At 63.3% G+C, this 114116-nt stretch carries 107 protein-coding genes and 3 tRNA genes (2 of these 110 only partly in view); 62 read left to right on the forward strand and 48 right to left on the reverse strand.

Features of this window, described 5'->3' with window-relative positions; all coding sequences use genetic code 11:
• The 6 genes in view from JNO50_RS10280 to JNO50_RS10305 are tightly spaced (at most 24 nt apart) and all read right to left on the reverse strand, a layout consistent with a single transcriptional unit that may run on beyond the window.
• Positions 1-326, reverse strand: partial view of a protein-glutamate methylesterase/protein-glutamine glutaminase gene (locus JNO50_RS10280; RefSeq protein WP_189532991.1) — the 5' portion only. 754 nt of this gene lie to the left of the window's left edge; only the first 326 of its 1080 coding nucleotides appear in the window; the start codon lies at positions 324-326; the stop codon falls past the left edge of the window.
• A 24-nt stretch (positions 327-350) separates the two neighbouring features.
• Positions 351-1865 carry a methyl-accepting chemotaxis protein gene (locus JNO50_RS10285; RefSeq protein WP_189532993.1) on the reverse strand — a complete coding sequence of 505 codons (1515 nt, stop codon included), beginning with the start codon at positions 1863-1865 and terminating at the stop codon, positions 351-353.
• The gene (locus JNO50_RS10290) at positions 1862-2371 is read right to left on the reverse strand and encodes a chemotaxis protein CheW (RefSeq protein WP_189532995.1); all 510 of its coding nucleotides are present in this window, start codon (positions 2369-2371) and stop codon (positions 1862-1864) included. The genes JNO50_RS10285 and JNO50_RS10290 overlap by 4 nt, the downstream gene beginning before the upstream one ends.
• Positions 2371-3912, reverse strand: coding sequence for a methyl-accepting chemotaxis protein (locus JNO50_RS10295; protein ID WP_229804585.1), 1542 nt, complete (start codon positions 3910-3912; stop codon positions 2371-2373). The genes JNO50_RS10290 and JNO50_RS10295 overlap by 1 nt, the downstream gene beginning before the upstream one ends.
• Before the next feature lie 24 nt (positions 3913-3936).
• Entirely contained in the window at positions 3937-5919 is a 1983-nt protein-coding gene (locus JNO50_RS10300) for a chemotaxis protein CheA (RefSeq protein ID WP_189532997.1), read from the reverse strand.
• Complete coding sequence (locus JNO50_RS10305) at positions 5909-6190, reverse strand: STAS domain-containing protein (RefSeq protein WP_189532999.1); 282 nt, start codon at positions 6188-6190, stop codon at positions 5909-5911. Before JNO50_RS10305 ends, JNO50_RS10300 begins: the two co-directional genes overlap by 11 nt.
• Positions 6191-6354: 164 nt before the next feature.
• Here JNO50_RS10305 and JNO50_RS10310 point away from each other — a divergent pair, with 164 nt between their 5' ends.
• Positions 6355-6912, forward strand: coding sequence for a thymidine kinase (locus JNO50_RS10310; RefSeq protein WP_189533000.1), 558 nt, complete (start codon positions 6355-6357; stop codon positions 6910-6912).
• 28 nt (positions 6913-6940) lie between these two features.
• Here the strand turns inward: JNO50_RS10310 and JNO50_RS10315 are convergent, their stop codons facing one another.
• A complete protein-coding gene (locus JNO50_RS10315; RefSeq protein ID WP_189533002.1) occupies positions 6941-7159 on the reverse strand; it encodes a hypothetical protein in 219 nt (72 codons plus the stop codon).
• A 277-nt stretch (positions 7160-7436) separates the two neighbouring features.
• On the opposite strand from JNO50_RS10315, the gene JNO50_RS10320 reads away from it, so the two are divergent.
• From JNO50_RS10320 to JNO50_RS10335, 4 genes are all read left to right on the forward strand, one after another.
• Positions 7437-8015 carry a LexA family protein gene (locus tag JNO50_RS10320; protein WP_189533004.1) on the forward strand — a complete coding sequence of 193 codons (579 nt, stop codon included), beginning with the start codon at positions 7437-7439 and terminating at the stop codon, positions 8013-8015.
• A gap of 11 nt (positions 8016-8026) precedes the next feature.
• Positions 8027-8170: a hypothetical protein gene (locus tag JNO50_RS10325; protein WP_189533006.1), complete on the forward strand. Its 144-nt coding sequence runs from the start codon at positions 8027-8029 to the stop codon at positions 8168-8170.
• Between the two features lie 145 nt (positions 8171-8315).
• The gene (locus JNO50_RS10330) at positions 8316-8840 is read left to right on the forward strand and encodes a PEP-CTERM sorting domain-containing protein (RefSeq protein ID WP_215796335.1); all 525 of its coding nucleotides are present in this window, start codon (positions 8316-8318) and stop codon (positions 8838-8840) included.
• Between the two features lie 200 nt (positions 8841-9040).
• On the forward strand, positions 9041-9553 hold the full coding sequence (locus tag JNO50_RS10335) for a PEP-CTERM sorting domain-containing protein (protein WP_189533010.1): 513 nt from the start codon (positions 9041-9043) through the stop codon (positions 9551-9553).
• Positions 9554-9575: 22 nt separating this feature from the next.
• Here JNO50_RS10335 and JNO50_RS10340 read toward each other — a convergent pair whose 3' ends face one another.
• Both JNO50_RS10340 and JNO50_RS10345 read right to left on the reverse strand, forming a co-directional pair.
• Complete coding sequence (locus JNO50_RS10340; RefSeq protein ID WP_189533012.1) at positions 9576-10361, reverse strand: S1 family peptidase; 786 nt, start codon at positions 10359-10361, stop codon at positions 9576-9578.
• A 219-nt stretch (positions 10362-10580) separates the two neighbouring features.
• Positions 10581-11528, reverse strand: a complete 948-nt coding sequence (locus tag JNO50_RS10345; protein ID WP_189533014.1) for a tRNA dihydrouridine synthase — start codon at positions 11526-11528, stop codon at positions 10581-10583.
• Between the two features lie 80 nt (positions 11529-11608).
• On the opposite strand from JNO50_RS10345, the gene JNO50_RS10350 reads away from it, so the two are divergent.
• The 8 genes from JNO50_RS10350 (at position 11609) to JNO50_RS10385 (ending at position 19130) form a co-directional block, all read left to right on the forward strand.
• Entirely contained in the window at positions 11609-11827 is a 219-nt protein-coding gene (locus JNO50_RS10350) for a DUF1653 domain-containing protein (protein WP_189533016.1), read from the forward strand.
• A gap of 47 nt (positions 11828-11874) precedes the next feature.
• Positions 11875-12405 (forward strand): peptide-methionine (S)-S-oxide reductase MsrA, encoded by a 531-nt coding sequence (msrA, locus tag JNO50_RS10355; RefSeq protein WP_189533018.1) that lies wholly within the window; start codon positions 11875-11877, stop codon positions 12403-12405.
• 73 nt (positions 12406-12478) lie between these two features.
• Positions 12479-13444, forward strand: a complete 966-nt coding sequence (locus JNO50_RS10360; RefSeq protein WP_189533020.1) for a potassium channel family protein — start codon at positions 12479-12481, stop codon at positions 13442-13444.
• A gap of 13 nt (positions 13445-13457) precedes the next feature.
• Complete coding sequence (locus JNO50_RS10365; protein WP_189533021.1) at positions 13458-15749, forward strand: ATP-binding protein; 2292 nt, start codon at positions 13458-13460, stop codon at positions 15747-15749.
• Entirely contained in the window at positions 15746-16405 is a 660-nt protein-coding gene (locus tag JNO50_RS10370; protein WP_189533023.1) for a response regulator transcription factor, read from the forward strand. Before JNO50_RS10365 ends, JNO50_RS10370 begins: the two co-directional genes overlap by 4 nt.
• Positions 16406-16415: 10 nt before the next feature.
• Positions 16416-17291: an NAD kinase gene (locus JNO50_RS10375; protein WP_189533246.1), complete on the forward strand. Its 876-nt coding sequence runs from the start codon at positions 16416-16418 to the stop codon at positions 17289-17291.
• A 21-nt stretch (positions 17292-17312) separates the two neighbouring features.
• Positions 17313-18974: a DNA repair protein RecN gene (gene recN, locus JNO50_RS10380; protein WP_189533025.1), complete on the forward strand. Its 1662-nt coding sequence runs from the start codon at positions 17313-17315 to the stop codon at positions 18972-18974.
• A gap of 68 nt (positions 18975-19042) precedes the next feature.
• Positions 19043-19130: transfer RNA gene (locus JNO50_RS10385), tRNA-Ser, on the forward strand.
• Positions 19131-19340: 210 nt separating this feature from the next.
• Here JNO50_RS10385 and JNO50_RS10390 read toward each other — a convergent pair.
• Positions 19341-19727 carry a hypothetical protein gene (locus tag JNO50_RS10390; protein WP_189533027.1) on the reverse strand — a complete coding sequence of 129 codons (387 nt, stop codon included), beginning with the start codon at positions 19725-19727 and terminating at the stop codon, positions 19341-19343.
• Between the two features lie 69 nt (positions 19728-19796).
• Positions 19797-20345 carry a GNAT family N-acetyltransferase gene (locus JNO50_RS10395; protein ID WP_189533029.1) on the reverse strand — a complete coding sequence of 183 codons (549 nt, stop codon included), beginning with the start codon at positions 20343-20345 and terminating at the stop codon, positions 19797-19799.
• Positions 20346-20592: 247 nt separating this feature from the next.
• Here JNO50_RS10395 and JNO50_RS10400 point away from each other — a divergent pair, with 247 nt between their 5' ends.
• Positions 20593-21546 (forward strand): Hpt domain-containing protein, encoded by a 954-nt coding sequence (locus JNO50_RS10400; RefSeq protein ID WP_189533031.1) that lies wholly within the window; start codon positions 20593-20595, stop codon positions 21544-21546.
• Here the strand turns inward: JNO50_RS10400 and JNO50_RS10405 are convergent.
• On the reverse strand, positions 21507-22772 hold the full coding sequence (locus JNO50_RS10405) for a Y-family DNA polymerase (protein WP_189533033.1): 1266 nt from the start codon (positions 22770-22772) through the stop codon (positions 21507-21509). The two genes, JNO50_RS10400 and JNO50_RS10405, sit on opposite strands and share 40 nt — an antisense overlap.
• A 225-nt stretch (positions 22773-22997) precedes the next feature.
• On the opposite strand from JNO50_RS10405, the gene JNO50_RS10410 reads away from it, so the two are divergent.
• Positions 22998-23153, forward strand: a complete 156-nt coding sequence (locus JNO50_RS10410; protein ID WP_189533035.1) for a hypothetical protein — start codon at positions 22998-23000, stop codon at positions 23151-23153.
• 93 nt (positions 23154-23246) lie between these two features.
• Entirely contained in the window at positions 23247-24071 is an 825-nt protein-coding gene (locus JNO50_RS10415) for a 5'-nucleotidase, lipoprotein e(P4) family (RefSeq protein ID WP_189533036.1), read from the forward strand.
• A gap of 8 nt (positions 24072-24079) precedes the next feature.
• Here the strand turns inward: JNO50_RS10415 and JNO50_RS10420 are convergent, their stop codons facing one another.
• Both JNO50_RS10420 and JNO50_RS10425 read right to left on the reverse strand, forming a co-directional pair.
• Positions 24080-24820: a LytR/AlgR family response regulator transcription factor gene (locus tag JNO50_RS10420; protein WP_229804587.1), complete on the reverse strand. Its 741-nt coding sequence runs from the start codon at positions 24818-24820 to the stop codon at positions 24080-24082.
• Positions 24817-25740: a sensor histidine kinase gene (locus tag JNO50_RS10425; protein ID WP_215796336.1), complete on the reverse strand. Its 924-nt coding sequence runs from the start codon at positions 25738-25740 to the stop codon at positions 24817-24819. The genes JNO50_RS10420 and JNO50_RS10425 overlap by 4 nt, the downstream gene beginning before the upstream one ends.
• Before the next feature lie 309 nt (positions 25741-26049).
• Between JNO50_RS10425 and JNO50_RS10430 the strand changes: the two genes are divergently transcribed.
• Together JNO50_RS10430 and JNO50_RS19145 are read left to right on the forward strand one after the other, a co-directional pair.
• Positions 26050-26607 (forward strand): PAS domain-containing protein, encoded by a 558-nt coding sequence (locus JNO50_RS10430; RefSeq protein ID WP_189533039.1) that lies wholly within the window; start codon positions 26050-26052, stop codon positions 26605-26607.
• Positions 26604-28037, forward strand: a complete 1434-nt coding sequence (locus JNO50_RS19145) for a methyl-accepting chemotaxis protein (RefSeq protein WP_215796337.1) — start codon at positions 26604-26606, stop codon at positions 28035-28037. Before JNO50_RS10430 ends, JNO50_RS19145 begins: the two co-directional genes overlap by 4 nt.
• Here the strand turns inward: JNO50_RS19145 and JNO50_RS10440 are convergent.
• The 3 genes from JNO50_RS10440 to JNO50_RS10450 form a co-directional block, all read right to left on the reverse strand.
• Positions 28034-29488: a hypothetical protein gene (locus JNO50_RS10440; RefSeq protein WP_215796338.1), complete on the reverse strand. Its 1455-nt coding sequence runs from the start codon at positions 29486-29488 to the stop codon at positions 28034-28036. The genes JNO50_RS19145 and JNO50_RS10440 overlap by 4 nt on opposite strands.
• A gap of 145 nt (positions 29489-29633) precedes the next feature.
• A complete protein-coding gene (locus tag JNO50_RS10445) occupies positions 29634-30098 on the reverse strand; it encodes a PEP-CTERM sorting domain-containing protein (protein ID WP_189533041.1) in 465 nt (154 codons plus the stop codon).
• Between the two features lie 90 nt (positions 30099-30188).
• On the reverse strand, positions 30189-30719 hold the full coding sequence (locus JNO50_RS10450; RefSeq protein WP_189533043.1) for a PEP-CTERM sorting domain-containing protein: 531 nt from the start codon (positions 30717-30719) through the stop codon (positions 30189-30191).
• 251 nt (positions 30720-30970) lie between these two features.
• Between JNO50_RS10450 and JNO50_RS10455 the strand changes: the two genes are divergently transcribed.
• From JNO50_RS10455 to JNO50_RS10480, 6 genes are all read left to right on the forward strand, one after another.
• Positions 30971-31630, forward strand: a complete 660-nt coding sequence (locus JNO50_RS10455) for a paraquat-inducible protein A (protein ID WP_215796339.1) — start codon at positions 30971-30973, stop codon at positions 31628-31630.
• Positions 31612-32241 (forward strand): paraquat-inducible protein A, encoded by a 630-nt coding sequence (locus tag JNO50_RS10460; RefSeq protein ID WP_189533047.1) that lies wholly within the window; start codon positions 31612-31614, stop codon positions 32239-32241. The genes JNO50_RS10455 and JNO50_RS10460 overlap by 19 nt, the downstream gene beginning before the upstream one ends.
• Complete coding sequence (locus tag JNO50_RS10465) at positions 32234-33862, forward strand: PqiB family protein (RefSeq protein ID WP_189533049.1); 1629 nt, start codon at positions 32234-32236, stop codon at positions 33860-33862. The genes JNO50_RS10460 and JNO50_RS10465 overlap by 8 nt, the downstream gene beginning before the upstream one ends.
• Positions 33859-34437: a PqiC family protein gene (locus JNO50_RS10470; RefSeq protein ID WP_189533051.1), complete on the forward strand. Its 579-nt coding sequence runs from the start codon at positions 33859-33861 to the stop codon at positions 34435-34437. The genes JNO50_RS10465 and JNO50_RS10470 overlap by 4 nt, the downstream gene beginning before the upstream one ends.
• Positions 34438-34653: 216 nt before the next feature.
• Entirely contained in the window at positions 34654-35220 is a 567-nt protein-coding gene (locus JNO50_RS10475; protein ID WP_189533053.1) for a lysophospholipid acyltransferase family protein, read from the forward strand.
• A gap of 85 nt (positions 35221-35305) precedes the next feature.
• The gene (locus tag JNO50_RS10480) at positions 35306-36229 is read left to right on the forward strand and encodes a hypothetical protein (RefSeq protein WP_189533055.1); all 924 of its coding nucleotides are present in this window, start codon (positions 35306-35308) and stop codon (positions 36227-36229) included.
• A 59-nt stretch (positions 36230-36288) separates the two neighbouring features.
• Here JNO50_RS10480 and nagE read toward each other — a convergent pair whose 3' ends face one another.
• Genes nagE through JNO50_RS10510 form a run of 5 tightly spaced genes read right to left on the reverse strand, consistent with a single transcriptional unit; the run spans position 36289 to position 43448 of the window.
• The gene (gene nagE, locus JNO50_RS10485; protein WP_189533057.1) at positions 36289-38055 is read right to left on the reverse strand and encodes an N-acetylglucosamine-specific PTS transporter subunit IIBC; all 1767 of its coding nucleotides are present in this window, start codon (positions 38053-38055) and stop codon (positions 36289-36291) included.
• Positions 38056-38083: 28 nt separating this feature from the next.
• Positions 38084-40573, reverse strand: coding sequence for a phosphoenolpyruvate--protein phosphotransferase (gene ptsP / locus JNO50_RS10495; RefSeq protein WP_189533059.1), 2490 nt, complete (start codon positions 40571-40573; stop codon positions 38084-38086).
• Between the two features lie 28 nt (positions 40574-40601).
• Positions 40602-41624 (reverse strand): SIS domain-containing protein, encoded by a 1023-nt coding sequence (locus JNO50_RS10500; RefSeq protein ID WP_229804588.1) that lies wholly within the window; start codon positions 41622-41624, stop codon positions 40602-40604.
• Positions 41605-42717: an N-acetylglucosamine-6-phosphate deacetylase gene (gene nagA, locus JNO50_RS10505; RefSeq protein ID WP_215796340.1), complete on the reverse strand. Its 1113-nt coding sequence runs from the start codon at positions 42715-42717 to the stop codon at positions 41605-41607. Before nagA ends, JNO50_RS10500 begins: the two co-directional genes overlap by 20 nt.
• On the reverse strand, positions 42708-43448 hold the full coding sequence (locus tag JNO50_RS10510) for a GntR family transcriptional regulator (protein WP_189533061.1): 741 nt from the start codon (positions 43446-43448) through the stop codon (positions 42708-42710). The genes nagA and JNO50_RS10510 overlap by 10 nt, the downstream gene beginning before the upstream one ends.
• Positions 43449-43703: 255 nt before the next feature.
• On the opposite strand from JNO50_RS10510, the gene JNO50_RS10515 reads away from it, so the two are divergent.
• Positions 43704-44888, forward strand: a complete 1185-nt coding sequence (locus tag JNO50_RS10515) for an NnrS family protein (protein WP_189533063.1) — start codon at positions 43704-43706, stop codon at positions 44886-44888.
• Here JNO50_RS10515 and JNO50_RS10520 read toward each other — a convergent pair.
• Both JNO50_RS10520 and JNO50_RS10525 read right to left on the reverse strand, forming a co-directional pair.
• Complete coding sequence (locus JNO50_RS10520) at positions 44885-46060, reverse strand: benzoate/H(+) symporter BenE family transporter (RefSeq protein WP_189533065.1); 1176 nt, start codon at positions 46058-46060, stop codon at positions 44885-44887. The genes JNO50_RS10515 and JNO50_RS10520 overlap by 4 nt on opposite strands.
• A 56-nt stretch (positions 46061-46116) precedes the next feature.
• Positions 46117-46911: a substrate-binding periplasmic protein gene (locus JNO50_RS10525; RefSeq protein WP_229804593.1), complete on the reverse strand. Its 795-nt coding sequence runs from the start codon at positions 46909-46911 to the stop codon at positions 46117-46119.
• Between the two features lie 113 nt (positions 46912-47024).
• Here JNO50_RS10525 and JNO50_RS10530 point away from each other — a divergent pair, with 113 nt between their 5' ends.
• A complete protein-coding gene (locus JNO50_RS10530) occupies positions 47025-47678 on the forward strand; it encodes a HugZ family pyridoxamine 5'-phosphate oxidase (RefSeq protein ID WP_189533067.1) in 654 nt (217 codons plus the stop codon).
• Here JNO50_RS10530 and JNO50_RS10535 read toward each other — a convergent pair.
• The 5 genes from JNO50_RS10535 to argF form a co-directional block, all read right to left on the reverse strand.
• Complete coding sequence (locus JNO50_RS10535; RefSeq protein ID WP_189533069.1) at positions 47675-47944, reverse strand: hypothetical protein; 270 nt, start codon at positions 47942-47944, stop codon at positions 47675-47677. The two genes, JNO50_RS10530 and JNO50_RS10535, sit on opposite strands and share 4 nt — an antisense overlap.
• A gap of 4 nt (positions 47945-47948) precedes the next feature.
• Positions 47949-48152 carry a DUF2788 domain-containing protein gene (locus JNO50_RS10540; protein ID WP_189533071.1) on the reverse strand — a complete coding sequence of 68 codons (204 nt, stop codon included), beginning with the start codon at positions 48150-48152 and terminating at the stop codon, positions 47949-47951.
• A 112-nt stretch (positions 48153-48264) separates the two neighbouring features.
• The gene (locus JNO50_RS10545) at positions 48265-48960 is read right to left on the reverse strand and encodes a hypothetical protein (protein WP_189533073.1); all 696 of its coding nucleotides are present in this window, start codon (positions 48958-48960) and stop codon (positions 48265-48267) included.
• Positions 48961-49345: 385 nt separating this feature from the next.
• Complete coding sequence (locus tag JNO50_RS10550) at positions 49346-50569, reverse strand: argininosuccinate synthase (protein ID WP_189533074.1); 1224 nt, start codon at positions 50567-50569, stop codon at positions 49346-49348.
• Positions 50570-50615: 46 nt separating this feature from the next.
• Entirely contained in the window at positions 50616-51539 is a 924-nt protein-coding gene (gene argF / locus JNO50_RS10555) for an ornithine carbamoyltransferase (RefSeq protein ID WP_189533076.1), read from the reverse strand.
• A 202-nt stretch (positions 51540-51741) separates the two neighbouring features.
• Between argF and dinG the strand changes: the two genes are divergently transcribed.
• The 4 genes from dinG to map all read left to right on the forward strand — a co-directional run bounded on the left by dinG (position 51742) and on the right by map (position 56721).
• The gene (gene dinG, locus JNO50_RS10560) at positions 51742-53868 is read left to right on the forward strand and encodes an ATP-dependent DNA helicase DinG (protein ID WP_189533078.1); all 2127 of its coding nucleotides are present in this window, start codon (positions 51742-51744) and stop codon (positions 53866-53868) included.
• 139 nt (positions 53869-54007) lie between these two features.
• Complete coding sequence (locus JNO50_RS10565) at positions 54008-54322, forward strand: DUF3579 domain-containing protein (protein WP_189533080.1); 315 nt, start codon at positions 54008-54010, stop codon at positions 54320-54322.
• 317 nt (positions 54323-54639) lie between these two features.
• Positions 54640-55800: a porin gene (locus tag JNO50_RS10570; protein ID WP_229804594.1), complete on the forward strand. Its 1161-nt coding sequence runs from the start codon at positions 54640-54642 to the stop codon at positions 55798-55800.
• A 123-nt stretch (positions 55801-55923) separates the two neighbouring features.
• Positions 55924-56721 (forward strand): type I methionyl aminopeptidase, encoded by a 798-nt coding sequence (gene map, locus JNO50_RS10575; RefSeq protein ID WP_189533084.1) that lies wholly within the window; start codon positions 55924-55926, stop codon positions 56719-56721.
• A gap of 48 nt (positions 56722-56769) precedes the next feature.
• Here map and JNO50_RS10580 read toward each other — a convergent pair whose 3' ends face one another.
• Positions 56770-58122, reverse strand: a complete 1353-nt coding sequence (locus tag JNO50_RS10580) for a protein kinase domain-containing protein (protein WP_189533085.1) — start codon at positions 58120-58122, stop codon at positions 56770-56772.
• 279 nt (positions 58123-58401) lie between these two features.
• Between JNO50_RS10580 and ddlA the strand changes: the two genes are divergently transcribed.
• Positions 58402-59499 carry a D-alanine--D-alanine ligase gene (ddlA, locus tag JNO50_RS10585; protein ID WP_189533087.1) on the forward strand — a complete coding sequence of 366 codons (1098 nt, stop codon included), beginning with the start codon at positions 58402-58404 and terminating at the stop codon, positions 59497-59499.
• A 124-nt stretch (positions 59500-59623) separates the two neighbouring features.
• Positions 59624-60481 (forward strand): flagellin N-terminal helical domain-containing protein, encoded by an 858-nt coding sequence (locus tag JNO50_RS10590; RefSeq protein WP_189533089.1) that lies wholly within the window; start codon positions 59624-59626, stop codon positions 60479-60481.
• Here JNO50_RS10590 and JNO50_RS10595 read toward each other — a convergent pair.
• From JNO50_RS10595 to JNO50_RS10610, 4 genes are all read right to left on the reverse strand, one after another.
• Complete coding sequence (locus tag JNO50_RS10595) at positions 60471-61094, reverse strand: alpha/beta hydrolase (protein ID WP_189533091.1); 624 nt, start codon at positions 61092-61094, stop codon at positions 60471-60473. The genes JNO50_RS10590 and JNO50_RS10595 overlap by 11 nt on opposite strands.
• Positions 61094-61402 carry a (2Fe-2S) ferredoxin domain-containing protein gene (locus tag JNO50_RS10600; RefSeq protein WP_189533093.1) on the reverse strand — a complete coding sequence of 103 codons (309 nt, stop codon included), beginning with the start codon at positions 61400-61402 and terminating at the stop codon, positions 61094-61096. The genes JNO50_RS10595 and JNO50_RS10600 overlap by 1 nt, the downstream gene beginning before the upstream one ends.
• Positions 61403-61420: 18 nt before the next feature.
• Complete coding sequence (dnaB, locus tag JNO50_RS10605; protein WP_189533095.1) at positions 61421-62830, reverse strand: replicative DNA helicase; 1410 nt, start codon at positions 62828-62830, stop codon at positions 61421-61423.
• A 71-nt stretch (positions 62831-62901) separates the two neighbouring features.
• On the reverse strand, positions 62902-64053 hold the full coding sequence (locus JNO50_RS10610) for a BaiN/RdsA family NAD(P)/FAD-dependent oxidoreductase (RefSeq protein WP_229804596.1): 1152 nt from the start codon (positions 64051-64053) through the stop codon (positions 62902-62904).
• 130 nt (positions 64054-64183) lie between these two features.
• On the opposite strand from JNO50_RS10610, the gene JNO50_RS10615 reads away from it, so the two are divergent.
• Positions 64184-64765, forward strand: a complete 582-nt coding sequence (locus JNO50_RS10615) for a superoxide dismutase (RefSeq protein ID WP_189533099.1) — start codon at positions 64184-64186, stop codon at positions 64763-64765.
• Between the two features lie 107 nt (positions 64766-64872).
• On the opposite strand, the gene JNO50_RS10620 is transcribed toward JNO50_RS10615, so the two are convergent.
• The 8 genes from JNO50_RS10620 to tig form a co-directional block, all read right to left on the reverse strand.
• Positions 64873-66711 (reverse strand): SurA N-terminal domain-containing protein, encoded by a 1839-nt coding sequence (locus JNO50_RS10620; RefSeq protein ID WP_189533101.1) that lies wholly within the window; start codon positions 66709-66711, stop codon positions 64873-64875.
• Positions 66712-66781: 70 nt separating this feature from the next.
• Positions 66782-66858 (reverse strand) — tRNA-Asp (locus tag JNO50_RS10625).
• A 6-nt stretch (positions 66859-66864) separates the two neighbouring features.
• Positions 66865-66940 (reverse strand) — tRNA-Val (locus JNO50_RS10630).
• A gap of 33 nt (positions 66941-66973) precedes the next feature.
• Entirely contained in the window at positions 66974-67243 is a 270-nt protein-coding gene (locus JNO50_RS10635; RefSeq protein ID WP_229804598.1) for an HU family DNA-binding protein, read from the reverse strand.
• Positions 67244-67417: 174 nt separating this feature from the next.
• Complete coding sequence (gene lon / locus JNO50_RS10640) at positions 67418-69832, reverse strand: endopeptidase La (RefSeq protein ID WP_189533105.1); 2415 nt, start codon at positions 69830-69832, stop codon at positions 67418-67420.
• Positions 69833-69976: 144 nt separating this feature from the next.
• Complete coding sequence (gene clpX, locus JNO50_RS10645) at positions 69977-71254, reverse strand: ATP-dependent Clp protease ATP-binding subunit ClpX (RefSeq protein WP_189533107.1); 1278 nt, start codon at positions 71252-71254, stop codon at positions 69977-69979.
• A 29-nt stretch (positions 71255-71283) separates the two neighbouring features.
• On the reverse strand, positions 71284-71904 hold the full coding sequence (gene clpP / locus JNO50_RS10650; protein WP_189533109.1) for an ATP-dependent Clp endopeptidase proteolytic subunit ClpP: 621 nt from the start codon (positions 71902-71904) through the stop codon (positions 71284-71286).
• Positions 71905-71933: 29 nt separating this feature from the next.
• Positions 71934-73241, reverse strand: a complete 1308-nt coding sequence (gene tig, locus JNO50_RS10655) for a trigger factor (RefSeq protein ID WP_189533111.1) — start codon at positions 73239-73241, stop codon at positions 71934-71936.
• 256 nt (positions 73242-73497) lie between these two features.
• Between tig and JNO50_RS10660 the strand changes: the two genes are divergently transcribed.
• The 4 genes from JNO50_RS10660 to JNO50_RS10675 all read left to right on the forward strand — a co-directional run bounded on the left by JNO50_RS10660 (position 73498) and on the right by JNO50_RS10675 (position 76070).
• Positions 73498-74082, forward strand: coding sequence for a LexA family protein (locus JNO50_RS10660; protein ID WP_189533113.1), 585 nt, complete (start codon positions 73498-73500; stop codon positions 74080-74082).
• A 20-nt stretch (positions 74083-74102) separates the two neighbouring features.
• Entirely contained in the window at positions 74103-75269 is a 1167-nt protein-coding gene (locus JNO50_RS10665; protein WP_189533116.1) for a DNA polymerase Y family protein, read from the forward strand.
• Positions 75270-75332: 63 nt separating this feature from the next.
• Positions 75333-75503: a hypothetical protein gene (locus JNO50_RS10670; RefSeq protein WP_189533118.1), complete on the forward strand. Its 171-nt coding sequence runs from the start codon at positions 75333-75335 to the stop codon at positions 75501-75503.
• Positions 75504-75584: 81 nt separating this feature from the next.
• Positions 75585-76070 (forward strand): winged helix-turn-helix domain-containing protein, encoded by a 486-nt coding sequence (locus tag JNO50_RS10675; RefSeq protein WP_189533120.1) that lies wholly within the window; start codon positions 75585-75587, stop codon positions 76068-76070.
• Here JNO50_RS10675 and JNO50_RS10680 read toward each other — a convergent pair.
• Positions 75986-78679: a bifunctional diguanylate cyclase/phosphodiesterase gene (locus JNO50_RS10680; RefSeq protein ID WP_189533122.1), complete on the reverse strand. Its 2694-nt coding sequence runs from the start codon at positions 78677-78679 to the stop codon at positions 75986-75988. The two genes, JNO50_RS10675 and JNO50_RS10680, sit on opposite strands and share 85 nt — an antisense overlap.
• 142 nt (positions 78680-78821) lie before the next feature.
• Positions 78822-79304, reverse strand: coding sequence for an Lrp/AsnC family transcriptional regulator (locus tag JNO50_RS10685; RefSeq protein WP_189533124.1), 483 nt, complete (start codon positions 79302-79304; stop codon positions 78822-78824).
• A gap of 155 nt (positions 79305-79459) precedes the next feature.
• Between JNO50_RS10685 and glmS the strand changes: the two genes are divergently transcribed.
• The 3 genes from glmS to JNO50_RS10700 all read left to right on the forward strand — a co-directional run bounded on the left by glmS (position 79460) and on the right by JNO50_RS10700 (position 84126).
• Positions 79460-81289 carry a glutamine--fructose-6-phosphate transaminase (isomerizing) gene (gene glmS, locus JNO50_RS10690; protein WP_189533126.1) on the forward strand — a complete coding sequence of 610 codons (1830 nt, stop codon included), beginning with the start codon at positions 79460-79462 and terminating at the stop codon, positions 81287-81289.
• Positions 81290-82563: 1274 nt separating this feature from the next.
• Complete coding sequence (locus JNO50_RS10695) at positions 82564-82995, forward strand: hypothetical protein (RefSeq protein WP_189533128.1); 432 nt, start codon at positions 82564-82566, stop codon at positions 82993-82995.
• Positions 82996-83394: 399 nt separating this feature from the next.
• On the forward strand, positions 83395-84126 hold the full coding sequence (locus tag JNO50_RS10700) for a glutathione S-transferase family protein (RefSeq protein ID WP_189533130.1): 732 nt from the start codon (positions 83395-83397) through the stop codon (positions 84124-84126).
• 551 nt (positions 84127-84677) lie between these two features.
• Here JNO50_RS10700 and JNO50_RS10705 read toward each other — a convergent pair.
• Positions 84678-85289: a DUF2238 domain-containing protein gene (locus tag JNO50_RS10705; protein ID WP_189533132.1), complete on the reverse strand. Its 612-nt coding sequence runs from the start codon at positions 85287-85289 to the stop codon at positions 84678-84680.
• 79 nt (positions 85290-85368) lie between these two features.
• On the opposite strand from JNO50_RS10705, the gene JNO50_RS10710 reads away from it, so the two are divergent.
• From JNO50_RS10710 to JNO50_RS10720, 3 genes are all read left to right on the forward strand, one after another.
• Entirely contained in the window at positions 85369-85950 is a 582-nt protein-coding gene (locus JNO50_RS10710; RefSeq protein WP_229804600.1) for an FKBP-type peptidyl-prolyl cis-trans isomerase, read from the forward strand.
• A 561-nt stretch (positions 85951-86511) separates the two neighbouring features.
• Positions 86512-87192 (forward strand): M23 family metallopeptidase, encoded by a 681-nt coding sequence (locus tag JNO50_RS10715; RefSeq protein ID WP_189533134.1) that lies wholly within the window; start codon positions 86512-86514, stop codon positions 87190-87192.
• A 156-nt stretch (positions 87193-87348) separates the two neighbouring features.
• Complete coding sequence (locus JNO50_RS10720) at positions 87349-87816, forward strand: acyl-CoA thioesterase (RefSeq protein ID WP_189533136.1); 468 nt, start codon at positions 87349-87351, stop codon at positions 87814-87816.
• 3 nt (positions 87817-87819) lie between these two features.
• Here JNO50_RS10720 and JNO50_RS10725 read toward each other — a convergent pair whose 3' ends face one another.
• Positions 87820-88458: a TetR/AcrR family transcriptional regulator gene (locus tag JNO50_RS10725; RefSeq protein ID WP_189533138.1), complete on the reverse strand. Its 639-nt coding sequence runs from the start codon at positions 88456-88458 to the stop codon at positions 87820-87822.
• A 153-nt stretch (positions 88459-88611) separates the two neighbouring features.
• Between JNO50_RS10725 and JNO50_RS10730 the strand changes: the two genes are divergently transcribed.
• Positions 88612-89808: a TCR/Tet family MFS transporter gene (locus JNO50_RS10730; protein WP_189533140.1), complete on the forward strand. Its 1197-nt coding sequence runs from the start codon at positions 88612-88614 to the stop codon at positions 89806-89808.
• A gap of 62 nt (positions 89809-89870) precedes the next feature.
• On the opposite strand, the gene JNO50_RS10735 is transcribed toward JNO50_RS10730, so the two are convergent.
• Positions 89871-90566 (reverse strand): hypothetical protein, encoded by a 696-nt coding sequence (locus JNO50_RS10735; RefSeq protein WP_189533142.1) that lies wholly within the window; start codon positions 90564-90566, stop codon positions 89871-89873.
• A gap of 182 nt (positions 90567-90748) precedes the next feature.
• On the opposite strand from JNO50_RS10735, the gene JNO50_RS10740 reads away from it, so the two are divergent.
• Positions 90749-91390 carry an HAD family hydrolase gene (locus tag JNO50_RS10740; RefSeq protein WP_189533144.1) on the forward strand — a complete coding sequence of 214 codons (642 nt, stop codon included), beginning with the start codon at positions 90749-90751 and terminating at the stop codon, positions 91388-91390.
• Between the two features lie 101 nt (positions 91391-91491).
• Entirely contained in the window at positions 91492-93315 is a 1824-nt protein-coding gene (locus tag JNO50_RS10745; protein WP_189533146.1) for an eCIS core domain-containing protein, read from the forward strand.
• A 29-nt stretch (positions 93316-93344) separates the two neighbouring features.
• Here the strand turns inward: JNO50_RS10745 and JNO50_RS10750 are convergent, their stop codons facing one another.
• Positions 93345-93950 (reverse strand): GNAT family N-acetyltransferase, encoded by a 606-nt coding sequence (locus JNO50_RS10750; protein ID WP_189533149.1) that lies wholly within the window; start codon positions 93948-93950, stop codon positions 93345-93347.
• Positions 93951-94160: 210 nt separating this feature from the next.
• Between JNO50_RS10750 and JNO50_RS10755 the strand changes: the two genes are divergently transcribed.
• The 16 genes from JNO50_RS10755 to JNO50_RS10830 all read left to right on the forward strand — a co-directional run.
• Complete coding sequence (locus JNO50_RS10755) at positions 94161-94580, forward strand: GNAT family N-acetyltransferase (RefSeq protein ID WP_189533151.1); 420 nt, start codon at positions 94161-94163, stop codon at positions 94578-94580.
• Positions 94581-94759: 179 nt separating this feature from the next.
• On the forward strand, positions 94760-95335 hold the full coding sequence (locus tag JNO50_RS10760; RefSeq protein WP_189533153.1) for a Pvc16 family protein: 576 nt from the start codon (positions 94760-94762) through the stop codon (positions 95333-95335).
• Entirely contained in the window at positions 95332-96129 is a 798-nt protein-coding gene (locus JNO50_RS10765; RefSeq protein WP_189533155.1) for a hypothetical protein, read from the forward strand. The genes JNO50_RS10760 and JNO50_RS10765 overlap by 4 nt, the downstream gene beginning before the upstream one ends.
• Before the next feature lie 30 nt (positions 96130-96159).
• A complete protein-coding gene (locus tag JNO50_RS10770) occupies positions 96160-97680 on the forward strand; it encodes a phage tail sheath family protein (RefSeq protein WP_215796341.1) in 1521 nt (506 codons plus the stop codon).
• A 34-nt stretch (positions 97681-97714) separates the two neighbouring features.
• Complete coding sequence (locus JNO50_RS10775) at positions 97715-98173, forward strand: phage tail protein (RefSeq protein ID WP_189533159.1); 459 nt, start codon at positions 97715-97717, stop codon at positions 98171-98173.
• A gap of 20 nt (positions 98174-98193) precedes the next feature.
• A complete protein-coding gene (locus JNO50_RS10780) occupies positions 98194-98700 on the forward strand; it encodes a phage tail protein (RefSeq protein WP_215796342.1) in 507 nt (168 codons plus the stop codon).
• A 3-nt stretch (positions 98701-98703) separates the two neighbouring features.
• Positions 98704-98889 carry a hypothetical protein gene (locus JNO50_RS10785; protein ID WP_189533161.1) on the forward strand — a complete coding sequence of 62 codons (186 nt, stop codon included), beginning with the start codon at positions 98704-98706 and terminating at the stop codon, positions 98887-98889.
• Positions 98889-99578, forward strand: a complete 690-nt coding sequence (locus JNO50_RS10790) for a CIS tube protein (RefSeq protein WP_189533162.1) — start codon at positions 98889-98891, stop codon at positions 99576-99578. The genes JNO50_RS10785 and JNO50_RS10790 overlap by 1 nt, the downstream gene beginning before the upstream one ends.
• Positions 99579-99581: 3 nt before the next feature.
• Positions 99582-101369, forward strand: a complete 1788-nt coding sequence (gene vgrG, locus JNO50_RS10795; protein ID WP_189533164.1) for a type VI secretion system tip protein VgrG — start codon at positions 99582-99584, stop codon at positions 101367-101369.
• 10 nt (positions 101370-101379) lie between these two features.
• On the forward strand, positions 101380-101679 hold the full coding sequence (locus tag JNO50_RS10800) for a PAAR domain-containing protein (protein WP_189533166.1): 300 nt from the start codon (positions 101380-101382) through the stop codon (positions 101677-101679).
• A 2-nt stretch (positions 101680-101681) separates the two neighbouring features.
• Entirely contained in the window at positions 101682-102095 is a 414-nt protein-coding gene (locus JNO50_RS10805) for a GPW/gp25 family protein (protein ID WP_215796343.1), read from the forward strand.
• Between the two features lie 3 nt (positions 102096-102098).
• A complete protein-coding gene (locus tag JNO50_RS10810) occupies positions 102099-106133 on the forward strand; it encodes a baseplate J/gp47 family protein (RefSeq protein WP_189533170.1) in 4035 nt (1344 codons plus the stop codon).
• A complete protein-coding gene (locus JNO50_RS10815) occupies positions 106130-106948 on the forward strand; it encodes a hypothetical protein (RefSeq protein ID WP_189533172.1) in 819 nt (272 codons plus the stop codon). Before JNO50_RS10810 ends, JNO50_RS10815 begins: the two co-directional genes overlap by 4 nt.
• Positions 106945-109434: a hypothetical protein gene (locus JNO50_RS10820; protein WP_189533174.1), complete on the forward strand. Its 2490-nt coding sequence runs from the start codon at positions 106945-106947 to the stop codon at positions 109432-109434. Before JNO50_RS10815 ends, JNO50_RS10820 begins: the two co-directional genes overlap by 4 nt.
• Positions 109431-113978, forward strand: coding sequence for a contractile injection system tape measure protein (locus tag JNO50_RS10825; protein ID WP_189533176.1), 4548 nt, complete (start codon positions 109431-109433; stop codon positions 113976-113978). Before JNO50_RS10820 ends, JNO50_RS10825 begins: the two co-directional genes overlap by 4 nt.
• Positions 113962-114116: the 5' portion of an ATP-binding protein gene (locus JNO50_RS10830; RefSeq protein WP_189533178.1), read on the forward strand. 1192 nt of this gene lie beyond the right edge of the window; only the first 155 of its 1347 coding nucleotides appear in the window; it begins with the start codon at positions 113962-113964; its stop codon lies beyond the right edge, outside the window. The genes JNO50_RS10825 and JNO50_RS10830 overlap by 17 nt, the downstream gene beginning before the upstream one ends.

Consider the following 114116-nt stretch of genomic DNA (forward strand, 5'->3'; position numbering starts at 1 on the left):
CTGGTCGGCTTGGCGACCACTTCGATCGCGCCGGCCGCCATGGCCTGCATGGTGGTTTCCGTACCCTTCTGAGTCAGCGACGAACAGATCACGACCGGCGTGGGCCGGGTCTGCATCAATTGCTTGAGAAAAGTGATGCCGTCCATGCGCGGCATTTCCACATCGAGCACGATCACATCGGGCCATTGCGCTTTCATTTTTTCCATGGCCATGATCGGGTCGGTCGCCGTGCCGATCACCTTGATGCCCGGCGACTGCTCGAGGACTTCGCTGAGCACTTGCCGCACCACGGCCGAATCGTCCACCACCATTACATTGATTGTCATGGTCCCCATCCTTGTCGAGTCCTGTCATGCATCCCTGAAAAACGCCAGCTCCCCTTCCAGCCGTCCGACCTGACGCTCCAGCTCGGTGGCCATGTCGTGAATTTGCGCCGCGTGGTCGCAGTTGCCCGATGACGCCCCGACCATGCCGCGCAAGGTCTCGTCAAGACCGGTTACCCGCGCCGCCTGACCGTTCGCCGCCCGATCCATCGCCGCCAACCGGTCGGCCAATTCACCGGCATCGACGGCCCCGCGCGTCAGGAACCCTCCCGTCGCGCGCATGCCGCCAAGCGCCGCCGACAGCAGCTCCTCGACTTCGATCACAGCGGCCGCCGTGGATTCGGCGATATCGCGAACATTGCCCGCCACCACATGCAGGCCATCGCCGGCGGAGCGCGCCGCCGCGGCTTCGACGGCGGCGTTGAGTGCCAGCAACCGGGTTTGCCTCGCCAGAGCGCCGATGGCGCGCACACGCTCGGACATGGCGGCCAGCGAATCGAGTGCGCGCGACACCGCCTCTTCCCCTTCGGCGGCGCCCTGAGCCGCTTCATCGGAAAACAACGCACTTCGGCGCAACGTCTCGCGGGACAAATCAAAAGAGCGGCCCAAATGATCGAGCGCCGTGGACAGCGCGGCAAACCCGGCGCTCGCCTCGATGGCGGCCAGATTGGCCTCCGAGGCGGCCCGCTCGGAGCGGTCGGCCAGCGCACGCACCACCGATAGCATCCGCCGGGCTTCGCCGACGATCCGCCGCCAGCGTTGCGCAACCTCGCTCACTCCGGCCATGACAGAGCCGGGCCGGACGCACCCGTCATCTTCCGGCAACCGCCCGTCGGCGAGCATGAGCATCCGCGCCAATAGTGTTTCAAGCGGACCGCCCAGCGTCCGCAACAAAAACCGCCGGCACGCCCACCACGCGGCAAGCCCGCTGAGCACACCGGCCGCCAGCAGCGCAATGAGCCACCCCGTCAGCGTCGCGCGCGTCGCGATCACCGCCTCCTCCGCCTGACTGCGGGCCTCATACGCGGTCCCCACCAGACGGCGCAGCGGCGCGGACAGGGTTTCGCTCTGCCCCTGCACATGCAGCACATAAACCCGCATGGCGTCATCACGCTCCCCCCGGGCGGCCATGCCGACCATTTCATCGATAACCGGCAGCAGGCCGGCCGCGGCGGCCTTCGCGTCCAGTTCATCCCGGCTCCACGCGGCCAGCGCCGCCCGCCCGGCGATCACCGCATGCAGCCTGTCCTGGGCATCGAGCAGGCGTTGCCGGCAGAGGCGGTAATGGGACACCACCTGTGCCAGACGGGAGGGGTCCCGCTCCGTCAGCGCATCCCGGTAACTGCCGCGCAAGGCGAACAATGCGTCTTGCACGGCCTGAACCCGGGGAAAAGGCTCCGAGGCGACCCAGGCCGCCTGCTCGCGCTTCGTCTCGACGCGATCGAGGGCGCCCCAGGCCATCACGGCGCACAGCGCGGTCAAGACGGCCAGCCAACCGAACACCAGACCAAGCCACAGGCCGATCGGCAATTTTCGCGTCATCCCTCGCCCTCTGCGCAGGCTTCGGCCAGCAGCACCATTTCTTCGAACGACAAGGCCTTGTCCGCCGCGAGAAGAATCACGAACCGTCCGTCGAGCCTGGCCATCCCGGCGATGAAATCGAGCCGGATATCGGCACCGAACGACGGTGCCGGCTCGATGTCCGCGGCATCGACGTCCCTTACTTCATAAACACTGTCGACAATGATGCCCAAGTGGCGCAACCGACCGCCCTCGCGCGGCTCCATGACGATCGTGCAGCTGCGGCGCTTCACCTGGGTGGATTCCAGCCCGAAACGGCGCGCAAGGTCGATCACCGGCACCACCTCTCCGCGAAGATTCATCACCCCGAGAATGAAATCGGGGGTCATCGGAATCGGAGTGGGCGCAACGAACTGTATGATTTCCCTCACCTCGCGGATATCCACGCCGAACACGTCCCGCCCCAACTGGAAAGTCAGGTACTGTCCGGTCTCCCGACCACCCGCCATAACGTTCGTCGTTTCCATCAGGACCCCGTCTCTGCCTGCCCCAGATGGAAGAAACTCATCATCGCCTGCAAGTGTTCAGCCTGGTTGTTCATCTCCGCCGCGGTGGCCGCCAGCTCCTCGCTGGCCGATGCGTTATGCTGGGTGGACGCGTTCAACTGCTGGATCGCGCCGGTGATATGCGATACACCCGTCGCCTGCTCACCCGACGCCGCAGTGATTTCCTGCACCAGGTCGGCGGTTTTCATGCTGGAGCGGACAATTTCGTTCAACAGCTCGCCAGCGCGCTCGGCCAGCCGGACACTGCCGTCCGCCACATCAATGATGTCGCGCGCCGCCACCTGGCTGCGCTCGGCGAGCTTGCGCACTTCCGCGGCTACCACGGCGAAGCCCCGCCCGTGCTCGCCGGCCCGCGCCGCCTCGATGGCGGCATTAAGCGCCAGCAGATTGGTCTGGTAGGCGATATCGTCGATGATGCCGATTTTTTCCGCGATTTGCCGCATGGCCGAAACGGTCTGGCCCACGGCCTGACCGCCTTCCCCCGCCTCGTGGGCCGCTTTGCTCGCCATCGCGTCGGTGACGCGCGCATTATCGTTAGTATGGCTGATCGCGGCGGTCATCTCCTCAAGCGACGAGGTGGTCTGCTCCAGCCCCGACGACGATTCGCTGGCCGACTGCGAGAGCGCCTGGGACGTGGCGCTGACTTGCCACGACGCCGCCGCCAGACTGTCGGCCGACGACTTGACCTGAGTAATCACCTCGCGCAATTTGGCAAGCATCCGCGCCATCGTGGCGACCAGGCTCTGGGTATCGCCGGGTCGCACACGCACATCCACATCCAGCCGCCCCTCGGCCATCGAACGCATGATCGAGGCCACATAGGCGGGCTCCCCGCCCAGCCTGCGCTGCAAGTAACGCAAGAGTCCCAGCGAGATCAGCACGGCCAGCCCGATGGAGACCAGCACCAGCGCGATCAGCACCCAGCGGGCGGAATCCAGAATACCCCCCACGCGCTCTTCGGCCCGGGTATTCAGGCCGTTTTCGAATTCGGCGATATCCTTGAGCGCCACCGTCAGGCGCTGCGTCGCGGGAACGACTTCTTCGGTCTGGGTTTTCAGGGCGGCTTCGTACTCATTGCGCAACGCCTGTCCCATCATCTTTTCGGTGGCGGCGAAGGCCGGCGCGGCGGAGGAACGGATCCGCGCCATCAGGTCCCGCTCACGATCCGTGGTGGCCGGGTCATCGCGGAACACCCCGTCCAATTGATCGAGCTGCACCGCGAAGCGCTGCCGGTATTCGCCATAGCGCACCTGCTCCCGCTGCTTGTGATCGTTGTCGAGAAACAGCAGCGTGGTACGGGCCGACAGCTTCATTTCCTGACAGGCGTCCAGCAACGCCCCCGCCAGCCGCCCCTCCTCATTGTTCACATGCATGCCGGACACGGCATCCCGTATCGTGGTCAAGGCCAACAACGCGGACGACACACTCAGGACCATCAGCAGGATCATTCCCGCAAATCCCCATCCCAGCCGGGCCGCGACTGTCATTGGTGTTTTCGCCATGCCCATGCACTCCTTTTTGAGTAATTACTGCATTTTTGCCGGTTGCGAACCCGGCGATTCGGCAACGCTGTACTGGCGCGCCGAGGCGGCGACGGCCATGGCGATCAGCGCCGACACGTCGAGAATCAGGGCGACATCGCCATTGCCCAGGATGGTCGACCCGCTCAGCGCCTTCAGATGGCGGAACAGCTCTCCCAAAGGCTTGACCACGATCTGGCACTCCCCTTCCAGCTCATCGACGACCAATCCCGCGCGTTGCTCACCAAACCGCACCACCACCAGATTGCGGCGTCTGGCGCGCGGCCCGGACACGCCGAAAAACGCCGACAGCACAATAATGGGGAGAATCTCTCCGCGCAGGTCGTGACAACCGAACGATCCGGCAGGAAATCCCTCCCCGGTCAACTCGGCGCACTCCACCACCCGCTCGAGCGGGATCACGAATGCGCTGCCGGCCACCTTCACCAGGAATCCATCGATAATGGCCAACGTCAGCGGCAGCCTGAGGCGGAACGTTGTTCCTTCGCCCTCCCGGGAAGCGATATCGATGGTACCGCGCAACTCATCGATCACCTGGCGCACGGCATCCATGCCGACACCTCGCCCCGAGCGTGTCGTGACCTGCTCGGCCGTTGAAAATCCCGGCAGGAAAATCAGCGAAAACACTTCCGTATCGCCCGGAGAATCCGCGACGCCCACCAGCCCGCGTTCACGGGCCCGCGCGAGGATCCGCTCACGATCCAGCCCCGCCCCGTCGTCGCTCACCTCGATGACAATACTGCCCGCCTCATGGCGGGCGGCGAGACGCACATGCCCGATCGCGGGCTTGCCGCTGCGCTCGCGCGCGTCGGCAGGCTCGATGCCATGATCGATGGCGTTGCGCACCAAGTGCGTCAGCGGCTCTCCCAGCCGGTCGACCATGGATTTGTCAAGTTCGGTCTCGCTCCCCTGCAATTCAAGGTGCACGGGCTTGCCGGTTTCCGACGACAAGTCCCTCGCCAAGCGCGGAAAACGCCCGAAAATCTCGCCGATTTCAATCATGCGCATACCGAGCACCCGGGTGCGGATGGCATCGACCAGCGAAACCAGGCATTCGGTTGTTTCCCTGAGCGCCGGATCTTCGTGACGAAACGCCATCAAAGACGCGGCGGAGCTCGCGATCACCAGCTCGCCGACCAAATCGATCACCTGATCGATGCGCGAAGCCTCCACTTTGACCCAGCGCGACGCCGGCACCGGACGGCTCGCGGCGACCGGTTCGTCGTCCGCGGGCCGCGCGGCAACCTCCGGCAAAGCCTCCGTCGCCACGGCGGAAGCGTCCGGCTCGATACGAATATCGCTAGCGTCCGACAGAAAGCCGAACGCGCCGCGCAACACATCGACGGAAGCGTCCGAGTGAAGCACGATCGTGAAAACGAGGTAACAGGAGGTCGGATCGAACGCATCGCCGCCAGGCATTTGCGACATGTCAGCATCGACTGAAACAATATCGCCCAAGGTCGCGAGATACCCGAAAATATCCGTCGGCTCCATGCCTTCGCGGAACACGCTCCGGTCGAACGCGGCATGGATGCGCCACAAGGTTGCGGCGGCGCCTTTCACCTCGCCCCCGGCTAACGGCGTCGCACCTTCCTGCAGCGCCGCCAGCCGGGCGCGCAAAACCTCTCCCTGCGCTTCGTCGATCGGCTCATGCGCCGCCCATTGACCGATCACGGCCTTGACGTGGTCATGGCAATCCAGCAAAACGCCGGTCACGGCCTCGCCGAGCGCGAGATCGCCATCGCGGATCCGGTCGAGCACGGTTTCGGCTTCATGGGCGAAGGCCGCCAGATACCCGAAGCCGAAAATCCCCGCCGATCCCTTGATGGTGTGCATGGCGCGAAACAACGCGTTCAGTTCGTCCGATCCGAGCGGCCGGTCGGCCGCGCCCACCAGCAGGGACTCCATCTCGGCGAGCAATTCGGTCGATTCTTCAAGAAACGCCGCCAGAGCCCGTTCAAGATCCATCGCTCACTCCCTTGCCCAGGCCCAGCATCGCCATTGTTTCGATCACACGGGCCGGAGGAGAGTCCAGGGTGACGGCACGGCCGGTCAGCCGGCCTTCGCGCTGCAGCCAGGCCAGCAATTGCGCGCCCGCGGTATCGATTTCCCCGACATCGCCAAGCTCCACGATCAGCGCCTGCCCCTTCCCCCATCGATCCCGGCATTGGTCAAGAAAATCCCCGACCGTGGCCAGTGTCAGCGAGGCCGGCGCCCGGCTGCGAGCAATGTCGTCCAAAAGCGCCCCCGTTGGAAAAGACAGCACAGCAAAAACCATCCACTTACATAAGGTTTAGGATATGTGAATGCCACTGGCAAGACAGGTAATCAATGCGGCATCACGGAGCACCGGGTTTTTGTTACCATACCGCCATCGCGATACCGTCTATCAGAAAACGTCAAATGGCCAAACTGTTTTACCGATACGCTGCCATGAACAGCGGCAAAAGCACGCAGCTGCTGCAAATCGCCAATAACTACGAGAGCATGGGTAAACAGGTCGCGCTGTACACGGCGCAAATCGACAACCGGTACGGCGAGGGTGTGATCACCTCGCGGCTGAACATTCAGCGCGCGGCGCTGACATTCAGCGCCGACACCCGCTTCGAAGCGGACAGGCATGCCGGAATCGCCTGCATTCTGATCGACGAGGCGCAATTTCTGACGCCCGAGCAGGTACGGCAGCTGCATCGCATCGCCCACTTGGACAATATTCCGGTGATCTGCTTCGGACTGAGGTCGGATTTTCGGGGGGAGCCGTTCCCGGGAGCGGCATGGCTGCTGTCGCTGGCCGAGGACGTCGAGGAAATCAAGACGATCTGCCCGTGTGGGCGCAAAGCGACCATGCATATCCGCACGGACGACAGCGGCAGGCGTGTGAACGAGGGGCCGCAAGTGGAAATCGGCGGAGAGGCCCGCTACAGGGCGGTCTGCGCCAAATGCTTTTACCGTGGGGAATGATGGAGGCGGCAGACGCCGCCACGTCATATTACTGGAACAGTTGCGGAACCTTGTGGGCGACCTGCTCGCGGATCATGCCGAGCGCGCCTTCCAGCGCGCGCCGCACCTGCGAGCGCATCACACCGTAGCTGACCTGGTAGCCGCAGTGGCGGCACACCAGAATATCGGATTCCCCCGGCGCGGCGGGAGCATCGATATCCGTCGAGCAGCAGTGGGGGCAGATAAGAAAAGGGGCTTTGCTTGCCATGTTCGGGCCTTGATTCATGCCGGCGCATGTGGTGGGCTGCGCCGGTTCCTTTGCCAAAGACATGATTTGTATTGTATAGGGCATGGCCCCAGCGTCAACCCAAATCCTACCGTTTTCCCCGCCGGTTTGCGTCATCTCAAGAGCAACACGCCGGGATTGCCGGTAGCGAACCCGAAAGCGGCATGTTGCAGCGATGACTCACTTTCCCTTCCTTTTTCTTGCCATTACATTTGATTAAGTACAAAATCAAAAAATCAAATCGGAAACCAGCGGAATCATGACCCAAGGCGGAAAACGCGCCGGCGCCGGACGCAAATCGGCGTATGGCGGCGACAAGACAGTGGCGATACGCATCCCCGAACCCTTGAAACCGGTGCTCGAGGCCTGGCTTGGCGAGTACCGCATCCTGCGCTCGGCTCGCGGCGGCGATATCGGCGATGTGCGCACCCTGGGCAGGGATCTTGACGCGATGTCGCTGCCATTGTTCGCCAGCCGGGTGCCCGCCGGCGCTCCGGTCGCCGGCGACGACATGAAAGAAGCGGATATCGACCTGAACGAGCACCTGGTCGCCCGCCCCGACAGCACGTTCATGGTCACCGTGCGCGGCCAGTCCATGCGCGACGCGGGCATCCAGGATGGCGACCTGCTGCTGGTCGACCGTTCCATCGAACCCAAATCCGGCAAGGTCGTCGTGGCTGTGCTGGATGGCGACGTCACCGTCAAGCGCCTGGATGTCACGGGCGACCGTGTCAGGCTTCTGCCCGAAAACCCCGAATATTCTCCGATCGATGTGCCGCCCGACTCCAGCTTCCTGATATGGGGCGTCGTGACGCGCGTCATTCATACCGTTGACTGAGGAGCCGCCAGATGAACACCGACACCCTGATCAAAATGAAATTCTCCGATTGGCGCCGGCTGCCGCGGGCGTTCCGCGTCGTCATCGAAGGCCAGCCGAAGGTCCTGGTTTCGCGGCCGGGGCGCGATTACTTCGTTCCCGTACAGTTTGTTTAAACCGGACTCGAGATCATTCATCACAACCTTTAGTGAATCTACGTAATGCGCAAACGGGTGTTTTGTGAGAAAATTCCTTCGCAATCAAGATAGTCCAGAGCAGATGTTTGTCCCCTGAATGCAGGACAAACAGAAAGGGAGTTCCATGAAATTTGTCCGTATCGTCGCCGCACTGATCCTCGCTTCCGTGTCGTGCCTGTCGTTCGCCAAGGCGACCGTCGTCCCGATCCTGAATGCCGAGATCAAGTCCAATGGCGCATGGAGCAGCAATCAGCTCACGCCTTACTGGAAAAAGACCCAGTTCTCCGTCACCACGGCCGGCAAGTACGACATTTCGTTCGATCTGACGCCGAAGAAAGGCTCCGAGAACTCGCTGATCGCGTCCTTGCAGAACACCCTCAGCTCGCTGACCGGCGGCGTCATCGGCAACCTGGCCAACGCCAATGTGGGCAGCAGCCTTTACCACCAAACGTTCACCGTGGACCTGACGCCCGGCAAGTACAGCTTCTACCTGGCCTTCACCAACGCCACACCGTGGAAGGGCGCGCTGAACGTCTCGCTCACGCCGACCGCCGCGGTGCCGGAACCGGAAACCTACGCCCTGATGGGACTGGGGATGGCCGCCGTGCTGCTGCGTCGCCGTCAGACCCGCAAGAACGCCATGCGCTGATTTTCCCGCAGACCGCAATCCTCATCGCCCCGGCCACGCCCGGGGCGATATCGTTTTTATCCCATCCACGCCAAAGCCGGCACCCGTCCCCTCCCTCCGCCTTTTCACCACACTCAGTGTTTCTACGCATTACAAATGCGTATTCAAAATGGAAAATAATCTCCTTCTTTACCGCAAGACCTCGCCATAAAGGACAAACCATGAAACTTGCCCGCGCTCTTGCTGTCATCGCCTTTCTGATCGCCCCCGCCCTGGCCTCGGCAAAACTCACCGTTCAGCCGATTGTCAACGAGTCCATCAAATCCTGGGGGGCATGGAGTTCCGCGGAATTGTTTCCGTTCTGGAGCAAGACCCTCTTTGAGGTAACGCATACGGGCAAGTACGACATCACCTTCGATCTGACACCAAAGAAGGGGTATGAGTCGTCCGCCATCGATTTATTGCACAACAGCATCACCTCGCTCTACACCGGAGGTTTTGCCTCCTATACGAATTTCGACCTGGGCAGCAGCCGCTACCACCGGACATTCACCCTCGATTTGCAACCGGGCATCTACAGCTATTACCTGGCCTTCACCAATCAGGATCTCTGGAAAGGCACGATCAACGTCAGCGCAGGCCTGCATACCCCCGCCGTCCCCGAGCCCGAAACCTACGTGCTGATGGGTATCGGACTGTCGGTCATTCTGCTGCGCCACCGAAAACCGCGCTAAGCCAGCCCAGTGCGTTTTAGCCCTAAGGCCGGATCAACGCCTTGAACGTCTGCAGCGACTCGGATTTGAGCACCAGGCCAAGGTTGTTCGGAATGGCACGCGCCGGGCATGACTCATCCAGCGGATGAAGCATCCCGGCGTACAACACCCCGAGCAGGGTGACGCCTTCCGGCCCCGCGCCCGCCGGCTCCCCCACCATCACCACCGGACTACCGCTCGCCCCGGGGAAACACGCGCAATCGATCAGGAAATCGGGGCGGCCCGCATAGTTCCGGTTCGGGCTGGTCGCGGCGAAACCGCGCCGCAACACGGGAAGGTTGTTCATTTCGTCCCAGATTCCGTCCGGATACCCCGGCATCAGCACGCTCTCGAGTCCTGTCAGGGCCGCCAGAATGGGAGGCGTCGGCAGGTTATTCTCTTCGAAAGCCGGGGTATAAAACCGCAGTCCGTGTCCGGCCGCATATTGCAGGATCGGCGCAAACGGCATGATAGAGATATCGAAACAAGCGTGAGGCCGCCAGAAAGAAGCGAACCGATCGAATACGACCCGTTCGCACCATCCCGTCAGCGGATCACCCTGCTCGTCGGCCCGAGTCAGCACAAACGCGCCCTGACAGGCGTCGCGAATGACGTGGGAGCAGGTCACGACCATCGGCGCGACCTGCCCGTCTTCCCACCGGTAGGTAAAGAAGAACGCGGTGCCCGTCACACACTCGCCCGACGTCTTCCGGCACTCCAGCCGCACGGTGGTGTGCCGCAAACGATCCACCAGTCCCAGCATCGCCCCCTTCTCCGCCGTTGTTTTCACCACTGTGGCGGCCTCTCGTCTTTCGGACAAGGCGGAGCGGCGCGCCGCTCCCGAAACGGGATCGGCGAATAAAAAAAACCCTCCGCAGGGAGGGCTCAAATCAAATCGGGGAAGTGAACGATCGGCGACGCGCCGATCGCACCATGCCTTGTTGACAAACAACTAGGACATTAGGCTATTTTATATGATTATCTTAAAAGCATAAATACGTAAATATACTTATCGTTCGGACAGCAAGGCCTCGATGCGCAGCGGATCCTCTTCCCGGCGAACCCGTTCGAACCATTCGCCCGCCTCGGGCCAAGTGCGCTTGAGTTGCCCGAGCCATTGTTTCAGGCGCGACGCGGGATAGCGCGACACCCCTCCTCGAGCCATGCACTGCCCGTAAAAATCCCGCACCCACGGCATCATTTCATGCCAGTCCATGGGCTCCTCGTCAAGCCCCGTCCGAGCGCGCTTGATCCGCATGGCCAGATCCGGGCAGGCGACCAGCCCGCGGCCGATCATGACTGTTTCGCATCCGCTCTCTCTCCGTATCGCCCGGTAGTCATCAAGGGTCCACACCTCTCCGTTGGCGACAACGGGAATCGTCACCGCTTCGCGGATTCGCGCGATCCAGTCCCAGTGCGCCGGAGGCCGGTAACCCTCGACCTTGGTTCGCCCATGGACGGTCAACTCATTCGCCCCCGCTTCGGCGATCGCACGCGCACAGTCCAGCGCCTGTGTCTTGTCTTCATACCCCAACCGCATTTTCGCGGTAACGGGAACATCGGCGGGCACCGCGCGCCGCACCGCGCTGACGATTTCATGCAACAATGGCGGTTCGGTCAGCAAAATGGCGCCGCCGCGATGACGGTTCACCGTGGGCGCCGGGCACCCGAAATTCAGATCGACACCCCGCGCGCCGAGCCTTGCGGCCAGTTCGGCATTCTCGGCAAGGCACATGGGGTCCGAGCCGAGAAGCTGGACGCGAAGCGGCGTGCCGGCCCGGGTTCGGGCGCCGTGGCGCAATTCCGGCGCCAGGCGGTGAAAGGTGCGGGGGGAATGCAGGTGGCTCGTGACACGCACGAACTCGGTCACACACAGATCGATTCCCCCGACCCGGGTGAGAATGTCGCGCATGATGTCGTCGACCAACCCCTCCATGGGCGCCAGTACCAGCTTCATGATCGGAGAACTCGCAAAAAATTGGCGATTATACTGCCTTGCCGTGTCCTTTTTATCATTACTTTGAAAGCGACTTTCTCATGCACACCCCCGTTCCCGGCATCTACCGCCACTACAAGGGCAATCTGTACGAAGTTTGTGGCGTAGCACGACATTCGGAAACCGGCGATCCGCTGGTCGTGTACCGGGCCCTCTACGGCGATTACGGCCTGTGGGTCCGCCCAGCTGAAATGTTTCAGGAATCCGTCATTCACGAAGGGGAAGCCCAGCCCCGCTTTGCACTGGTCAAAGCCTTCTGAGCATCACTATACTTGAATAGTCGCAACGCAAGACGGATGATCGAAACATGGAAAAGGCCATTCTTGGCGGGGGATGTTTCTGGTGCCTCGACACGATATTCAGGCGCCTGAAGGGAGTGGAAAGCGTCGTGTCCGGCTACACGGGGGGCCATGCCACCGATCCGGATTACCGTTCCGTTTGCGAGGGATTGACCGGGCACGCCGAAGTGGTCGAGATAATGTATGATCCTTCACAGATACGGTATGCCGACTTGCTGGAGATTTTTTTTGCCATTCATGACCCCACCACGCTGAACCGTCAAGGCTATGATACCGGTACCCAATACCGCTCCTCCATTTTCACCACCGATGCCGCCCAGGAAGCCGAAGCCAGGCACTACGTCGCGCAGCTCGAGGCGAAAAAGATTTTCGATGCGCCGATCGTGACCCAGATTTCCCCGGCCGGATCGTTCTACCCGGCGGAGGAAGAGCACCAGGATTATTTCGAACGCCATGGTTCCGCGCCCTATTGCCGTATCGTGATTGCGCCAAAAGTGCGCAAATTCCTGGAAATATTCCAGAACAAACTCAAAAGTTAAAGTTCATACTATTCTGCGCCAAGCCTGTTTATAATACCGGGATCGCAATAACCCCCCCACAGACCCGGGCTCGATGCGCAAGTCCTTCGCCAGAAAACTGCTGTTCCTGTCCAGCCTGATCGGTCTTGTCGTCACGGCGGGAACCATGGGGTACATGATCATCGAAGGATGGTCATTGCTCGACAGCCTTTACATGACGGTCATCACGCTGGCGACCATCGGTTACGGCGAAACCCACAACCTCTCAAACTTCGGCCGGGTATTCACCATCGCGCTGATCGTATTCGGCACCGGTGTGGTCGGCTATGGCATTTCCTCCCTGACCCTGATGCTCTTTCAGGGCGATCTTCCCAACTATCTGAAGCGCAGAAAAATGGAAAAAATCATCGCCCGCATGTCGGACCACATCATCGTCTGCGGGCTGAGCCGCACCGGACAGTACGCGCTGGAAGAGCTCGCGCAGTCCGGACAGGCTGTCGTCGTCATCGAAAGAGAGGAAACCAATGCGCTGATGCTCGAAGGCCGCGACATTCCCTATATTGTCGGGGACGCCACCGATGATGAAAACCTGCTGGCGGCGGGGGTCGGCAAGGCCCGCGCGGTGGTGACCTGCCTGACCTCGGACGCCGACAACGCCTTCGTGGTCGTGACGGCGCGCAATCTGAATCGCGAGCTGCTCATTGTTTCCAAGGCGGAGACGGAAAGCTCCCGCAACAAGCTCCTTGCGGTTGGGGCCGACAAGGTCGTGATTCCGTCCCGGCTTGGCGGCACCAACCTTGCCAATATGGTGGTACGGCCGGAAACGCTGCACTTCTTCGAGCATTTGCACTCGCGCTACCCGAACACGTTCCGCGCGGAGCTCCTGAATGCCGGCCCGGCCTGGGAGGGGCGGCGCCTGGCGGATTTTGTCCATCACAAGGACCGGCGCATGCTCGTCATCGCCCTTGAGCATCCGGGCGGGGAGATCGAATTCAACCCCTCGCCGGATGCCATGCTCAGGGACGGCACAGCCATCATGGTCATCAACAATTTCAAATGAACGGGCACGGTTCATGTCGCTCCTGAAAAATGCGCCGGCGGTGCGCCCCGGGCTGCGCGCAATGCTCGACACGCTGCGGGAGGCCACGGCGTTCGAGTGGGTGGCCGCGGGACTCACCTGGCTTGCCATCGGCGGCCTGAGCATGCTGTTAAGCCTGAGCATCGCCATCGAGCACGAGGAAAACCGGTTCAACGACGACGCGCTTCGCCTCAGGCAAAGCCTCGAACAGCACCTGAAAACAACCGAACAGGTTTTGCTGGGTCTGGCCGATATCGTCAATGGCAACCGGCACTCCCCGGAATCCCGCTTTACCGGTTATGCCAGCGAAACGGCGAAGCGTTACGAGTTCGTCTACATCATGGGCTACCAGCCTCTGGTTCGCGACGAGGAGCGGCCCGCTTTCGAAGCCGCGCAATCGGCCCGGATCAAGGGGTTTTCCATACGGGATTATCAGCACAGCAACGGCAAGGACTGGCACAGCCGGCTGCAATGGAGCCATGCGCCGCGCCGCGCCCGTTACCTGCCCTGGATTTCCGCAGAGCCCTCCTTGCCCGTCAGCGCGACGCATGTGCTCGGAATCGACCTGCTGAACGACTCGCTGGTCGGAAGCAGCATACAGCGCGCCATTGCCAGCACCGCGACCGAAATCACCCCGTCTTTCGAACTGGCGGACGGCACTCCGGGAATGGCGTTCGTGCGCGCCATATACCGCACGACGCCCCCCGGCAACAGCTCGCTCATCCGCAGCGAAGAGGCGATCGGCGCCCTGACGCTGGTCGTGCGCACGAGCAAACTCCTTGGCGCGGAAGCGCTGCCCGACGATCTGGACGTCACACTCGAAAGGAACGAAGGCGCGGCGGGACATTTCCAGCCGATACTGCTCCATTTGCCCCCCCGCGCGGCGCCGTCGCCTGTCGAGAGACTGCTGTTCCCGCAGTTGAGCGTGACCCTGCCGGTCGCTTCAGCGATTTTTCCATACCAGCTCAAACTCGGCACGCAGTTGGGATTCCGCATACTGCCGACGCCGACATTGCTGCTTTGCCTTCTGCTGGGGGCCCTGCCCAGCATGATGGTCTTGCTGATGCTCGGCATGCGACGCCGTGCGCGCCTGCACCATGAGCATGCCAGCGAACGGTTGCACCGGGAGCGGGAGAACGCCATGGTGACACTGCAGGCGATTTCCGACGCGGTCATTACGTTCGATACGCAGCGGATCGTTCAATATCTGAATCCGACCGCGGCAAGGCTGCTGAGCATCAAGCCGGAAACCGCGCGGGGGCGCCCCTTGCAGGAACTGCTTCAGCTGCGCTACGAGTTCGCCCGTCAGGCCATGGCCGATCCTTTTCTGGAGTGTCTGCAGCGCCGTACAGTCGTCGAACTTGCCGAAAACAGTTACCTGATCCGGCCGTCCGGCGACAAACTGCTTATCGAGGGAACCGTATCGCCCCTATTCGATCGCTCCGGCTCGCTACAGGGCGCCGTGCTGACCTTCCGCGACACGGCGCCGGTTCGGCGCCGCATGCTCGAGGCGCTCGAGGCGAGCGAGGATCGGTTGCGCCTTCACGAAAAAGAGCTCGCGCGCGTTGCACGGATCAACTCGATGGGAGAAATGACGTCCGGGATTGCCCATGAAATCAACCAGCCCTTGTCGGCCATCATGAGTTATTGCCAGGCTTCGCTCTCCTTACTCGAAGACGACGACCCGGATCTGGAAATGATACGCCAGGCCATCCAGTCCGCGGTCAGCCAGGCCGAACGCGCCGGCAAGATCGTTCTGCGCCTGCGGGACTTCGTGTCCAAGCGCAATCAGGACTGCGCCCCGGTCGATGTGAATCACGCCGTGCTCAATGCACTGACCTTGACCGAACACGAGGTACTGGACAGCGAGATTCACTTAGAATACAGACCTGAGCCCAACTTGCCGCTGGCCTACGCCGACTCTATCCATCTTGAGCAAGTGGTACTCAACCTGATCCGCAATGCGATCGATGCCATGCAAAGTGTCCGCCCATGGGGCCGTCTGATTGTCGAAACAAGCTATTTCGCCGATCGCATCCGCATCTCGGTGAGCGACAATGGCCCGGGGATTCCCGACGCCACGCTGGAAAGAATCTTCGAGCCGTTTTTCAGCACGAAACAGAAAGGGATGGGTCTTGGCCTGACCATTTGCCAGACCATCATTGAAAGCATCGGCGGTCAACTGACCGCCAGAAACAAGACGGGAGGAGGCGCGGAATTCATTGTCGAACTGCCGCCGCTGGATGCCCGTACGTTTGTGCAACAAGCCGGAGTTGAATCGTCATGATCACCATGACCCCGACCGTATTCATCGTCGACGACGATCCCGCCGTCCGGGATTCGCTGGCCCTGCTCATCCGCGCCCAGGGAATGCGGGTGCTGAGCTTCGCCTCCGCCCAGGAGTTCCTCGACAACTATCAGGAAGGCGAAATCGGCTGTGTCGTGCTGGACATCCGCATGCCGCAAATCACCGGACTGGCCCTGCAGGACACCCTGCGCCAGCGCGGCATCACCATTCCGCTGATTTTTGTGACCGGACACGGCGATGTCGAGCAATGCAGCCGCGCCTTCAAAAACGGCGCCATCGATTTTCTGACCAAGCCGGTCAATCGCGACAGCCTGGTGGAAAGCCTCCGAAAAGCCATCCGCATCAGCATCCAGCAGCATTGCCACGAAGTCGAAACCCAGGAAGTCACCACACGTCTTGCCCGCATCAGCGGCCGCGAACGCGAAGTGCTGGAGCTCGTGGCGGATGGCTTGTCGAGCAAGGAGATCGCCCGCGAACTGGATCTTTCACCGCGCACGGTCGAAGTGCACCGAGCCAACCTGTTCAGCAAACTGGGGGTCGACTCGCTGGCCGACCTGATCCGCTTCTATCTGAAGGCGCTGGAAGCCACCGGCATGAAGCGGGATCGCGCAGACAACCCGGACAATGAACAGTAAAATGCCGGCCATGGAAACTCCGTTCAAACAGGTCGGGCTGGTCGCCCGCCATAGCAAACCCGCCATTGTGGCGTCGCTGCGCCTTCTGGCGGACCATCTTGCCGGGCGCGGCTTTGCCGTGCTGGTCGACAAGGAAAGCGCCACGCCGGAAGAAGCCGGCCCCCACCCCCTGATCGAGCGATACGATATCGGCAAACAGGCCGATGTGGTCATCGTCCTGGGCGGCGACGGCACGATGTTGTCGATCGCCCGCTTGCTCGCACCGTTCCGGGTGCCGCTGATCGGCATCAACCAGGGGCGCCTCGGCTTCATGACGGACATTCCGCTGCACGAAATGCTCGACAGCGTCGATGCCATCCTGTCCGGCGAGTACGTGCCCGAGGAACGCATCCTGCTGCAGGCTGCCGTGCTGCGGGAAGACGCCGAGGTGGCGAACGCGCTGGCCCTCAACGACGTGGTTTTCAGCCGCGGTTCGGTCGGCTCGATGATCGAATTCGAAGTATTCATCGACAACCAGTTCGTCTACAGCCAGCGCTCGGACGGTCTGATCGTCACTACGCCCACCGGTTCCACGGCCTATTCGCTGGCCTCCGGCGGCCCCATCCTTCACCCGACGCTGCAGGCCATCGGCCTGGTGCCGATTTGCCCGCAGTCGATGAGCAACCGGCCCATCGCCGTCAACGATTCCTGCGAAGTCGAAGTCATGCTCACCCGCGGACTGGATGCGCGGGTTCATTTCGATGGGCAGTCGCATTGCGATCTGATGGAGATGGATCGTGTGCATATCCGCCGGTACCGTAACCCGTTGCGCATCCTTCACCCGGTGGGGTACAACTACTACGACATGCTCCGCCACAAGTTGCACTGGGGCGAGCGCCTTCTCTAACCCTTCCCGAAACGGACCATCATGCTGCTTTCGCTTTCCGTTCGCGATTTTGTCATCGTCGATGATCTTACGCTCGAGTTCGCCGAAGGTTTCACCGTGCTCACCGGCGAAACCGGCGCGGGCAAATCGATCATGCTGGACGCGCTGGCCCTGCTGCTTGGCGACCGGGCCGACGGCGCCCTGGTCAGGGAGGGACAGGACAAGGCGGAAATGAGCGCGCTGTTCGACTTCACGGGCCGCCCTGAAGTCGGCGCCTGGCTGGAGCAAAATGCGCTGCCCTCGGACGACAGCGCCGTGCTGATCCGCCGCGTGCTGGATCGCAACGGGCGCTCCCGCAGCTTTATCAACGGAACGCCCGCCACCCTCACCCAACTGAAGCAGCTCGGGGAGTTCCTCGTCGACATCCACGGCCAGCACGCCCATCAGTCGCTGGTGCGCGCGGACGCCCAGCGCAACCTGCTCGATGCCTACGCGGGTTCCGACGCGCTGGCGCGCGACGTGGCGCACAGTCACCAGGAATGGCAGCAGGCGCGCCGCACCCGCGAGGACGCGGAAAAACGCTCGCGCGAATCGGAACTGGAGCGCGAGCGGCTGGCTTGGCAAATCAACGAGCTGACCGAGCTTGCGCTGGTTCCGGACGAATGGAATGCCCTGAATCAATCGCACTCGCGGCTGGCGAACGCCACCGAGCTTGCGCAAACCGCACAGCTTGCCGTTGATGCGCTATCGGAGATGGACGGCAACTGCCTGTCCGTTCTCGCGACTGTGCAGTCGAAACTGAGCAAGCTGGCCAGCCTCGACCCCCGCCTCTCGGACACATTGTCGCTGCTCGATTCGGTGGACGCGGAATTGCGCGAGGTAGTGTACGGCCTGCGCGATTACGCCAGCGCGATCGACGAGGACCCGCAAGAGCTGGCCCGCACCGAACAGCGCATCGATGCGCTGATGAGCGCGGCGCGCAAGTACCGCGTTCAACCCCAGGATCTGCCGGAGAAACTCGCCGACTGGCAAGGCCAGCTCGAGGCGCTGGAAGCGGCCGCGGATCCCGAGACCCTCTCCGTCGCGGAAGCCGCGAGCCTGTCGCGCTACCGGTCGCTGGCCGAGGCGCTGTCCGCCAAACGCCGCCAGGCGGCGAGCGAACTGTCGGCAAGAATCAGCGATGAAATGCAGCACATGGCCATGGATGGCGCCCGCTTCGCCATCGAGCTCGCTCCGCTGTCCGAACCGTCGGCGCACGGCATGGAATCGGTCGAATACCTCGTTGCCGCCAATGCCGGCACCAGCTTCCGGCCACTGGCCAAAGTGGCGTCCGGAGGAGAACTTTCGCGCATCAGCCTGGCCATGCAGGTGGTGATCAGTCAGGTGGCCAGCGTGCCGACGCTGATTTTCGATGAGGTCGATGTCGGCATCGGCGGCCGGGTGGCCGAAGTGGTCGGCAAGCTGCTGCGGCAACTGGGCGAGCGCTACCAAGTGGTGTGCATCACCCACCTTCCCCAGGTCGCCTCGTGCGGCACAACCCACTGGCAGGTCAGCAAAACCACCGAACGGAACCGGGTGGTCAGCCGCATCCGTCCGCTGGACAACGAAGAGCGCGTCGAGGAGATCGCCCGCATGCTGGGCGGCGCTGACATCACCGAGACCACGCGGCGGCACGCGTCGGAGATGCTGGAACTGAACGCCTGACACTAGGCAAACCGGGCGCTTCACAGTACAATGCCGTTCTTCCCGCAAGCAATCGCTCCGGGAAAACCGGAAGAGTGGCAGAGCGGTTGAATGCACCGGTCTTGAAAACCGGCAATGGGCGACCATTCGTGGGTTCGAATCCCACCTCTTCCGCCAAACACCAGTAAAAAGCCGTCATCCTCAGCAACCAGGTTTCCGCAAAACCTTGCTGGGCGTGGCGGCTTTTTCATTTACGCTCATCAGCGATCATGAGACGTGAGACCTATATGGTACGGCATATGGTATGACTTGAGTTTATATAGTACGACCAGCCACTCCCTTCGGTGGCGTATTCAATTCACGCCAGCAAACCGTAAGAACTCACTCTTATTTACGATCCGGAACATCGCTCATCCTGCGAAGCCTGTCTTCCACCGCGCCCATCCCCTCAATCGCCCACTCTGGAAATTGACTCTTCAAAGAAGCGATCAACTCATGAGCTTTTTTCTGATCATTGCGCTCGATCGCCGCGTTGATCAGGTGAAAATGGCTTTGAGAGACAACTCGAAAAAGGGTCGCTTGGGCATCGGGAGCCAATTTTTCAAAGAAATCGCGACCGACTTGCAATGGTTCATCATCGGCAATGGGCGTCGGTTCAGTTGAGGAATAAGGAGCATCTTCACCACAATTAATTATTGTGATGCGATATTTCAAAGGACTTGCCATCGATATCACAATCGGAACCGCCAGGAGAATAAGAAGACACCATTCCATTCGTTAAGCATGGCACTGTAGGTTATTTACACGAAACAGCCTCAACACACAGAGCGGTTGCCTGGCGACTCACCCTGGATACACCATCAGCACGGTATCGTCGACCCGCCCATCCGGCAGAACCCGGTGATGCTTCAGCAGCGCCTCCTGAACAAAGCCGGCGCGCCTGGCGACGTGGAAGGAGCGTTCATTGCGTTTGGCCATGGTGATTTCAATCCGGAGCGGCGCATAATTGCGCTTCAGGAAAGACACCAGCAGCTTGACCGACTCGGTCATATAGCCGCGGCCGGTTTTTGCTGTATTGGCCCAGTAACCGATTTCGAAATAAGGAATGGACAAATTCGTGATCACGGCGCCGATGCAACCGACCACGCTGCGGTCATCTTTGTCGATGACATAAAAGCGCAGCTCCCCGTTCTCCGAGAGCGTGTTCTCCCTCGCGCAGACAAGACTCTTCACGACCTCGTCAAGACTCCACTCGGACTTCACCCAGAACAAAAATGCCCGATGCTCGGCATAACTGCCTTGCAACGCCTCCCGAACCGCCGGGGCGAGGCTTGCATCGGGCAATACCAGCGCCACCCGCTCCCCTGTGCATACCCATTCGTCGTCGATCACCTGCCACCTCTTTGCCACCCCCGTCAGGAAGATCAAGATTAAATCAAATGACATAAACCCACAACAACAGGGTGGTTTATCCGCCACAAAAAAGCAAATCAGCTAAAATTGTGGTTGTATATATAACATTTCAATTAAAATATCAGACATCAAGAGTCGTGTAATACGATCACGCCACCGCTTTTCGCCGGCGCCGCGCACCTGTCAAGCTGCAGCGGCGATCCGGACAAACGCCCAAGGATACCGCATGCCCCCTACCTCCGAGACGAGCCATGCCCCCGACCCCACTTCGGTTCTCGTCATAGGAGCCGCCGACGCCGCGCTCGCGATCCATCAGCGATTCGAAGGGTTGGCCACCGTGCGATTCGCGCGCACACCGGAAGAAGGACTGGCACTCGCACGCAAAGAACGCCCCTCGCTCGTGATTGTCCACACACCGGACCAAACGGTACTCGCCGGCTTTCTCGAACTGGGCGCAACTTGCCTTGCCCCCACGACGGGCGATATCGCCACGGCTCTGACGGATCTCGTGCCGCACTTGGCTTCCTCCTGTTCCCATGACACCCAAAGTGTCATCGACATCGACTCGCTGCTCGCATGGCTGCCGGATCAGAACGACTATCGGGCGGCGATCGCCGTCATGCTGGCCCGCCTTGCCGAAGACGGGCCGGCCATGATCGCCGAAATGCGGCGCGCCTGGCGCCCGGGTGAAACCGGACTGCTCCGGCATCTGCTGCACAAAGCGCGCGGCGGCGTCGGCTCGCTCGGCGCACGCCGCTTCGCCGAGATGACCATCGAGGTCGAGGTAGCGCTGCGCGAGGGCAAGCACGAAAACGTGGAAGCCGGCCTGTTCCGATTGGAAGAGGAAATGGCCGCCATCGTTCCCGCGATCGGACACTGGCTGGCCAGGGAGAGCAGGATACAGGAGCGAGTCCGGGGCACCGACATGCCTTGCGAGCGTCTGCAGGCAATGGCGGCCCGGCACGATCTTGCCGCCTGCGATCTGTACCGGTCGCTCAGGCGCGAACTCGAGGCGACCCTGCGCCCATCCGAACTCGCGCGCCTGGACCGGGCGATACACACCCTGGATTTTCCCGGCTTCACTTCATTATGGGCCTCGGCCCGTGCCGGACTGGCCAGAGAAGACCGGGCCTCGTCCGCTCACCCCGCTGTCGGCAATTCGTCGATCCGCGTGGTGTAGCGCGGTGAACAGGCCGCCCGGCGCATGAGCCAGCGCTGGCTGATGTTTTGCGACGCGAGCTTAACCGTTCCCCGGCCAAAGCGGTCATTGATACCGTCAAGCGCCGACATCAGGCTGTCGCGCCGCGGGTCAGGCGCCGCGGTGAACAGATCGGGCTGAACGCGCGACGCGGGCTCGATGTCCAATAGCGCCACCCCGGTTTTCTTGTAGGCCAGACCCTCCCGGTAGAGCCGGGACAGCCCATCCAGCGCCGCGCGGGTCAACGCCAGGGTATCGGATACCGGCAAAGACAGGGAGACGACATGCCATCCATGCTGCTGCTCGAGGTCCGCGCGGAACCGGTCGGTGTGCAGAAGAACTCCGACCATGCCGGCGACGCTGACCTGATCGCGCAATTTGCGCGCGGCGTTCGCCGTGTGATACGTCACCGCGGCCGCCAGCGTCGGCAAATCCGGCACCCTGTGTTCGAATGACCGGGAGGCGAGGATCTGCCGCTTGTCGGCGGCGACATCCTCGAATTCCAGACAGGACTCGCCGTTCAGTTCCGCCACGGTCCGCTCCAGCGTAACCCCGAATTGCCGGCGCAACCGGCGGGCATCCGCCTCGGCGAGCCCCAGCGCCGTGGCGATGCCAAGACGGCGCAGGTTTTCCCGCAAGCGCCGCCCCACTCCCCACACGCACCCCACATCGAGCGAAGCCATCAGTTGCCGGCGGCGGGTCGTGTCGGTATCGTCCCAGACGAACACGCCGCCCAGTTCCGGCCGGTCCTTGGCCAGCCGGTTGGCGAGCTTGGCGAGCGTTTTACTCCGTCCGACGCCGACGCAGGCCGGCAAACCGAGGCGTCGCGCCACATCGGCACGGATGCGCGAGGCGTGGCCCGCCGGATCGGGAATACCATCCAGCCGGAGAAAACACTCGTCAATCGAATATACCTCCTGCGCCACGCCCCATTCGGCGAGCACTCTCATCATCCGCCCCGACATGTCTCCATACAGCTCGTAATTACTGGAAAACACCGCCACACCATGATGCCGGCACAACGACCGTACTTCGAAGTAAGGCACGAACCCCTTGATGCCCAGGGCCTTGGCTTCCGGCGAACGGGCCACCACGCAACCATCGTTGTTACTGAGCACGACAATAGGCTTACCGGCGAGATCGGGACGAAACAACCTTTCGCAGCTGGCGTAAAACGTGTTGCCGTCGACAAGGGCGAACGTTGGCATGGCAGACTCCGGAAAATCGCGAGACGAAAAACAAAGGCCGCAACGGGCTACATATTTTGATTATGTACGAATTCAAAATCCATTGCCAGACAGACAGCCCCACTCTCCTCACAATCCAAGGCTGCGGCGGACCGCAAATCGTGTCATGCGGTTGCGCCAGAAGGGAGAGAGACGAAGGAGTTCGCCCTGGCACGCCGCTTCCCCGGTCAGGCAACGGTACCCGTCATGGATAACCAGAGCGGCATCGGAATGGCGATACCCGACTCGCCCAACCGCATGAAAAATGCCAACGCCGGCCGGCAATTGCAGGACAGCACCGACAACCTGGATAGGGTTTCCGATACGCTGAACCACAGCATCGGCTATTTCCGGTTGCCCTGAGCAGCGGCACCCGCGCGGCTGGCTGCCGGAGCAGTAGCCACCATGGCGTTTTCATCGCACAATTCTCCGGTTTTCCTCATTCCGGAGTCGGTCATGCTGCGCTTTACCCCTGTCAGTTTGCTCATCGTCCCCATTCTCGCCGCCGCCCAGGCGCCCATCGCCCAGCGGGAAAACCTGGCCGCGACGGTCTGGATGCAGCGTTCGGCGGAAATGAGCGCGGTCACCCGCACCGTCTACCGGGCCGCGACGGCCGCGCTGCCGGCGGCGCGCAAGGCCGGAACCGGCGCCGCGCTGGAACAGGAAAACCGTCCCGACCTGCCCGGAAAACCGGCCATCGTGCTCGATATCGATGAAACCGTGCTGAACAACATGCCCTACAACGCCGCCCAGGCCGCCAACGGCGAGGCCTGGACAGCCTCGAGCTGGGAGAACTGGGTGCTGGCGCGCAAGGCCGGTGGAATCGACGGCGCCGCCGAGTTCATTCGCGCCGCGCGCGACATGAAGTTCACGGTGATTTTCATCTCCAATCGCGAATGCCGCGCCGACGGGCGCTACGACAGCGAAGGCCGCGCTCTGGACTGCCCGCAGAAGGCCGCGACCCTCGACAATCTGGAAACCGTGCTGGGCTACCGGCCGGGCGACGACGACGTGCTGCTGCGCAACGAACGGCGCGGACGCGACGACAGCAACAAATCGGCACGCCGCCGCGAAGTCGCGGGGCGCCACCGGATCGCCATGCTGCTTGGCGACGATCTGGAGGATTTCGTGACGCGGGCGCGGTTCGACCCGGCACGGCACGCCGAAAGATTCGGAACGGTCTGGTTCGCGCTGCCCAACCCGGTGTACGGATCATGGCGCGGCCCGTACCGCGACACAGAGGCGCTTTACCGGGCGCTGGAGCCGTGGCGGCGCCAGTAAACGAGGGTTCACATCTTGCGGAAGCGGTGCGCGTAGCTGCGGCTGACCTCCAGACGCCGGCCATCCTTGAGCACCACGAACAGGCGACCGTCTCGCGCCTTGTCCACGCGGTCAATCGCCCCGACACGCACCAGCGTGGAGCGGTGGATCTGCCAGAACTGTCCGGGATCGAGTTGTTCGGCCAGTTGCCGCAAAGGCATGCGCAACAGCGCCTCGCCCTGGGATGACTGCACGACCGTGTATTTGTCGTCGGCTTCGATGGACAGGACCTCGTCCACCGCGATCATGCGCAAGCTCGTGCCGACGCTGGCCTGCAACCAGCGCAAGGTTTCCCGTTTGGGCGCCATGCCGGCCAGTTCGGCGGCAAGCCGAAGCAGGGCCTCATCGCGACGCGGCATGGCGAGCGCTTCGAGGCGCCGCCGCGTCACCTCCAGCCGTTCGAACCCGACTGGCTTGAGCAGGTAATCGACCGCATTGCGCTCGAAAGCCTGAATGGCGAACTGGTCATAGGCGGTCACGAACACCACATGGCAGCGGCCGTGCAAAGCCGCCGCCACCTCGATGCCGCCGGGACCGGGCATGCGGATGTCAAGAAACGCGACATCCGGCAGCGCCTCTTCGAAACGCGCCAGCGCCTGCGTTCCGCTGGCGGCCTCGGCGGCGATCTCGAGGGATGGCCACACCCGGCCGAGCGCGTCTTTCAGTTGGGCCCGCATCAGCGGCTCGTCATCGGCGATCAGGGCTCTCACGCCGCCACACTCCCCACCGGCGGCTCGACCACGGCGGATTTCCGGTACGGAAGGCTGATCGTAACGCGTGTGCCGCCGGTGTCTTCCTGCATCTCGATCGTCAGCCTGGCCCGGGTCCCGTAAAGCAGCTCCAGGCGGTCGCGGATATTGGCCAGCCCCACGCCACGCCCCGCGGAAGGGCTGAACCCCACTCCGTCGTCGCGCACCGACACATCGAGCCGGTCGCGGAACAGCGCCGCGCCCAGAACGATGCAACCGCCCTCTTCCTTGGGTTCCAGGCCATGGCGGATGGCGTTTTCCACCAGGGTTTGCAGCATCATCGGCGGGAAGGCGGCATCGGCCAGCGCATCGTCCATCTCACAGCGCACGGAGAGCCGTTCCCCCATTCGCTCCTTCATGATGTCCAGATAGGCCCTGGACAGGGTCATTTGCGAACCGAGCGTCGACTCGCGCGATTCGCGCATATGCGGCAAGGCCGAACGCAGGTAATCGATCAGATTGCGCTGCATCGACGCGGCTCGCGACGGATCCGATTCGATCAGTTGGCTGATCGAGGACAAGGTATTGAACAGGAAATGCGGCTCGATCTGCGCTTGCAGCGCCTCGATGCGCGCTTCGGCCAGACGCCGCTCCAGCGTCGCCACGTCAGCGCGGCGCCGCGAGGCGGAAGCGTCAAGCTCCGCTTCGCGTTTGCCCCCGGCGAGTATCTTGACCACCATCAGCAAGAGCGAGGCGAGCAGCACCAGTTCGGGAATATTCATGATCCCGCCGATGATCATCAACCCCAGCGTCGCCAGCAGCAGCCTGGGCCAGGATACCCGCGCCAACCAGTCGGCCAGCTCCCAGCCCAGTTCGCGCAATGCCGCGCCGACATCCCGAAAGGCGTTCCATCCGCGTCCACCCGTATTGCCGTGAAGCATGGTGAGTCTCCCTGTATGAAGTGCTTCCAGTGTAAAGGTCTGCGCCATACTCTGCGCCGTCTTTGCGACGAAACGCGGGTTTTGGGCGGCGAACGGCGGGATAGCACCGCCAGCGGTCATGACTGCGCCGACCGGCCATTTAAACTGCATTAGACACCACAAAATTTCAACGTATTTTCATTTGCCGCGTGTGCCGGGAAAAATATTTCACCCATATTGGATCAGGATCAAATATTACTTGTAGGTAGATCTTTTTCTTTAGGGAAAGTCTTCTACTATTGCGCTTTTCCAATGAAAACGGGAACCGACATGAAAGCGGAGGCCTCTGGTCGGCGGGGGAAAGAGATCCAGCTCAACCCCGACGAACTGATCGTCAGCAAAACCGATCCGACCGGTCACATCACCTATGCCAACCGCGTGTTCATGCGCATCGCGGGCTATGCGGAACACGAGCTGCTGGGTCGGCCACACAATCTGATCCGGCATGCCGACATGCCGCGCGGGGTTTTCCGGCTGATGTGGAAAACCCTGCAGGGCGGCGGCGAGTTCTTCGGCGTTGTCAAGAACACCACCAAGCATGGCGACTACTACTGGGTCATGGCCAATGTCACCCCGGACTTCGACAGCGCCGGACAACTGCAAGGCTATTATTCGGTGCGCCGCCGTCCGTCGCGCCAGGCGATCGACACCCTGTCCTCGCTATATGCCCGCATGCTCGAGGTGGAAGCGTCCGCGGGCAAAGCCCGGGCGCCCGATGCCTCGGCCGACTGGCTCGCCGCGCACCTCGCCGGGCAGGGGCTCGACTACGAAACCTTCATTCTCCGCCTGCTTTCCGACACCTCCACCGCCGCGAAGACCTTACCATGACCATTTCACGCCGCCGTGCGCCTTTCTTGCGCGATCGTCTGGGCCATATGTTGGTCGCTTTCAACGTCCTGGTTCTGCTGTCCGCCTTTAGCGTCTTCCTTCTTCCCGCTTCCTGGCGCATCGGCGCCGGGATCGCCTGTTTCGCGTCGGGCCTGGCCCTGTCGGTCGCGATCTGGCTGCGCAGCCGCACCGCGTTCAACGTACTCGCGACGCTGCACGAGCAACTGGGGCACGCATGCCGGGGCGAGCTGCACCACCGGGCCACCCGTACCCGCAACCTGGGGGAAATCGGTCTTGTCGCGTGGCAACTGAATGACTTTCTGGATCTGATCGAAACGTACTTCAAGGAAGTGAACACCTGCTTTGAACGGGTGTCCTCCGGCGACTTCCGCCGCCGCCCGCTCGATGGCGGCCTTCCTGGCGTTTTCGCCGATTCCATGGGGAATCTGGACATCGCCATTCAGGCCATGGCCGACAACGACGGATTCGTGCGGCGCAACCGTCTCGCCTCTCAATTGGCGGCGCTGAACAACCCCAACCTGCGCCAGAACCTCGCGGGCAATCAGGCCGACCTGGGAACGATCCGCGATGCGATGGAGGACGTGGCCGGGATCACCCGGGACAACGCCAGCGGGGCGCGGCAAAGCCTGCAAAGCGCCGAGCAGCTGTCCGGCCATCTGGACACCATCGCCGGCACGGTGGTCAGCATGCATGCCGCCGGCTCCGCACTGGCGTCGGAGTGGCAAGGCATCGAGACATCACTGACCGCGATCTCCGATATCGCCGACCAGACCAACCTGCTGGCGCTCAATGCCGCCATCGAAGCGGCGCGCGCCGGCGAACAGGGCCGCGGCTTCGCCGTTGTCGCCGACGAGGTCCGCAAGCTGGCGGAGCGCAGCAAGGGAATGGCGCAACGGGTGCGGGAAGTCCTGAACCGCCTGTCAGAGCGTATCACGGATATCGAGCGGCGTTCCGAGGAAGCCCGGGCCGTGGCCGGCGAGGTGCGCCAGTCGGTCGAGGCTTTCCGTGAACGTTTCGAAACGCTCGCCGGACAATCGGATCAAGTGCTCAGCCGGGTCGAGTCGGTGCGGGACCGTTCGCGCGCTTCGCTGCTCAAAGTGGATCACGTCATGCACAAGCAGCAGGTCTATCACGCCGTCGAAGAAGGCGATCCGGACCAGAACGTGCGACGTCTGGTGCAAGACTGGCGGGGTGCGGCCGAGCGCACGGCGCTGGACGGGCACGGCGGCAAAGAGCTGGACAAGGCCATGGCCACGGTGTCGGCGCGCATGACCGCCGCGCTGGAAGCGGCCAATGCGGCGTCGCCGGACGAAACGCGCATCATCGCCTGCATGCGGGAGCTGGAAAGCGACAGCGAACGCCTGCTCGGCTGCTTTGACAGTCTTGTCGCGGTGCAAGGCCAGTACTAACGTTCGGCAAGGCTTTTGCCCACCTCCATCACCAACCGCTCCGCCTGGCGGACGATGGCGTCCCGGTAGGTCTCGAAAACCTCGTCGCTGATCCGTCCGTCGCCGCCCGGCGCGAAACGGTTCATGACCGGGGTGTGAATATGACCGGCCGGGATGGACAATTTCATCGCATCGCGCAACAAGGTATTGCGATACGCGCTTTCGTTCGACAGGTAGTTCCCGCCACCGCCTTCCCGGGCGCACGAGCCTTTGGGCGGCGCAACCGGCTTACCCGACGGCAATCGGTTCATGGTCTCCAAACCCCGATTGAGAACAACAAAACCGGGCCGCTCACAATCCGGGAATACCGAGTAGCTCACATTCCATGTCACGTCGAACGCCCCCTCGCCGGTCGCCAGATCGCCGGGAGGCCGCCGGATACCCGCGCCGGTATTGGCGGCGAGCATCCGCGCGACAGGCAATGTCGAGGCGGTGAACTGCGGCGGGGAGTCCGCCTTCCAGGGCGCGGCGGGCAACCCGCTCCAGCGCTCGGGCGGCGTGATATCGCACCCTTGCGGCCCTGGCGGCCGCCCGGCGCCATCGGGCGCGCATGCCGTCTTGCCGTCGTTTCCGGGGAAGGTTCCGCCATGGTAGCGACCATTCCACGCTTCAAGATTGAATTGATAGCCGATTCCCTGGCTGACCGTCAGGGAGGCGTCCACACGCGAAGGTCCCTTGAGGAACCAGGGGCCGAGCGTGTCTTCCTGCACGCCGTCGGCGAACGGGGCGAAACTCACCGGCAACAGATAGGTTTCGATGCGCAGCACGGAACCGTCCGGCAACGGCACCTCCCTGCCATCGAGCGTCAGCGCCAACGCGCCCGACGGATTGCCGGTGCGGATCGCCGTGCCGGAGGCGCCCGGCTCGCCAAGCGCGAACGGGTCGAACCCGCTGACGATCATGCGGCGAATCTTGCGGCCAGGCGGCAGCGTCACGTCGTACTGCCCTCGGGACGCGCGCTCGAACTCGCGGATCAGCGCGGTTTTTTCCGTTTCGTTAAGCCAGGGTGTCCGCCATTGCCGCAGCAGCCGCGTCATCGCCAGGCGCGTCCAGTAAAGCGGCCGGTCATCGCTGGCCGGCAGCATGCCGGCGATCACGCGTCCCTGAGCGCGATCGACAGCCGCGCGCCACAAGTCCCGGCCCGTGGCCGCCACATGCCGGTGGGCGCTGTCGAACGAATCGATGGCGGTTGAGCCATCACGACACAGCGAGTCGGCGAAGGCGGTAATGCGCCCCTCGAAACCCGCCGCCTGCACGATGCGTCTGGCGAAGGGGGTATCATTGCCCGGCAAGCGGTTGACCAGCCGCTGCTCTTCGTACACCGGAGCAATGGATGGATCGAGCGTGCAAGCGGCATGGACCGGCATGGCGATCAGGGCAAGAACAACCGAAAATGGCATAGTGCGTGACATCGGCGCATCACCAGAAAAGGGAAACCCTCAATTTACACCAATGTCATTGCGCCGATGCAAGAAAACGCGTCCCGACAGCGCGCCCGACGCAAGTGATCCGCACAAATGAAAAAAGGGGGACTCGCCCCCTTTCGCTTTCGCCGTATCAGCGCCTCTTGCGCCACCTTAGCGCCAGGGCCGCCAGCCCCATCCCCATCAGCGCCACGCTCTCGGGCTCCGGCACGGCGGGAGCCGCGTCGATGCTGAAGCGGTAGGTTCCGGACCAGGTGCCGGTGGAGTACATGTCCAGTCCGAAATCATAATCGCCCTTGCCCAGCTGGACGGAGAACGTCTTTTCATAGGCATTGCCGCTCGGTGCATCCTCGACCGTCAGCGTTTCCCAGCGTCGATCGTTCACATTCCAGAGTCCATGGGTCAAAAAGGTGAACGATGCCTGTCTGGCGGTGTCGGGTGTCAGCGCGAACCGCACGGCATAGCGACCATCCCGGTCCAGCGAAACATGCTGGTTCGGCAGCCGATAGCTCTGCCATTGGCCATTGGCGTATACCGGTGTGTCGATCACCGCGGCGGCCGCCCTGCACGCGGAAAACGCCGCCAGGATGGCGATCATTCCATATCGTAAAAAGTTCATTGCGTCACTGTGTCTTTCATTGCAACCGGGCATTATCGCACAAAAGCCGGCACGCCTCTTTACGTGAAATTACGTGATCCTGCGGCGGCGCATCGTCAGCGCGGCGAGCCCCACTCCCATCAGCGCGACGGCCCCCGGCTCGGGCACGGGCGCCGAGAACGGGGACGGCGCAATGGAGAAGCGGTACTCGCCCGCCCAGGGGGACGCCGAATAGAAGTCCAGCAGATAAGTGTAATGTCCCTTGGTCAACCGGAGCGTCCGGGTCATCGAATACGCATTACCCGCAGCGAGGGCGGCATCGCCCGGGCTGGCTCTTGTCCGTCCGGCAGGAAGGTTTTCCGCGGTATTCCAGATAAAATGCGTGACAAAATGCAGCGGGGACTGAGAGGCGTCCACCGGAGTCAGCGCAAAGCCGATGTCGTAGGAGCCGTCTTCCGGCACCAGAAACTCGCGCTGGCCAAGCGGCACGGAGTCTCCGAACCAGGCTTGCCGCCCCATGTACTCCCCGGTCTCGATGCGGGCAGTGCGCACGGCCGCCGCCGCGGACATCGAAACCATTGCCGCCATGATGGCGACGCCCCATTGTTTTGCATTTGCCATGTTTCAACCTTGATTTGACCAACTTCAGATACGATGAATGATCCGGCGCGTCAACACGCGCCGGATAGGCGGAAGTGTCACCCGGAGAAGGTCTTTCGTCCCCTGACCTTTTGTCCCGTCCCGACTAATGACCGCATATTTTAAATCATTAGTTTAAAATAAATCAACGTATCGTGTTTCCTCGGCGGATATGGACCAGAACACGCCATACCGGGCAATCACCTTTACAAAGACCGGCGGCGGGCCCCATCATGTCGGCATCGCAACAGCGGCAGGGAACGATGGAACCGCACTTCACATGGGCTCGGCAAAACGTGCTGGCCTGCCATGACTGCGACCTGTTGCTGAACCGTCCGGCCCGACCGGGCCGTTTCGCCTGTCCTCGATGCGGCGCGGTGCTTGGCGACAGCGACGGCCACGCCCCGGAAACCTCGCTGGCGCTGGTGCTGGCCGGCGTGATCGCCTTCATCATCGCCAACGCCCATCCAGTGGTCGGACTGGACGCCAACGGACTGCGTTCGTCGACCACCCTGATCGGTTGCGCCCTGACGTTGTTCGACCAGCAAATGCCGGCCATCGGCGCGCTGGTGCTGTTCACGGCCGTGCTGGTGCCGGCCCTGGAGCTTGGCGCGCAGCTGTATCTGCTGGCGCCGCTCTGCCTGGGACTGAGACCTCCGGGCTTTGCCAGGATGATGCGGCTTGCGCGCGTGGCGCACCCATGGGGGATGGTGGAGGTGTTTCTGCTCGGCACCCTGGTCGCCCTGGTCAAGCTGGCTCACCTTGCCCGCGTCGAGCCGGGCATCGGACTGTGGTGCTTTTTCGCGCTGATCACCCTGCTCGCCGCCAATGCCAGCCGCTTCAATCCGGCCCTGCTCTGGGAACGTTACGCCTCATGCCGGCCGCTCACCTGAAAAACGCCGCGGCGCGCGGGCTCTGGCTGTGCCACGGATGCGGTTTGCTGTCGCGGGTCCGCGCCGAGCCGTGCGTTTGTCCGCGTTGCGGCGCGGCGCTGCATGCCCGCAAACCCGCCGGCCTCGCCCGCGCCTGGGCCTTTCTGATCGCGGCGATGATCCTCTATCTGCCCGCCAACCTGATGCCGATCATGCTCACCGACACCCTCACCGGCTCGCAGCGCGATACCATCATGAGCGGCGTCGCCTACCTGTGGGCCACGGGGTCCTGGCCCCTCGCGCTGGTGGTGTTCGTCGCGAGCGTGCTGGTGCCTCTGCTGAAAATGCTGGCCATGCTGTTCCTGCTCGTCAGCACAGGCCGACGCTCCCGTTGGGCACCGCTGCAGCGCACCCGGCTTTACCGGATGCTCGAATCCATCGGGCCGTGGTCGATGCTGGATATTTACGTCGTGGCGCTGCTTGTCGCCCTTGTGCAACTCAAATCGCTGGCGACGATCCATGCCGGCCCCGGCGCCATCGCATTCGGCGCCGTTGTGGTATTGACCATGCTGTCGGCGATGAACCTTGACCCCAGACTGTTCTGGGACGAAGACGGACACTCCGATGACTGAATCCGGTGACGACAACACCCTGCCCGAAGCCGTTCCCGCGCCGCGCCGTCGCTGGTCGCCGCAATGGGTCTGGCTGATTCCCGTACTGGCCGCCGCGATCGGCGCCTGGCTCGCCGTGCATGCCATTTTGTCCCGCGGCCCGACCATCACGATCGCGTTCAAAAGCGCCGAAGGACTCGAAGCCGGCAAGACGCGCATCAAATACAAGGATGTCGACATCGGCGAGGTCACGCGCATCCGGGTCAGCCAGGACCGCAAATCGGTGCTGGTGACGGCCGACCTGGTCAAGGAAGCGGAAGACTTCCTGGTCAAGGACAGCCGCTTCTGGATCGTCAAGCCGCGCATCGCCGGCGGCAGCGTGTCGGGGCTTGGCACCTTGCTGAGCGGAGCCTATATCGGCATGGATGTCGGCAAGAGCGGCGAGACCGTCAAAACCTTCACCGGCCTTGACGTGCCGCCCATCGTGACGGCCGATCTGCCCGGACGCCAGTTCCTGCTGAAGGCGGAGGACCTGGGCTCGCTGTCGGTGGGCACCCCCGTCTATTTCCGGCGCGTACCGGTGGGGCAGGTGGAGGCCTATGCGCTCGACCCATCGGGCAAAGGCATCAACCTCACCCTGTTCATCAATGCCCCCTACGACCGGTTCGTCACGCCGGACACCCGTTTCTGGCACGCCAGCGGTCTTGATGTTTCGATCGGAGCCAACGGACTCAAGATCAATACCGAGTCCCTGTCGGCCATCGCACTGGGCGGTGTCGCATTCGAAACTCCGTCGACGGGACTTGCGACACCGCCGGCCGCCCCATCCGGCACCGCTTTTCTGCTGGCGGCCAACCGGGAGCAGGCGCTGCAGAATCCTGACCGGGAAGTTCAGCCGCTACGGCTGACCTTCCGGCAGTCTTTGCGCGGCCTCTCGGTGGGCGCGCCGGTGGAATTCCGCGGCATCGTGGTCGGCGAAGTCACGTCAATCGGCGTGGAGTACGACAAGACGCGCCGCGACTTCAGCATGCCGGTGGAAATCCGCACATTTCCAAGCCGCATACGCGAACTGTTCGCGCCGGCCGAGCGCACGCAGGCCCTCGACCGCAAACTGAGTCCGGGCATGCTCGTCAAGCATGGCCTGCGCGCGCAACTGCGCATGGGCAGCCTGTTCACCGGCCAGCAGTACATCGCGCTGGATTTCTTCCCCGAAGCGCCTCCGGCGCGGGTTACCGCACGCAACGGCGTCATGGAGCTGCCCACGGTGGACGGCGATATCGAAGAGTTGCAGCGCACCGTGCAGCGCGTGGCGCGCAGGCTGGACAAGATTCCGCTTGACCGCATCGGACTTTCGCTGGAAAAAACCCTGGGCACGCTCGACAGAACCCTGTCGGTGTCAGGCGATGCCATGGGCCAACTGAACGGCAAGGTGTTGCCCGAAACGCTCAAGGCGCTGGAAGACCTGCAAAAGACGCTGCATAGCGCCGAAGCGAGCTTGCGTCCCGACTCCCCGATGCAGGAGGATGTGCGCGGCGCCATGCAGGAAGTCCGCGAAACGGCTCGCAGCGTGCGCGCCCTGTCGGACTATCTGGAACGACACCCGGAAGCCCTGATCCGCGGCAAGGAGAAAGACACACCATGAGAAGCCTGATCCTGGCCGGCTGCCTCGCCTTGGCCGGCTGCGCCTCCCCGCAGCCCCGCTACCATACGCTAAGAACCATGGCGCCGGACATTGTCCGGCCTCTGCCCTCATCCGGGGAGCTGCTGGTCGGTCCGTCCACCCTGCCCGCCGCGCTTGACCGGCCGCAACTGGTCATCGAGGCGGACGGAGGGTGGCGCATCCTGGAGCAGCAGCGCTGGCTCGGCGGCCTCGCGCGCTCCATTGATGAAACCGTCGCCGGCAATCTCTCCGCGCGCCTGAAAAGCGACAGAGTCCATGCCTGGCCGCAGCCAGGTCCCGATACGCGCCCGGTGCGACTCCTTATCGACGTAAAAAGTTTTGTCCTGCGGACGGGTTCCGAAGCCCGTTTGACGGTCGACTGGCGGCTGGTGGCGTCGAACAATGGCGCAATGCTCGCCACCGGGCATTTCACCGGCGCGTCGCGCGGCGGCGATACGTCCTCCCTGGTCGACGCCCAGTCGCGACTGCTGGGAGCGCTGAGCGACCAGATCGCAGAACGACTTGCCGCGCATCCCGAATGGATGGTGTCACGCTGAAAAGAAAAACGGCCGCGAAAAAGGAAGTCGATGGCGGCCGCAACCAAGAAAAGAGAAGAGAGAGTGAGCGAATTGCTAGGCTCGGATTCAGCTTAGTCCAGAGATCCGTTAACGGACTTGACCGGAGTCAAGCGCATGGCATAAAACATAGTGCAAACGTCTCTGCATGCGGCAGCGAATTCTGATAGAGTGCGCCGTCACTGTCAGGGAATCACCATGCACTTTACCGTATTCGACACCCCCCTTGTCCGTCCCGCCTTGCGTTTCATTTCGGTGATCGGCTTGAAACTCGCCGGCTGGAAACTGGACGGTGAATTCCCCTCCGCGAGCAAATACGTGATGATCGGCGCGCCACATACCAGCAATTGGGATTTCCCGCTGACGCTGGCCATCTGCTTCGCCGCCCGCGCGAAAATCTACTGGATGGGCAAGGCCTCGCTGTTCCGCGGTCCCGCCGGCCCCGTGATGCGCTGGCTTGGCGGCATTCCGGTGGACCGCAGCAAGCGCAACTCGCTGGTGGACCAGATGGTGGCCGCCTACGACCGCGCCGACCGGCTGGTGGTCGCCATTCCGCCGGAAGGCACCCGCAAGGCGGTGAAGGAATGGAAAACCGGTTTTTACTACATCGCGCTGGGCGCGCGTGTTCCGATCGCCCTCGCCTACCTCGACTACCCGAGCCGGCGCGGCGGTTTCGGCCCGATGATGATCCCCAGCGGGGACATTGATCAGGACATGACGGCCATCCGCGCCTTCTACAGCGACAAGCGGGGACGCCACGGTTAAGCAGACGCTGCCGCGATCATTTTTTGAAAGAGGCCAAGACGGCTCGTGACGACAATGGGGGCATTCCATTTTCGTTGCGACCGCCATGCCAGTTATCTTCCCTTTTAGCCGCTTCGGCACCCGGATTCCGGACCTCGTCCCGGAATGGGCCCAAACCACCTGGTCGACACTGACCGGCGCCCGCGGCGACACGGCCACCCCGCTTGACCAGACCGCCGCGCTCCAGAGCGAAGCGCGCACCGTGCTCGCCAAATCCGACCTGCGCCCCGGCGACATCCTGCTGTTCCTGCGCGACGGCAGCCCTCACCCGGTTCTTTCGCTCATCGAAGCCGGGCAAAAGCTCTCCGGCTTGAGTCCCCGGAGAAACAATACCGGCAGCGCGGACCGCGTGCATGCCGCGATCTGGGTCAAACACCCCGGCAATCCCGGCCGCACCGACCCCTTTGGCGAAGGCGAACCGGAAGTTGCCGAATTCCGGGCACCCTATGCGCTCAATACGGCCCTCTCCCGGGGGCGTTATCTCGTATTCCGTCCCCAACTCGCGGACGAAGCGTCCGACTGGGCCGCCCAGATCGCCATGAGCTGGGCTGAAGCGCGCGACCTGCCTTACAGCATGCTGTCGGCGGTACGCTCCATTGGCGGCAACTCGGATTTCACCGCCAAGGCGGAAGACAGCGCGCAAGCCTTCACGCGCCAGGCCTTCGATCCTGCGCGCGAATCGCTGAAACAGAATGGCGGGTTCTGCTCGATGTTCGTGCTCGCCGCCTTCCAGGCAAGCCTGGGTCTGAAGAACATCCCGCTGCCGCCTGGTTTGCGTGTTAATGCCCAGGAAACGTCGGTGCGCACCCTGGAGCATTTTTTGCGTTCCGACCCGGAGCATTTCTCCGTTCTGGGCGAGATTGTCATCCGCGAGCAGGACGTGCTCTACCACGACGACCCCTCCTGGAGCCGCCCGGGCGACGTCCCGCCAGGCGACGCCCCGCCGGGCGACAAGGCCGGCTCGCGGTGAAAAACGCGACCGGCGCCGGGGACGTGCCACGGCGCCGGTCGGGACGGGAGTCAACCGTTTCAGTGCTTGTTCAGGGCCGACACCACCGGCGAGGCATCGCCGCCGAGCACAACGTGAATCAGTCCGCTCGAGAAGGGCTGAACCGCCAGCGCGCCGAGCTTGCGCAATGCCGCTTCGTCGATGCCGCTGGCGTCATTGACCTCGACGCGCAGGCGCGAATGGGCCACGGCCTCCAGCGAACGCACGTTCGACTGGCCGCCCAGCGCGGCGAACCAGCCGGTGCGGTCGATATCGGCCGCTTCCGCGACGGTGGCGGCCTGAACGGGTTGGGCGCCACTCGTCGCGCCGCCGAGGGAGGTGCGAATTTCATCGGCCACCGAGTCCGCCTCCGGTCCGATCACGATCTGCACGACGTTCTTGGCGGGCTTGATGATACCGCGCGAACCGAGCGCCTTGAGCGCCGGCTCGTTGATCGCGCCATCATTGCCGACCACCAGACGCAGTCGCGTGGTGCAGGCATCCACCGACACCAGGTTGGCCGCACCGCCGAGCGCCAGGACGTACTCGCGCGCGCGGTCGGTGCCGCTGATCTCCGCCACCGGCGCCACGACGTTTTCTTCACGCCCGATGGTCATGAGGTTGAAGCGGCGGATAAAAACGTCGAACACCACGTAGTACACCACGAAGTAGGCGGCGCCGACCGGCAGGAGCAATTCGGCGTTCTGTCCCTTGCCGAAGGAGAGAATGTAATCGAACAGGCCCGCGGAAAAGGTGAAGCCCAGCCGCACGTGCAGTATGTGCATGATCGCGAGCGACAGGCCGGTCAGCACGGCGTGCACGCCATACAGCACCGGAGCGAGGAACATGAAGGCGAACTCGACCGGCTCGGTCACCCCCGTCAGGAAGGCCGTCAGCGCCATGGACAGCAGAAGGCCGCCCACCGCCTTGCGGTTTTCCGGGCGGGCGTTGCGGTACATCGCCAGGCAGGCCGCCGGCAAGCCGAACATCATGACCGGGAAGAAGCCCGCCATGAACCGTCCGGCGGTCGGGTCCCCGGCGAAGAAGCGCCACAGGTCGCCGGCCACGACCTTGCCTGCCGGATCGGTGAACGAACCGAACACGAACCACACCAGGGAATTCAGGATATGGTGCAGCCCGGTGACGATCAGCAGGCGGTTGAGCACGCCGTAAACGAACAACCCCAGCGAGCCGGCATCCAGCAGCCAGTGACCGATCTGGTCGATGACCTGCTGGATCGGCGGCCAGACGAAGCCCAGCACAATCCCGGCCAGAAGCAGCGTGAAACCGGTCACGATCGGCACGAAACGCTTGCCGCCGAAGAAGGCGAGGTAGGACGGCAACTTCACGTCCTTGTAGCGGTTGTACAGTAAACCCGCCACCACACCGGACAAAATACCGGCGAGCACCGACATGTCAGGCGCGATGGGTTTGCCCTTGCCGTCAAGGTGCACGAACCAGCGCAGGAACTCCGCCGGACCCTCCGCCTGCATGCCCTGCAGTTTGGTCGACATCAGCAGCAGCCAGTCGGGCGAGGCCTTGAGCACGGCGGTGAGCACCAGATAACCAATCGCGCCGGCCAGACCGGCCGTGCCGTTGTTGTCCTTCGCGAAACCAACCGCGACGCCGATCGCGAAAATCAGCGCGAGGTTGCTGAAAATCGCGTTGCCGGCCTGAGCCATCACCGCGATGTTGAGCAGGTCCTCCTGCCCCAAACGCAACAACAGGCCCGCAATGGGCAGCACCGCGATCGGCAGCATCAGGGCACGCCCGAGCTGCTGAATCCCGGCAAATTTGCTTAGGTTCATTTCCTGTCTCCTCCGTAAGATGATTGCTTCAGTGGTGCTGCCACAGCGCCGCGGCCCGCTCCCTGACGCTTCGGGCATCGTCAAGAAGCAACAGGCCTTCCGCGGCCTTGCGGCATTGCTCGATAGCGAGGCTCCGGACGCGAGCCTTGATTTCCGGGACCAGCACCGGCGCCACGGACAGTTCGGTGACGCCCAGTCCCAGCAGGACCGGCACGGCCAGCGAATCGGACGCCATCGCCCCGCACACGCCGACCCACTTTCCGTGCTTCCGCGCGCCGGCCACGGTCATGGCGATCAGGCGCAGCAAGGCCGGATGGAACGGGTCGAGCCGGTCGGCAAGTCCGGCGTGACAGCGGTCCATCGCCAGGGTGTACTGCGTCAGGTCATTGGTGCCGATCGACAAAAAATCCGCCTCGCGGGCAAGCTGGTCGGCGAGCACCGCCGCGGACGGCACTTCGATCATCACGCCAAGTTCCGGGCGCTCTCCGATGCCTGCCTCGGCGCACAGCGCGTCGATGCGTTCCCGCACGCGCCTGACCTCCGCGACTTCGGCGATCATCGGAATCAGGATGCGCAGCCGGGACAGCGGCTTGAGCGCCAGCAACGCGCGCAACTGGACGTCGAGCACCTCGGGGCGGGCGAAACCGGTCCGGATGCCGCGCAGGCCGAGCGCCGGGTTGTCTTCAGCAGGCAGCGGGAGATACGGCATGTCCTTGTCGCCGCCGACATCCAGGGTACGGACGATCACCGGCCGGTCGCCCAGCGCGTCGAAGACCGCCTGGCAGGCTTCGCGCTGTTCGTTTTCATCGGGCATGCTGTCGCGCTCGATGAACAGCAGTTCGGTGCGCAGCAGTCCCACGCCATCGGCGCCATGCTCCGCCGCTTCGGCCGCGTCCCCGGCATTGGCGACGTTGGCCGCCACATCGATGCGGCATCCGTCCTGAGTCAGGGCCGGGCCGCCGGCGTTTTCCAGAAGCTGCCGCCGGGTGTTTTCCCGTTCGGCGATCCGGGCCCGGGCCGCGTCCAGCTCCACCTCGCCCGGTTCCGGATCGAGCCGGCCCGCCGCGCTGTCCAGTATCACTCGCTGTCCTTCGGACAATTCGCGCACGCGCTCGCCCACCGCGACCAGCGTCGGCAGGCCCATGGCGCGGGCGATGATGGCCAGATGACTGGTCGCCCCCCCGCGGGCCAGCACCAGGCCGGCCAGCCGCTCGCGCGGCAGCCGGTTCAGATCGGACGGCAACAGGTCGTCGGCCACCACGATACTCTCCGGCGGCAATTCCGAAGGCAGTCCGTCGGGCATGCCCATCGCCACCAGCAGGCGGCGCCCCAGATCGCGCAGATCCGCGACGCGCTCGGCCAATAGAGGATTGCCCAACGCCAGCAGAACGCGTCCTTGCTCCTCCACGGCATCCCGCACGGACACCGACGCGCTCTTGCCCGCGATGACGCCCCGCTCGGCCAGCGCGATCAGTTCGGGATCGTCGGCGAGGGCCAAGTGGGCGGTAAAGATCGACTCCTCCGCCGCCGCGCGGCGCCGCGCGGCATCGGCGATGGCGGCCTGGATGGCTTCGCGCACGCTCACCAGCGCCTGCGACAGCCGGGCGAACTCCTCGTCCCGGGTTCCGGCGGTTTCCTCGACCACCAGCGCCACAGCGTCCAGGCGGTGGATGCGTCCGATCGCCATTCCGGCGGAAGCGCAGACCCCGGCGATACCACCGTCCGGGCCCGCCTGTGCCGCGGACGGCGCCGCGGCATGGTCACCGCGGGTCCGCGTCTGCAGCGCGCGAATCACCGCATCGGCCGCCGCGGCGGCATCCTCGCCGCGGGCCAGCACCGTGACATCGTCGTCCTCCCCCACACCCAACCCCATCAGCGCCACGACACTGCGCGCGCTGGCGCTGTGGCCGCGGTATTCGACCTGGATATCCGCCGAGAAAGCGCGCGCGGCGGCCTGAACCATGGCGGCCGGCCGGGCATGCAGCCCTCCCGCGTGCCGCACGATCGCGCTGGCGCGGGCTTCGGGTCCGTCGCCGCCGGCGGCCATCGCGCCGTCGCCCGGCCGCAGCAACCCGAGGCTGTCGACCCCCGCCCTTAGCTGGCCAGCGCGGGGTCGGCCGGACAGTTGCCCGCCCTCGGGCAGCAACACCAGTGTCACCAGCGAAACGGCCCGTCGCGCCACACGATCCAGATCGACCTCGACCAGGCACTGTCCGGCGCTGACCGTATCGCCCGCGGCGACATGGGCGGTAAACCCCTCTCCTCCGAGGTTCACGGTGTCGATGCCGATGTGGATCAGCACATCCACCCCGTCGCGGGTGGTCAGCGTCAGTGCATGGAAGGTGCGGGCCACCTGCCGCACCACGCCGTCGGCCGGGGCGAGAATCCGCGGTGACAGTGGCTCGATGGCCACGCCGTCGCCCATCATTCCCGCCGAAAACACCGGATCGGGCACGTTCTGCAGCGGGACGACAATACCGTCGACCGGGGCCAGCAGCGAAATCATGGAATCGCTCATTGTTATGTCTCCTCCGCCTGGAGCGGAATTATCGTGTGCAGGTCACCTTGGCCAGATGGCGCGGCTCGTCCGGATTCAGCCCGCGCGCTTCCGACAGGGCCGCGGCCATCAGGTAGAAACTCTGGATCGCCAGCAGCGGATCCAGCGCTTCGTCGGTGGCTGTGGACAACGTCAGATTCCGTTCCGGCACGGTTTCCGGCGCCGCGAGCAGCACCCGTGCGCCGCGCTTGCGCATATCGGCGGCCAGTTCGAGCAGTCCCGCCTGCTCCGGCCCGCGCGGCGCGAAAATCAGCAGCGGATAGCCTTCGTCGATCAGCGCCATCGGGCCATGACGGATTTCCGCGCTGCTGAAGGCCTCGGCCTGGATCGCGCAGGTTTCCTTGAATTTGAGCGCGGCCTCCAGGGCCACCGCGAATCCCAATCCGCGTCCGACCACCATGATCTGCTCGGCGCCGGTCAGCGCGTCCACGCCCGCGCTCCAGTCCTGGCGTGTCGCGGCGGCAAGGTCCTCGGGCAGCCGGTCGAGCGCATCGAGCAGCGGCGTATCCAGACGCCAGTGGGCGACCAGGCGCGCCACGGCCGACAGGGAGGTGATATAGCTTTTGGTGGCCGCCACGCTCTTTTCCGGGCCGGCGCCCAGCGGCACCACCCATTCGCAACAGTTGGCCAGCGGCGAGTCGGGACGATTGACGAGCGCGACGGTCATCGCGCCGGCCGCGCCCAGCGCGCTCATGGTGTCGACCAGATCGGGACTCTGCCCGGATTGGGACAACGCCACCGCAAGCTGTCCGTCCACCGCCAGCGGCGCCTTGTGCAAAGTGACCAGCGACATCGGCAGGGACACCACCGGCACGCCGCTGCGCTGCATGGCCAGGTAAGCGAAATAACTGGCGGCGTGATCCGAACTGCCGCGGGCCACGGTCAACGCGAACTGCGGATGGCGCGCCGCCAGCGCGTGAGCCAGCACGCCCAGCCGCTCGTCGGCGTACATTTGCTGCGCCGCGACCGCTTCGGGCGCGGACAGGGCTTCTTCAAGCATCAGTGAGGCCAAGACATTCCCCTTCCACATAGACTTCGATCAGATTCAGTCCCGCATCCAGCACCACAAGGTCGGCCCAGGCGCCGACCGACAGACGCCCGCGCTCGGAGAGCCCCAGGTAATCGGCCGGATACAGGGACAAGCGATGCGAGGCCTCTTCCAGCGACAGACCGATCGACACCAGGTTTTTCAGGGCCTGGTCCATGGTGAGCGTGCTGCCCGCGATGGTGCCGTCCGCCAGGCGCACCCCGCCCAGACATTTGGTGACGGTATGGGAACCGAGCTTGTATTCGCCGTCGGGCATGCCGGCGGCGGCGGTCGAATCGGTGACGCAGAACAGGCGCGGGATGGCGCGCAGCGCGGCGCGCATCGCCCCCGGATGCACATGCAAGAGATCCGGAATCAGCTCGGCGTACTCCGCATGGGCAAGCGCCGCGCCGACCACCCCGGGCTTGCGGTGATGCAGGCCGGTCATGGCATTGAACAGATGGGTGAAGCCGCTGGCGCCGTGATTGAGCGCGCAGACCGCATCCTCATAGGAGCCCAGGGTGTGGCCAAGCTGCACCCGGATGCCGCAGGCGGACAACTGGCGGATGATCTCCATATGGCCGGTGACTTCCGGCGCCAGCGTGATCAGGCGGATCGGCGCCAGCGAGCGGTAATAATCGATTTCGGCCCAGACCGCCTGACAGGCGTTGGACGGCTGGGCGCCGAGCTTGCCGGGGTTGATGTAGGGTCCTTCGAGATGCACGCCGAGCAGACGCGCCGCGCCGCTCTTGCGCGTGGCACAGCTGACGCCGAGCGCCGCGAGGACCGTCTCGATATCCTGCCTTGGCGCGGTCATGGTCGTGGCCAGCATCGATGTGGTGCCGTGCCGCGCGTGCAGCCGGGCCACCGTATCGGCGGCATCGCCGCCTTCCATGATGTCGGCCCCGGCTCCGCCATGCACATGCAGGTCGATGAAGCCCGGCAGCAGATAGCACTCGGCCCGCCCGCCTTCCGGCGCATTGCCATCGAGCCGGGCAATGCGTCCGTCGGCGATGTCCAGCCCGCCATCCAGCCAACCCGAGGAGGTCAGCATGCGTCCTGTCAGTTTCATACCCATCGTTTGAGCTCCGCGACAAAGTCGTAGTAGTCGTTACGACACCAGGTATCGGTCAATTCAATCAGCACGTTATCGGCGGTGTAGCCAAGACGGGTGATCAACAGCAGCGCTTCGCCTGCGCGAATCCCGCTCAGGGCGGCGATCTCTTCACTGGCGTTGACAGCGCGGATATGCTGCAGGGCGCGAACCACGGAATGGCCGAGCTGATCGAGATGCGCGTACAGCGATGAGCCGATGGCATTCGGATCGGGAAGGTAACTGGCGGGCAAGGTACTTTGCTCGATGGCCATCACCACGCCGTCGGCCAGACGCTGGCGCTTGAGTCTGACCACCTGGGCCGAGGGCGACAGGCCCAGCTTGATGACTTCTTCATGGGTCGGAACCGCGATAGTGCGCTCCAGCCATACGGATGACGGTTCGAAACCGCGCTGGCGCAGCAATTCGGTGAACCCTGTCAGGCGAGACATGGGTTGCTCGGTGCGAGGCGTGATGAAGGTTCCCGAACCGTGACGTCGGCGCACCAGGCCCTGCTCGATCAAAACGTCGAAAGCCTTGCGCGCGGTGACTCGGGAAATGCCCAGCTCTTCCGAAACGGTACGCTCGGAAGGCAGCGCCTCGTCGGCGCGCCACCACCCGGCATTGATGGCCGTCGCGAGCTTCTGGGCCAATTGCAGATAAAGCGGCGTCGACTGGCCCTCGTCGGGCTTCAGCGCATGCCAGCGATCATCCATGGTATTGCCTTGAGTATGAATTGTTATGACTCAAAACAGTAATACCACTTAAATACCAGGTCAACTATCGCCATCGAAAATCCAGCACATATATGACAAACACCACCCCATTTTCCCCATTTGACAACGCTTTCACCGGATAAAACCAATTCAATACCAGTTGCTGCGCCGCAACATCCTTCTTTTCGGCAAATCTTGCCTCTGTAGCGCTTAATGATGTATTTTGTATGCATCTTTAAATGCGAGACACCAACCATGACGTTTCTGCGCCTGGAGGAACCCTCCCAGCCTCCCGTCACAGGCTTGCCCCTGTTAAGGCTCGGCTTTCGCCCGTTTTATCTGCTGGCGGCCCTGTTCGCCGCCGTAGCCGTTCCGCTCTGGCTCGCCGCGCTGACCGGACATGCCCGGCTCCCCTGGGCCGGAGCCGCATGGCATGCCCATGAAATGCTGTTCGGCTTCGCCGCCGCGGTGATCGCGGGATTCTTGCTGACCGCCGTGCGCAACTGGACCGGCGCCGATACGATCGCCGGCGCGCCACTCGGCGCGCTCGCCACATTATGGGTCGCCGGCCGGCTAGCGCCGTGGTTCCTTCCCGGCTGGGCGGCCGCCGTGACCGATATCCTGTTTTTGCCGCTCGCCGCCTGGGCCGTCGCACATCCTCTGATCAAGGCGCGCAACCGGCGCAATACCTTCGTACCTTGCCTGCTGCTGGCGATGGCGCTGCTCAATATTGCCTGGCATGGCCTGGTGAACCGGGATCCGTTCTGGGCGATGACACTGCTCAAACTGCAACTGGGTCTGATCGCCACGCTGATGAGCGTGATCGCGGGGCGGGTCGTGCCGATGTTCACCCGCAACGCCATCGCGGGCGTCCGGCAAACAAGCCATCCCTGGATCGAACGCGCCAGCGCGCCGCTGACGCTCATCGGCTGGAGCGCCTGGGTACTGTCGCCGCATTCCGCGTGGCTTGCCGCGCCATTGGCGGGTATTGCGCTGATGCACGGCGTCCGTCTCATTGGCTGGGGCGCGCTCGCGACCGCCAGAAAACCCATCCTCTGGATCCTGCACGTATCGTGCGCTTTCGCCGCGCTCGCCTTTGCGGCCGCCGCCGCCGATTGCCTGTCGCTCGCGCCCGCCTCGCTCGCCATTCACGTGCTGGCGGTCGGTGGCATGGGAGGCCTGATCATCGGCATGGTGACACGCACGGCGCGCGGCCACACAGGCCGGCCGCTCACGGCGGGAAGAACGGAGTGCCTCGCCTACGCGTGCCTGGTGGCGGCCACCTTGCTGCGGACCGTGCCCCTGATTCTGCCGGCGCCGGGAGGCTACCTCGCCTGGCTCGATGCCGCCGCCGTCGCGTGGAGCGCCGCGTTCGCCGTCTACTTCATCCGCTATCTGCCGTGGCTTAGCGCGCCGCGCGTGGATGGAAAACCCGGCTAGGCCGCGCGAAGGGCCGGCAGCCGGGACGCCAGCAGGGTCGTCACGCCGGCGATCAGCCCCCAGAACGCCGACCCGACCCCGAAGAGCGTCATGCCCGAGGCGGTGACGAGGAACGTCACCAGCGCCGCCTCGCGGCCATCGGGGTCATGCAGCGCGGTCGCCAGGCCATTGCCGATGGTGCCCAGCAGAGCCAGTCCCGCCACGGCGCTGATCAGCGCGGCGGGGAATGCGGCGAACAGGGACGCGACCGCGGCCCCGAAGACACCGATCAGACAATAGAACACCCCGGCCATCACGGCCGCCACATAGCGCCGCGCGCGCTCCGGGTGTGCCTCTTCCCCCATGCAGATGGCGGCCGTGATCGCCGCGAGGTTGAGCGCGAACGCGCCGAACGGCGCGAGAGCCAGTGAAACAAGACCGGTAACGCCAATCACCGGCGAGACCGGAACCGCGAAACCGGAGGCGCGGATCACGGCGACACCGGGCACGTTCTGCGACGCCATGGTGACCATGAACAGCGGCAGCGCCACCCCGATCAGGGCGGACACGGACCAGGAAGGCATGACGAGTACCGGACTGGCGAGTTCCATGCGCAAGGCATCGGCATGCAAGCTGCCCTGCCAGGCGGCGATTATGGTGCCAAGAAGCAGCACGACAGGGATCGCGTAGCGTGGACGGTAGCGACGCATCACGAGATAAGCGGCGAACATGGGCAGCACCAGCGCCAGACTGCCCTGCATGGCGGTGAACACATTCATGCCGAAACGCACCAGCACGCCGGCCAGCATGCCCGAGGCGAGGCCGGGAGGGATGCGTTTCATGGCTTTTTCAAACACCCCGGAAAAACCGCACAGTGCGATCAGCAACCCGGACACCATGAACGCGCCCGTCGCCTCGGCGAGGGACACCCCCGCCATCGCGGTCAGCAGCACGGCGGCTCCGGGCGTCGACCAGGCCGTGACGACCGGCATCCGGTAGCGCAGGGACGGAAGGATGCAGGTCAGTCCCATCCCCCATCCCAACGCCCACATCCATGAGGCCTTCACCGCCGCATCGGCGCCGGCGGCTTCCGCGGCCTGAAAAACAATGACGGCGGAACTCGTGAAACCGACAAGCACGGTAACAAAGCCGGCGACGACGGCCGATAGCGATATATCCCGAAAAAAACCCATACAGCGCCTCCGACGAAATCGAATCGTCAAAGGTAACACATATGAATAGTATGTGTTCAGGGCTCGAGGCCGACGCGAACGACGTCGGGAGGCGGCGTTTCCTGCGGAAGCCAGCGCCGGTAAATGGACTGAAAACTGCCATCCTTTTTCATGGCGCGCAGGGCGTTTTCCCAGGCGAGCACGGTATCGCGCGGCGTGCCCATGGAAAACGCGAGGTAAAGCTGCAACGATTCAAGCGTGGTCACCCGATCGACGGAGTCGGCCGAGAACCCCGCTTGCGCAAGGGCCGTCCCCGCGGCGAACCCGCCTTCGACCCACAGACCGACGCGACCGGCCATCAACAGACGGGCCGACTGACCGGAATCCACGGTCTCGATAATGTTGACGAATCCCTTCGCCTCCGCCGCCACCTTGAAAATACTGCCCCGATAGGCGGTGACCGGCATGCGCTTGATCACATCGCCCATGCGCAGGTAGCGCGCCGCCTCGCCCTTTCGGCAAAAAAGCTCGGTATGGGAAACGGCCACCGGACCGATCAGGGTCATGAATTTTTCCCGTTCGGGGGAGCGGGCCACGGTGAAGAGCATGACATTCGGCCTGGCAATCAGATAGCTGTAGCCCCGCGCCCAGGGCACGATCTCGATACGGGCATTGTCGCCCACCCTTTTTTGCAGGGCGGAGACAATCTCGACCGCCATGCCGTCCGCCTTGCCATTGCGCAGGAATGACACAGGAGGCCACTCTTCGGTGTACAAGGCGAGCGGTTCTTTCCCGCCGGCCGGCCCGATCGCCGCCACTCCCATACCGATGCATGCCAGGATCAAGCGGAACGCTTTGCCCCATGTGAACACCCGCCACATCCTTTCCGTTGTCCGACTGTTTTGTCTGAGTCTAGTCAAGCGATGGCGAGGCGGCCAGCCAGGCGATATAGTGACAGGGTGTTTGTTCTTTCCGCTCGCCGACCATGCGCATCCTCTCCGCCGAAATCGTCCATTTGCTGCACGCCTTGCCGCACGGCGCGCTGGCTACCCACTCGCTGACCTGTCCGGGTTTTCCCTACGCCACCGCCCTGCCCTTCGTGCCGGACGCCTTTCAGCGGCCGGTGTTCCTGATCAGCGGGCTTGCCGAGCACACCCGCAACCTCGACGCCGATCCGCGCTCGAGCCTGCTTGTCGGCCCCCCCTCCGGCGACGATGCGCAAACCGGGGAACGCATGACACTGGTCGGTGAAACCCGAGCCATCGATGCCGGCGACGCGGCCACCCGTCGCTACCTGCGTTATCTTCCCCAGGCAGAGCCTTATCTGGATTTGGGCGATTTCCGGTTTTTCAGGATGGAGCCGACGGATATCCGCCTGATCGCCGGATTCGGGCGCATGGGCTGGCGCCGGGATGCACCGTTCGACAACGCGCCGGCGCTGGATGAAAACCGCGAAGAGACCCTCATCGCGTCACTGGCCCCCGGACTGCGCGCGGACACCCGCCTCTTGGGCATCGACCCGTGGGGCATCGATCTTGAACGGGAGGGCTGCAGACTGCGGATACGGTTCGACTCGCAGGCGGAACCCGAAGAGGTGGACATCGTGGCTCGGCGCGCCCTGGACCGTCTGCCCCGCTAGGGCGACGGTACCGCGCCAAGCACGCGCCCGAGCAGCGCGAGGATGGCCAGAGCCAGAGAGAGCACCGAAACGAGCCCCACCGCTTTTGTTTCGCGCGTCGCGCGCCGTCCGGCCTCGCGCGGGTCGGCCCCCTGAGCGAGCCAGCGTCTTTCGCGGGCGCCCCGGAAATACATCAGCGCGCACAAAAGCAGCAGCACGGACAACGGCAGACCGACGGCGAACCAGACAAGGCCGGGCGGAGCGAGGTCGAGAAAGCGGTCGGACACGACTCTACTTCTGGATCAGGAAATTGACCAGGACTTCCTTGAAAATGAAGCCGAACACGCCGAACCCGAGCACCAGGAACAGTACGGCGGTGCCGAACCGGCCGGCGCCGGACTTCTTGCCCAGATCCCAGACGATGAATCCCATGAAAACGATCAGGGCGGTCAGGCAAACCGCCATGGAAATATTGGTGAATTGCTCTTCGCTCATACGGCAACGTTCCTGACGGGTATACGGGTGACCGGCTATTAAATCAAAAAAACATCCCGTTGTCAGGAGGACAGAAGCATGCCGCCGTCACTGTCGCTGGCATGCCATTCCTTCAGACCGCGAGGCGCGGCAGCAAGGCCCGGATAGCGAAGCGGTCCTGAACGGGCAGTGGCGCCCCCCGGGCTTCGCGCAAGGCAATAAAACCGTTCAAGGTGCTCCGTACCTTGGTAGCGAGCCCGGCGCGAACCGCCTGCAAGGATCTGTCGATGGCCCGTCTCGCTTCATCGGACAGACCGGCTTCGTCAAGTTCGGTCAATTGCCGTTGCCCCAGCGTCAGGCCATCGAGCTGCGCGCGCACCAGAGCCACTAGCGCCTTGGCCAGGGCAACACTGTCGCCCCCCGCAAGAAGCCGCGCCTCAGTCGCCCGGCAATCGGCTTCCGTACTTCCGATCTGCGCGGATAAGATCGCGTGCCATGCCGCGCCCAGATCCGCCGCGGAAGAAGCATTGCGAGCGCGGTCCAAAGAAGACGCCGCCAAAAGAAAGAACAGGCGTTCGCCCAGCACAATATCCTCACGCACCCCCCTCTGCGCAAAAGCGGACGCCTTCTTGTCCAGACAGCCCGCCACCCGTCCGAACGCGCCTTCATAGTCATTCACCAGCGTGGCAACCAGTCCTTGCCGGGCAGGGAGTTCGACGTTGCGGTCGGAGGCGCGCACCAGCAGGTTCATTACGCCCTCCCAGCGAAGCTTCGCCACCAACGCGGTCCATTCGCGCCAAGCGCAACTGCCCTCGCGCGGCAAACGCATCGGTCGAATCCCGGCATTCGCCGTATTTTTCGGGTGATGCCCCCGTTCGAAAGGATCGATGGGCAGCGCGCGAACCCGGCGGACAGCGTCGAATCGGACCTGGCGAGGCGGGCGGCACGCAACGGGCCCCGTCGGCCATGCACGGCTTTGCCGGGCGTCAAATACAGACATTTTCAAGTCGGGGCCGTCGAGCGGCGTGCGAAGATAGGGGGTACAAATATGATTGATTAGCGGCATTGGATGGATTTCCTTACTGACCTTTATCGAAAGACTCCATCAGAACAGCAAAGCGCCCCCAACCTCTTTCATTTTCTATTCATCGCATGACAAAACAGCCCGCGGGACTGGCCAGCGGGCTGTTTTTTTACCAAGGCAGACAGACTGGTCAGCCGCGCTTCTGTTTCTGCCGGGCGGCGATGCGCATGCGCAGCGCATTGAGTCGGATGAAGCCGGCCGCGTCGGCGTGGTTGTAGGCACCGCCATCCTCATCGAAGGTGGCGATGGTCGGATCGAACAGCGAGTCGTCCGAATCGCGTCCCACCACATACACACCACCCTTGTAGAGCTTCAGGCGCACCCAGCCGTTCACCGTCGCCTGGGACGCGTCGATCATGGTCTGCATCATCGCGCGTTCGGGCGCCCACCAGTAGCCGGTGTAAATCAGGCTGGCATAGCGCGGCATCAGTTCGTCCTTGAGGTGCGCCACCTCGCGGTCAAGGGTGATCGACTCGATGGCGCGGTGCGCCTTGAGCATGATGGTTCCGCCCGGTGTTTCATAGCAGCCGCGCGATTTCATGCCGACATAGCGGTTTTCCACGATGTCCAGGCGGCCGATGCCGTGCTTGCCGCCCAGCCGGTTGAGCTCCGCCAGCACCGTGGCGGGACTCATGGCGACGCCGTTGATGGCCACGATATCGCCCTGGCGGTAGGTCAGTTCGACATACTCCGGGCTGTCCGGAGCGTTTTCCGGGCTCGTGGTCCACAGCCACATGTCTTCCTCGGGTTCGTTGGCCGGATTTTCCAGCACGGTGCCCTCATAGGAAATGTGCAGCAGGTTGGCGTCCATCGAATACGGACTGCCGCCGTTCTTTTTCTTGGAGATGTCGATGCCGTTCGCCTCGGCATAGGCCAGCAGCTTTTCACGGGACAACAGATCCCACTCGCGCCACGGCGCGATCACCTTGACGTCGGGCTTGAGCGCGTAATACCCCAGCTCGAAGCGCACCTGATCGTTGCCCTTGCCGGTCGCGCCGTGCGAGACGGCATCGGCGCCCATCTGGCGGGCGATCTCGATCTGGCGCTTGGCGATCAGCGGCCGGGCGATGGAGGTGCCGAGCAGGTACTCGCCTTCGTACACCGCGTTGGCGCGGAACATCGGGAACACGAAATCGCGGACGAACTCTTCCTTCAGGTCGTCAATGAAAATGTTCTCGGGCTTGATGCCAAGCGCCAGCGCTTTCTTGCGCGCCGGTTCCACTTCCTCTCCCTGGCCGATGTCGGCGGTAAAGGTGACGACTTCGCACCGATACGTGTCTTGCAGCCACTTGAGGATGACCGATGTGTCGAGACCGCCCGAGTAGGCGAGCACTACTTTCTTGATATCTGACATGTGTTTCTCTACTCCAGTAAATCGTTTTTTTCGGTGCGGCGCGATATCAGTGAGCGACGCGCCCCAAGAGCAGATACTCGACCAGCGCCTTTTGGGCATGCAGCCGGTTTTCCGCCTCGTCCCAGACCACGCTCTGGGGACCGTCGATCACGCCCGCGGACACCTCTTCTCCCCGGTGAGCCGGCAGACAGTGCATGAACAGGGCATCGGGCCTCGCTTGCGCCATCAGCGCTTCGTCGACCTCGAATCCGGCAAACGCGGCAAGGCGCACCTGGGTTTCGTCTTCGTAACCCATGCTCGTGAACACGTCGGTCGTCACCAGGTCCGCGCCTTTCACCGCCTCGGCCGGGTTGTGGCTCACTTCGAAGCAATCGCTACCATACTGGCAGCCGTCGAGTATGGTCAATTCATAGCCCGGCGGCGTGGCGATTTTCAGCTTGAAGCCAAGGATGCGGGCCGCCTGCAGCCAGGTGCGGCTCATGTTGTTGCCGTCCCCGATCCACGCTACGGTCTTGCCTTCGATCGAACCGCGGTGTTCGATGAACGTCAGGATATCGGCCAGGATCTGGCACGGATGGTATTCGTTGGTCAGCCCATTGATCACAGGCACCCGCGAGCAGGCGGCGAACGTCTCGACCCGCGACTGCTCATAGCTGCGGATCATGATGATATCGCTCATGCGCGAGATGACGCGCGAACTGTCCTCCACGGGTTCTCCGCGCCCCAACTGGGACGATTTACCGTCCAGAAACATGGCATGACCGCCCAGGTGGGTCATCAGCGCCTCGAACGACACGCGGGTTCGGGTCGAGTGCTTCTCGAAAATCATGGCCATGACCTTGCCCGGCAGAGGCCGGTAGATTTCGCCGGAAACATGTCGTCGCTTCAGGATCTGGGCACGCTCGAAGATGTACTGGTACTCCTCGCGGGAGAGGTCGCTGAATTGCAAGTAATGTTTCACGTCCTTCATGATGGTCTACCTAACTTTCTTGGTCATGCCTGGGTTGAACCCGTCTCTGACGGGGGAAGTGGCCGAAATCCGGCCTGAATTTATAAAAATGCGACATAAATTTACTTTTACCCCAATTCGCAGCGCCTGACAAGGGGCGTTTCAAACGGCGGGCCTCCCTGCATACCGGACGCGGCAGGCGGCATGAGGTAAAATGCGCGGCATGTTGACCGAAGCTGAAAAAGACGCGATCCGCGATCACTACCGGAGCATTGCCGACAACCTCCCCGGATTCCGCCCCCGCAACCCTCAGCGCCGCATGCTGGCGGAAGTGGCCAATGCCTTCTCCCGCAGCCAGGAGGCCACGGAAGGCGAAATCCCGGAACGCAATGGCGAGAGCATTGTCGTGATCGAAGGCCCGACCGGCGTTGGCAAGAGCCTTGCCTACCTGCTCGCCGGCGGCGTCATGGCCCGCTCGCGCGAGCGCAAGCTGGTGGTGACCAGCGCCACCGTCGCGCTGCAGGAGCAGCTGGTGAACCGCGACCTGCCGTTTGTCGTGGAGAAAAGCGGCTTGCCGCTGACGTTCGCGCTGGCCAAGGGCCGCGGCCGCTACCTGTGCCCCTACCGGCTGTACCAGCTGACGGCGGACAGCGCGCAGGGCGAGCTGATCGCCATGGATCCGGCGCTCGCCGCCTGGGACAGGAAACCCGAAGCGGCAGAACTGGAGGCGTTGCGCAAAATGGCCGACGCGTTCCATTACCGCTCCTGGAACGGCGACCGCGACGCCTGGGAAGAGACGATCGAGGACGGTCTGTGGCAACGGGTGACCAACGATCGCCACGGCTGCCTGAAAGCCGGCTGCCCGAACCGTCCGGAGTGCCCGTTCTTCCTGGCGAGGGAAACCCTGGAAACCGTGGACGTGGTCGTCGCCAACCACGACCTGCTGCTCGCCGACGTGGCGATGGGCGGCGGCGTGATCCTGCCGGATCCCGCCAAGAGCTTTTACTGCATCGACGAGGCGCACCATCTGGCCAAGAAAGCCGTCAACCAGTTTTCCGCCGAACACTCGGCGAGCCAGGCGATGTTCTGGCTCGACAAGGTGGCCGGCACGGCAACGCGCGCCGAAGCGCTGCACGGCAAGACCCAGCTGACCACGGACGCGATCGACGCCGCGGGCGCGGCGATGGAGACCCTGTCCGAGTGGCTATGGCTTCTGGAAGGCGAAGAAGCGCTCGCCGCCTCCAGCGACAACCTGGAACCGGTCTGGCTGATCGAGGACGGCGTACTGCCGGAGCGTCTCGCCGCGCCGGCGGCCAACATGGCCATCGCGGCGCGCATGCTGTTCAAGCATCTCTCGTCGGTCGGCGATGCCCTGATGGAAATCCGCAAGGACAAGGGCGGCGAAGCGCTGATGATCGACAAGCTCGCGACGGATGTGGGGTTTCTCGCGGGACGGGCCGAGCAGATGATGGCCGTGTGGGACCTGTTCGAGAAAAACGTCGAAGAGAATGCGCCGCCGATCGCCAAATGGATCGCCCGGCGCAGCGAGGGCAAGGGCGACTACCAGTTCTGCGCCTCGCCGGTCAGCGCGGCGGCGAGCCTTGCCGCCACACTCTGGCGCAGGGTATCCGGCGCCCTGCTCACCTCGGCGACCTTGCGTTCGCTCGGCACCTTCGACCTGCTGCTCGGTCAGACCGGACTCAAATGGCTGCCGGACACCACCTGTCTTGCGCTGGATTCGCCATTCAATTTCTCCGAGCAGGGCGAACTTTATCTGCCTCCCCTGTTGGCGAGCCCCAAGGATCCGCCGTCCCATACACGCGAAATCGCCGAATGGCTGCCCCGTCTGATTCATGAGAACGAGGCGGTCGGCACCCTCGTTCTGTTCTCGTCGCGCAAACAGATGCAGGACGTCGCTGCCCTGTTGCCCGAGAGCCTGCGCGGAAAGCTGCTCATCCAGGGAGACATCCCCAAAAGCCTGCTGCTGGAGCGTCACCACGCGCAACTGGCCGGCGGCGCGGCAAGCGTCATTTTCGGGCTGGACTCGTTCGCCGAAGGGATGGACCTGCCCGGCGAGAGCTGTGTTCACGTGATCATCGCCAAACTGCCGTTCGCCATGCCGGACGACCCGGTGGACAAGACGCTGTCGCGCTGGATAGAGAAGCGCGGCGGCAATCCGTTCGTCGAGTTGACCGTGCCGGAAGCCTCGATCAAGCTGATCCAGGCCGTCGGCCGCCTGATCCGGACGGAAACCGATTACGGCCGTGTCACCATTCTCGACAACCGCATTTCAAAGCAAAGTTACGGTAAAAAACTGCTCGCGGCGCTGCCTCCGTTCAAGCGGCTGTGAAAATGATGCTAAAATGGGAATCTGGGACCCGTCTGGAGCGACGCTTGCTCCTTGCTGTGAAGCCGCATGGCGTTTCGACGCCCCGGGTCATAAAAAAATCGAGACTGCATCAAAAAGAGAATACGCCCGGTTAACCACCATGATCTGCAATCCCTATGAAATCGTAATCCAGGGTCTGACCAGCGAGGGCCGCACATTCCGGCCAAGCGACTGGGCGGAACGCCTGTCCGGCATCCTCTCATCGTTCGGCTGCGACCAGAAACTCGCCTACCATGAGTTCGTGCGCCCCATGCTGCTCGACGGCGTGCGCTGTGTCGCCGTCGACAAGAAGCTCGAGAAGATCAACCCCGCCGTATATCAGTTCCTGCTCGACTTCGCCCATGACAACGATCTTCGCGTCGTCGACTGCCGCACCCTGCTTGACGAAGTGTATCCCAACAAATTCCTCGCCTGACCCCGCACCACGCCTCGCCTGGCCGGCCGCCCCGCGGTCCGGACCACGGCATACGGCATTTCGGCAACACCCTGTGCCACACCTGTTGTATTTAGCACCATTTCAATACTAACAATTTAGCCCTCACGGACCGGATTCGGCATTGTCGCAACACTTTTTGTCGGACAGACCAAAAAAGCAACGCAAAAGATGACACCATCGTTTATTTTTGTCATATCAGTAATATTTCAGTAACGTTGTTCCGCGATACTTCGCCCAAGCCCTGAGCGGGATATCCCGAGCAGGCTCCGCATCCTGACACAGAAGACCCTGGAGCTATGATGAAGAAAAAACTGATCGCCGTTGCCCTAACCGCCGGTTTCACCGCCCCCGCCGCCATGGCTGACGTTACCCTGTACGGTTTCCTGCAAGGTGGTGTCGAATCCGTGAAGGCGACGGGCGCCGCCGCCAACGGCGGTAACGAATACGCCTCCCGCACCCGCGTATCCGACCAGAACTCCCGCCTGGGCTTCAAGGGCACCGAAGACCTGGGCAATGGCACCAAGGCCATCTGGCAGATCGAATCCAGCCTGCGCAACTTCGAGCAGGGCGGCGTCAACGATGTCAACCAATCCGCCACGTTCGGCACCCGCAACACCTTCGTGGGCCTGGACAACGCCGAGCTTGGCACCCTGCGCCTCGGCCAGTACGACTCCGCCTACAAGGTCTTCACCAGCAAGGCCGCCGACAACCTGATGGGCGACACCACCGCCGATACCCACGGTTCGAGCTCCATCGCCGGCCGCGGCGAAGCACGCCTGAAGAACAGCGTGCACTACACCACCCCGAACTGGAACGGCTTCCAAGCCGGCGTCTCCTACGGTGTCGATGAAGACCGCGCCGCCGACGCCAACGACGCTAGCCGCAAGACCAAGCGCGACCGCTGGTCCCTGGGCGCGGCCTACACTCTGGGCACCCTGGTGATCGCCGCCGGCTATGACCGCCAGGCCGACTCGGCCGGGTATGGCGGCTCGACCAAAACCAACGGCAAGAAAACCGCCTACTGGCAACTCGCCTCCTCCTACAAGTTCGATTTCGGCACCACCATCGCCGCGTCTTACGAAAAAGGCTCCTACGGCAACACGGCCGGCTCCGACCTCAAGCAATCCGGCTACACCGTCGCTGTCAGCCAGGATATCGGCGCGGCTGTCGTCGGCCTGTCCTACAACAAGCTGGGTAATCTGAGCAACGCCGCCAACCCGAACGACTACGCGGCGAAACAGTGGGTACTGGGCGCGCGCTACAACCTGTCCAAGTCGACCTCGCTGTACGGCTACTACACCCAGATCAAGAACAACGCGGCCGCCAAGGTCAACTTCGCCAACAACCCGTTGGTCGTAAAGGCCGCCGCACCGAACTCGGATGGCTCCTTCAACAACAACCTGAGCGCCGGCAACAAGCTGACCGCCATCGGCGCCGGCCTGAAGATCGCGTTCTGATCCTGTTTCGAACAAACGTCAGTTAGCCTGCGGGCGGTCCTTCGGGGCCGCCCGTTTTTTATTTCCCGCCAGATTTGATAAACTGAACCATTGCACACACTGGCAGAAACAATAATCACTCGTATGGCCATCCACATCAAAACACCGGAAGACATCGAAAAGATGCGCATCGCCGGGCGCCTCGCCTCCGAGGTGCTCGATTACATCACGCCGTTCATCAAACCCGGCGTCACCACCGAAGAGCTCGACAGGCTGTGCCACGACTACATGGTCAACGTGCAGGGCACCATCCCCGCGCCGCTGAACTATGCGCCGGATGGCCACAACCCGTACCCGAAATCGGTTTGCACCTCGATCAACAACGTGATCTGCCACGGCATTCCCAACGAGAAACCGCTCAAGAACGGCGACATGCTCAATATCGATGTGACGGTCATCAAGGATGGCTATCACGGCGACACGAGCCGCATGTTCTTTTCCGGGGATGTCAGCCCGCACGCCCGGCGCCTCGCCAAGATCACCTACGAATGCATGTGGCTCGGCATCGAGAAGGTCAAGCCCGGCGCCTGCCTCGGTGACATCGGCTACGTGATCCAGCAGCATGCGGAAAACTCGGGGTACAGCGTCGTTCAGGAATTCTGCGGCCACGGCATCGGCAAGAAGTTTCATGAAGAGCCTCAAGTGCTGCACTACGGCCGCCCCGGCACCGGCCCCAAACTGGAGCCCGGCATGATTTTCACGATCGAGCCGATGATCAACCAGGGCAAGCGCCACCTGAAAATCATGAGCGATGGCTGGACCGTCGTGACCAAGGACCGCAGCCTGTCCGCCCAGTGGGAGCACACCGTGCTCGTCACGGAAACCGGCTACGAAATCCTCACGCAGTCGGCCGGCACCCCGGCCAAGCCGCAAATCAGGTAAGAAAATCAATCAAGCGGGGGCGCCTGCCGCGTCACCGCTTTCACACCTTCAAGCGTCCAGCCCCTCCCATGCGGGAAAGCGCGCGCGGTACTTGCCGAGCTCGCTGACAATCTCGTCGCAACCGGCCTTGCCACCGGCCAGCCGCAGCACATCACGTATCACTTCCGCATCAGCGCCACCATACAGCAACTTCGCGAGCCTTGAGACGCGATCGGGATCCTTGGGGTTTCTCATGATATGTTCGACATCGCCAATGAATTTCGCAGACGGGCGCGCTTCATTGAACATTCGCTGCAACTCCAGGATGATTAGATACTCCGGTTCGTGGTTATTAATCATCGAAATGAGATTCTCCAGAATCAGATTCTGGTTCGAACGATAATGAAGGGATACGATTCTTCGCATCAGTTGTTTCATCTGACTTGCATTGTCTTGATCGGCCGTTTCGCACTCGGCGTGGGCCAGACCAAAATCAATAATTGTCACCTTGCCGGAAGGCCCGATCAGGATATTCGCATCGTGCAAGTCATTATGAGCGATATTTTTCGCGCTCAGATACTGCAAACCTTTGGCCACTTGCCACAAGATGGCGAGATCTTCCCAGAGGCTGAACCCCGATCGTCGAGTCTCATTTTCCATCAGGGTTCGCACAAACTCCGCGAGCGCCTCGCCACCACAAGACTCACCGGAAATCCCCGATTGGCTCTCGCCGGCCCCGGGCAAAGACTCCGCCAATGATCGACCCTCGCATTTGAACAGCGGCAGAAGTCGTGGCACCTCATCGAAGTTGCAGCCTTTCTGCATCAGAAAATCCAGAAAATCGCGCAAACCGACGGGGTCGCCGACATCGGGCAGCGCCATGCCGGCGTCTTTAAGTTCCCTCCACTCGTCCAGGACACGTTCATCCTCCCAATCCAGCATAAAGCGATTCAGGTCGAGGTTGCGCTCTGTTAAACCCCGGATCAGCAGCTCGTAAGGCCGACGCAGAGTGAATGTGTAATACGGGATGCCGGAATATTGCAGGGGCAGAGAAGTCGCGTCGTCCGACACCGGCAGCGGGAACAGGCGGTTGACATGAGCATTATCCAGCCCCGAAAGAATCGAGCGCTCGCCATCAAGAGTTCCATCGTCGAGCAACCGTTTCACCACGATCATGGGCCCTGCGCCGATCAGGGATACGGAAGGATTGCTCCGATCAAAAAACGCTTCCGGCCGTACCGAAGTCAGAAACGGAGACAAATGGTAACGGGCCGTCACCCGCCCGAACGACCCCTGTCCGATCGCCACCTCGCAATTGCGCGCGCCATCGACTTCCGTTGTAAAATTAGTCGGCCCGGACTGCGCTTCATTTATCGGCGCCGGGCGTTGCGCCGCGCCGCATGTTCTGCCAATTTCATTCATGGCCTGCCTCCCCTTTTCCACAACATCATCAGCCACCGACCAAGCGGCATGCATCGCGTCGCGAAACAAATCAGTCAATAATGAAGGCAGGCTATATGACCGGATCAAAACCGGCTTTCAGTTTTCATTCACGCAACCGACGGGCAACGTTTCGGCGCGAATGCAAGGCAATGGCGTCACGCGCGGCGTATACCATACTATGTACGGCATTCGAGCCTCCCGATGCTTACCTCGGGTATAACCACTTCATCCGCCGGATGCACTCATAAGGACCGTTGCATGCGCAAACTTCGCGTAGGCTTGATTTTTGGCGGGCGTTCCGCCGAACATGAAGTTTCTCTCCAATCCGCAAGAAATATCATCCAGGCCATCGACCCTGAGCGCTTCGACCTTTCTCTGATCGGAATCGACAAACAGGGAAACTGGCATATTGCCGACGCACGCCATTTCCTGTTGAATCCCCACGACCCCTCGTCCATCGCGTTGCTGACCACCGAGCAGGGTGTGGCACTCATTCCCGGCGAGACATCGCGCCAGGTCATCCATTCCGATTCGGCCAGGCCCTTGAGCCAACTGGATGTCGTCTTCCCAATTGTGCATGGCACGTGTGGCGAAGACGGCTCGCTGCAGGGACTGCTACGCATGACAAATCTGCCTTTTGTCGGAAGCGGCGTACTAAGTTCGGCCGTCTGCATGGACAAGGATGTCGCCAAACGCTTGCTGCGTGACGCGGGCCTCGCCGTCGCTCCGTTCGTGACGCTGACGCGAGCCAATCGGAACCGACCCGATTATGCCAGCCTGCAGGAAACCCTCGGACTGCCCATGTTCGTCAAGCCGGCCAATCAAGGCTCGTCGGTGGGGGTCAGCAAAGTCCATGACCGGGAGGAATTTGAACAGGCCATCGAAACGGCGTTTCGGTTTGACCACAAAATCATTATTGAAAAGGCCATCCCCGGTCGGGAAATCGAATGCGCGGTATTGGGGAGTCATACGCCTGAAGCCAGCGTATGCGGAGAAGTCGTGCTCCTCGATGATTTTTACTCTTACCAGACCAAATACATCAGCGAAACGGGCGCGCGCATTCAAGTGCCAGCGGAGCTTCCGGAGACGGTTCACCAACACATCAGAGACATCGCCATCCGTGCGTTCACCGCTCTTGAATGCCACGGCATGGCTCGGGTCGATGTCTTTCTGACACCGGAAGGAGAGGTCATCATCAACGAACTCAACACACTTCCAGGATTCACAAATATCAGCATGTATCCCAAACTCTGGGAAGCGAGCGGCCTCAGTTACCGGGACCTGATCAGCAGACTGCTTGAACTCGCCATCGAAAGGCATCGGCAGGAGCAATTGCTGGAACGCTCGATCAGTTGAACCGCCCCCCGCGTCACGGGCAACACTCGGTAACACTCTGCCCGTCGCTTTGCACGGGCTGCTTGCGCCGCTTATCATCTCTTTCTAGACTGAAGATAACCCGTTTTACGCAAAGGTCACGGCCATGGCCCTCACCATCGACAGCACCAGCTCGCTACAGGCGCAGCACCAGGTCGGCCAGACCGACCAGGCACGCAAAAAGACCCTCGCCAGGCTCTCGTCGGGGCTCGCCAACAACAGCGCGGCGGACAATGCCGCCGCCGTGGCCATCGCGCAAGGCATGTCCAGCCAGATCACCGGCAACAATCAGGCGATGAGAAACGCCAACGACGGGATATCGATGCTGCAAACGGCGGACGGAGCACTGGGCCAGCTGCAACAGAACAACTCGCGGATCGAGGAACTGGCCTTGCAGGCCAGCAACGGGATACTGACGGACAGCAACCGTCAGGCACTGCAAAAAGAAGTCGACCAGTTGACGCAAGCCAATTCGCAGATCGTCCAGACCACCCAGTTCAACGGCACGCCATTGCTGTCGGGCAGCAACCCGACCACCTTTCAGGTCGGAGCCGACGGCACCTCGGACAATCAGGTCGCCGTCAGTGGCGCCAACCTCGCCGCCGCACCGGCAAGCGGCGGGCTCAACGGTTACAATGCCAACCTGTCGGCCACCGGCACTATCGATATCTCCACCCAGGCCAGCGCTTTGAACGCATTGGGCCAGACCCGCCAGGACCGCAGCACGCTGACCCAGGCCCAGAGCCAGTTCGGCGCCGCGCAAAACCGCTTCACGGCGGTATACGACACACTATCGAACACCACGATCAATGAGCAGGCGTCGCTTAGCCGGATGAACGACACCGACTACGCGTCGGCCACCTCCGAATTGACGCGCCAGAGCATTCTCGCGCAATCCGGCGTCGCGGCGCTCGGGCAGGCGAACATCAGTCAGAGCAGCGCGCTGTCGCTGCTCAAGGGATAGGACGCTCCCAGCAGCGCTTGATCCAGGAGGCCAACAGCACAAGCTTGCCGTGAAAGAAATGCCCGCTGCCCGGCAGCACAAGCACCGGCAGCCCCTGAGGGCGCGCCCAGTCGAGCACGACCGACAGCGGGATGACCTCGTCCTCTTCGCCATGGATCACCAGCGTTCCTGCCGGCACCTCCGGCGTCGGAATGGCATATTTCCCGACCGCCACGCCCATCAGCAGCAAATGCTCGGCCTCGATACGCTGGCGCGCCCGCGCGGCGACGAACCCCCCGAAAGAAAATCCCGCCAGCGCGAGAGGCAGATCGCCTTCCCGGGCCTTGAGTGATTCGACCACCGCGAGAACATCGTCGACCTCGCCCTCGCCGTAATCGTGCCGCCCTTCACTTTCGCCCACGCCACGCAGGTTCGGGCAATAGCAGGTATATCCCATCTGGGACAGCGCCCGAGCCGCGGTCTGCACCACCTTATTGGTGTTGGTGCCGCCCTGCAGAGGATTGGGGTGGCAAATCACCGCGATGGCGCGGCATTCGCCTTGCGCGGGCACGCGAATGGTTTCCAGGGCGCCGACGGGACCCGCGATCGTCAGCCGTTCGGGAGTCTTGAGCATCAGATTTTCAGCCTTTGCACGACACGCCCGCCGACCATGTGCTCATCGATGATCTCATCGATGTCCTCGCGGTCCACGAAGGTGTACCAGGTTTCCTCGGGATAGACGACAATCACCGGACCGTCGTCGCAGCGCCCAAGACAGCCGGACTTGTTGACGCGGATACGCCCTTCTCCGGCGAGTCCGAGCGCCTTCACGCGATCCTTCATGTAGGCGAGCAGCTCGCTCGCCCCGAAATTGTTGCAGCAGCCCTCGCCTTCGGCGCGCTGGTTGCAACAAATGAAAACATGCTTCTCGAAATAGCTCATCACGCCCTTTCGTTCCGGTCAGGAATCGCTGTCCGCCCAACCCGCATGGCCATGCAGGGCGGCGTTCTCGAATTTGGCGTACATGCCGACGAACGCCAGACGCACCGTGCCGGTCGGACCGTTACGGTGTTTGCCGATGATCACCTCGGCCAGGCCCTTGTCCGGCGAATCCTGATTGTAATACTCGTCGCGGTACATGAAGATGATCAAGTCCGCATCCTGTTCGATCGCCCCCGATTCGCGCAAGTCCGACATCATCGGGCGCTTGTTGGGGCGTTGCTCGACACTACGCGACAGCTGCGAGAGCGCGATCACCGGCACTTGCAGCTCCTTGGCCAACCCCTTCAGACCCCGCGAGATTTCGCCCAGTTCCGCCGCGCGGTTGTCGCTGCTGCGCCCGGATCCGCTCATCAGCTGCAGGTAGTCGATCACGATTAGGCCGAGCTTGCCGCCATGCTGACGCGCCAAGCGCCGGGCCCGCGCCCGCAATTCCAGCGCGGTCAGCGCGGGGGTTTCGTCGATGTACATCGGCGCCTCGGACAGCTTGCCGATGGCGAAGGTCAGCTTCTCCCAGTCGTCGTCGCCCAGACGGCCGGTACGCAGCACGTGCTGATCGAGCCGCCCGACGGAACCGAGCATACGCATCACCAGCTGGGTGCCGCCCATTTCCATGGAAAACACCGCGACCGGCAGGTGCGCCTCGACGGCCACGTGTTCGGCGATGTTCATCGAGAACGCGGTCTTGCCCATGGAAGGGCGTCCCGCCACGATGATCAGGTCGCCGGCCTGCATGCCCGATGTCTTGGCATCCAGATCGGTGAAGCCGGTCGGCACCCCGGTCACCTCGTCCGGGTTTTCGCGGCTGTAGAGCATGTCGATGCGATCCACGACCTCCTTGAGCAAGCCGGGCATTTCAAGAAAACCCTGCTTAGACTTCGCGGTGCTTTCAGCGATCTGGAATACCTTGCCTTCGGCTTCGTCGAGCAACTGCGCCGCGTCCCGCCCTTGCGGCGCATAGGCCGATTCGGCGATGTCGGCACCGACCTGTGCCAGCTGGCGCATGATGGAACGCTCACGGACGATCTCCGCATAGCGCCGGATATTGGCCGCCGAAGGCGTGTTTTGCGCCAGGGTGGCAAGATAGGCAAGACCGCCGATATCGGCGAGCTCCGACGTCTTGTCCATGCTCTCGGCCACGGTCACCACGTCGGCGGGCCGCGAGTGCTCGATCAGCCGCGCGATATGCTTGTAAATCAGTTTATGGTCGTGCCGGTAAAAGTCCGCCTCGCCCACCACGTCGGCGATCTTGTCCCAGGCCGAGTTATCGAGCAGCAGACCGCCCAGCACCGATTGCTCGGCTTCGACGGATTGCGGCGGGGTCCGGATCGCCAGAGTGGCGCTATCCAGGGAATCAATGGAATCGTTCATCGTTAACCGCAAGTGACGGCGAGGCGCGGATCCCGCAAGCTCGCCGTGAAATCAAAACGCAAAACAGGATTCTAGCAGTTTTTGCCGGCGACGAAGCCGGAAGACCACGCCCACTGGAAATTGTAGCCCCCCAGCCAGCCGGTCACATCGACCACCTCTCCGACGAAGAAGAGCCCCGGCACATCGCGAGCCATCATGGTCTTGGAACTCAACGCGCGCGTACTCACCCCGCCCCGTGTGACTTCCGCCTTGCGATAGCCCTGGGTGCCGTTCGGGCGGATTTCCCAGGCATGCAGTCGCGCGGCGAGCGCCTCGCGCGCGGGCGCGCTCAGATCGCACAGGCGCACGTCCACGCCTTCCTGTTCGGCCCATGCCTGGGCGAATCGCCGCGGCAAGCCCGCCTCGGCCAGCGCATTGACCACACGCTGTTCGCTGGCCGAACGTTCATCAAGAAACGCCCTGGCGGACTTGCCGGGCATCAGGTCGAGCGACACCGGCTCGCCCGGCATCCAGTAAGAGGAAACCTGCAAGATGGCCGGTCCGGAAACTCCCTTATGGGTGAACAGCACGTTTTCCCGAAAAACCGGCCCCGATGCCTCCGCCTCGGCGCAGAACGAAACCCCGGCCAGCGGCGCGAAGCGGGCCGCCTCGTCCGCGTGAAAGGTCAGCGGCACCAGCGCCGGCGCGCACTCCGTGACATCCAGACCGAACGCTCCGGCGATCCGGTAACCAAGACCGGTCGCGCCGATCTGCGGAATGGACAACCCCCCTGTTGCCACCACCAGCGATTCGCTCCGGAATACGCCCTCGCTGGTGCGCACCTCGAAGCCATCCGAACGGGAGACATCCTCGATCGACACTCCCATGCGGCGCTCGACGCCCCCTGCCCGGCACTCCGCGTCGAGCATGTCGATGATCGCCTGACTGCCGTCATCGCAAAAAAGCTGCCCGAGGGTTTTTTCATGCCAGTGGATACCATACCGTTCCAGCAGCGCCAAAAAATCGTGCGCGGTATACTGGGAAAGCGCCGAGCGGCAAAAATGGGGATTCTCGGACAGGAAGCACTCCGGCCGGACATCCAGATTGGTGAAATTGCAACGTCCGCCCCCCGATATGCGGATTTTTTCGGCGAGCTTCACCGCGTGATCCAGCAGCAGCACGGAACGGCCTCGCTGGCCGGCCGTCGCCGCGCACATCAATCCGGCGGCGCCTGCCCCGATCACGATTACATCATATTGTGACATTAGACATTTACTCTACTGAAATACTCAACTATTGGCAGATGCCGACCAATTCCAGTACACTTGGGATTAAAGTTACCAAGTGGTTTATTTTCTCACCAAGGAGAACACGATGGAACACAAACTGCCCGAACTGCCGTACGCCCTGGACGCGCTCGAACCGCACATCTCCAAAGAGACCCTCGAGTTCCACTATGGCAAACACCACCAAACCTATGTCACCAATCTGAACAATCTGATCAAAGGCACCGAATTCGAAGGCGCCTCCCTGGAAGAGATTGTCCGCAAATCCTCCGGCGGCATCTTCAACAACGCCGCCCAGGTCTGGAACCATACGTTCTACTGGTTCAGCCTCGCGCCCAAGGCGGGCGGAGAGCCGACCGGCGCGCTCGCCGACGCCATCAAGGCCAAGTGGGGGTCGTTCGACGAGTTCAAGAAAGCCTTCACCCAAACCGCCGTCGGCACCTTCGGTTCCGGCTGGGCCTGGCTCGTCAAAGGCGCGGACGGCTCGCTCGATCTGGTCTCGACCAGCAATGCCGCCACCCCGCTGACCGGCGACAAAAAGCCGCTGCTGACCTGTGACGTGTGGGAACACGCCTACTACATCGACTTCCGCAACAGCCGTCCGAACTACCTGGACGCATTCTGGAAGCTGGTCAACTGGAACGAGGTCGCCAAGCGCTTCGCCGCCTGAGCCACATCAACCGGAACTGCCGGCCCGCGCATGGCGCGGGCTTTTTTTCTTTCGCGGCACTCATAAAAAAAGGATCCCGAAGGATCCTTTTTTCCTGTCCGGCCGATTTACTGCTCGCCGAGCAATTTGCGGTTCACGGTGACCTTGTATTTCGTCAGCAGCGACTTCAGATAGCTTTCCGCCTGGGCGTTGGCCGTCATCTGTCCAAGAATGTTCACCAGTTGTTCGCGCTGCCCTTCGGTGATCGCCGGCGCGGCCTCCACCTTGTCGAGTCGGTAGACCACGTACTCGCCGGTGTCGTGCTTGGCGCCGGCAAAACCCGGCACCTTCGCGCCATCGATCGAGAAGATCGCCTTCAGATCCGACAGCGGCATGCCCTTGTTATCGGAGCGGGATACCGTCAGCGCCGGGCTGAAGGCGTAACCGGCGGGCTCCTTGCCCGACTTCAGATCGGCCAGCAGCGCCGCGCCCTTCTTCTCCGCCAGCTTCGCGCCTTCCCTGGCAACGATCTCGGTCCGGATTCGGCCCTTTACTTCGTCAAGCGACAGCTGGTGCGCGGCCTGATGACCCGCCACTCGCACCACGACCAGGGTGTTGTTGCCCACATCCACCGGTTCGCTGTTGTGCTTTTTCTTCAGGACATCGTCGCCAAAGGCGGCGTCGAGCACCTTGGGATTGGCCAGCATGGCATCGGGCCCCGGCACGGAGCGCGACATCCAGTCCGAATGGCGAACCTCCAGCTTCAGTTCCTTGACGATCGGATCGAGGGAATCCCCTTGCTGATAGGCCAACTCACCGAGGCGATCGGCCATCTGGCGATAGCGGGCGCCGGCGTTGCGGGCTTGCAACTGCTCGAGCAGGCGCGGCTTCAGCGACGCGAAATCGGGCACCTTGACGCTGTCCAGGCGAATGATATGGAAACCGAATTCGGTTTCGATCACATCGCTGATCTGGCCGGCCTTCATGGCGAACACCGCGTCATTGAACGGCTTGACCATGGTGCCCTGGGCGAAGTAGCCCAGATCCCCACCCTTGACGGCGGAACCCGGATCCTGGGAGCGGCTCTTGGCGATGGCGGCGAAGCTCGCCGGATTGGCGCGCACTTCCTTCAGGATCTTTTCCGCTTCGGCCTTGATTCGGGCCTTCTCTTCGGGTTTGGCGCCCTGGGGCACCGACAGCAGGATGTGCGACGCGCGACGTTCTTCATTCTTGGAGAATTCGGCCTTGTGCTGATCATAGAATGCCTGCAGATCGGCATCCGAGACCGGCAGCGCCGCGGCCACGGCCGCCTGCGACAGCACCACGTAATCGAGCTTCACCTGATCGGGCGCCTTGTAGCGCGCGAGGTTGGCGTCGTAATACGCCTTGAGCGCCTTGTCGGACGTATCGACCTCGGCGGCGAACATGTCGGGCTTGAGCACGACGGCGCGCACCGTACGCGTCTCGCCCAGCAGCCCCCCGGTCCGCTCGACGAGCGATTTCGGCACGATCTGCCCCGCCAGGAACGGCGCCATCTGCTGCTGCAGCAGGATGTCACGGGACAGACGCTCCTGGAATACCTCGGCGGTCATCGACCGCTGCTTGAGGAATTCCGCATAGCGCGCCTTGCTGAACTTGCCGTTCTCCTGGAATTCGGGAATGGCGAGAATGGCCTGTTGCAGCGCCGCGTCGGATACGCCAAGCCCGGCATTGCGGGCGTCCTGCAGCAGGAGTTCGCGCCGGATCAGGCCGTTGAGGGCTTGCTCGCGCGAAGCGGGGTCCGCCGGCTGCCCTTCGAGGGCGCGGTCAAGATCCTGCTTGTAGATTTTGGTATCGCCAACCTTGGCAAGATACGGATCGTCGATGGCGGAGGTATAGCTGCTGACGCCGAAACCGACGAAGGTCAGCGCGACGGCGCCAAGAATAATCCGGATGACGATCTTGTTGTTCTGTACAAACTCGAACATGTCGTTACGGCTTATGCCACCTCGAAAAAAAAGGTGAACGCCAAGTGTCGTTCACCTTTTGTGGAATATCTGGCGGAGTGGACGGGACTCGAACCCGCGACCCCCGGCGTGACAGGCCGGTATTCTAACCAACTGAACTACCACTCCGAATCTTGGTGGGCGTTGACGGAGTCGAACCGCCGACATTCTGCTTGTAAGGCAGACGCTCTACCAACTGAGCTAAACGCCCCCTAACCCTCTCGCCCGAAAGCGAGAGGAAAGATTATAGCGCGTCTTTCAGTGCTTTACCAGCACGGAACTTCGGAGAACGTGCCGCGGCGATCTTGATGGTTTCGCCGGTTTTCGGGTTGCGGCCGCTACGCTCGGCGCGCTCGCCCACATAGAAAGTACCAAAGCCAACCAGAGTTACCGTGTCACCGCTCTTCAGCGCCTCGGTCACGGCGGAAATCACACCGTCCAGGGCCTTGGAGGCGGTTGCCTTGGAAATGTCGGCCTCGGCGGCGATAGCATCAATCAGTTCAGACTTGTTCACGTAAGTCCCCTTTCGTCGTTCTCGATCTACGTAGTTCGGATAAAAACCGTTTGCTTTATAGCAAGGCGGAAATCCTTGTGTCAAGCGGCTTTCGGGACCATTTTGCCATTACGGCATGTGCCGCGAAAGCCTTTTTGCAAAACGGTTTCCCCGATTTGACTAAGATACTGTTTTTTAATGCGTCATTACAGACACACCCTGACCGTTTTCCGGCACGGGATGCACTTCAGCGCTTTTCTCCTCATCGGAAATCGGCACGGGCTGACGCTCCAGCGCAACAGACAGCACCTGGTCGATCCACTTGACGGGATGGATTTCCAGGCGATTCTTCACGTTCGCGGGGATATCCGCGAGGTCCTTGACATTGCCCTGGGGAATCAGAACCTGCTTGATTCCGCCCCGCTGGGCGGCCAGCAGCTTCTCCTTGAGTCCGCCGATCGGCAGCACCTCGCCGCGCAGCGTGATCTCGCCCGTCATCGCGACATCGGCCCGGACGGGAATCCCGGTCAGCACCGATACGATGGCGGTCGTCATGGCGATGCCCGCGCTCGGCCCGTCCTTCGGCGTCGCGCCTTCCGGCACGTGAATGTGCATGTCATGCTTTTCGTAAAAATCGGGTTGAATGCCCAATGCCCGCGATCGGCTGCGCACCACGCTCATCGCCGCGGTGATCGACTCCTGCATCACCTCGCCCAATTGGCCCGTGCGGATGATGTTGCCCTTACCCGGCAACGAGACCGCCTCGATGGTCAGAAGCTCGCCGCCGACCTCGGTCCAGGCCAGTCCGGTGACCTGGCCCACGCGGTTTTCCTCTTCGGCAAGGCCGAAGTCGAAACGTCGCACGCCAAGATACTTGTCCAGATTGCGGGCGCCGACCGTCACCTTGCCGGTTCGGGTTTTCTTCAGCGAATGCGCGGTCACGACCTTGCGGCAGATGCGCGCGATTTCGCGATCCAGACTGCGCACACCGGCTTCGCGGGTGTAGTAGCGGACGATGTCGCGCACCGCCGACTCCTGGATCACCAGCTCGCCCCCGCTCACCCCGTTGGCTTCCATCTGCTTGGGCACGAGGTAATTGAGCGCGATATTGACCTTCTCGTCCTCGGTGTAGCCGGACAAGCGGATGATCTCCATCCGGTCGAGCAGCGCCGGCGGAATATTGAGCGAGTTGGCCGTGGCGACGAACATCACATCGGACAAGTCGTACTCCACCTCGGCGTAGTGATCGACGAACGCATGGTTCTGCTCCGGATCGAGCACCTCGAGCAGGGCGCTGGACGGATCGCCGCGAAAATCGGCGCCCATCTTGTCCACTTCATCGAGCAGGAACAGCGGGTTTTTCACCCCGACCTTGGTCATGTTCTGCAGCACCTTGCCCGGCATCGAACCGATATAGGTGCGGCGATGACCGCGGATCTCCGATTCATCGCGTACGCCGCCCAGCGCCATGCGCACGAACTTGCGGTTCGTCGCCCGGGCCAGGGACTGGCCAAGGGAGGTCTTGCCCACCCCCGGCGGCCCGACGAGGCACAGGATCGGCGCTTTGAGCTTTTCGACGCGCTGCTGCACCGACAAGTACTCGAGGATGCGCTCCTTGACCTTTTCCAGACCGTAATGGTCCTCGTCGAGAACCGACTCGGCGTTGGCCACATCCTTGTTGATCTTGGTTTTCTTTTTCCACGGCAGATCGAGCAACGTGTCGATATAGTTGCGAACCACCGTGGCCTCGGCCGACATCGGCGACATCATGGCGAGCTTCTTGAGCTCGGAAAGCGCCTTGTCGCGCGCCTCGCGCGCCATCCCCGCCGCCTTGATGCGCTTTTCCAGCTCATCCAGGTCGCTGGCCTCGTCCATCTCGCCCAACTCTTTCTGGATGGCCTTGACCTGTTCGTTCAGATAATACTCGCGCTGGCTCTTTTCCATCTGGCGCTTGACGCGGCCGCGGATGCGCTTCTCCACCTGGAGAATATCGATCTCGCCCTCGAGCTGGGACAGCAGGTGCTCAAGGCGCGGCTTGACCTCGAACATCTCGAGCACCTCCTGCTTCTGCTCGAGTTTGAGCGGAAGGTGCGCGACGATGGTATCGGCCATGCGCCCGGCGCGCTCGATGCCGGACAGCGACGTCAGGATCTCGGGCGGGATTTTCTTGTTGAGTTTGACATACTGCTCGAACTGGGCGAGCAGGGCACGGCGCATGGCCTCCGTCTCCGTCGTATCCTCGTCGTCCGCGACAACGGGACCGAGACGGCCGACAAAGCAGCCGTTCTCTTCGACGACTTCGGCGATGCGGGCGCGCTGCCGCCCCTCGACCAGCACCTTGACGGTGCCGTCGGGCAGCTTGAGCATCTGCAGCACGGTCGCCACCGTGCCGACGCCATACAGGTCCTCGGCCGACGGTTCGTCCTTGGAGGCCGAACGCTGGGCCACCAGGAGAACCTGCTTGCCTTCGTCCATGGCGGTCTCAAGGGCACGGATGGATTTCGCCCTCCCGACGAACAGCGGGATGACCATATGCGGAAAAACCACCACGTCGCGCAGCGGAAGCAGCGGCAACGAAGTCTCTTCTTTCAATTCTGCGGGTTGCGGCATGGCACCTGACCTTGCTTTCTGGAATCTTTACGAGGAGATGGGGCACGCCCCGAAAAATTCAACCTCTCCATACTATATGCTTCAAAGCGTTCGCGGCAAAAGAAAAGCCGCCCTCGGGCGGCTTTGTCGAGGGCATCGCGCGCCCTAGGCGGACTGCGCGTCGTCACCCTTTTCCCGATAGATGAACAAAGGCCTGTCGCCCTTCTCGATCACCTTCTCGTCGACCACCACCCGCTCCACGTTACCCATCGAGGGCAAGTCGTACATGGTATCCAGCAACACGCGCTCCACGATCGAGCGCAGGCCGCGCGCTCCGGTCTTGCGCACCAGCGCCTGCTTGGCGATCATGCGCAACGCCGACGGCCGGACTTCCAGGTCGACGCCCTCCATCGAGAAGAGCTTCTGGTACTGCTTGACCAGCGCATTCTTCGGCTGGGTCAGGATCGTGACCAGCGCCTCCTCGTCGAGCTCCTCGAGCGTGGCGACCACCGGCAAACGTCCGATCAGTTCGGGAATCAGACCAAACTTGATCAGATCCTCGGGCTCCACCTCGCTAAAGAGCGCCGACAGGCTGCGCCCATCCTCCTTGGACACCACGGCGGCGTTGAAACCGATGCCGCCCTTTTCCGAACGACGGCGAATAATGCGCTCGAGCCCGTCGAATGCCCCACCGCAGATGAACAGGATGTTGGAGGTATCGACCTGAATGAATTCCTGGTTGGGATGCTTGCGCCCGCCCTGCGGAGGAATGGACGCCACGGTTCCCTCGATGATCTTCAACAGCGCCTGCTGAACGCCCTCGCCCGACACGTCGCGGGTGATCGAAGGGTTCTCCGACTTGCGCGAGATCTTGTCGATCTCGTCGATATAGACGATACCCCTCTGGGCCTTCTCTACATCGTAGTCGCATTTCTGCAGCAATTTCTGGATAACGTGTTCCACGTCCTCGCCGACATAGCCGGCTTCGGTCAACGTGGTCGCGTCGGCGATCACGAACGGCACGTCGAGCATGCGCGCCAGCGACTGCGCAAGCAGCGTCTTGCCCGAACCGGTCGGCCCGATCAGCAGGATGTTGCTTTTCGACAGCTCGACATCGTCCTTTTGCGCCGGCGAGTAGAGGCGCTTGTAATGGTTGTAGACCGCGACGGACAGCGCCTTCTTGGCCATGTCCTGACCAATGATGTACTGGTCGAGATTGGCGCGGATGTCCTGCGGAACGGGCAACGCCTTTTCGCCGGCCGCCTCGCCCTCATCGCCCAGCTTCGCGCCGTCGAGCTCTTCGCGGATGATGTCGTTGCACAGCTCGACGCATTCGTTGCAAATGAAGACCTGGGGGCCGGCGATCAGGCGCTGGACCTCGTGCTGGCTCTTTCCGCAGAAAGAGCAATACAAAAGCTTGTCGCTGCTGTTCTTGTCAGCCATCAATCGTATCCGTACTAAGTCGGTTTATCCTATACATCCTTGCGGGACGACAGGACTTTGTCAATCAGCCCATAAGCCCGGGCCTCTTCGGCGGACATGAAATTGTCCCGCTCGGTATCCTGCTGCACCTTCTCGACGGTCTGGCCGGAGTGTTTCGCCATCAGCTCGTTCATCCGCGCCTTGATCTTCAAAAGCTCGCGGGCGTGAATTTCGATATCGGTCGCCTGACCGCTCATGCCGCCGATCAGCGGCTGGTGGATCATCACACGGCTGTTGGCGAGGGCCAGGCGCTTGCCCGGGGCGCCCGCGTTGAGCAGGAACGCGCCCATGCTGGCCGCCTGACCGATGCACAGGGTGGACACGTCCGGCTTGATGAAATTCATCGTGTCGTAAATCGACATGCCGGCCGTGATCGAACCACCCGGAGAGTTGATGTACAGCGAGATGTCCTTGTCGGGGTTTTCCGACTCGAGGAACAACAGCTGCGCCACCACGAGATTCGCCGATTCGTCGGTCACGGGCCCCGCGAGGAACACGATGCGATCCTTCAGAAGGCGCGAATAAATATCATAGGCGCGCTCGCCGCGACCGCTCTGCTCCACGACCATGGGCACGAGGCCCAGCGCATGAGGTTCCGTCATCGATTTCATCGGCATCTCTCCCTTTTATTGCCTATCTATCAGGCATTGTTACCCATCAGCACGTCGAAGGCCAGGTTTTCTTCCTTGACCTTGCTCTTGCCCAGCACGAACTCGACCACGTTGTCCTCGAGAACCATCGAGGTCGGGCCTTCCAGGCGCTCGGGGCTGGCGTAGTACCAGGCGATCACGTCGGCCGGTTCCTCATAGCTGTCGGCGAACTCTTCGACCAGCGCCTTCACCTGCTCGGGCTTGGCTTCCAGCTTGTTGGCCTCGACGAGATCCGCCAGGATCAGACCCAGAGCCACGCGGCGTTCGGCCTGCTCGGCGAACAGTTCCGGCGGGAACGGCATGTCCTTGACCTTCATGCCGCGCGCTTCCATGTCGCGACGGGCCTGCTCCATCAGACGGCCGATTTCCATCTGGATCAGCGCCTTGGGCAGCTCGATTTCGGTCGCGTCAAGCAGCGCCTGCATGACGTTTTCCTTGGTGCGGGCGGTCAGGCGGCGCTTCACTTCGCGCTCGACGTTCTTGCGGATTTCCGCGCGCATCTTCTCGACATCGCCGTCGGCGATACCCAGCGCCTTGGCGAAGTCGGCGTCGACTTCCGGCAGTTGGGCTTCGGCCACGTTCTTCACGGTGATTTCGAAGACGGCCTTCTTGCCGGCCACTTCCTTGCCGTGATAGTCCTCGGGGAAGCTGACCTCGACGTTGCGGGTCTCGCCTTCCTTCAGTCCGCTGACACCGGCCTCGAATTCCGGCAGCATCTGCCCCTGGCCAAGCTGGAACGGGAAGTTTTCGGAGGTGCCGCCGTCAAAGGCCACGCCGTCGATGGTGCCCTTGAAGTCGATGATCACGCGATCGCCTTCCTGGGCGGCGCGCTCGGTGCGGGAGAAGCGGGTGCGCTGCTTGCGCAGGATCTCGATGGTCTTGTCGACCTCGGCGTCGCTCACCGGGGTCAGCGGGCGAACGATTTCCTTCTCGGACAGATCGCCGACCTTCACTTCCGGGTAGACTTCGAACACGGCGGAGAAGCGGAAATTTTCCGCATCGGCGGCTTCGGCCACCGGCTCGAAACGCGGATAGCCCGCCACGCGCAGCTTCTGTTCGCTCACGGCCTTGTAGAAACCCTGCTGCACCTGCTCGCCGAGGACTTCCTCGCGAATCTGCGCACCATAGTTCATTTCCACGATCTTCATCGGGGCCTTGCCCGGACGGAAACCCTGGATCTTGGCGGAACGTGCCGCGCGCTTGAGACGCTCGGCCACCTGGGCATCGATAACGCTCAGCGGCAACGCGACATTCATGCGGCGCTCGAGGCTGCTCAACGTTTCCAATTGTACTTGCATGTCCAATCCTTAAACTGTGAACGAGTGCTTTGTCGCCAGCAGCAAGGCAAGTAGCGCCCGCCACCACGAAAGGCGGAAGTATACCACGCTTGCCGGCTTTGTAAGCCCCCGCCACGATGGGGCGATATCGAGACAGATGGCGTCGGACCGCCTTTTTGCAAGCCCTCCCGGGCAAGAAAATCGACTCGCATGCCCTTTGCAATTTTGATTTTTGATGCAATAATCAAATTATCTTTTAGTATTATTGGCTTGCACCATGAAAACCTCTCACGGAGGAAGCCGGGCCGGCGCCGGGCGTCAACCCGGCAGCGGACGTTTCAGCGGCGAACCCCTGACCCAGATGCGCATTCCGAGCGCCGACAAGGAGGCGGTCATCGATTTCGTCAAGCGGCGCCAGGCCGCTCGCCACGCCCCCCTCCCGCCCCTCGCTCTCGCGCCGGACACCGAAGCCCCCGGATTGGAGATCCCGTTCTACGCCAACCGGGTCGCCGCCGGCTTCCCGTCGCCGGCCGACGATTACCGGGACGGCGCCATCGATCTGAACCGCTATCTGGTCGAGGACGCGAGCGCCACCTTCATGGTAAAAGTCACCGGCGATTCCATGATCAACGCCGGCATCGCCGAGGGCGATATCCTCGTCGTCGACCGGGGGCGCCGCGCCACGCACGGCGCCATCGTACTCGCGGCGGTGGACGGCCAGTTCACCGTCAAGCGGCTGCACCAGCGGAACGGCCGGCTCGCCCTCATTCCGGAAAACCCCGCCTACCCGATCATCGAACCGCGCGACAGTCAGGAATGGCAGATCTGGGGAGTGGTCACCGGATGCGTGAAGAAATTCTGAATCCTCGCACGAACCCACTCATGAAACCCGCCAACGAGCGCCGCATCGCACATCTGGACATGGACGCGTTCTTCGCCTCCGTCGAGCTGTTGCGCTATCCGGACCTGCGCGGGCAGCCGGTGGTCATCGCGGGACGCGCGGAGCATCGCCCCGTGCAGCTCGCCGATGGCACGCGACGCTATTCGCGCCTGCGCGATTACGCGGGCCGCGGCGTCGTCACCACCTCCACCTACGAAGCCCGGGCGCTTGGGGTGTTTTCCGCGATGGGCGTCATGAAAGCGGCGCAGCTCGCGCCGGATGCCATTTTGCTGCCGACGGACATCGATGCGTACCGTCAGTATTCGCGCCGCTTCAAGGAAGCCGTCGCCACCGTGGTTCCGCACTACGAGGATCGCGGCATCGACGAAATCTACCTCGATCTGAGCGACATGGACGAGGACAGCCGAACGATCGCGCAGAAACTGAAGGACGCGGTGCGCGACGCCACGGGGCTGAGCTGTTCGATCTGCGTCGCGCCCAACAAACTGCTGGCCAAGATCGGCTCGGACCTCGACAAGCCCGACGGACTGACACTGCTCTTGGCCGAGGACCTGCCCACGCGCATCTGGCCTCTGCCCGTCCGGAAAATCAACGGCATCGGCCCCAAGGCCGGCGAAAAACTCGTCGGCGCCGGCATCGACACGATCGGCGCCCTTGCCGGGGTCCGCCCGGACGAACTGATCGCCACGTTCGGACCGACCTACGGAGCATGGCTGCACGACAGCGCCAACGGCCGCGACGACCGCCCCGTCATCCTGCATTCCGAACCCAAGTCGATCAGCCGCGAGACCACTTTCGAACGGGATCTGCATGTCAAACTGGACCGCGGCGCGTTGACCCGCTGCTTCACGCAACTTTGCGAACGCGTGGCCGGCGACCTGCGCCGCAAAGGTTACGCCGGACGCACCATCGGCATCAAACTGCGCTTCGCGGATTTTCATACGGTCACGCGCGACCTGACGCTGCCCGCCCCCACCGACGACGCGGGCAGGATCCGCCAGGCGGCGGGCGAGTGCCTGCGGCGCATCGTACTTGGCCAGCGCATCCGCCTGCTCGGCGTACGCGTCGGCACGCTGTCTCCCGCCGAAACCGCTTCACCCCCCATTCCCACCCAAGGCGATCTTTTTGACGGATGGGCCCCGCAATAAATGCCCATGGCATTTATTGCGGGAATTTGCCACAATGCGCAAACCCGCCTCCACGAGAACCCCATGGGCAAATTTGTCATCCTTGCCGCCTGCGGCCTGCTAATGCTGGGCGCGGACATTCAGGCCGCCACCCGGCCTGCGGCGTCCCCGGAGCTGCGCCGGCAGCTCATCCGCAAAAACGTGCCGGCGCGCTGGCTGGACCGTTTCACCCGTCCCGCGCGAAAAAGCCGGTGACCCTCCGGTTCATGCCGAAGTCATGGATGATTGATTTGCATCAAGGGATGCCCGCCTTGCCTTTCGGTAAGGTGGGCCACCATGAAACCGCACTCTCCGGATCCGACGCCCGCCAGCCCCCCGCAGCAGACCCTGCACTGCCTCGCCCGCGTCTCGACCACGCTCAATGCCCTGCTCCGGCAGCTTGATCTGGTGTTTCACGACCTGGACGACGCCCGCATTTTCAGCGAAATACTCGAAGCCAATCTGCGCGGGCCGCTTGACGGTGAACGCCTGCTGGAAACCCAGCTGAAGCCCTGCAACGCCTTCTCTGTCGCGCAGGCGTCGGGCATTCCGCGGGAGACGGTGCGGCGCAGAGTCAACCGGCTCATAGAAGATGGCTGGCTGATGCCGCACCGGAATGGCGGACTGGTCTGCACGTCGGCCGCCATTCACGGCCTGGCGGCCCGGCACGCCGGACTGCTGGCGCAGCATCTTGACTGTCAGGACGAGACCAGATCGCCCGCCTCCTGCTGCCGCAATTGCGCCTCGAAACGCTCGGCCGTCACCGCCGGCGACCACAAATAACCCTGCCCCAGCGAACAACCGAGCATGATGAGCCGGTCCCGCTGCAACTCGGTTTCCACTCCTTCGGCGATTACCGCCATACCAAGATTGCCGGCCAGCGAGACGATGGCGCTGACGATATTGCGCGCGGACGGATCGTGTCCTAGGCGGGCGACGAATGACCGGTCGATCTTCAGGCGGGAGGCCGGGAACGACTGCAGGTAGGACAAACTCGAATAGCCGGTACCGAAATCGTCGATGGCCAGCGTCACTCCCAGACGGCACAGCGCCTCCATGGTCAGGGCCGCATCCTCGGGATGCAGCATCAAGGCGCTTTCGGTGATTTCCAGCACCAGCGCCGCCGGCGGCAGGCCCGATTCGGCGAGCTGGCCGCGGATTTCCTCCACCAGCTCCGGCCGGGAGAACTCTCCGGCCGAAACATTGAACGCCAGTGACAGCAGGCCAAAACGCTTCACCCAACCGGCCGCCTCCCGGAAAAACCGCTCGCGCATCTGCCACTCCAGTTCGGGAAGAATGCCCATCGCCTCGGCGACCGGCAGCATCTCGGCGGGCGAAATCCGCCCTCTTTCCGGATGCACCCAGCGCAGCAGGGCCTCGGCGCCGACGATGCGGCCGCTTTCCATATCCACCACGGGCTGGTACTGGAAGGCGAACTGACCGGCCAGCATGCCTTCGCGGATCGCCGACTCCATATCGAGCCGCGCACGCACGGCCACCTCCTGCTCGCGGCTATAGAAGCGCAAGGCGCCACCCGAAGCGGAACGGGCTTCCTGCAACGCAAACCCCGCCTGCTTGAGCAGTTCCTCGGCCCCACTCCCGTCCGCCGGATAGCAGGCGATACCGATCGCCGCCGTCAACGCGATGCGCCGCCCACCCGCCGGCATCGGATCCTCGACGGCGCGCCGCACGGCATCGATCAGCCCGGCCAGCGCCCGATCTCCGCCATCCGCATCGGCCAGCACGGCGAACTCGGCGCCCCCAAGCCGCGCCACGCTGCGCACCGGCCCCGCCGCATCGGACAGGCGCCGGGCCACTTCGACCAGCAGCGCATCGCCTTCCTGATGCCCATAGGTATCGTTGATGGCCTTGAAACGGTTCAGATAAACCCGGATCACCGCCAGTGGCCGGCCCAGACTTTGCGCGCGGGCGAGACTCTGCACCAGCCGGTCGGTCAGCAACCCCCGGTTGGCCAGACCGGTGAGCATGTCGTAATGCGACAGATACTGAATGCGTCGCTCCAGCTCCAGGCGTTGCGAGAGGTCCACAACAGTGGCGGACACAAAACTGCCTTCGCCGGTGGTGATCGGCTGCAAGGACACCCGAACCGGAAAACGCCGACCGTCCCGGTGCTGGCCGAACAGCGTGGGACGCAACCCCATCTGGCGCGGACGGGGGTCGGCCATGTAGTGACGCGCCAGATGGTTATGCGCCTCCCGCTGTGACTCCGGCAGGAGCTGGTTGACCGGCTGGCCGAGCAGTTCATCGACCCGATAGCCGAACATCGCGGCGCCCGATTCGTTCACCGAACAGATGCGCATCGCGGCATCGCACAGCACGAATCCGTCAGTGGATGCGTTGAAGACCGACTGAAAATGCCGCTCGACGTTGTCCAGCAACCGCTCCATACGGCCAAACTCTCCGGGCATTCCCCAGACGGGCCGGGGAGGGTCGCCGGCAACCGCGGCGCCCGTCCGCTCATTGCCGAGGCGCGCCGCCAGACGCTGCAGGTGCTTCCAGGCGCGATCCATGACAATCACGAAATAGCCGCCCGCGCTCAACGAAAACAACAATCCGAACACAATGACAGTCGCGGGAAGCGCAAACACCCTGACGATCTGCCGCCATACCTCCTCTTCCGGCAAGGCGGCCAGCACCACCCAGTCCTTGCCGGCCAACGGAGCTTCCACGCGCCAGTAGCGGCGCCCCTCCACCTGCATGAACGCGGAGGACTCCTCGTCTGGCGTAACGCGCCAGTGCGCGGGCAGGGGGCGCCCGGCCGACTCGCCCAACAATTCGATCCCCGAACGGGTTGCCACCTTGATTTGCACATTGCGTTCCGGCAGCGCGGGCAGGGACAGGGCATTGAGCCGCATGGCCAGCAGTACGCTGCCGACCTTGCGCCCTTCGCGCCACACCGGCATCACCAGATAACTGACATTGTCCCGGGTGGCCGGCGAGACCAGGGGAGGACCGAGCCAGGCCCGGCGGGAAGCACGCAGCGACTCGAAAAACGCCAGCCGGCGAAATGCCGACTCGGCCTGTGGCGTCACGCTCCTGGCCGAGCACAGCACCCGGCCGTCCGCATCCAGCAACGAAACATTGGAGAACGCCGGCAACGACAGCAGTTGCTCGCGCAGCGCCTCGTCCGGACACACGGCCATGCCGCCGCGCATGGGCCAGCGCCGGGACGCCAGGCTTTGCGCCGCGGCGAACCCGACTTGCAACTGACGCTCCAGATCGACACGCACAAGTCCCGCCATAGCAGCCAGATCCGTTTGGGCACGGTTCATCCGGTCCGTCACGTACACGCTGAACAACCAGCCCAGCGACAGGCACAGGGGAAGCGTGATCACCAGAAGGTACAGAGACAGATAGCGCGAGAGTTTCACGGTATGAGCGGCAGGAGCGGTTCAAAGGGAACCATTTTTACTCTTTTAAACACACTCATTCCATTGGAATATTACCCATTATGGGCATTTCCCCTGTGGCAATGACGCATTCACACAACGCCCATCGGTCATGACCCGACCGCTATGTCCTCGTATTCGGATACTCCGGTTTGCTGCGATGAATCGCGAAAAACGCTCGTACATTGCGCACATTCGCATCCATCGCGAACACGCGCTGCGATAGCGCATGGTAGGCCGGCATATCCGTCACCGAAACAATCATGACGAAATCAGGCCCGGGCGACACGCGCCAGCACTGAACCACCGCGCCCTCCCCTGCCATCCGAGCCTCGAACGCGGCCAGCGCGTCGCTGTCCTGCCTGTCCAGCGTAATCTCGACAATCGCCTCCAGCTCGGGCCCCAGCATGCGCCGGTCGATCTGGGCCGTCACCTTTCGTATCACCCCGATGTCTTTCAGGCGCCGCACGCGGCGAAGGCAGGTTGGCGGCGAGGCGAACACCTTTTCCGCGAGAGCTTGATTCGTCAGGGAAGCATCGTCCCGCAATACCTCGATCAATCTGCGATCAAGATCGTCCAGATCCACCCGTGGATTTTCTTGGTTCATGAGTCAAATTCTTTCATTAATGCGCAAAATATTTTCCATAAATTTTATATCAATCCAATATGAAATTTTTAGTCATCCACACAGAATTTTTGATTATTACTTTCATCCACGCTTCACTACCATGGCCGCATCATCCACCGACATGGAGACGACTTATGTGTGGTATCGTTGCCGCCGTCGCACCCCGCGACATCACCCCCCTGCTTCTCGAAGGCCTCAAACGCCTCGAGTACCGTGGTTATGACTCCTGCGGCGTCGCCGTTTACCAGGACGGAACCCTGCGCCGCTGCCGGGGAACGCGCCGCGTGGCCCAGCTGGCCGAGTCGGTGGCGCAGGACGGACTCACGGGCTTCACGGGCATTGCGCACACGCGCTGGGCCACCCACGGCAAGCCGGCGACCCATAACGCCCATCCGCACTTCTCGCCGCACCGTGACAAACCCCGCCTCGCCCTCTCCCACAACGGCATCATCGAGAATCATCAGGCGCTGCGCCAGGATCTGGAAGCGGCGGGCTACCGCTTCGAAAGCCAGACCGACACCGAGGTGATCGCCCACCTGATCGATCATCTTTACGAAGGCGACCTGTTCGAAGCGGTGCGACTCGCGGTCGGCAAACTGACCGGCAGCTACGCTATTGCCGTGATCTGCCGCGAGGAACCCCACCGGGTGGTCGGCGCGCGCCAAGGCTCACCGCTGGTGATCGGCGTAGGCGACGGAGCGCACTTTCTGGCATCGGACGCCATGGCCCTGGCCGGGCACACCGACCGCATCGTGTATCTGGAGGACGGCGATGTGGCGGACATCCAGCTCGAACGGCACTGGATCATCGACCGGAACGGTCGGCGCATCGAACGGGAAGTTCTGACCGTGCCGGCCTTCACGGCCGCGGCGGAGCTCGGACCTTACCGGCACTTCATGCAAAAGGAGATTTTCGAGCAGCCGCGCGCTGTGGCAGACACGCTGGAGGATGTGAACGGCATCATGCCGGAGCTTTTCGGCGACGGCGCCTACCGCGCATTCCGCGAAGTCAAATCCGTGCTGATCCTCGCCTGCGGCGGCAGTTATCACGCAGGACTCACCGCGAAAAGCTGGATTGAACAGCTCGCAGGGCTGCCCGCGACGGTGGAAATCGCCAGCGAATTCCGCTATCGCCACATCCTGCCCGATCCGGACACGCTGGTGGTGGCCGTTTCGCAAAGCGGCGAGACCGCCGATACCCTCGGGGCGCTAGAGCGCGCGATGGAACTGGGCATGACCCGCACACTCGCCATCTGCAACGTCGCCAGCAGCCAATTGATGCGCCGCGCCGCGCTGGGTTTCGTGACCCGGGCCGGGGTGGAAGTCTGCGTGGCGTCGACCAAGGCATTCACCACCCAACTGGTCGCCCTGTACCTGCTCGCCCTTGCGTTGGCCGAAACGCGCGGGCAACTGGGGGAGGAGGAAGCCGCGGCCCATCTGACCGCGCTGCGGCACCTGCCGCTGGCGATCCAGGGGGTGCTCGCCCTCGAACCGCAATTGATCGCCTGGTCGGAGGATTTCGCCCGCAAGGAGCATGCCCTGTTCCTGGGTCGGGGCATGCATTTCCCGGTCGCGATGGAAGGCGCGCTCAAGCTCAAGGAGATCACCTACATCCACGCCGAGGCCTACCCGGCGGGGGAGCTCAAGCACGGCCCCCTGGCACTGGTCTCGGAGGACATGCCGGTGGTCACGGTGGCGCCGCGCGATGCGTTGCTCGACAAGCTGCGCTCCAACATGCAGGAAGTGGGCGCTCGCGGCGGACAATTGTACGTGCTCACCGAGGCGGACACCGGCTTCAGTTCCACCGAAGGCCTGTCCGTGATCCGGCTCGCCGAGCATTACGGACTGCTCTCCCCGATCCTGCATACCGTGGCGCTGCAGCTCCTGGCCTACCACACCGCCCTGGCGCGCGGGACCGACATCGACAAACCGCGCAACCTCGCCAAATCGGTGACCGTCGAGTAATTGACCGTGGCCCGGTTAGGAGTTGATCAGAAAAAATAAAGTCATTAATGACGAAGGCATGATTAATTGCTTGCCAGTAGTACGAAACAAAGAGGCCCGGAATGGCCTCTTTTTGTTGGAAATTGTTTGGTTTGATAATTCACATGGAAGGATCGAAGGGGCCGCTCGTCGGCCTAAGCGGACAGTATCTACCAAGAGCCGCGACGTCCGGTTCAGGATTGGAAGCTGTCGTGAAGGTATCGGGGGGGGCGATTCATTGACAGATCCAATGGCTTGTAAAACAAGGCAAAATGCCCGTAACATTCATAGGCTGTACTCACAGACAGACCAAATATTCACCTGCACAGGTGTATATTTCACGTTAGGCAGCCAAGAACATGTTATCTCGTGGATACAACCATCGCGGAGGCTGTGCCTGCCGCTTCTGCCTGCCTTCCAAGGCGGGAGAAACTCTACCGACCACTGCAGATCTCGTCTCAGTGGAAGGCTTGAGCCATAGTTATACGCTGCCCACCACTTGCCCTGTTTGCGGGGAGGCAGTCTTCTTATTTATGTCAGAGCACGGCGGCAGGGTGTTTTTTGACGAGCTAGGTCCTCCCTGGCCCAAGCATCCATGCACTAATGACGCCCTAGCTGCGCCATTGGCGACATCGACTGCTGCGAACAACCAGGTATTGTCTCGGCGTTACGCATGGCAGGAAGCCGGGTGGCATCCCATCACCGAAGTCTTGGTTGAGGCAAGTAGCGAAAGTGTTCGCCTACGCGGCTTGCATGATGGCAAACGGTTAGCTTTGTGCATTCTCTTGTCCGAACTGGATGACCTATCCGACCCTGTGGCAGAGCTAGCTTGCTCACCAATTCACGCTCGGCACACAGTTACGGGCTTATACGAGGTGGCCTTTCTAAGCTCAGACATTCGTCCCAGAATGGTCTCAGCCGTACCTGAGGACACCGGTCGGCGCTAACTCTCGTGGATGGCTACCTAAGGCCGACTGAATCGCCCTGGAGCTTGTAGACAATTAAGCCTCATGGAAAATGGTAATGGCTGTTCTGTAAACAGAGCCGGCCATTTTTCTTTGAAGTGTTCATCAACTGCAGAGAGGCAGGCTACCGGCTATCTCGCAATGGCCTGGCTATTGATCGGCCGAAGCAGTCGTCTAACCTCAAAACATTCTACGACTGCTCTTGGCTTAAAAACCGACGATTGACGGGGCTGACGGAAGTCCGGATCATTCACGTAGCCCTTGCAAGAAAAAAACGTCCACGTCACCACCATGAAAAAAATCCTCAAGAATGCCCTGCTCGGCACAGCCGTCAATATTGGCGGCACCTATTCTATCAGCTACATTGCTTCGATCAGCTATGCCGTCTTTCTCGCTAGTCACAACGTTGGGTACCGAGAGATATATCAATCTCTCTATTCTGTCGGCTTTCTTACGTTTTTACTGCTGGTCAGTGTCCTGCTAGATATCCTAGGCGGCTACATTGCGGCCGCATTGAATAGCGAACGCCATGTTCTGGTCGGGATGCTATCCGCCTTGCCGTGTCTTTTTATAGGAGTTTTTAGTCTACTCAGCCCGTTACCTAACCCTACTCCGATATGGTTCATCCTTATATCATGGTTGGTGGTCATTCCAGCTGCGATGATTGGCGGGTATCTGGCTAAACGTTTGCATACAGTGACGGAGACACCAGTCGGGGCCTGACGTCAGCAAGTAGGGGGCGCTCTTCTAGTGCGCCGTCGTTCGCGTGCCCTCTTGATCTGTGAGCGTCGGCAGGAGAGACTTTTGATTTGAGCAGACTCTCCGACCGCTTCGGCCGAAAAACAGTCATGAAGGCCAAGATCGTCGACTGTGACCGGTTGTCGGCCAAAGCTGCCATCCCGTAAACAACTGCCCGATGACCGTGTTGCACAAAACCCCGGACATGCTCTGAGACCGCCATCATGCGGGACCCGGGCGCTCCCTGAGATAACGGACAAAACGTCCTCCCCATCGCCTTCCCGGCGCTCAGATTGTGCCGGCCGGCGGCCCATGCGATCATGCCTCCGGGGTCGGCCCGGCCTAATGCTTGCGTGCGCCCCTCTTGATCAGGAGACATGCGCCATGTCGACGCTCTATCAGTTTCCCTTCTCGCACTTTTGTGAAAAGGCGCGCTGGGCACTGGATTACAAACAGCACCCCTATGCAGTCCGCAATCTGCTGCCACTGTTCCATCTGACCACCACGCTGCGCCCGGGCAGAAAAACCTCGCTGCCCCTGCTGATCGAGGGAGATCTGCGACTGCAGGACTCCGGCGAAATCATCGACTATCTGGACCGGCGTCATCCGCACAAGCCGTTGACACCCATACCGGCGGAGGAAGCCCGTCTGGCCCGCGAATGGGAACGGGTACTGGACAAAGACCTGGGCGTTACCCTGCGAAGGTGGTTCTATTTCCATACCCTGCCAGACACGCCCCATGCCCGATATTTTCTGGAGCAGGACCTCCCCGCCTCGCGGCGGCATTTGTTCCGACTGTGCTTCCCTCTGGTCCGGCGGGCCATGCAACACAGGATGCGCATCACGCCGGACACCGCCGCTTCCGCTCTGGATACGTTGGAAAGGACGCTGGACAGGCTGGACACCATCGTTGGCGGGCAACCTTTCCTGGTCGGAAACCATTTCAGCCGGGCCGACCTGACCGGCGCCGCCTTGCTCTCCCCGCTCCGGGCGCGGGGGCGCACACAGGAAGAGCTGCAAGCCATCTTCTCCCCGCCGGTTTGGCAGTGGTGGAAATCGTTCCACCAGCGCCCGACCAGCACTTGGCTGGAGCAGATGTACCGGGATTACCGGTGACCTATCCCTTCCGTGAGCCATGAAGGTCCGGTCAACCTCATCGGCGCCCGCCCCACAGGAGAAGGACAGTCGCGCCCGATTATCCACAAAACGCCAAAGGCATCCCGCCCTTCCCCCGCACAAAACTCAAATAGCACAATGCACAACCTGCGTTTACCCTCCTCGAGGCGCAGAGCGTCACCTCTCTGTCACCCTGTTCCCATCGTGGTTCGCACTGGTCGTGCCGGATTGGCCGCACTTATTGATTAAAGGCGATTTCCAGTTATTTCGAGGCGGCCCCCCACCAGCGCTGCGCGTCTTGAGAAGATCAAGGTCGAATGCCAGACCCGCCCGCTGATTCGTTCATTCCTGGACTTCGTTCTGAAAAGTGAATGGCATCACCCTTTGAAAGGCGATGCCCCCCAGAACGAGCGTCAATCGGTGCGCGCGGTGTGTTGCAAGCGCCTTGTCGGCAACGCCTCATGAGCCAGCGCGGCGAGGCGGCGCCGGCGCGGGGATATTCTGCTCCGGGCGGGAAGACACGGATACCTGCGAGAGTCCCGGCGCCGCACTCAACATGACCATGCGCGAATCTGCCGGTCATGCTCGCGGGAGAACAAGAGCAAGGCCGCGCAGGCACCGATCAGCGCGCAGAACATGTCCGATTGCGTGTCCCATGGATCGCCCTGGGTACCCAGGAATGCGTCCGCCCCTTGTCCCATGGCCAGGGCCGAGGTCCATTCGAGCAATTCGTAAGCGGCACTGATGGCCAGGGCAATGCAGATCGTGACGAAGGCCAGCATTTTGCGTCCGGCAACATGCCGACCCCGCAGCAGGATTTCGCGGATGATCAGTGCCGGAACGAAGCCCTGGAACAGGTGCCCGATCTTGTCGTAGGGGTTACGCTGGGTTCCCAGCAGATGGGCGAGGTCGAAGCCGAGTGGAACCCGGGCATACGTGTACTTGCCGCCCAGCATCAGTACGCAGCAGTGCAGGAAGATCAGGGCGTACACCAGCGGCGTGAAGGTGAAGCGGCGGTAGGTCAAAACCAGAAGCGGGATCCCGATGAGCACCGGCATGACTTCGAGCAGCCAGGTGGTCTGGTCGTACGGCTGGTAGCCCGATACGGCCAGCAACGCGATAAGCAGGAAGAGGCCGGCACGGCAGGGTGTGTCGGGATGCATGATTTTGTTTATGGATAATCGATGAATCGGCCAGTATGGCAGAACATTCACCTTGTTGCTCACCCCCAGGATTTTCTTGTTGAAAAGAGTCATCAATGCGGCGGGTCAACGAGGAGCGATTCAGTTGACACTCCCTCGCCGACCTGCGAACCTTCCCGCTTCTATTTATTTGCCGTTGCCTGCCATGAAAATCACCACGAACACCGCCGTCACTCTGAGAATGAAAGTCACCGATAATCAGGGCTTGGTTTACGACGATGGCAAGAATCCGGTCTCCTACCTGCACGGCGATTACGACAACCTCTTCCCTAAACTGGAAGCAGCGCTGGAAGGTCAGGAGCCAGGCTTTCAAGTCACCTTGGAACTCACAACCGAAGATGCCTTCGGCGAACGTGACGAAGCGCTTGTCACCACCATGCCCAAGGCCGAATTCCCTCCCGGCATCAAGGTCGGAGGGCAGATCCAGCGCATCGGTCCGGATGGCCAACCGCGCTACTATTTCGTCACCAAGATTAAAGGTCCCACCGTATTGCTGGACGGTAACCACCCGCTTTGCGGCAAAACCCTGCGTTTTGCCCTCAAAGTTATGGATGTACGCACGGCAACCGCCGAGGAAATCGCCCACCAGCATGTGCATGGCGAACACGGGCATCAGCACTGACACCTCGGGCCCCGCACACAACATCGCCCTTCCTGCCCGGAAGGGCGATCCGAAGCACGGGAGGATTCCGCACGACACAGCAATCACAACAACGGCGATGCCGGCATCCGGCCGGGGTGATTGTGCGTGAACTGTCGTCTGAACACCGTCGAGCCCATCCCCACGCCTGTAGCGGGTCTCCTCCGCTCAATCCAATCCTGCCGCATCGGCAATCCCCGCTACCGAAAGCATCGTCTGGCGCAGCCATTCCCCGGAACGCGCCGGATAACGGTTCATTCACGCATCAAGGCTTGTTTCGCCACGTACCCGGTTGTCGACGACACGCTCCGGCAATGTCATGATTTCGTCCTGATCGATGCGCACTGCCCCGGACTCTTTGCCAAGGCCTCCGGCCCATCATTCGCCATCTGCCACACGGCAGGTTCATTGAATCGGAGCGAAAACCAGAGCCGGTGAAGGGTTCGAACAGAACACGGGACGGACGCCATCGACCCGTGCCCGGGAAGCGTCCGCTGGCGCCTTCCGGACAACGAATAACCACGCCAAACGCGGGGAGGTTCGATGAAAGAAGACGTGATCGTTGAGTTTCCTCTATCGGGCGAGTGGTTCGTCGGCGCCGACGGAACGGAAAAGGGCCATGAACTGGCCTTCGATTTTGTCCGTGTGGATGCCCGGCTCAGGGCAACCCGGACGACCGCCTTGCGGGAGCTGTTGACCACCGTTCCGCTGACTGACTATTACGGCTGGGGACAGCCCATCCATGCCCCCTTCGACGGACACGTCATCACCGCCATCGACGGATGCCCGGAGGTCTCCCGGAGCGTGGCGTCCATCCTTTTCGACAGTCTCGTGTCGCTGTTTTCGTCCGGACAGGAGGCGCTCATCGCCCGGATGAAGGCGGACGGTGACGGGGACATCCGTTGCTTTGCCGGCAACCACCTCGTGATCGAGTCGTCCCTGAGACCTGGCGTGTTCGCCTTCATCGCGCACGCGCGATCCGGCTCGCTCACCGTGGCGCGGGGGGAGACGGTGAGCGCCGGGCAACCGGTGGCCGAAGTGGGAAACAGCGGGCTCTCCACGATGCCCCACCTGCATTTTCACGTGATGTCCGACCCCTCGCCCCTGACCGATCGGGTCATTCCATTCCGATTCGCGCGCTACGAAGCCCTCATCGATGGCCAATGGCAACTTCGCGAAGCATCGCTGCCGACGCGACGACAACGCATCCGCCGTGTCGATTGACCGGTAGTCGCCGCGCGGCGGACGGCAATGTTTTTTTGCCCGGCGCGGGTTTTCAGGGGAAGATGGGCGGCGGGAGGCGTCCACCCGACGCCACTTTGCCGGGAAGGCCATGTCTCCCGGCACGTTTCCATTACCCCACTCCGTCATCGACCAGCCATGCCAGAAACCGACATCCAATGGGACTTGCCCGATCCGTTCACCCTCTCCCTCTCTCCCGCTCCGGAGGATATCGACGGACTGGGGCACACGAACAACGCCGTCTATGTGCGCTGGTGCGAACAAGCCGGCTGGGCGCACTCCAGAGCGCTGGGGCTGGATATCGACGACTATCGGCGGCTTGACCGGGGCATGGCCATCCGGCGCGGCAACTACCATTACCTGCTGCCGACCACCGAAGGCGAGCCGCTGTTGCTGGGAACCTGGCTAATCGCCGGCGACAGCCCCCTGTCCGCGTTCCGGTGCTTTCAGCTGGTTCGCCTAAGCGACCGGAACACCGTGCTGCGGGGGCGATGGGAACTGGTATGCATCGAGCTTTCCAGCGGCCGCCCCAAGCGCTTGCCCAAAGAATTCAAGGCGGCCTATCAACCGGCGATGACCGCGGCGGCGTGCCCGCCCGAGCTTTAGCGGTCAGGCATACGGGGTACCGGCCATCGCGGCATTCAGGCCCGCCGACCCTTTATCGATCAGGGCCAGAAACAGCGCCCTCGCCTTTTCGGTATCCCGATCCTGCCGGAACGACCGGTGCGCCTCAATCAAGGCCACCGACCACATTGCCAGCAGCAGGCAGGCGGCCAGATGGGCGTCGGCGTCCGAAGGCTCCCGCCCCGCACCGATCATCAGTTCCACGGCCAGAATCTGCGCCAGTTCGTCGCGGATGGCCCGAGCCCGGGCCTTGAGGGTTTCGCTGTCACCGATCGCCTCGACGAAGGCCTGACTCGCCGCCGAGAACTCGACCAGCGGGCTGCGCTCTTCCACCAGCCGGTGCGCCAGCCGGCGCAACGCCTCGACCGGTGATATCCCGCACTCTCTTTGCCGCAGTGCGGCGCGCAGAATTTCTCGCCCCTCTTCGTCGCGGTCGAAGAACATGTCTTCCTTGCGCGGAAAGTGATTGAACACTGTCATTCTGCCGACGTCGGCGGCCGCCGCGATTTCATCCACCGTGACATGGTCGAAACCCCGTTCCAGAAAAAGGCGCGTGGCGACCGTGGAAATACTCTGCCGTGTCGCAAGGCGTTTGCGCGAACGACGGTCTGTTGGAATTGACATGATGTAAGTGTGAGGCGTAAATTATGTACTGAGTACATTTTAATGTTGAGTATAAATTTATTATAGCCGTCACCCCGCCGCATGTCACGCCCGCCGGCCCCGGCGTGTCGCCACCCGTTTCCCTGCCCCCGGGGGCGTTACCGGAATACCACCATGACACCACCCCTTATCATTATTTTCATTGCCATCGCGCTTGACGCCATCGGTATCGGCTTGATTTTTCCCATTCTGCCGCGGTTGCTTGCCGAGGTCGCCCACACCGGCAATATCGCGCCCTATCTGGGCATCATGACGTCCTTGTACGCCTTGATGCAGTTCCTCTTCGCACCGGTGCTGGGCGCATTGAGCGATCGACTCGGACGGCGGCCGGTGCTGCTGGCCTCTCTGGCCGGCGCCGCTGTCAACTACTGGGTGATGGCCTTCGCGCCGCAGCTGTGGATGCTGCTCGTCGGCCGCGCCATCGCGGGGCTGAGCAGCGCCAACCTTTCCGTGGCCACCGCCTACATCACGGACATCACCCCGGCCGACCGGCGCGCACAGCGATTCGGTCTGTTCAACGCCATGTTCGGCATCGGTTTCATCATCGGCCCGGTGCTTGGCGGCCTGCTCGGCGATTACGGACTGCGTCTGCCGTTTATCGCCGCCGCCGCACTCACCAGCGGCAACCTGCTGCTCGCGTTCTTCGTCCTGCCCGAATCGCGCGCACCGCGCCGCGAGCCCATCGATCTCGTGTCGCTCAACCCGTTGCGCCCGCTGCGCTGGGCCCTCTGCGCGAAACCCCTGCTGCCCGTCACCGCCCTGTTTTTCATCCTGAGCGCCGCCGGCGAAGCCTACGGCACCTGCTGGGCACTGTGGGGTCATGACACGTTCCGCTGGGATGGGCTGCACATCGGCCTGTCGCTGGGTCTCTTCGGTGCGTGCCAGGCCCTGGCCCAGGTCTTCCTGCCAGGGCCCGCGATCAAATGGCTGGGGGAGCGCGGCACCGTGCTGACCGGACTTGCCGGCGCCATTGTCACCCTGACCGTGATGGCGTTCGCCCGGGAGGGCTGGATGGTGTTCGCGGTCATGCCGGCGCTTGCGCTGGCGGGCATCGGAAGCCCGGCCCTGCAAGCGCTGGCGACACGCCTCGTCGACGAACACCGGCAGGGTCAGCTTCAGGGCGTACTGGCATCGGCGGTCAGCCTCGCCTCCATCGTGGCTCCTTTTGTCTTCTCGACTGTCTATTTCACGGTTGGCGGGCAATGGCCGGGCGGTGTCTGGCTGTTCGCGGTGGCGATACAGGCACTCGCGGTGCCACTGGTGCTCGGCCTGCGGTCTCCCCCCCATGACGTCATGCCGCCGGTCGAATGACGGAAAACTTTGTCGTTGTCGTCAAATAGCGCCGTCGCCAGACGGCCCTTCCGGGTGCTCTTTTACTTGCCAACAGGAAAGAGCAGCGCCTCATAGTCGATATCGTTTCTCCCGTTCTTACTGTTTCTCACTGAGAAGTAAATTATTCCATCACCATTATCAATTCGCTTTCCAATTGCAAGTTTCATTGCCAACAACGGTTCTGCCGCACTGGGTTTATGTTGCCATTGCGTTCCTGTCCAACGACCTGTCGCACTATCCTTATCTTGGTTATTGATACGATTCACTTCCGTCAACCTCGCGAGTGGTGTTGTTGCTGAAGTTGCGTCCGGAGCGATAATGAATCCGTTGATCCTGACTGTGGAAGGTTGGGTAACCAGTCGCAGCGCGCCGTTCGGTAGTCGCTCGGTCGACAGGCGAATGCTTGCGACTTGCACCAACTGGGGCTTCTTCGCCACAGACTGCAAGTATGCGTACTCTTTTTCTGTGACCCGAAAATTCGGATGATAGGGAAGAGGCTGATCTGGTTTGGCATGAGCCAGATACGTGTTAGCCCATTCAGGCTGATCCGCAATAGCCGCTTGGAAGCGCAGGGCGATTCTCTGAGCCTCGATCGGCAAGCCGATTTTCATCACTCTGGCTTGCACCGGGGTCGACCCCGGCAGCAATGAGAGAGGAAAACTCGCAGCGGTGGCAGCGCAAACATGAGGAGCAGCAACCAGCACGCTGAGAACGACAACCGGCATAATATGACGCATACAAACTTTCATAAAGTGGTCTGACAAGACGAATACCGTTTCTTTTGAAGAAATCCCAAGTGAATAATATTACAATGTTTTAAACATTAATTTCAAATTAGACCAGCGACCTCCCCTGAACCGGCGCTACGGGTACGCGGTGTGGTAGTATTTTCCTACCCCCCATAGCCGGAGTCCGGAACATGCACACCGCGCCCCCCCTGACCCATTCCCCCGCGCCGATCAATACGGTGATTTTCGATCTGGGCGGAGTACTGATCGACTGGAATCCGCGCTATCTCTACCGGCAGATTTTCGCGGATCCCGGCGAGATGGAATCGTTTCTGTCCTCCGTCTGCAATCAGGCCTGGAACGAGCAGCAGGATGCCGGGCGTCCATGGGCCGAGGCCGTACGCGAACTGACCGCGCGCCATCCGGACCACGCCACCGCGATCGCCGCCTATCACGAACGCTGGCCCGAGACGCTTGGCGGCGAAATCGCCGATACGGTCGATATCCTGAGCCGGCTGAAAACAGCCGGACTGCGGCTCTATGCGCTGACCAACTGGTCCGCCGAAACGTTCCCTGTCGCGCTGGAGCGCTTCGCCTTCCTGTCCTGGTTCGCGGGGATCGTCGTCTCCGGCGAGGAACGGCTGATCAAACCCGACCCGCGCCTCTTCGAAGTCATGTTGTCAAGGTACGATATCGACCGCTCCCGTGCGCTGTTCATCGACGATTCCGCGCGCAATGTCGCGGCGGCCGGCAACCTCGGGTTGCGCAGCCTGCACTTCACGGATCCTGACACGCTGCGCCGCGATCTCGAATCGGCCGGCATCGCGCTGTAAGGCGCGGGCTGTACAAAAAAGACAGGTCACCCCGGCAAAACCGGCGAGGATCTTCAGGCTGGACTAAAACCAAAACACGTCCTGTCACGGGGGAGTCCGACATGAAGGCCCACGCCGATTCACCACGCATTCTCGCCGACTCCACCGCGGATACCCCACTCCGCTCACAGGGAGGCATATCCGTCACCCCTCACCATATCGTCGATGGCAGCCGCCGCGTGCTTGCGGCCAAGACCGTCCAAATGGCGGCGGACCGAAGTGCCCAGGCCGCCCGCGCAGCCCGCTATCAAGCGATGGCGGACACGCGCCTGGCGGCCAGATCCCTGTCCGCGCCGGCCCCATCCGGCGCGCAAGGGCTGCCGGACCGGTTGAAATCGGGCATCGAACACCTGGCCGGCCTGCCCATGGACGATGTGAGGGTTCACCGCAATTCCGCCTTGCCAGCCCAGCTGCACGCCCACGCCTTCACGCAAGGCACCGACATCCACCTGGGCGCCGGCCAGGACCGCCATCTGGCGCACGAGGCCTGGCATGTGGTGCAGCAAAAACAGGGACGGGTGAAACCGACGATTCAGTTACACGGCGGCGTCGCCATCAATGACGAAAAAGAACTGGAAAACGAAGCCGACCGGATGGGCGAGCGGGCGCAGCGCGGGGTGCCTGCCCCCATGCCAGCCGCCCCGGGTGGCGCTCCGGCCGTTCATGCCGTCGGCGCCGTCGTGCAACACAAACGGCTTGCCGGACAACCGGCGGAAAACATCATCCAGTGCGCCACCAAAACGTCGCTGTACGGCACCTTCGAAACCGAGGCCTATGCGATCAAGGATGGCGCAGAAGGGGATGAGGTCGACTTCAACCTGACCTTTCTGCCCAAGGACTCGGCCGACGCGACCAAGGTGGCCCTGGTGCAGGTCGTCAAAAGCGTTTACAAGGGGGATATCGAAGCGTCGACGCCGAACAACATCGCCAAACAGACGGAACAGGGTCACGAGATCGACCAGCACCCGACCAACCGCAACCCTCTTTACGCCACCGAGGACGAACCGGCCGACAACGCCGACACGCTGGCGGCCTACGCGACCAACCATCCCTCTATCGGACAGCACGCGATCAAGCGCACTGGCACCTGGGTGCAAAAAGCCCGGCTGATCGATGAGCCCACCATCGCCGACGAGGCCGACTCGAGCATGGAATTCGAAACCTCGGCCCTGGCGATCGAAGGCAATGATGCCGGCACCTACTACGGCTCGGTGTCCTGGGGCTGGAAAAACATCACCGGAAACCATGCCGAACTCCTGCCATTCAACCTGGCCTCGCAAGGCGTGCCGACCGCGAATTTTCTGGCGGCGGCGAAGAAATGGAACAGCGCCAAAGCCAGCACAGGGTTCTACTACACCAAAGCGGACAACACACGCGTGGTCAATGGCAAGGACAAGCTGCTGTTCCTGCTGCCCAAGGACACCAAAGTCAAATACATAGACGACACCGAGGACGGCTGCATCGAAATGCGCGTGGTGGGTGGCGGGCACGATGGGAAAAAAGGCTACATCAAGGTCGGCGACCTGAAAGACCGGGGGGACGGCAAGGACACGGTCAAGCTTCCTGTCATGGACAAGGCGCCCGAAGAGGTGAAATGGTTCGTCGCGCAATTCGCGCGCGCCAAGGAATACGTCGTCGCGGCCTTCATCCGTTTGCCCGATCCGCGCATCGACTACATGAATTTCGTCAGCGAGGCATCGATGCGCAAGCACGGCTGGAACTCGACCGGGGAAATGTACCGGGATTTGCAGCGGTACAAGAAGGCATTCGAAAAATACGAGCCGCTCGAACAGCTGTACGGCTGGAGCCGTCTTGCCACGGTCGGCATGGCGATGAACGGAGGGCGAGCCGCCGGGCCCTCCGAACCACCCGACTACTTTATCTGAAACAGACGCCGACGACTGGCGCGCCCCCGCTACTCGACGACGGGAATCCCTGTTTCGCCAAGACTCGCGTCCTCCAGACCGCCCAGTTGATATTCCAGCGGACAGTCGAACGGCTCCTCCTCGCGCAGCGGCGAATACACCCAGGACGCCGAGCGGCACCCTCTGCCCAGATAGAACCCCACCGATTCGATCGCCGAATGGGACGAAATATACAATTTCTCGGCTTTCATGCGCCGCCCCCTCGCGACGCACTCGGCAAACAGCCGCTTGCCGAAACCGCGTCCACGGTATCGGCTGTCGACATGGAATTCCTTCAGGAGCGCATACTCGTTCTCGTCGCCGATACACTCTGCCTCGAGCAGGGCGAACCCCGCCAGTTTGCCGTGCAGGAAAAGCCCCAGCGCATAACCTCCCCGGCTAACCGCCTCCCGCATGCCGGCCGATATCATTCGTCTCTCTTCCGGCGCCCAATCGTCGATGAACGGCGCCGGCTCGATCCTCATATTGCCTTTCTCTCCCCGGTAAACCAGTCCCACCGCCTGATGGCGGACAAATTGATCCAGAAAATCCCCGCCGATTTCACCGGCCTGCAACTCCCTGACCTCGATCGGCTCTGATCTTACTCTTGCTTGCATCGGATATCCCGTCTGTCCAGTTTTTCGTTTACGTATGACCCGGCAGCCGGGCGGATCGTTCGGCCATGCGGGCATTTTCCCCTCCGCTCCGACAGCACAATCATCCAAAACGCGCCGCGCGCGCATTGCCGGCGACAGGCGGCCAAGTTATAACTGATGTCCCGGCTCGCGCCGGTCCCGATTTTTTCAAATGTGTGTCCGGAGCCCCTCATGTACCGTATCGAAATTTCCCTGCCTTCCGTCGAAACCTATCGTCATCTTCGCACCCGCTCCGGATTGAGCGACAAGACCGCCGAAGCGGCCGAAAAGGGGCTGGCCAACTCGCTCTTCGCCGTTCAGGTCCTGTTCAACGACACGCCCGTCGGCATGGGCCGGGTGATCGGGGACGGAGGCTGCTTCTTCCAGGTGGTCGATATCGCCGTCCTTGAAGAACACCGCGGCCAGGGACTCGGCAAAGCCATCATGAGCGCCATTCGCGCCTACATCGACGAACAGGTTCCCGAATCCGGTTACGTATCGCTGATCGCCGACGGCCGGGCACAGGATCTTTACGCCCAGTTCGGTTTCACCCCCACCGCGCCGGCCTCGGTCGGCATGGCCTACCGCCGGACTCCCACCCGTAACGCCTGATCCGCCCCTCCCGCGGCGTCCGCTCACGAACGCCGCGCCCCCTTTCCCGTCGCGCCCGCCCTATCCGCCAGTCTCAGTTTTCAGGATGACGAATTCATCTTTTTGCTGATGGAATCAAGGGTTCCGTCCCCGGCAAAATTCCGCATACCGCGCTTTATTACCTGAAGAACCACGCACCGATGATCGATCGCGCGCTAAGCCATCTGGCCTCACAACTTAACCAGCATTTTCGCCAGCGCTTCACCCCGGCGGAGGATCCTGTTGTCGTGTCCAACCTGCTGGATCCGGGCGGGAGCCCGGAAATGATCACCGGCAACAAGCTCGTGCTGTTCGTCAGCGGTATCGAACGCGAAACCGCCGCCCATCGCGCGCAGCCGGCCGGCATGGAAACAGCGGCCAGAATGCGGGGGCCCGAGCCCATGTTTCTCAACCTGCTGGTGATGTGCGCGGCCACGTTCAGCGGCAGGGGGTACACCGAAGCGTTGCGCTATCTGTCCGATGCCATTGCATTTTTCCAGAGCCGGCCAGTGTTCGATCACCACAATTCGCCCGATCTCGATCCGCGCCTGGAGCGCCTGGTCCTGAATATCGAGAACCTTTCCGGCAGCGACATGCACAGCCTGTGGAGCTTGCACGGAGGTCGCTACCTGCCCTCCGTACTGTACCGGGTGCGGTTGATCTGCCTGGATGAAAGCCCGCTCACCCGCCGCGAAAGCCTGGTGCAGACACCGGACATCGAGGTTGGCCGTTCATGACCGGCGCCGCGACCTGCCGCGACGTCAACAGCCACCTTGCGCTGGCCGCGCTTTCCCTGCGTCATCCCTACTTCGCCGATGGGCGTCCGACCGGGCTGTACCTCGAACCGGACGCCCGGAGCGCGGCGCTGATGACCCGTTTCGGCCTCTCACTGCGCGCCGACGCCGCGGGATTCGGGGTGACGGCTCAAACCGCCCGTCTGGAAGGACTGTGGAGCGAACGGCATGACTGGCCGGAAGGAGGACTGGTATTCGCCGTTCACTCCGCCGATCCGATGAGCGCCTGCTACACGGATCTGGACACATTAACACGCAAGGGACGGTTCCGCGCCATCGTCGGCACCTCCTTGCAACCCGACGGATCCCCTTTCGAGTCGGGAAGGGGAACACTCGCGGAGGTCGTCCTTCCTCTCGCGCCAGCAGGATGCCCGGACCTCGCCTCGTGGCGCAGTGCCCTCCCCGCGCGCTGGGATCTCACGCTGCCCGTGCGCGCCACCCTCTGGAAATACCTGCTGATCGGCGAGTGGGGCACCGACCTGAAAATCGAAGACCAGGAAGGATCCATCGCCTTTGGCGGCGCCTGCTCCGAAATACTGCCGGGAGGCGCGAGAGCCGTGGCGATCCGCTCGCTCGCGCCGATCCCGCTGCAGGAGCGCCCGCCCTACCGTTTTGAATTGCGCCGACGCGAACGCGTGGTGGTTCCCCGCCTGCCCATGGCGGCACCGGGGGCCTTGCTGCGCGAAACCGTGAATGGCGAGCTGTGCGATGTCTCGGAAATCTTTCTCAACCGCTAACGACTTCATCGGGGGTACGCAATGGGTGTCATGAAAACGCCAGGCGTCTATATCGTAGAAAAGAATGCCTTTCCCAACTCCATCGTGGAAGTGGCGACAGCGGTGCCGGCCTTCATCGGCCATACCCAGATCGCCGACAATCGCAACAAGCCCCTGGCGATGAAGCCCTGGCGCATCAGCTCGATGGCCGAGTATCACCAGTTTTTCGGGTATGCCCCGGTGCCGCTCTTCAACGTCGCGGTCAAATCCGACGACGCGGCCACGGCGGCCTTCCGCGCCGGCGGCAAGGACTACTCGGTCGCGCAGGAGCCGGGCCAGAAAGGTGGCAACTACCTCCTTTACTCCGCCTTGCGGCACTTTTTCCAGAACGGCGGCGGCCCCTGCTACATCGTATCGGTCGGCAGCTACGCGGACGAACTGGATGCCGACCGTTTCCGCAACGGCATCGGCGAACTGCTCAAGGAGCAGGAACCGACCATGCTGGTCGTGCCCGAGGCGGTGAAACTCGGCCTTGACGCCTGCACCGCCGTACAGCAGGAAATGCTCGACCACTGCGGCAACAAAATGAAAAACCGCGTAGCCCTGCTCGACCTGTGGGGCGGCGACAAGCCGGACCGGGACACCATTCCGCGTTTTCGCGACAAGCTGGGCATCAATTTCCTCGACTTCGGCATCGCCTACTACCCGTGGCTCAACACCTCGGTGATCGGCGAAAAAGAGCTCGACTTCACGCATATCGCCTCCACCGAGCTGTTGCAGGGGCTGATCCGCGAAGAGCTCAAACTGCCCGAGGCCCTGGCGGACGGCGCCACGGAAAAGGACAAGGCCTGCTTTGGCGCCATCGCCGACATCGCCAAGGACTGGAGCGGCACCGACGATGCCACGCTGACCCAGAAAGCGCTGCTGCACAAAACGCTGCTGTCGATCAGCGGGATCTACAAGACCATCCTCGACGAAATGCGCTTCCAGTTGAACCTCTTGCCGCCCAGCCCCGCCATGGCCGGCATCTACACCATGGTCGACAACACCCGCGGTGTCTGGAAGGCGCCGGCCAACGTCAGCCTGAACGGCGTGATCTCTCCGGCGGTCAGCATTTCCGCGGTCGACCAGGAGGACATGAACGTCACACCGCAGGGCAAATCGATCAACGCCATCCGCAGCTTCATCGGCGAGGGCGTGCTGGTGTGGGGCGCGCGCACCCTGGACGGCAACAGCCTGGACTGGCGCTACGTCAACGTGCGCCGCACCATGATCATGCTGGAGGAGTCGTGCCGCCTAGCCGCCAAGGCGCTGGTGTTCGAGCCGAACGTGGCCAATACCTGGGTCACCATCAAGAGCATGATCCAGAACTTCCTGACCGGCATCTGGAAACGCGGCGGACTCGCCGGCGCGGTGCCCGAGGACGCGTTCAGCGTGCATGTCGGACTGGGCGAGACGATGACGCCCGAAGACATCCTGGAAGGCATTCTGCGCGTCACCGTACTGGTGGCCATGGTAAGACCGGCGGAATTCATCGAGATCACCTTCCAGCAGCAGATGCAGAAATCCTGACCCGGACCAACACCAAAACTGAGGAGACCCGACCATGGCAGATGACGGTTCCGCACAATCGGCCAACGTATGGCCGCTACCCAAATTCCATTTCCAGGTGAAGTGGGATTCCACCGAAATGTCCTTCGAAGAAGTGTCGGGGCTGGACGTGGAGGCCCAGATGATCGAATACCGCCGCGGCGACAGCCCGGAGTTTTCCACGGTCAAGATGCCGGGCCTCAAGAAGTACGGCAACGTGACCATGAAAAAAGGGATTTTCAAGGCGGACAACAAGTTCTGGGACTGGTTCAACCAGATCAAGATGAACACCATCAAGCGCGTGCCGGTGATCATCAGCCTGCTGGACGAGAGCGGCAAGCCGACCATGGTCTGGACGCTGAAGAACGCCTGGCCCGCGAAAATCACCGGCACCGACCTGAAGGCCCAGGGCAACGAAGTCGCCGTGGAGACGATCGAGATCGCCCATGAAGGGCTGACGATCGCCAACAGCTGACGAGAGATGGTCGGAAACGCATGGTGATCAACGCAACATCGTCTGCGGGCAGGCTGATGGACGAGCTGGCGAGGACAGAAATCAACGCCATGCCCGTCGCCTTCCATTTCCGTGTCTGGCTGAACGGGGTACTGCCGCCGCTGGACTGTTCATTCCAGGAAGTGTCCGGCATCGAACAGACCATGCAGACCGAGGATGTGGTCTGCGGCGGCGAAAACCGTTTCGTTTACAAACTGCCGACCGGCATGCACCAGAACAATCTGGTGCTCAAGCGCGGCATCGCCACGCTGGCCTCCCCGCTCTATCTGTGGTGCCGGTCCGTGCTCGAGGGCGGTCTGTCGATCCCCATTGTGCCCATGGGTATCCATGTACACCTGCTCAATGCGGACAGACTGCCGGTCCGGGCCTGGATGTTCCACGATGCGTATCCGGTGAAATGGTCGGTCGACGCTTTTAATGCCACAAAAAACGATGTTGTCATTGAATCCATTGAACTGGCCTACCTGCATTCCACTCGAGTGTTGTGAACCATGACGATCGAAGTCCGCCAGCTGCTGATCAAGTCGGAACTGGACCGCCACTCCGGCAAACCGGCACCCGCACCGGAAGAAGACAACTGCTGCGAGGAGGATGCCGAACTTGGCCGCCAGGTGCGGGCCGGACGCGCCGAATTGCGATTGCTGCAAGAACGTCTCGCGAAACTGAGGGAACGCTGATGCTGTCCGTCTCCGCCCAACGCACGCCGCTCAAGATCACCGCCTGCGAAGACAACAACGGCCAGATCCGGTCGCTTGGCCGTTCGGTATCGCTACTGATCAATCCGGCGCAACTGGTGCATGAGCGCCGCACCTGCTTCAGCTCGGCCAAACCCATGGGTGATGTGGCATCCGGGCGCCAATTCAGCCACATGCCTCCCGGCAAGCTGTCGTTTACCGTGGTGCTGGACGGAACCGGCGCCGTGCCGAAGCCGGCACTGAGTCTGTTGCCCGACGATGTGGACGGACAGATCCAGGCTCTCGGCGACATCATTTACGACTACAAGGGCGTCTCCCACCAACCCTGCATTGTCGAGATCCTGTGGGGACGCATGCTGTTCACCGGGCGGCTGACCAGCTTCAACGTCACCTATACGCTGTTCAAACCCGGCGGCGCGCCGCTGCGCGCCACCGCCGCGCTCGCTTTCGACTCCTACACCAGCCGCAAAAAGAGCCAGCTCAAGGCCGCGCGCAGCTCGCCCGATCTGAGCCACCATGTCGAAGTGCAGTCGGGCGACACCCTGCCCCTGCTGTGCGAACGCATCTACGGCGACAGCCGGTACTACGCGGACGTCGCCCGCTTCAACGGACTGCGGAACTTCCGCGAACTGCCGCCCGGCACGCGGCTGCATTTTCCGCCACTGGAGTAGCCCATGGCCGGCAAGTCGACACTGGACAACGACGGCGTGCTGTGGATACGGATCCACGGCGAGGAAGGCGAGCTGCCGGATCTGCCGCTGCTGTCGGTCACGATCCGCCGCGCCTTCAACAGAATCGCATGGGCGGAACTAGTCATTCAGGACGGAGACATGGCCACCGGCAAATTCGAGCAGGGCGACAGCCCGCGCTTCGCGCCCGGCGCGGCCATCCGCATCGACGCGGGCTATGGCAACGAGCAGGACACCCTGTTCTCCGGCATCGTGGTGCGCTTTGGCGTGAATATCGATGGAGGCGGCCATGCGCGCCTTGTCGTCGAGTGCCGCGATGCGGCCGTCAAGATGACGCTCGGTCGTTACAACGCCAATTTCCTCAAGAAAAAAGACAGCGACATCATAAGCTCGCTGATCGGCAAATACGGCCTTGACGCCGAGGTGGCGGCGACGCAGCAGGAGCACGGCGAGTTGGTGCAGTACAACGCCAGCGACTGGGATTTTATGCTGGCCCGGGCGGAGTTCAATGGCATGCTGGTCGATGCGGCCAATGGCAAGATCCGGGTGCGCCCGCCGGGCGACATGACCAGGGATACCGGTCTCGCGCTGGCCTGGGGACGCGACCTGTACGAGTTCCATGCCGATATCGATGCCCGCCGTCAATGCGCGGCGATCAGCGCCACCGCCTGGAACAGCGGCGAACAGGCGATCGTGACGGGCGGTCAGGCGGCGCCCGTCAAACTGAACGCGCAAGGCGACCTCGACGGCGAAACCCTGGCCCGGGTCGCCAGCCCGGATGAATTGATGCTGCGCACCCCGACGCAGCAGGACAAGGCGGCGCTGAGCACCTGGGCCAGTGCCGCACAGACCCGCGCGGAACTGGCTCGCGTCCGTGGCCGGCTGGCGTGCATGGGGATGCCGGCAAAACCGGGAGACCTGCTGGCGGTCGAAGGCGTCGGCGCCCGCTTCGCGGGCGACATTTTCGTCAGCGCGGTCGAACACTCGCTGGCCGGCGGCGACTGGCAGACCGACATCGAATTCGGTCTGGATCCGGACTGGCACATGACGCGCGACGACATCGCCGCGCCGGCCGCGTCCGGGCTGCTGCCCGGCGTGGGCGGACTGCAGATCGGCATCGTCGTCAAACTCGATGGCGACCCGCAGGAAGCGCAACGGATTCAGATCAAGTTGCCGGTCACACAGGCGCAAACCGAGGGCATCTGGGCCCGGCTCATCCAGTTTTACGCGTCCGATGGCATTGGCGCCTATTTTTTGCCCGAGCCGGGCGACGAAGTCATCGTCGGTTACCTGAACGACGACCCATGCCATCCGGTGGTGCTCGGCGCCGTCTACAGCGCCAAGCGCAAGCCGCCCTACGAGATCGAGGCCGCCAACGATACCAAGGCCATCGTCACCCGCGCCAAGCACAAGATCGAGTTCAACGAAAAGGACAAGATCCTGACCATCACCACGCCGGGCGACAATCGGGTGGTGTTCGACGATAAAGACAAGTCCATTCTCGTCAAGGATCAGCACGACAACAGGGTCAAACTCTCCAGCGACGGCATCGCGCTGGACAGCCAGGCCGATATCACGATCCGGGCCAAGGGCAAGATCGCGCTGACGGCCAACGCGGACATCACGCTGAAGGCTCAGGCCAACGTCAAGGCCGAAGGGCTGAATATCAGTTGCGAAGCCCAGATCGGATTCACCGGCAAGGGTTCTGCCACGTCGGAATTGTCATCCACCGGACAGACCACCGTCAAAGGCGGCATGGTCATGATCAATTAAGGAGATCGGCATGCCCCCTGCCGCCCGTCTGACCGACATGCACACCTGCCCGATGCAGACGCCGGGTCTTCCGCCCATTCCGCATGTCGGCGGACCGGTGGTCGGCCCCGGCGTTCCGACGGTGCTGATCGGCGGTCTGCCGGCCGCGGTGATCGGCGACAACGCCGTGTGCGTCGGCGATCCGGACATCATCGTCAAGGGGTCCTCCACGGTGATGATAGGATCGCGCCCCGCCGCGCGGGTCGGCGACAGCACAGCGCACGGCGGCGTCATTGTCATGGGGCAGCCCAACGTGATGATCGGAGGATGAGCATGAGCGCTTTTCTTGGCCGCGGCTGGCAGTTCCCGGTATGTTTCGACCGCCGCAACGGCGAAGCGGCGATGGTCGAAGGGGTCGAGGACATCGAAGAGAGCCTCGGGATACTCCTTGGCACCCGCCCCGGCGAACGGGTCATGCTGTCCGGCTACGGCTGCGGACTGCGCGGCGTCATGTTCGACGCGCTCAATGACAGCACGGTGACCGAGCTCCAGGAAAAGATCCGCGACGCGATCCTGTTTTACGAACCGCGCATCGAACTGGAGCACATCGGCACGGACTGGGGCGACCCCCGCGAGGGAAAACTCATGGTCACGCTGGCGTACCGGGTGATCGCCACCAACACCCGGCACAACCTCGTCTACCCCCTCTATCTGGATCAGGCCAGCGAGGCCGTTTCACCCTATTAACGTATGCGACACGGCACCGAACAACAGCAGCGACTCCCGGACGCCTTGCGCCCCGGGTATGTCCTGCCCGACGAATGGAGCCTCGCCCAGCGGACACGGCTGACCTTGCTGGATGCCGCCGGTCTGCCTTTTGACGAAAACACCTGGGATACCGTGCTGCGCCGGGACGAAGCCTTTGTGCTGGCGGACCTTGCCGCTTTTCCCGCCGGCGCATGGCTGCAGGCGTTTCTTGACAGGCTCGACTGGGACGACGAGACGCGTCTGTGGCAGGACGCCCGGGACCTCATCGCGCGCTGCGACGACTGGTGCCGGCGCCTGGGCGACGCCGCTTCGCCGGCCGCGCGCGAGATCGGCCGGTCATTGCGCTACCGCATCGAGCAAAAAGCCGCCGTGCCCGTCGGCGAATGCCTGCGCCTGTGCGACCATGGACCTTCCCGGCTGCGGCCGGTCTGGGAACGGCGCGACGGTGTCGCGGCGCAAGGGGGCGAAATGGCGGAAGAAACGGCGCGCCGTCAATGGCTGCGCCGCGGCGCCATGGCCTTGACACAAACCATCGCGGCGCAGCAGGATGCGGCGCACGAGGCTTTCCGCGCCAGCCTGCACAGCGGCCGTCACGATCCGGCCATGGGGCTGTTGCTCGCCGCCCTGCAACTGGCGCAGGACAGCCGCGCCGTGATCAACCGGATCCCGGACCGGCTGGTCGACTTCTATTACCGTGACGTGCTGCGCCTGTCGGCCCGGCCGTCCCGCGCCGAACGGGTGCATCTGCTGCTGCGGCGCTCGCCCCGGCATCCGGGCACGCTGCGCATCGAAGCCGGCGCCCGCTTTAGCGGCGGCAAGGACGCCGGGGGCCGGCCGGCCGTTGTGACGGCCGATCATGCGCTCGAGGCGGGCGACACGCAGGTGGCGGCCTTGTGCGCCTTGCGCGCGGAGCGCGATCCGGCGATCTCTCCCGAACGCGAGTTCGGCTACGCCACCCGGATCAAGGTTGAAACGCTGCCGCTGCAGGCGCCCGAAACGGTGAACGTTCCCGCCGCGCCATGGTGGCCACTATTGGGCGGGCAGGCCAGGGGTTCCGCCTCCCGCGCCGCCGACGCGGTATTCGGTCTGGCGATCGCCTCGCCGCTGTTGCAGCTCAAGGAAGGACGGCGCGAAGTGCGTCTGCGCCTGAGGCTTTCCCATCCGTCGGATGACGACGCGGCGCTGCGCCAACTGCTACGGGTGAACCCCGCCCGGCGCGGAGCCGACTGGCTCGCCGCCGCCTACGCCCGCTACGCCCGGCACGAAACCCTGCACGCTCCACCGCGCTCGCGTCCCGGCCCCCCGCCGGCGGCGCTCGACCCGGACGTCATGGCGCGCGCCTCCTGGCAACGTTCGGAGCGGTTCGGTACGGATGTCTGGCTCGCGTTCCTGATCGAATCTTGCCTCGCCTGCCAGGACACCGACCGGTTCGCCGAACGGCTCGGCCGGCTTTTCGCGGTCTGGCTGGCGGCGGGCGGCGAGACGCTTCGGCAACCCGACCTTGCCGCGTTGCGCCGGCACGCCGCGCGGCTGCCGGGCGCCGGAGCGGCCGCCGATGTCCAGCTTGACGACCCCTTGAGCCTGATCTTCGCGCCGCACGGCAACGACGCCCTGTCGCCGGATCGCGAACTGATTTTTCAGCGGGTGTTTTCCGGGGTATGGGACGCCCGTCTGAGCACGGCGCAAGGCTGGCTGACCCTCGACCGGGTGTTCATGGCCAGACCGCGCGGCCAGGAGGCGAATGAAATACGCGGCGCGCTGGATATCTCCCTGCGCCTCGATCCGTCCGAGCCACCGATCGACGCGTGCGGCGCGCAAACGCACGGCGCGCACTGGCCGGCCCGTCCCGTTCTGCAACTGAATCTGTCGACCCGCACTCCGCTTTACGCCTACAGCCTCCTGCGCCAGTACCGGCTTCAGGAGTTGAACCTCGAGGTGGCCGTCGAAGGGCTGCGCGACATCGTGCTTTACAACCCGTCCGGCCGGCTCGATCCCTCGAAACCCTTTCAGCCGTTCGGCCCGCTTCCGGCCCTCGGCAGTTATATCGTGCTCGGCGGACGCGAACTGATCGGCAAATCGCTGAGCGCCCTGCGCCTGCGGCTCGCCTGGGCGGGGCTGCCGTCCGGACCGGACGGATTTGCCGGTCATTACGCCAACTATCCCGGATCGGGGCATGCCGGCGCCTTCCGGGTGAACGCGCGCGTGCTGGCGGATGGCCAGTGGCGCACCGCGCCGGGCGACGGACTGCCCCTGTTCGGCGCCGACCGCCACGGGCGGCGCCCATTGAGCCGTCAGGTGCTGGAGTTTCCGGTCGAGACACTGCTCAACGACCAGCGTGCCGTAGCGCCGCCGCCCGCCGGCCAGCCCTTCGGTTTCGGTCTTGACAGCCGCAACGGTTTTTTCCGGTTCGAGCTGATCTCGCCCTCCGGCGCCTTCGGGCACGCCGAATACCCGTCCCTCTTGACCGCGGCGCTGACGCTCAACGCGCGACGCAAGCGTCCCGGCCCCGTTCCGCGCGAACCCTACACTCCCACGCTGGAGTCCCTGACTCTCGACTACCGCGCCACCCAGGATATCCCGCTGACCGCGGACACGGCGCAAGGATCCGCGGTCCGTGATCCGGACAGCCTCGCGCACACGGTTTACCATCTACACCCGTTCGGTCTTCCGGGCATCGCGGCCAGCGGCGCCGGCCGCCATCCCCCGCTACTGCCGGCGGTCGCTCACGACGGACAGCTTTACATCGGACTCGATGGCGACGACCCGCAAGGCGCACTGAGCCTGTATTTCCATCTGCGCAAGGAAGTGGCCGCCGAACGCTGGCTGGACACCGCGCCCCGTCTGCACTGGTCCGTATGGCGGGCCGGCGTCTGGCATGAGCTGGCGCCACACGATCAGTTGGCCGACGGCACGCGAGGGCTGCGCCGTTCGGGCATCATCGTGCTTGATCTGCCGCCCGGCATGAGCCGCGGCTGCACCGCGCTGCCGGGCGATCACTACTGGCTGCGGCTTGGCGCGGACTGGGGTTTCGAACAGTTGGCAGGTCTGCACGGCGTGCACGCGCATGCGGTGACCGCCACCCGGGTCGGGACAGCCTGCGATCCGCTCGCGGCCGGCGTCATCGCCACGCCGGAGCAAGGCATCCCCGGTCTGGCCGGCGTCCTGCAGGCCGGTCCTTCCGAAGGTCGGCGGCGGCAGGAAACTTCCGAGGATTTGCGCACGCGCGCCGCGGAACGCCTGCGCCACAAACGGCGCGCTCAAACCCCCTGGGACTATGAGCGGCTGCTGCTGGAGGCCTTCCCTGGCGTATTCAAGGTAAAGTGCTTCGCCCACCACCTGCCGACCCTGGGCGACGAGTCAGGGCTGGGCTCCCGTCGTCCGGACCGGGCTCCCGGACAAACCCTGGTGGTGGTGGTCCCGGATCCGCGCAACGGCGAGCCGCCCGACCACACCGCCGCGCCGGGCTTCGATGCCGCCACCCTGGACGAAATGCAGGATTTTCTCGAACACCGGGCCGCCGCGGGCGCCGCGATCGTGGTGCGCAACGCCGCTTACGAGCGCGTGCAGGTCAGAGCCACGCTGCGACTGGAGAAGGGCCGCCACCACGGCTCCATGCTGCGCGATCTGAACCGTCTGTTGCTCGACTACCTTTCGCCCTGGTACCCGGGCGGGCCGGGCGCGCAGTTCGGCTGGTGCCTGCGCGCCGAAACGCTGGAGTCCCTGCTGCGCGCCCATCCCGGCGTGGCGCAGGTCGGCAGGGCCGCCATGCTGCATATCGTGCGCAACGATCGCCACTACCACGCCCTGCAAGGCGACACGACCGGCCCGGCCCGCCGCGAGCTGCATCCCGCGCAACCCTGGAGCCTGCTGCTGCCTGCGGCCCGTCACACCCTGATCCTGGCGGACGAGGATACGGCGCTGCCGACGCCCCCGACCGGCATCGGCCAACTCGAAATCGGCTCCACTTTCATTATCGGCCGTCCTTCTCCGGCCTCAACCGGTTCCCCTGCACCATGACCATCCGCAACCGCGAATCCCTGAAACGTCATTTCCGTGAAGGCGCGTTGCCGCGCGCCGACCATTTCGGCGACCTGATCGATTCGATGCTCAACATGAACGACGAAGGGTTCCGCAAATCCGTCGAACAGGGCTTCGAAGTCAGCGCGCCGCAAGGTTATGACGCGCTGATCAGTTTTTTCCGGGAACAGGATCCGGAATTGCCGGCCTGGCGTCTCGAGCTGGGCGGCGCGCGGGACCCTCTGCTGGTCAAATCGCGCGAGACGCCCGACACCGCAGGCGCGGAGGGCGGATCCGACGCGGCGACGGCCGCCCGGCTCTGCCTGACGCAGGACGGGCTGGTCGGTATCGGCACGGAGTCGCCGCGCGCCCAACTTGACGTCGCCGGGGTGGTGGCCAGCCATGGCCGGCGCGGGGCGCCGCCCGCCGGCGTGAGCCTGCCGCTGCTGGCCAATGGCCGATGGCAGGATCTGACCGGCGATCTCGCGGGATGCCAGGCCTTCGAGGTGGTGGCCGGCGCGGGGCACCAGGGCGCGGGGCGTTTCGGCCTGCTGCACGCGATCGCCCTGAACACCTACAACCCAACCCTCGGCATCTTCAATTTGTTCAACCGCAAGCGGGGCATCCGCGCCACGCACGGCTATTACAGCCGGCGCTGCGACCGCCTGCAATTGCGCTGGTTCGGCAGCAGCGGACGCAACGCGCGTTACCGGCTGCAGATCCGCACGGGGTGCGACTTCGGCGAGGGCGTGCGCATCGACGTCCACCTGACGCAATTGTGGTTCGACACGCATATGGATGGACTGCAACCATGAAACGGGAAGCCGGAACCGATACGGCAGCGAGCGCCCCACGTTTGCCGAGGCGGCGTGAGGACCCGGAACTGGGCTTCGCCGACCTGCGCCGGCGCGGCATCGGTAATGCCCAGTCGCTCAGCGGCGAAATCTGGACCGATTACAACCATCACGACCCCGGCGTCACTCTGCTCGAAGCGCTGTGCTTCGCGCTCACCGGGTCGGTGTTCGGCGCCGAGGCGCGTATCGCGGATCTGCTGACAGCGCCGGACGGCCGCATCCACTACCGGCGGCACGGCATGCACCGCGCCGAGGAGGCGCTGCCCTGCCGACCGGCGACCCGCTGGGATCTGACACGCTATCTCCTCGACCGCGTACCCGCGCTGCGCCACGCGCGCGTGGACATGCCGGAACGCGACGGCGTCTGGCGTCTGGCGTTGCGCGCGCCCGCCGGGCTGGGCGATGCGCTGGCCGCCGAGGCGGCGCGCGCCTTCTGGTCGGCACGCAACCTTGCCGAGGACCTCGCCATGCCGCCGGGCATGCTCGCACCGCGCTGGTGCGCATTACGGCTGTCGCTCGGCATAGGGGGGGGCCGGGATCTGACGGATATACTGGCCGAGCTGGTCGAACGGTGTGACGCCCTGATCGGCATGGCGCCCCCGCGTCATCCTCCGCACAGCCGCCTGAGCCGACTCGGAGACCGGGACGGGCAGGAGGACAGCGATGCGCTGTTCGACGGTCCGGTCACACACAACGACTGGATCACCGACGAGGACCTGCGCCGGGAACCGGCGCCGCGACTGCATTTCGCCGACCTGGCCCGCGAACTCGAAAGCATCGAGGGAGTCGACGCCATTGATCGGCTCGCGCTCGTTCCCCTTGGCGAGGATGCCCCGGACGCCGATGAATCGGGCATCGACTGGCAGGGCGAGGGTTGGGCGCTGCAATTGCGCTGGCCGGACACGCCGGCCGATATCGCCTCGTGGACGGTGGTCCGGCGCGGCAGCCGTCTGACCCTCGATGCCGCCGCGCTGCTCGAGCAGTTGGCGGACCGGCGCAATATCGGCAAGACCCCGGGCGCGGCCATGGCCAGCGCGGTATCGGCACCGCTCGGGCGGCCCTCCGGGCAGTACATGGCGCCGTCACGCTATCTGTCCTTCTGGCACCATCTGCCGCCCCTCTACCAGTTGGCGCACGCCCCTCCCGCCGCTTCGGCCGGCATGGCCGCGCAGTTCGGCGGCTATCTGATTCTGCTCGAGCAGTGGCTCGCCCATGGCGACGCCCAGCTCGCGCACCTGCGCGAACTGTTCAGCCTGACGGCCCAGGCTCAGCGCAGTTACTGGTGGGAGCCGCTCGATGACCGCCACCTGCCGATCCTCGGCCCGAACTCGTCCGAGGCGCGGGAGCGCGCGCTGCGCGCCGCGGACGAAGCACTCGAGCGGCGCGGCCGCGTGCTGGACTTCCTCCTCGCGCTGCATGGCGAAGGATGCGGACAAAACAGTCTGCAGCGGTTCGGCCACTACTTCAGCCCGCGCGACTGGCCGGCGCATCTTTTCGAGTGCAAACGCCAGTTCCTGCTGCGCATTGTGCGCCATACCCGCGACCGCTCGGCGGGATTCGATTACAGCCGCCCGTCGCTCGGACGCAAGTCCAACACCGCGCCCTTGGCCGAGCGTATCGCGCTGCTGCTCGGTTTCACCCATGCGCACAGCCGCCGGCTGAACGCCAGGCTCGAGGCGATCGGCTGCGCCGTGAGCGAAACCCGCGGCCCCGAACCGGGCGAGGTCCCGCCGTCCGACCTGCGGCCCTTGATGCTGTGGGTGCCGGCACGCGAACGCATCGCCGCGCTGTATGCCGAGGATGTACGCGTTGGCCGGGTCGCGGCCCGGCTCGCCCATTATTTCGCCGGGCTCGACCTTGCCGCGTTGCCCGGTCCCCTGCTGCGCTGCGCGGTGCACGAAGACCGCTATCGCCGCCTTGCCGGCGCCGATACGCCGCTGTGGCTCGGCCCCGACGAAAACGGCCGCTGGTGGCCGCTGGATGTGCGCGTCGGCCGCGCCGGAGTGCGCTCTCCGGCCATGTACCTGCACGCATTCGCCTGCGATATCCAGCGCGAGGCCGAGGGCGTGCATCTGGTGGAACCGGTGCTGCTGCGCCCGTTGGCCGATGGGACAGAACCGGACCGGGCCGGGTACGCCCACCGCATCCTGCTGGTGTTTCCCGGCTGGACGGCGCGTACCGCCGATCCGAGCTTCCGGGATCTGGCGCGGGAAACCGTCGCGGAGAGTTGCCCGGCGCACATCCTGCCGCAGATCTACTGGCCCGATGCCGGCGATCTGGCGCGCTTCGAACGAAGTTATGCCGCCTGGCTCGATGCCCGCCAGGTCTACTGTGCGGCGCTGACACACGGCCGCGCGGTGGACGCCGCGATCACCGGGCACGACCGGCACGCGGCCGACCTGCTGCGGCTCTTCGGAGAGTGGGACGCCGCCGGGGAGCGCTCATGAAGCGCGACACTCCGCTCCCCCTTCTCGGCGGCCACGCCATCGAAACCCTGGACTGGCACAGTCTCGTCCCGGAGCAGGCTGCCGGCCGGGCGCACCTTGACCGGATCGCCGCGTTTCTCTCGGGTTCCGGGCTTGCCGCCATCGACGAGGTGTTTACCCGGGTGTCGGCAAGCGGCGGACACCGGACGATCGACACGCTCGAGGTCGACATCGGCCGCCTCCCGGAAAACGCTTCCTTCGCCGAATGGGCGGAACGCCTGAAGGAATCCCTGTACACGCAACTGCTGCGCCTGCCTCGCGAAGCTCCCGAACCAACGCGACGGACCTCACCGGGCGTCAGGACCGGGCACCGGGAGCTGGATGCCTTCCTTCATTACCTTCGGCACGGGCACTTGCCCTGGTCGGTCGATCCGGTGGCGGGAAGGAAGCTTGCCGGGTGGCTTGAACACCTGGCGCGCCAGCACGGTGCGCGGCTGTGGGACGAGCTGCAGGCAATACCCCAGCCGGAACGCGTACTGGAACGCCTGGGCCGGATCGCGCCCCATCATGGGCTCCAGGCACTGATCGCCGTCCGGCACACGGAGCTCGCGGACAGCCTGATGCTGATCGACCGGCAGATCGTCGAACCGCTGCAAGCCCGCGGCAAGCTCGGCGGTTATCAGGCCGACCGGTTGCGGCAGGCCTGGCGCCGCTCGGCGCTCAGCGCGCTGTGGGGGCTGAATGCCGGCCGGCTGGGGGAAGAGCGGATACGCCGCCTGCAGGACGAACTGGCCGGGGCGCTGGGCCGGATGCTGGGCCGCGCCACGCCGGTCATCGAGCGCCGGACCGGACCGCGCCCCGGCAGCGAATTGGGTCCGCGACTGCTCAGCGCGCTGCTCTTCGCGCAGGGCAGTCCCCTGGCGCGGTCCGGCATGCGAGACCCCGCCCGGTTTCCCGCTAGCCCCGCGCAAAGATCACCGAAAAACGATGCTTCCCCGTCCCGTTCCGATGTGCTGCTCAGACGGCTGGATAACGAACTGGACAGCGGGACGGGACCCGACGAAGGCCGTCTTATCGCCCTCCTCGCCGAGCTTGGCGAGCTTGCCGCCGAGCGGCTGCGCGCGCATTTGGCGTCCCGGCTGCTTGTCCGTAAAACCCGGGCGGGCTGCTTCGCCCGCCTTGGCGTCATCGCGCGGCGGCGCCTCATCGCCGCCCTGGCGCCGGACGGCGTACCGTACTGGCGCGCGACGACGGAAACGGATCCGCTGACGGCCGCCTGGCGCTTCGACCGACTGGTGGAACAGCTGGCCCAGGAAAACCTCGCGCCTCCCGACGACTCCTCCGCCACGCGGGAACCGGGGATCGCCACCGCCAGCGCATGGCTGCCCGAACCGGTATTGATGGCCGCGCGCGCCCATCCTCCACGCGCCCGACGCCTCGCCCTGCGGCCGTTCATCTCTCGCCTCGCCTGGTGCGAATACGTCGCCGGACACTGGCCGCGGCGACAGGTGGAAGCCCTGCTCGCGCTGCTCGATCCTGACCGGGACACCGCCCTGCTGCCTCGCATGATCGCCCGGTGCGCCGCGCTGGCCGACCGGCCAGGAGCATTGCGCGACCGGCGACGGGTGGTCTGGCTCTGGGCCACCGCCTTGCACCAGCGGGGACAAAGCGACAAAAAACCCGCCGAAGCCGATATCCTCCGGGGGTGGCTCGGCCGACTGGGCGTTGCCATGCCGTCCGAGGGATCTCCGGCCATCGAGCGCGTGCGGCAAGGACTCGACGTTATTTTCGGGCGTCCGGCCGGCGGAAACACGGACCACGCCGCACAACCCGCCGCAGCGCAAGCCGTGACGGCGAATCCGGGCCACCTCTGCGTGGCCGTCCCTCCCCCTGCAAGGCAAAATAGGCGGACGGACACCACGGGAACCCCCGTTTCCGACAACCGGGCGGCCGCGGCGCCGGATGTCGCCGCCGCGCGACGACGGGTAGAGCCGGCGGAAGAGCCCGCCGATGCCGGCCGCCGTGCTCCGCCTTCCCGGCTAACCGGCCTCCCTGACCCGACCATCGAACACGCGGCTGACGCACTGTCCGGAGCGCGGCCGAAGCGTCACTCCACCGGGGCTCGCCACCGGGAAACCATGCCACCCTCTTTGCACCCGGCCTCGACGCCCGGCCGGCAAGAAAACCGGCGGGACATCTCCCGCCATTTCGTTCCGGACGGCGACCAGAATGACATGACCGGTGCCGAATCCCGTCCCCGGCTGACCGACGGCGAATCCTGCGCGTCCCCGGATGACCACGGATCGGTGCGCCACGAGGGTGTGGACGGAAGACCGCAGGCAACGCTATCCCGCGGAGCCCCCGCCCCGGCCCGGCCCGTTGCCGCAGCGCCGGCTCCCGGTATGGAGGCGGAAAACGGCATGCTCCCTCATGTTCCGGGCAATGGCGGGGAAAAACCGGGGACGGGAAATGTCCCGGAGTGTCCCGCCCCGGCGCCAACCCCGCGGGAACGGTCCGGACTGGCGACCGACCCACGGCAAGACCCGTCGTTTCCCGCGGCGCGATATCGCGCCGCCTCCAGCAGGCAGTCACGATATGCAAGAGTGAATCCGCCGGTTTCCGGGGCCGTGACCCCGAACGCACCCCGCCCCGTTGCGGACCTGGCGCGCCAGCGGTCTGTTCCCGACAGCGAGCACGGCGACCCGGCCGACAATGCCATCGCGATGCGCCATGCCCCGGGCTCCGACAGCGACGAAACGGCGCGGCCTCGGCCACTGGAGGGCGCACCCCGTCAGCCAACGGCGACCACCGGGTCGCGTCATGGCAAAACCGGTTTGCCGGCCGTGCGGCATGATGAAAATGACGAGCCATCGGATGTCAGGGCAACGCACCGGCACACGCGGTTGTCCGATACGGGCGCGCCGACCGACGGCGGCACAACAGCGTGGAAACCGCGAACCGGGCCGGTTCCACTCCCGGCTCGGGATGTCGGCAATGCTTCGGGCGCGGGCCGCCCCGGGCATGATGACGGAGCCGTCGCCGCACAGGCGCAGGACGCGAACGGCCATCATCCCGCCGCGGGCATGCGTCATGCGCCGGATGCTCCCCCCTCCACGCCCGGAGCCCCGCTCTTGTTCGCCTCGGCGCTGGCCCGGCTGTTGCCCGGCTGGCCGGAACACCGTCGCCAGGCGCTGCATGCCCGCCTGATCACGATGGCCGCGCAGGCGCAGGAAGGTCAGGTCGCGCAGAGCTATGCGCGCGCGCTGCGCGAAGCGACCGCCCCCCGCTTCGCCAATGATCACGAGGCGTTCTCGGCGCTCGCCCGCGCGGTATCGTCGGCGGAACACGCCGGAGCGGTTCCGGCCCGGGTGTCGCGGGCCTTCCGGCGGGGCGGCTCGCTGGTGCAGCGGCTAGGGCGCCCCGCCGCGGAGCGGACGGTGGCGCGCGCCGAGGTCCCGCAGGCCGAAGCGCGGGATAACCGGCTCGAGCGCGTGCTCGGTTTTGCCGCCCGCCCCTCGGCGCAACGCCGCGCCGAGGAGCGCCTGCGGGTGGCCCTGTGGCTCGCCGATCCGGATCTCTACCGTGCCTGGGAGTCCGCCACGCGGCCCAGACAACGCCAGGCGCTGCTCACCGTCCTGTTTCCCGACGATGCCGGCCTGCTGCGCCGTTGCAGCCGCGCGCTGTTCGCCGCGCAGGCGCGCTTGCGCCCCGACCGCCCGGCCCGGGCGCGGCTGGCGAGCCACTGGGCGTTTCTCGGGGAGCATCTGCTGTTGAACGGACTGCCGCCGTCGCCCGATCTCATGGTCCGGCGTTATGCGCTCCACCTGTGCCGCGAGGATCTGGCCGAACGCGGCCAGGCGGCCTGGTCGTTCGCCGCCACGCTCGGCGCCCTGTTCCGCGCGCTCGCCGCCCGCGGCGAGATCATCGCGCCCGGACGCGAAGGCGCGCTGTTTCACCAGAACGCGTTGCGCCGCGCGCCCGATGCGGCCGAGCTGCGGCAAGCGTCCGGCCCCGTGCCTGACAACACGGGGTCCGACATCGCCGACGAAGCCGGCTGCCATTCGCTGCTCAACGCCGGTATCGTGCTGCTCGCCAATTACAGCCAACGCTTGTTCGGCCGACTGGAGCTGCTCGACGAATCGGGTTTCCGGGACGGTATGGCCCGTTCACGGGCGGTGCGCTGCCTCGCCTATCTCGTCGACGGGCACGACAGCGGCAGCGAACCGGAATGGGTGCTGCCCAAGCTGCTGTGCGGCATGCCGTTTTCCGAGCCGGTGGTCGATGATGGGCCGCTGGACGACGCCACGCGCGCCTTGCTGGACAGTTTGCTGCTCGCCGTGATCGCCCACTGGACAATCCTCGGCAACACCTCGCCGGATGGCCTGCGGGAGACCTTTCTGCAGCGCGAGGGGCGGCTTGCCCGGGAGGATGGCGAGGCGGGAGCCCGCTGGCGGTTGACGGTCAAACCCGGGCCGTTCGACATGCTGCTGGACCGTCTGCCCTGGTCTTATTCCACGATCAAGCTGCCCTGGATGCGGGAGGTGCTGCATGTCGACTGGCGCTGAGACACTCGCCTTGCACGCCGAAGCGCTGCGGCTCGAGCTTGATTGGCTGGAAACCGTGCTGGCCGAACGGTTCCGGCAGCATTTCGCCGACAGCGCCGCCGATGTTTCCGCGATGCCCCCTCCGACGCTGCCGGACGG

Source organism: Paludibacterium paludis (genome assembly GCF_018802605.1).
Lineage (GTDB): Bacteria > Pseudomonadota > Gammaproteobacteria > Burkholderiales > Chromobacteriaceae > Paludibacterium > Paludibacterium paludis.

Excerpts from the sequence above, each read along its gene's own strand:
- JNO50_RS10300 (WP_189532997.1), bottom strand. The coding sequence starts at position 5,919 with ATGGATCTTGAACGGGCTCTGGCGGCGTTTCTTGAAGAATCGACCGAA.
- JNO50_RS10780 (WP_215796342.1), top strand. The coding sequence starts at position 98,194 with ATGGTGATCAACGCAACATCGTCTGCGGGCAGGCTGATGGACGAGCTG.
- JNO50_RS10820 (WP_189533174.1), top strand. The coding sequence starts at position 106,945 with ATGAAACGGGAAGCCGGAACCGATACGGCAGCGAGCGCCCCACGTTTG.
- JNO50_RS10565 (WP_189533080.1), top strand. The coding sequence starts at position 54,008 with ATGATCTGCAATCCCTATGAAATCGTAATCCAGGGTCTGACCAGCGAG.
- JNO50_RS10470 (WP_189533051.1), top strand. The coding sequence starts at position 33,859 with ATGAGAAGCCTGATCCTGGCCGGCTGCCTCGCCTTGGCCGGCTGCGCC.
- glmS (WP_189533126.1), top strand. The coding sequence starts at position 79,460 with ATGTGTGGTATCGTTGCCGCCGTCGCACCCCGCGACATCACCCCCCTG.
- JNO50_RS10715 (WP_189533134.1), top strand. The coding sequence starts at position 86,512 with ATGAAAGAAGACGTGATCGTTGAGTTTCCTCTATCGGGCGAGTGGTTC.
- ptsP (WP_189533059.1), bottom strand. The coding sequence starts at position 40,573 with ATGAGCGATTCCATGATTTCGCTGCTGGCCCCGGTCGACGGTATTGTC.
- JNO50_RS10325 (WP_189533006.1), top strand. The coding sequence starts at position 8,027 with ATGAACACCGACACCCTGATCAAAATGAAATTCTCCGATTGGCGCCGG.
- nagE (WP_189533057.1), bottom strand. The coding sequence starts at position 38,055 with ATGAACCTAAGCAAATTTGCCGGGATTCAGCAGCTCGGGCGTGCCCTG.
- JNO50_RS10530 (WP_189533067.1), top strand. The coding sequence starts at position 47,025 with ATGCGCATCCTCTCCGCCGAAATCGTCCATTTGCTGCACGCCTTGCCG.
- JNO50_RS10785 (WP_189533161.1), top strand. The coding sequence starts at position 98,704 with ATGACGATCGAAGTCCGCCAGCTGCTGATCAAGTCGGAACTGGACCGC.
- JNO50_RS10345 (WP_189533014.1), bottom strand. The coding sequence starts at position 11,528 with ATGAAGCTGGTACTGGCGCCCATGGAGGGGTTGGTCGACGACATCATG.
- dnaB (WP_189533095.1), bottom strand. The coding sequence starts at position 62,830 with ATGAACGATTCCATTGATTCCCTGGATAGCGCCACTCTGGCGATCCGG.
- JNO50_RS10570 (WP_229804594.1), top strand. The coding sequence starts at position 54,640 with ATGATGAAGAAAAAACTGATCGCCGTTGCCCTAACCGCCGGTTTCACC.
- JNO50_RS10475 (WP_189533053.1), top strand. The coding sequence starts at position 34,654 with ATGCACTTTACCGTATTCGACACCCCCCTTGTCCGTCCCGCCTTGCGT.
- JNO50_RS10805 (WP_215796343.1), top strand. The coding sequence starts at position 101,682 with ATGAGCGCTTTTCTTGGCCGCGGCTGGCAGTTCCCGGTATGTTTCGAC.
- JNO50_RS10765 (WP_189533155.1), top strand. The coding sequence starts at position 95,332 with ATGACCGGCGCCGCGACCTGCCGCGACGTCAACAGCCACCTTGCGCTG.
- JNO50_RS10445 (WP_189533041.1), bottom strand. The coding sequence starts at position 30,098 with ATGATCGCCATCCTGGCGGCGTTTTCCGCGTGCAGGGCGGCCGCCGCG.
- JNO50_RS10335 (WP_189533010.1), top strand. The coding sequence starts at position 9,041 with ATGAAACTTGCCCGCGCTCTTGCTGTCATCGCCTTTCTGATCGCCCCC.
- JNO50_RS10425 (WP_215796336.1), bottom strand. The coding sequence starts at position 25,740 with ATGCTTCACGGCAATACGGGTGGACGCGGATGGAACGCCTTTCGGGAT.
- argF (WP_189533076.1), bottom strand. The coding sequence starts at position 51,539 with ATGAAGGACGTGAAACATTACTTGCAATTCAGCGACCTCTCCCGCGAG.
- dinG (WP_189533078.1), top strand. The coding sequence starts at position 51,742 with ATGTTGACCGAAGCTGAAAAAGACGCGATCCGCGATCACTACCGGAGC.
- JNO50_RS10755 (WP_189533151.1), top strand. The coding sequence starts at position 94,161 with ATGTACCGTATCGAAATTTCCCTGCCTTCCGTCGAAACCTATCGTCAT.
- JNO50_RS10600 (WP_189533093.1), bottom strand. The coding sequence starts at position 61,402 with ATGAGCTATTTCGAGAAGCATGTTTTCATTTGTTGCAACCAGCGCGCC.
- JNO50_RS10455 (WP_215796339.1), top strand. The coding sequence starts at position 30,971 with ATGTCGGCATCGCAACAGCGGCAGGGAACGATGGAACCGCACTTCACA.
- lon (WP_189533105.1), bottom strand. The coding sequence starts at position 69,832 with ATGCCGCAACCCGCAGAATTGAAAGAAGAGACTTCGTTGCCGCTGCTT.
- clpP (WP_189533109.1), bottom strand. The coding sequence starts at position 71,904 with ATGAAATCGATGACGGAACCTCATGCGCTGGGCCTCGTGCCCATGGTC.
- JNO50_RS10725 (WP_189533138.1), bottom strand. The coding sequence starts at position 88,458 with ATGTCAATTCCAACAGACCGTCGTTCGCGCAAACGCCTTGCGACACGG.
- JNO50_RS10775 (WP_189533159.1), top strand. The coding sequence starts at position 97,715 with ATGGCAGATGACGGTTCCGCACAATCGGCCAACGTATGGCCGCTACCC.
- JNO50_RS10615 (WP_189533099.1), top strand. The coding sequence starts at position 64,184 with ATGGAACACAAACTGCCCGAACTGCCGTACGCCCTGGACGCGCTCGAA.
- vgrG (WP_189533164.1), top strand. The coding sequence starts at position 99,582 with ATGGCCGGCAAGTCGACACTGGACAACGACGGCGTGCTGTGGATACGG.
- tig (WP_189533111.1), bottom strand. The coding sequence starts at position 73,241 with ATGCAAGTACAATTGGAAACGTTGAGCAGCCTCGAGCGCCGCATGAAT.
- JNO50_RS10735 (WP_189533142.1), bottom strand. The coding sequence starts at position 90,566 with ATGCGTCATATTATGCCGGTTGTCGTTCTCAGCGTGCTGGTTGCTGCT.
- clpX (WP_189533107.1), bottom strand. The coding sequence starts at position 71,254 with ATGGCTGACAAGAACAGCAGCGACAAGCTTTTGTATTGCTCTTTCTGC.
- JNO50_RS10550 (WP_189533074.1), bottom strand. The coding sequence starts at position 50,569 with ATGTCAGATATCAAGAAAGTAGTGCTCGCCTACTCGGGCGGTCTCGAC.
- JNO50_RS10825 (WP_189533176.1), top strand. The coding sequence starts at position 109,431 with ATGAAGCGCGACACTCCGCTCCCCCTTCTCGGCGGCCACGCCATCGAA.
- JNO50_RS10400 (WP_189533031.1), top strand. The coding sequence starts at position 20,593 with ATGCCCCCTACCTCCGAGACGAGCCATGCCCCCGACCCCACTTCGGTT.
- JNO50_RS10285 (WP_189532993.1), bottom strand. The coding sequence starts at position 1,865 with ATGACGCGAAAATTGCCGATCGGCCTGTGGCTTGGTCTGGTGTTCGGT.
- JNO50_RS10675 (WP_189533120.1), top strand. The coding sequence starts at position 75,585 with ATGAAACCGCACTCTCCGGATCCGACGCCCGCCAGCCCCCCGCAGCAG.
- JNO50_RS10740 (WP_189533144.1), top strand. The coding sequence starts at position 90,749 with ATGCACACCGCGCCCCCCCTGACCCATTCCCCCGCGCCGATCAATACG.
- JNO50_RS10695 (WP_189533128.1), top strand. The coding sequence starts at position 82,564 with ATGAAAAAAATCCTCAAGAATGCCCTGCTCGGCACAGCCGTCAATATT.
- JNO50_RS10310 (WP_189533000.1), top strand. The coding sequence starts at position 6,355 with ATGGCCAAACTGTTTTACCGATACGCTGCCATGAACAGCGGCAAAAGC.
- JNO50_RS10760 (WP_189533153.1), top strand. The coding sequence starts at position 94,760 with ATGATCGATCGCGCGCTAAGCCATCTGGCCTCACAACTTAACCAGCAT.
- JNO50_RS10440 (WP_215796338.1), bottom strand. The coding sequence starts at position 29,488 with ATGTCACGCACTATGCCATTTTCGGTTGTTCTTGCCCTGATCGCCATG.
- JNO50_RS10315 (WP_189533002.1), bottom strand. The coding sequence starts at position 7,159 with ATGGCAAGCAAAGCCCCTTTTCTTATCTGCCCCCACTGCTGCTCGACG.
- nagA (WP_215796340.1), bottom strand. The coding sequence starts at position 42,717 with ATGGGTATGAAACTGACAGGACGCATGCTGACCTCCTCGGGTTGGCTG.
- JNO50_RS10720 (WP_189533136.1), top strand. The coding sequence starts at position 87,349 with ATGCCAGAAACCGACATCCAATGGGACTTGCCCGATCCGTTCACCCTC.
- JNO50_RS19145 (WP_215796337.1), top strand. The coding sequence starts at position 26,604 with ATGACCATTTCACGCCGCCGTGCGCCTTTCTTGCGCGATCGTCTGGGC.
- JNO50_RS10800 (WP_189533166.1), top strand. The coding sequence starts at position 101,380 with ATGCCCCCTGCCGCCCGTCTGACCGACATGCACACCTGCCCGATGCAG.
- JNO50_RS10770 (WP_215796341.1), top strand. The coding sequence starts at position 96,160 with ATGAAAACGCCAGGCGTCTATATCGTAGAAAAGAATGCCTTTCCCAAC.
- JNO50_RS10660 (WP_189533113.1), top strand. The coding sequence starts at position 73,498 with ATGAAAACCTCTCACGGAGGAAGCCGGGCCGGCGCCGGGCGTCAACCC.
- JNO50_RS10750 (WP_189533149.1), bottom strand. The coding sequence starts at position 93,950 with ATGCAAGCAAGAGTAAGATCAGAGCCGATCGAGGTCAGGGAGTTGCAG.
- JNO50_RS10790 (WP_189533162.1), top strand. The coding sequence starts at position 98,889 with ATGCTGTCCGTCTCCGCCCAACGCACGCCGCTCAAGATCACCGCCTGC.
- JNO50_RS10670 (WP_189533118.1), top strand. The coding sequence starts at position 75,333 with ATGGGCAAATTTGTCATCCTTGCCGCCTGCGGCCTGCTAATGCTGGGC.
- JNO50_RS10465 (WP_189533049.1), top strand. The coding sequence starts at position 32,234 with ATGACTGAATCCGGTGACGACAACACCCTGCCCGAAGCCGTTCCCGCG.
- JNO50_RS10295 (WP_229804585.1), bottom strand. The coding sequence starts at position 3,912 with ATGGCGAAAACACCAATGACAGTCGCGGCCCGGCTGGGATGGGGATTT.
- JNO50_RS10520 (WP_189533065.1), bottom strand. The coding sequence starts at position 46,060 with ATGGGTTTTTTTCGGGATATATCGCTATCGGCCGTCGTCGCCGGCTTT.
- JNO50_RS10685 (WP_189533124.1), bottom strand. The coding sequence starts at position 79,304 with ATGAACCAAGAAAATCCACGGGTGGATCTGGACGATCTTGATCGCAGA.
- JNO50_RS10700 (WP_189533130.1), top strand. The coding sequence starts at position 83,395 with ATGTCGACGCTCTATCAGTTTCCCTTCTCGCACTTTTGTGAAAAGGCG.
- JNO50_RS10320 (WP_189533004.1), top strand. The coding sequence starts at position 7,437 with ATGACCCAAGGCGGAAAACGCGCCGGCGCCGGACGCAAATCGGCGTAT.
- JNO50_RS10510 (WP_189533061.1), bottom strand. The coding sequence starts at position 43,448 with ATGGATGATCGCTGGCATGCGCTGAAGCCCGACGAGGGCCAGTCGACG.
- JNO50_RS10370 (WP_189533023.1), top strand. The coding sequence starts at position 15,746 with ATGATCACCATGACCCCGACCGTATTCATCGTCGACGACGATCCCGCC.
- JNO50_RS10410 (WP_189533035.1), top strand. The coding sequence starts at position 22,998 with ATGGATAACCAGAGCGGCATCGGAATGGCGATACCCGACTCGCCCAAC.
- JNO50_RS10375 (WP_189533246.1), top strand. The coding sequence starts at position 16,416 with ATGGAAACTCCGTTCAAACAGGTCGGGCTGGTCGCCCGCCATAGCAAA.
- JNO50_RS10290 (WP_189532995.1), bottom strand. The coding sequence starts at position 2,371 with ATGGAAACGACGAACGTTATGGCGGGTGGTCGGGAGACCGGACAGTAC.
- JNO50_RS10460 (WP_189533047.1), top strand. The coding sequence starts at position 31,612 with ATGCCGGCCGCTCACCTGAAAAACGCCGCGGCGCGCGGGCTCTGGCTG.
- ddlA (WP_189533087.1), top strand. The coding sequence starts at position 58,402 with ATGCGCAAACTTCGCGTAGGCTTGATTTTTGGCGGGCGTTCCGCCGAA.
- JNO50_RS10580 (WP_189533085.1), bottom strand. The coding sequence starts at position 58,122 with ATGAATGAAATTGGCAGAACATGCGGCGCGGCGCAACGCCCGGCGCCG.
- JNO50_RS10810 (WP_189533170.1), top strand. The coding sequence starts at position 102,099 with ATGCGACACGGCACCGAACAACAGCAGCGACTCCCGGACGCCTTGCGC.
- JNO50_RS10545 (WP_189533073.1), bottom strand. The coding sequence starts at position 48,960 with ATGCGTTTGCCGCGCGAGGGCAGTTGCGCTTGGCGCGAATGGACCGCG.
- JNO50_RS10595 (WP_189533091.1), bottom strand. The coding sequence starts at position 61,094 with ATGCTCAAGACTCCCGAACGGCTGACGATCGCGGGTCCCGTCGGCGCC.
- JNO50_RS10480 (WP_189533055.1), top strand. The coding sequence starts at position 35,306 with ATGCCAGTTATCTTCCCTTTTAGCCGCTTCGGCACCCGGATTCCGGAC.
- msrA (WP_189533018.1), top strand. The coding sequence starts at position 11,875 with ATGGAAAAGGCCATTCTTGGCGGGGGATGTTTCTGGTGCCTCGACACG.
- JNO50_RS10430 (WP_189533039.1), top strand. The coding sequence starts at position 26,050 with ATGAAAGCGGAGGCCTCTGGTCGGCGGGGGAAAGAGATCCAGCTCAAC.
- JNO50_RS10350 (WP_189533016.1), top strand. The coding sequence starts at position 11,609 with ATGCACACCCCCGTTCCCGGCATCTACCGCCACTACAAGGGCAATCTG.
- JNO50_RS10360 (WP_189533020.1), top strand. The coding sequence starts at position 12,479 with ATGCGCAAGTCCTTCGCCAGAAAACTGCTGTTCCTGTCCAGCCTGATC.
- JNO50_RS10730 (WP_189533140.1), top strand. The coding sequence starts at position 88,612 with ATGACACCACCCCTTATCATTATTTTCATTGCCATCGCGCTTGACGCC.
- JNO50_RS10365 (WP_189533021.1), top strand. The coding sequence starts at position 13,458 with ATGTCGCTCCTGAAAAATGCGCCGGCGGTGCGCCCCGGGCTGCGCGCA.
- JNO50_RS10705 (WP_189533132.1), bottom strand. The coding sequence starts at position 85,289 with ATGCATCCCGACACACCCTGCCGTGCCGGCCTCTTCCTGCTTATCGCG.
- JNO50_RS10450 (WP_189533043.1), bottom strand. The coding sequence starts at position 30,719 with ATGGCAAATGCAAAACAATGGGGCGTCGCCATCATGGCGGCAATGGTT.
- JNO50_RS10665 (WP_189533116.1), top strand. The coding sequence starts at position 74,103 with ATGAAACCCGCCAACGAGCGCCGCATCGCACATCTGGACATGGACGCG.
- JNO50_RS10590 (WP_189533089.1), top strand. The coding sequence starts at position 59,624 with ATGGCCCTCACCATCGACAGCACCAGCTCGCTACAGGCGCAGCACCAG.
- JNO50_RS10815 (WP_189533172.1), top strand. The coding sequence starts at position 106,130 with ATGACCATCCGCAACCGCGAATCCCTGAAACGTCATTTCCGTGAAGGC.
- JNO50_RS10540 (WP_189533071.1), bottom strand. The coding sequence starts at position 48,152 with ATGAGCGAAGAGCAATTCACCAATATTTCCATGGCGGTTTGCCTGACC.
- recN (WP_189533025.1), top strand. The coding sequence starts at position 17,313 with ATGCTGCTTTCGCTTTCCGTTCGCGATTTTGTCATCGTCGATGATCTT.
- JNO50_RS10620 (WP_189533101.1), bottom strand. The coding sequence starts at position 66,711 with ATGTTCGAGTTTGTACAGAACAACAAGATCGTCATCCGGATTATTCTT.
- JNO50_RS10415 (WP_189533036.1), top strand. The coding sequence starts at position 23,247 with ATGCTGCGCTTTACCCCTGTCAGTTTGCTCATCGTCCCCATTCTCGCC.
- JNO50_RS10330 (WP_215796335.1), top strand. The coding sequence starts at position 8,316 with ATGAAATTTGTCCGTATCGTCGCCGCACTGATCCTCGCTTCCGTGTCG.
- JNO50_RS10390 (WP_189533027.1), bottom strand. The coding sequence starts at position 19,727 with ATGGAATGGTGTCTTCTTATTCTCCTGGCGGTTCCGATTGTGATATCG.
- JNO50_RS10745 (WP_189533146.1), top strand. The coding sequence starts at position 91,492 with ATGAAGGCCCACGCCGATTCACCACGCATTCTCGCCGACTCCACCGCG.
- map (WP_189533084.1), top strand. The coding sequence starts at position 55,924 with ATGGCCATCCACATCAAAACACCGGAAGACATCGAAAAGATGCGCATC.
- JNO50_RS10515 (WP_189533063.1), top strand. The coding sequence starts at position 43,704 with ATGACGTTTCTGCGCCTGGAGGAACCCTCCCAGCCTCCCGTCACAGGC.
- JNO50_RS10405 (WP_189533033.1), bottom strand. The coding sequence starts at position 22,772 with ATGCCAACGTTCGCCCTTGTCGACGGCAACACGTTTTACGCCAGCTGC.